This window comes from Geodermatophilus sp. SYSU D00525 (assembly GCF_054050475.1).
Genome location: NZ_JBJGZK010000001.1, coordinates 286,594 through 399,083 on the forward strand (window position 1 = coordinate 286,594; position 112,490 = coordinate 399,083).

General features: G+C 77.1%; 114 protein-coding genes and 1 riboswitch (2 of these 115 only partly in view). Of the genes, 55 read left to right on the forward strand and 59 right to left on the reverse strand.

Annotation, left to right across the window (positions count from 1 at the left end):
* Both ACI796_RS01330 and ACI796_RS01335 read right to left on the reverse strand, forming a co-directional pair.
* Window positions 1-72: the start of an alpha/beta fold hydrolase gene (locus ACI796_RS01330; RefSeq protein ID WP_456939451.1), read on the reverse strand. It extends 840 nt beyond the left edge of the window; only the first 72 of its 912 coding nucleotides appear in the window; its start codon is at window positions 70-72; the stop codon falls past the left edge of the window.
* Window positions 73-101: 29 nt separating this feature from the next.
* Complete coding sequence (locus tag ACI796_RS01335) at window positions 102-662, reverse strand: TIGR03086 family metal-binding protein (RefSeq protein ID WP_456939452.1); 561 nt, start codon at window positions 660-662, stop codon at window positions 102-104.
* Between the two features lie 37 nt (window positions 663-699).
* On the opposite strand from ACI796_RS01335, the gene ACI796_RS01340 reads away from it, so the two are divergent.
* Window positions 700-1,539: a helix-turn-helix domain-containing protein gene (locus ACI796_RS01340; protein ID WP_456939453.1), complete on the forward strand. Its 840-nt coding sequence runs from the start codon at window positions 700-702 to the stop codon at window positions 1,537-1,539.
* A 41-nt stretch (window positions 1,540-1,580) separates the two neighbouring features.
* Here the strand turns inward: ACI796_RS01340 and ACI796_RS01345 are convergent, their stop codons facing one another.
* Entirely contained in the window at window positions 1,581-1,994 is a 414-nt protein-coding gene (locus tag ACI796_RS01345; protein WP_456939454.1) for a PPOX class F420-dependent oxidoreductase, read from the reverse strand.
* A 109-nt stretch (window positions 1,995-2,103) separates the two neighbouring features.
* Here ACI796_RS01345 and ACI796_RS01350 point away from each other — a divergent pair, with 109 nt between their 5' ends.
* Both ACI796_RS01350 and ACI796_RS01355 read left to right on the forward strand, forming a co-directional pair.
* Entirely contained in the window at window positions 2,104-2,271 is a 168-nt protein-coding gene (locus ACI796_RS01350; RefSeq protein WP_456939455.1) for a hypothetical protein, read from the forward strand.
* 110 nt (window positions 2,272-2,381) lie between these two features.
* Window positions 2,382-2,909, forward strand: coding sequence for an endonuclease V (locus tag ACI796_RS01355; protein WP_456939456.1), 528 nt, complete (start codon window positions 2,382-2,384; stop codon window positions 2,907-2,909).
* Here the strand turns inward: ACI796_RS01355 and ACI796_RS01360 are convergent.
* From ACI796_RS01360 to ACI796_RS01370, 3 genes are all read right to left on the reverse strand, one after another.
* Complete coding sequence (locus tag ACI796_RS01360; protein ID WP_456939457.1) at window positions 2,887-3,759, reverse strand: NAD(P)-dependent oxidoreductase; 873 nt, start codon at window positions 3,757-3,759, stop codon at window positions 2,887-2,889. The two genes, ACI796_RS01355 and ACI796_RS01360, sit on opposite strands and share 23 nt — an antisense overlap.
* A 31-nt stretch (window positions 3,760-3,790) precedes the next feature.
* Window positions 3,791-5,341 carry an MFS transporter gene (locus ACI796_RS01365; RefSeq protein ID WP_456939458.1) on the reverse strand — a complete coding sequence of 517 codons (1,551 nt, stop codon included), beginning with the start codon at window positions 5,339-5,341 and terminating at the stop codon, window positions 3,791-3,793.
* Between the two features lie 115 nt (window positions 5,342-5,456).
* Window positions 5,457-5,864, reverse strand: coding sequence for a RidA family protein (locus tag ACI796_RS01370; protein WP_456939459.1), 408 nt, complete (start codon window positions 5,862-5,864; stop codon window positions 5,457-5,459).
* A gap of 59 nt (window positions 5,865-5,923) precedes the next feature.
* Here ACI796_RS01370 and ACI796_RS01375 point away from each other — a divergent pair, with 59 nt between their 5' ends.
* From ACI796_RS01375 to ACI796_RS01385, 3 genes are read left to right on the forward strand one after another with little or no spacing between them, the layout of a single operon-like run.
* A complete protein-coding gene (locus tag ACI796_RS01375) occupies window positions 5,924-6,535 on the forward strand; it encodes a TetR/AcrR family transcriptional regulator (RefSeq protein ID WP_456939460.1) in 612 nt (203 codons plus the stop codon).
* Between the two features lie 54 nt (window positions 6,536-6,589).
* Window positions 6,590-7,513, forward strand: coding sequence for a helix-turn-helix domain-containing protein (locus ACI796_RS01380; protein WP_456939461.1), 924 nt, complete (start codon window positions 6,590-6,592; stop codon window positions 7,511-7,513).
* Window positions 7,510-8,061 carry a dihydrofolate reductase family protein gene (locus ACI796_RS01385; RefSeq protein WP_456939462.1) on the forward strand — a complete coding sequence of 184 codons (552 nt, stop codon included), beginning with the start codon at window positions 7,510-7,512 and terminating at the stop codon, window positions 8,059-8,061. The genes ACI796_RS01380 and ACI796_RS01385 overlap by 4 nt, the downstream gene beginning before the upstream one ends.
* Here ACI796_RS01385 and ACI796_RS01390 read toward each other — a convergent pair.
* The 5 genes from ACI796_RS01390 to ACI796_RS01410 form a co-directional block, all read right to left on the reverse strand.
* Window positions 8,034-8,381, reverse strand: a complete 348-nt coding sequence (locus ACI796_RS01390) for a hypothetical protein (protein WP_456939463.1) — start codon at window positions 8,379-8,381, stop codon at window positions 8,034-8,036. The genes ACI796_RS01385 and ACI796_RS01390 overlap by 28 nt on opposite strands.
* 79 nt (window positions 8,382-8,460) lie before the next feature.
* Entirely contained in the window at window positions 8,461-9,060 is a 600-nt protein-coding gene (locus ACI796_RS01395; RefSeq protein WP_456939464.1) for a YceI family protein, read from the reverse strand.
* A gap of 91 nt (window positions 9,061-9,151) precedes the next feature.
* Window positions 9,152-9,961, reverse strand: coding sequence for an acyl-CoA thioesterase (locus ACI796_RS01400; RefSeq protein ID WP_456939465.1), 810 nt, complete (start codon window positions 9,959-9,961; stop codon window positions 9,152-9,154).
* Window positions 9,962-10,027: 66 nt separating this feature from the next.
* Complete coding sequence (locus ACI796_RS01405) at window positions 10,028-11,170, reverse strand: thiolase family protein (RefSeq protein WP_456939466.1); 1,143 nt, start codon at window positions 11,168-11,170, stop codon at window positions 10,028-10,030.
* 36 nt (window positions 11,171-11,206) lie between these two features.
* Window positions 11,207-12,565 carry an MFS transporter gene (locus ACI796_RS01410; protein WP_456939467.1) on the reverse strand — a complete coding sequence of 453 codons (1,359 nt, stop codon included), beginning with the start codon at window positions 12,563-12,565 and terminating at the stop codon, window positions 11,207-11,209.
* A 125-nt stretch (window positions 12,566-12,690) separates the two neighbouring features.
* Here ACI796_RS01410 and ACI796_RS01415 point away from each other — a divergent pair, with 125 nt between their 5' ends.
* The gene (locus ACI796_RS01415; protein ID WP_456939468.1) at window positions 12,691-14,280 is read left to right on the forward strand and encodes an LCP family protein; all 1,590 of its coding nucleotides are present in this window, start codon (window positions 12,691-12,693) and stop codon (window positions 14,278-14,280) included.
* Between the two features lie 153 nt (window positions 14,281-14,433).
* Window positions 14,434-15,534: a LacI family DNA-binding transcriptional regulator gene (locus tag ACI796_RS01420; RefSeq protein WP_456939469.1), complete on the forward strand. Its 1,101-nt coding sequence runs from the start codon at window positions 14,434-14,436 to the stop codon at window positions 15,532-15,534.
* Here the strand turns inward: ACI796_RS01420 and ACI796_RS01425 are convergent.
* The 4 genes from ACI796_RS01425 to ACI796_RS01440 all read right to left on the reverse strand — a co-directional run bounded on the left by ACI796_RS01425 (window position 15,531) and on the right by ACI796_RS01440 (window position 18,705).
* Window positions 15,531-16,295, reverse strand: a complete 765-nt coding sequence (locus ACI796_RS01425; RefSeq protein WP_456939470.1) for a crotonase/enoyl-CoA hydratase family protein — start codon at window positions 16,293-16,295, stop codon at window positions 15,531-15,533. The two genes, ACI796_RS01420 and ACI796_RS01425, sit on opposite strands and share 4 nt — an antisense overlap.
* A 43-nt stretch (window positions 16,296-16,338) precedes the next feature.
* Window positions 16,339-17,451: a CaiB/BaiF CoA transferase family protein gene (locus ACI796_RS01430; protein ID WP_456939471.1), complete on the reverse strand. Its 1,113-nt coding sequence runs from the start codon at window positions 17,449-17,451 to the stop codon at window positions 16,339-16,341.
* A complete protein-coding gene (locus tag ACI796_RS01435) occupies window positions 17,448-18,095 on the reverse strand; it encodes a dienelactone hydrolase family protein (protein ID WP_456939472.1) in 648 nt (215 codons plus the stop codon). Before ACI796_RS01435 ends, ACI796_RS01430 begins: the two co-directional genes overlap by 4 nt.
* 109 nt (window positions 18,096-18,204) lie before the next feature.
* Window positions 18,205-18,705 (reverse strand): winged helix-turn-helix transcriptional regulator, encoded by a 501-nt coding sequence (locus ACI796_RS01440; RefSeq protein WP_456939473.1) that lies wholly within the window; start codon window positions 18,703-18,705, stop codon window positions 18,205-18,207.
* Between the two features lie 193 nt (window positions 18,706-18,898).
* Here ACI796_RS01440 and ACI796_RS01445 point away from each other — a divergent pair, with 193 nt between their 5' ends.
* Window positions 18,899-19,042 carry a hypothetical protein gene (locus ACI796_RS01445; protein WP_456939474.1) on the forward strand — a complete coding sequence of 48 codons (144 nt, stop codon included), beginning with the start codon at window positions 18,899-18,901 and terminating at the stop codon, window positions 19,040-19,042.
* A 169-nt stretch (window positions 19,043-19,211) separates the two neighbouring features.
* On the forward strand, window positions 19,212-20,453 hold the full coding sequence (gene mftD / locus ACI796_RS01450; protein ID WP_456939475.1) for a pre-mycofactocin synthase MftD: 1,242 nt from the start codon (window positions 19,212-19,214) through the stop codon (window positions 20,451-20,453).
* A 46-nt stretch (window positions 20,454-20,499) separates the two neighbouring features.
* Here mftD and ACI796_RS01455 read toward each other — a convergent pair whose 3' ends face one another.
* Window positions 20,500-21,201: a hemerythrin domain-containing protein gene (locus tag ACI796_RS01455; protein ID WP_456939476.1), complete on the reverse strand. Its 702-nt coding sequence runs from the start codon at window positions 21,199-21,201 to the stop codon at window positions 20,500-20,502.
* A 163-nt stretch (window positions 21,202-21,364) separates the two neighbouring features.
* On the opposite strand from ACI796_RS01455, the gene ACI796_RS01460 reads away from it, so the two are divergent.
* Window positions 21,365-24,721 carry a BTAD domain-containing putative transcriptional regulator gene (locus ACI796_RS01460; RefSeq protein WP_456939477.1) on the forward strand — a complete coding sequence of 1,119 codons (3,357 nt, stop codon included), beginning with the start codon at window positions 21,365-21,367 and terminating at the stop codon, window positions 24,719-24,721.
* Here ACI796_RS01460 and ACI796_RS01465 read toward each other — a convergent pair.
* On the reverse strand, window positions 24,718-25,416 hold the full coding sequence (locus ACI796_RS01465; RefSeq protein WP_456939478.1) for a hemerythrin domain-containing protein: 699 nt from the start codon (window positions 25,414-25,416) through the stop codon (window positions 24,718-24,720). The two genes, ACI796_RS01460 and ACI796_RS01465, sit on opposite strands and share 4 nt — an antisense overlap.
* Before the next feature lie 121 nt (window positions 25,417-25,537).
* Here ACI796_RS01465 and ACI796_RS01470 point away from each other — a divergent pair, with 121 nt between their 5' ends.
* Together ACI796_RS01470 and ACI796_RS01475 are read left to right on the forward strand one after the other, a co-directional pair.
* Window positions 25,538-26,530 carry an LLM class flavin-dependent oxidoreductase gene (locus ACI796_RS01470; protein ID WP_456939479.1) on the forward strand — a complete coding sequence of 331 codons (993 nt, stop codon included), beginning with the start codon at window positions 25,538-25,540 and terminating at the stop codon, window positions 26,528-26,530.
* A gap of 91 nt (window positions 26,531-26,621) precedes the next feature.
* Window positions 26,622-28,274 (forward strand): Na+/H+ antiporter, encoded by a 1,653-nt coding sequence (locus ACI796_RS01475; RefSeq protein ID WP_456939480.1) that lies wholly within the window; start codon window positions 26,622-26,624, stop codon window positions 28,272-28,274.
* Here ACI796_RS01475 and ACI796_RS01480 read toward each other — a convergent pair.
* The 3 genes from ACI796_RS01480 to ACI796_RS01490 form a co-directional block, all read right to left on the reverse strand.
* Window positions 28,271-28,792, reverse strand: a complete 522-nt coding sequence (locus ACI796_RS01480; RefSeq protein WP_456939481.1) for a pyridoxamine 5'-phosphate oxidase family protein — start codon at window positions 28,790-28,792, stop codon at window positions 28,271-28,273. The two genes, ACI796_RS01475 and ACI796_RS01480, sit on opposite strands and share 4 nt — an antisense overlap.
* A 49-nt stretch (window positions 28,793-28,841) precedes the next feature.
* Window positions 28,842-29,414 (reverse strand): class I SAM-dependent methyltransferase, encoded by a 573-nt coding sequence (locus tag ACI796_RS01485; protein ID WP_456939482.1) that lies wholly within the window; start codon window positions 29,412-29,414, stop codon window positions 28,842-28,844.
* A gap of 74 nt (window positions 29,415-29,488) precedes the next feature.
* Window positions 29,489-30,325, reverse strand: coding sequence for an alpha/beta hydrolase (locus tag ACI796_RS01490; RefSeq protein ID WP_456939483.1), 837 nt, complete (start codon window positions 30,323-30,325; stop codon window positions 29,489-29,491).
* Window positions 30,326-30,420: 95 nt separating this feature from the next.
* Here ACI796_RS01490 and ACI796_RS01495 point away from each other — a divergent pair, with 95 nt between their 5' ends.
* Together ACI796_RS01495 and ACI796_RS01500 are read left to right on the forward strand one after the other, a co-directional pair.
* Window positions 30,421-31,413 carry an alpha/beta hydrolase gene (locus ACI796_RS01495; RefSeq protein WP_456939484.1) on the forward strand — a complete coding sequence of 331 codons (993 nt, stop codon included), beginning with the start codon at window positions 30,421-30,423 and terminating at the stop codon, window positions 31,411-31,413.
* Window positions 31,410-32,732, forward strand: a complete 1,323-nt coding sequence (locus tag ACI796_RS01500) for a carboxylesterase family protein (protein ID WP_456939485.1) — start codon at window positions 31,410-31,412, stop codon at window positions 32,730-32,732. Before ACI796_RS01495 ends, ACI796_RS01500 begins: the two co-directional genes overlap by 4 nt.
* 4 nt (window positions 32,733-32,736) lie before the next feature.
* Here ACI796_RS01500 and ACI796_RS01505 read toward each other — a convergent pair whose 3' ends face one another.
* Together ACI796_RS01505 and ACI796_RS01510 are read right to left on the reverse strand one after the other, a co-directional pair.
* On the reverse strand, window positions 32,737-33,261 hold the full coding sequence (locus tag ACI796_RS01505) for an N-acetyltransferase family protein (RefSeq protein WP_456939486.1): 525 nt from the start codon (window positions 33,259-33,261) through the stop codon (window positions 32,737-32,739).
* Window positions 33,262-33,287: 26 nt separating this feature from the next.
* Complete coding sequence (locus ACI796_RS01510) at window positions 33,288-34,931, reverse strand: diguanylate cyclase (protein ID WP_456939487.1); 1,644 nt, start codon at window positions 34,929-34,931, stop codon at window positions 33,288-33,290.
* A 184-nt stretch (window positions 34,932-35,115) separates the two neighbouring features.
* Between ACI796_RS01510 and ACI796_RS01515 the strand changes: the two genes are divergently transcribed.
* The 4 genes from ACI796_RS01515 to ACI796_RS01530 all read left to right on the forward strand — a co-directional run bounded on the left by ACI796_RS01515 (window position 35,116) and on the right by ACI796_RS01530 (window position 37,867).
* Entirely contained in the window at window positions 35,116-35,754 is a 639-nt protein-coding gene (locus ACI796_RS01515) for an ANTAR domain-containing protein (protein ID WP_456939488.1), read from the forward strand.
* Entirely contained in the window at window positions 35,751-36,530 is a 780-nt protein-coding gene (locus ACI796_RS01520; RefSeq protein WP_456939489.1) for an MEDS domain-containing protein, read from the forward strand. The genes ACI796_RS01515 and ACI796_RS01520 overlap by 4 nt, the downstream gene beginning before the upstream one ends.
* Before the next feature lie 62 nt (window positions 36,531-36,592).
* Entirely contained in the window at window positions 36,593-37,450 is an 858-nt protein-coding gene (locus tag ACI796_RS01525) for a hypothetical protein (RefSeq protein WP_456939490.1), read from the forward strand.
* Between the two features lie 66 nt (window positions 37,451-37,516).
* On the forward strand, window positions 37,517-37,867 hold the full coding sequence (locus ACI796_RS01530; protein ID WP_456939491.1) for a hypothetical protein: 351 nt from the start codon (window positions 37,517-37,519) through the stop codon (window positions 37,865-37,867).
* Between the two features lie 19 nt (window positions 37,868-37,886).
* Here the strand turns inward: ACI796_RS01530 and ACI796_RS01535 are convergent, their stop codons facing one another.
* The 6 genes from ACI796_RS01535 to ACI796_RS01560 form a co-directional block, all read right to left on the reverse strand.
* Window positions 37,887-38,468 (reverse strand): hypothetical protein, encoded by a 582-nt coding sequence (locus tag ACI796_RS01535; protein WP_456939492.1) that lies wholly within the window; start codon window positions 38,466-38,468, stop codon window positions 37,887-37,889.
* Between the two features lie 103 nt (window positions 38,469-38,571).
* Window positions 38,572-39,993 carry an NADP-dependent succinic semialdehyde dehydrogenase gene (locus ACI796_RS01540; protein WP_456939493.1) on the reverse strand — a complete coding sequence of 474 codons (1,422 nt, stop codon included), beginning with the start codon at window positions 39,991-39,993 and terminating at the stop codon, window positions 38,572-38,574.
* Between the two features lie 79 nt (window positions 39,994-40,072).
* Window positions 40,073-41,467, reverse strand: a complete 1,395-nt coding sequence (gene chrA, locus ACI796_RS01545; RefSeq protein ID WP_456939494.1) for a chromate efflux transporter — start codon at window positions 41,465-41,467, stop codon at window positions 40,073-40,075.
* Between the two features lie 16 nt (window positions 41,468-41,483).
* Window positions 41,484-41,915 (reverse strand): chromate resistance protein ChrB domain-containing protein, encoded by a 432-nt coding sequence (locus ACI796_RS01550; protein WP_456939495.1) that lies wholly within the window; start codon window positions 41,913-41,915, stop codon window positions 41,484-41,486.
* Window positions 41,912-42,409 (reverse strand): Chromate resistance protein ChrB, encoded by a 498-nt coding sequence (locus tag ACI796_RS01555; RefSeq protein ID WP_456939496.1) that lies wholly within the window; start codon window positions 42,407-42,409, stop codon window positions 41,912-41,914. Before ACI796_RS01555 ends, ACI796_RS01550 begins: the two co-directional genes overlap by 4 nt.
* A gap of 39 nt (window positions 42,410-42,448) precedes the next feature.
* A complete protein-coding gene (locus tag ACI796_RS01560; RefSeq protein WP_456939497.1) occupies window positions 42,449-43,258 on the reverse strand; it encodes a DUF222 domain-containing protein in 810 nt (269 codons plus the stop codon).
* A gap of 140 nt (window positions 43,259-43,398) precedes the next feature.
* Between ACI796_RS01560 and ACI796_RS01565 the strand changes: the two genes are divergently transcribed.
* Window positions 43,399-43,968: a dihydrofolate reductase family protein gene (locus tag ACI796_RS01565; RefSeq protein WP_456939498.1), complete on the forward strand. Its 570-nt coding sequence runs from the start codon at window positions 43,399-43,401 to the stop codon at window positions 43,966-43,968.
* Window position 43,969: 1 nt separating this feature from the next.
* On the opposite strand, the gene ACI796_RS01570 is transcribed toward ACI796_RS01565, so the two are convergent.
* Window positions 43,970-44,938: a sulfotransferase family protein gene (locus tag ACI796_RS01570; protein ID WP_456939499.1), complete on the reverse strand. Its 969-nt coding sequence runs from the start codon at window positions 44,936-44,938 to the stop codon at window positions 43,970-43,972.
* 77 nt (window positions 44,939-45,015) lie between these two features.
* Here ACI796_RS01570 and ACI796_RS01575 point away from each other — a divergent pair, with 77 nt between their 5' ends.
* The 4 genes from ACI796_RS01575 (at window position 45,016) to ACI796_RS01590 (ending at window position 47,114) form a co-directional block, all read left to right on the forward strand.
* Complete coding sequence (locus ACI796_RS01575; RefSeq protein ID WP_456939500.1) at window positions 45,016-45,927, forward strand: hypothetical protein; 912 nt, start codon at window positions 45,016-45,018, stop codon at window positions 45,925-45,927.
* A 78-nt stretch (window positions 45,928-46,005) separates the two neighbouring features.
* On the forward strand, window positions 46,006-46,095 hold the full coding sequence (locus ACI796_RS01580; protein ID WP_456939501.1) for a putative leader peptide: 90 nt from the start codon (window positions 46,006-46,008) through the stop codon (window positions 46,093-46,095).
* Between the two features lie 66 nt (window positions 46,096-46,161).
* A complete protein-coding gene (locus ACI796_RS01585; RefSeq protein WP_456939502.1) occupies window positions 46,162-46,707 on the forward strand; it encodes a cysteine dioxygenase in 546 nt (181 codons plus the stop codon).
* Window positions 46,704-47,114 carry a rhodanese-like domain-containing protein gene (locus tag ACI796_RS01590; RefSeq protein ID WP_456939503.1) on the forward strand — a complete coding sequence of 137 codons (411 nt, stop codon included), beginning with the start codon at window positions 46,704-46,706 and terminating at the stop codon, window positions 47,112-47,114. Before ACI796_RS01585 ends, ACI796_RS01590 begins: the two co-directional genes overlap by 4 nt.
* Before the next feature lie 58 nt (window positions 47,115-47,172).
* On the opposite strand, the gene ACI796_RS01595 is transcribed toward ACI796_RS01590, so the two are convergent.
* Window positions 47,173-48,399: a glycosyltransferase gene (locus ACI796_RS01595; protein ID WP_456939504.1), complete on the reverse strand. Its 1,227-nt coding sequence runs from the start codon at window positions 48,397-48,399 to the stop codon at window positions 47,173-47,175.
* A complete protein-coding gene (locus ACI796_RS01600) occupies window positions 48,396-49,454 on the reverse strand; it encodes a glycosyltransferase family 9 protein (protein ID WP_456939505.1) in 1,059 nt (352 codons plus the stop codon). The genes ACI796_RS01595 and ACI796_RS01600 overlap by 4 nt, the downstream gene beginning before the upstream one ends.
* Window positions 49,455-49,558: 104 nt before the next feature.
* Between ACI796_RS01600 and ACI796_RS01605 the strand changes: the two genes are divergently transcribed.
* From ACI796_RS01605 to ACI796_RS01615, 3 genes are all read left to right on the forward strand, one after another.
* Window positions 49,559-50,812, forward strand: coding sequence for a glycosyltransferase (locus ACI796_RS01605; RefSeq protein ID WP_456939506.1), 1,254 nt, complete (start codon window positions 49,559-49,561; stop codon window positions 50,810-50,812).
* Window positions 50,809-52,596, forward strand: a complete 1,788-nt coding sequence (locus ACI796_RS01610; RefSeq protein ID WP_456939507.1) for a glycosyltransferase family 2 protein — start codon at window positions 50,809-50,811, stop codon at window positions 52,594-52,596. Before ACI796_RS01605 ends, ACI796_RS01610 begins: the two co-directional genes overlap by 4 nt.
* Before the next feature lie 64 nt (window positions 52,597-52,660).
* Window positions 52,661-53,533 (forward strand): hypothetical protein, encoded by an 873-nt coding sequence (locus ACI796_RS01615; RefSeq protein ID WP_456939508.1) that lies wholly within the window; start codon window positions 52,661-52,663, stop codon window positions 53,531-53,533.
* On the opposite strand, the gene ACI796_RS01620 is transcribed toward ACI796_RS01615, so the two are convergent.
* Window positions 53,530-53,910: a hypothetical protein gene (locus tag ACI796_RS01620; protein ID WP_456939509.1), complete on the reverse strand. Its 381-nt coding sequence runs from the start codon at window positions 53,908-53,910 to the stop codon at window positions 53,530-53,532. The two genes, ACI796_RS01615 and ACI796_RS01620, sit on opposite strands and share 4 nt — an antisense overlap.
* Before the next feature lie 519 nt (window positions 53,911-54,429).
* Between ACI796_RS01620 and ACI796_RS01625 the strand changes: the two genes are divergently transcribed.
* The 8 genes from ACI796_RS01625 to ACI796_RS01660 all read left to right on the forward strand — a co-directional run bounded on the left by ACI796_RS01625 (window position 54,430) and on the right by ACI796_RS01660 (window position 62,251).
* Window positions 54,430-55,596, forward strand: a complete 1,167-nt coding sequence (locus ACI796_RS01625) for a potassium channel family protein (protein ID WP_456939510.1) — start codon at window positions 54,430-54,432, stop codon at window positions 55,594-55,596.
* A 57-nt stretch (window positions 55,597-55,653) separates the two neighbouring features.
* Window positions 55,654-56,691: a bacteriorhodopsin gene (locus ACI796_RS01630; protein ID WP_456939511.1), complete on the forward strand. Its 1,038-nt coding sequence runs from the start codon at window positions 55,654-55,656 to the stop codon at window positions 56,689-56,691.
* 2 nt (window positions 56,692-56,693) lie between these two features.
* A complete protein-coding gene (locus ACI796_RS01635) occupies window positions 56,694-57,686 on the forward strand; it encodes a Brp/Blh family beta-carotene 15,15'-dioxygenase (RefSeq protein WP_456939512.1) in 993 nt (330 codons plus the stop codon).
* A complete protein-coding gene (locus tag ACI796_RS01640) occupies window positions 57,683-58,090 on the forward strand; it encodes a four-helix bundle copper-binding protein (RefSeq protein ID WP_456939513.1) in 408 nt (135 codons plus the stop codon). Before ACI796_RS01635 ends, ACI796_RS01640 begins: the two co-directional genes overlap by 4 nt.
* A gap of 32 nt (window positions 58,091-58,122) precedes the next feature.
* Window positions 58,123-58,974 carry a pyridoxal kinase PdxY gene (pdxY, locus tag ACI796_RS01645; protein ID WP_456939514.1) on the forward strand — a complete coding sequence of 284 codons (852 nt, stop codon included), beginning with the start codon at window positions 58,123-58,125 and terminating at the stop codon, window positions 58,972-58,974.
* 59 nt (window positions 58,975-59,033) lie between these two features.
* The gene (locus ACI796_RS01650; protein ID WP_456939515.1) at window positions 59,034-60,518 is read left to right on the forward strand and encodes an amino acid permease; all 1,485 of its coding nucleotides are present in this window, start codon (window positions 59,034-59,036) and stop codon (window positions 60,516-60,518) included.
* A gap of 63 nt (window positions 60,519-60,581) precedes the next feature.
* Window positions 60,582-60,962 carry a hypothetical protein gene (locus tag ACI796_RS01655; RefSeq protein ID WP_456939516.1) on the forward strand — a complete coding sequence of 127 codons (381 nt, stop codon included), beginning with the start codon at window positions 60,582-60,584 and terminating at the stop codon, window positions 60,960-60,962.
* Entirely contained in the window at window positions 60,959-62,251 is a 1,293-nt protein-coding gene (locus ACI796_RS01660) for an ANTAR domain-containing protein (protein ID WP_456939517.1), read from the forward strand. The genes ACI796_RS01655 and ACI796_RS01660 overlap by 4 nt, the downstream gene beginning before the upstream one ends.
* A 30-nt stretch (window positions 62,252-62,281) precedes the next feature.
* Here the strand turns inward: ACI796_RS01660 and ACI796_RS01665 are convergent, their stop codons facing one another.
* Both ACI796_RS01665 and ACI796_RS01670 read right to left on the reverse strand, forming a co-directional pair.
* Complete coding sequence (locus ACI796_RS01665) at window positions 62,282-64,351, reverse strand: CheR family methyltransferase (protein ID WP_456939518.1); 2,070 nt, start codon at window positions 64,349-64,351, stop codon at window positions 62,282-62,284.
* A 3-nt stretch (window positions 64,352-64,354) separates the two neighbouring features.
* On the reverse strand, window positions 64,355-65,410 hold the full coding sequence (locus tag ACI796_RS01670) for a chemotaxis protein CheB (protein ID WP_456939519.1): 1,056 nt from the start codon (window positions 65,408-65,410) through the stop codon (window positions 64,355-64,357).
* Between the two features lie 131 nt (window positions 65,411-65,541).
* Here ACI796_RS01670 and ACI796_RS01675 point away from each other — a divergent pair, with 131 nt between their 5' ends.
* From ACI796_RS01675 to ACI796_RS01685, 3 genes are read left to right on the forward strand one after another with little or no spacing between them, the layout of a single operon-like run.
* Window positions 65,542-66,291: a LamB/YcsF family protein gene (locus ACI796_RS01675; protein ID WP_456939520.1), complete on the forward strand. Its 750-nt coding sequence runs from the start codon at window positions 65,542-65,544 to the stop codon at window positions 66,289-66,291.
* Window positions 66,291-66,902, forward strand: coding sequence for a 5-oxoprolinase subunit B family protein (locus ACI796_RS01680; protein WP_456939521.1), 612 nt, complete (start codon window positions 66,291-66,293; stop codon window positions 66,900-66,902). Before ACI796_RS01675 ends, ACI796_RS01680 begins: the two co-directional genes overlap by 1 nt.
* The gene (locus ACI796_RS01685) at window positions 66,896-67,729 is read left to right on the forward strand and encodes a 5-oxoprolinase subunit C family protein (RefSeq protein WP_456939522.1); all 834 of its coding nucleotides are present in this window, start codon (window positions 66,896-66,898) and stop codon (window positions 67,727-67,729) included. The genes ACI796_RS01680 and ACI796_RS01685 overlap by 7 nt, the downstream gene beginning before the upstream one ends.
* Here ACI796_RS01685 and ACI796_RS01690 read toward each other — a convergent pair.
* Window positions 67,726-68,592, reverse strand: a complete 867-nt coding sequence (locus ACI796_RS01690) for an intradiol ring-cleavage dioxygenase (RefSeq protein WP_456939523.1) — start codon at window positions 68,590-68,592, stop codon at window positions 67,726-67,728. The genes ACI796_RS01685 and ACI796_RS01690 overlap by 4 nt on opposite strands.
* Window positions 68,593-68,647: 55 nt before the next feature.
* Window positions 68,648-70,108 (reverse strand): benzaldehyde dehydrogenase, encoded by a 1,461-nt coding sequence (locus ACI796_RS01695; RefSeq protein ID WP_456939524.1) that lies wholly within the window; start codon window positions 70,106-70,108, stop codon window positions 68,648-68,650.
* Window positions 70,109-70,276: 168 nt separating this feature from the next.
* Here ACI796_RS01695 and ACI796_RS01700 point away from each other — a divergent pair, with 168 nt between their 5' ends.
* Window positions 70,277-71,443 carry a DUF222 domain-containing protein gene (locus tag ACI796_RS01700; RefSeq protein WP_456939525.1) on the forward strand — a complete coding sequence of 389 codons (1,167 nt, stop codon included), beginning with the start codon at window positions 70,277-70,279 and terminating at the stop codon, window positions 71,441-71,443.
* 37 nt (window positions 71,444-71,480) lie between these two features.
* On the opposite strand, the gene ACI796_RS01705 is transcribed toward ACI796_RS01700, so the two are convergent.
* Window positions 71,481-71,855 carry a VOC family protein gene (locus ACI796_RS01705; protein ID WP_456939526.1) on the reverse strand — a complete coding sequence of 125 codons (375 nt, stop codon included), beginning with the start codon at window positions 71,853-71,855 and terminating at the stop codon, window positions 71,481-71,483.
* Window positions 71,856-72,021: 166 nt separating this feature from the next.
* Between ACI796_RS01705 and ACI796_RS01710 the strand changes: the two genes are divergently transcribed.
* On the forward strand, window positions 72,022-72,228 hold the full coding sequence (locus ACI796_RS01710; protein ID WP_456939527.1) for a hypothetical protein: 207 nt from the start codon (window positions 72,022-72,024) through the stop codon (window positions 72,226-72,228).
* A gap of 6 nt (window positions 72,229-72,234) precedes the next feature.
* On the opposite strand, the gene pcaC is transcribed toward ACI796_RS01710, so the two are convergent.
* From pcaC to ACI796_RS01740, 6 genes are all read right to left on the reverse strand, one after another.
* Window positions 72,235-72,645, reverse strand: coding sequence for a 4-carboxymuconolactone decarboxylase (pcaC, locus tag ACI796_RS01715; protein WP_456939528.1), 411 nt, complete (start codon window positions 72,643-72,645; stop codon window positions 72,235-72,237).
* Window positions 72,642-73,421 carry a 3-oxoadipate enol-lactonase gene (gene pcaD, locus ACI796_RS01720; protein ID WP_456939529.1) on the reverse strand — a complete coding sequence of 260 codons (780 nt, stop codon included), beginning with the start codon at window positions 73,419-73,421 and terminating at the stop codon, window positions 72,642-72,644. Before pcaD ends, pcaC begins: the two co-directional genes overlap by 4 nt.
* The gene (gene pcaB, locus ACI796_RS01725; protein WP_456939530.1) at window positions 73,418-74,746 is read right to left on the reverse strand and encodes a 3-carboxy-cis,cis-muconate cycloisomerase; all 1,329 of its coding nucleotides are present in this window, start codon (window positions 74,744-74,746) and stop codon (window positions 73,418-73,420) included. Before pcaB ends, pcaD begins: the two co-directional genes overlap by 4 nt.
* Before the next feature lie 52 nt (window positions 74,747-74,798).
* On the reverse strand, window positions 74,799-75,464 hold the full coding sequence (gene pcaG, locus ACI796_RS01730; RefSeq protein ID WP_456939531.1) for a protocatechuate 3,4-dioxygenase subunit alpha: 666 nt from the start codon (window positions 75,462-75,464) through the stop codon (window positions 74,799-74,801).
* A complete protein-coding gene (pcaH, locus tag ACI796_RS01735; RefSeq protein WP_456939532.1) occupies window positions 75,461-76,207 on the reverse strand; it encodes a protocatechuate 3,4-dioxygenase subunit beta in 747 nt (248 codons plus the stop codon). The genes pcaG and pcaH overlap by 4 nt, the downstream gene beginning before the upstream one ends.
* A gap of 72 nt (window positions 76,208-76,279) precedes the next feature.
* Complete coding sequence (locus tag ACI796_RS01740) at window positions 76,280-77,971, reverse strand: FAD-dependent oxidoreductase (protein ID WP_456939533.1); 1,692 nt, start codon at window positions 77,969-77,971, stop codon at window positions 76,280-76,282.
* Window positions 77,972-78,165: 194 nt separating this feature from the next.
* Between ACI796_RS01740 and ACI796_RS01745 the strand changes: the two genes are divergently transcribed.
* Entirely contained in the window at window positions 78,166-80,748 is a 2,583-nt protein-coding gene (locus ACI796_RS01745) for an ATP-binding protein (protein WP_456939534.1), read from the forward strand.
* A 17-nt stretch (window positions 80,749-80,765) separates the two neighbouring features.
* Here ACI796_RS01745 and ACI796_RS01750 read toward each other — a convergent pair whose 3' ends face one another.
* Window positions 80,766-81,608 (reverse strand): acetoacetate decarboxylase family protein, encoded by an 843-nt coding sequence (locus tag ACI796_RS01750; RefSeq protein WP_456939535.1) that lies wholly within the window; start codon window positions 81,606-81,608, stop codon window positions 80,766-80,768.
* Between the two features lie 113 nt (window positions 81,609-81,721).
* Between ACI796_RS01750 and ACI796_RS01755 the strand changes: the two genes are divergently transcribed.
* Window positions 81,722-82,462 carry an IclR family transcriptional regulator gene (locus ACI796_RS01755; protein ID WP_456939536.1) on the forward strand — a complete coding sequence of 247 codons (741 nt, stop codon included), beginning with the start codon at window positions 81,722-81,724 and terminating at the stop codon, window positions 82,460-82,462.
* Between the two features lie 67 nt (window positions 82,463-82,529).
* A complete protein-coding gene (locus ACI796_RS01760) occupies window positions 82,530-83,696 on the forward strand; it encodes a 4-hydroxybenzoate 3-monooxygenase (protein ID WP_456939537.1) in 1,167 nt (388 codons plus the stop codon).
* Here ACI796_RS01760 and ACI796_RS01765 read toward each other — a convergent pair.
* Genes ACI796_RS01765 through ACI796_RS01780 form a run of 4 tightly spaced genes read right to left on the reverse strand, consistent with a single transcriptional unit; the run spans window position 83,693 to window position 87,457 of the window.
* Window positions 83,693-84,568, reverse strand: a complete 876-nt coding sequence (locus tag ACI796_RS01765; protein ID WP_456939538.1) for a hypothetical protein — start codon at window positions 84,566-84,568, stop codon at window positions 83,693-83,695. The two genes, ACI796_RS01760 and ACI796_RS01765, sit on opposite strands and share 4 nt — an antisense overlap.
* A gap of 9 nt (window positions 84,569-84,577) precedes the next feature.
* The gene (locus ACI796_RS01770; protein ID WP_456939539.1) at window positions 84,578-86,059 is read right to left on the reverse strand and encodes a mannitol dehydrogenase family protein; all 1,482 of its coding nucleotides are present in this window, start codon (window positions 86,057-86,059) and stop codon (window positions 84,578-84,580) included.
* Between the two features lie 34 nt (window positions 86,060-86,093).
* Window positions 86,094-87,038: a ribonuclease Z gene (locus tag ACI796_RS01775; protein WP_456939581.1), complete on the reverse strand. Its 945-nt coding sequence runs from the start codon at window positions 87,036-87,038 to the stop codon at window positions 86,094-86,096.
* A 47-nt stretch (window positions 87,039-87,085) separates the two neighbouring features.
* On the reverse strand, window positions 87,086-87,457 hold the full coding sequence (locus ACI796_RS01780) for a TFIIB-type zinc ribbon-containing protein (protein WP_456939540.1): 372 nt from the start codon (window positions 87,455-87,457) through the stop codon (window positions 87,086-87,088).
* A gap of 63 nt (window positions 87,458-87,520) precedes the next feature.
* On the opposite strand from ACI796_RS01780, the gene ACI796_RS01785 reads away from it, so the two are divergent.
* On the forward strand, window positions 87,521-88,591 hold the full coding sequence (locus tag ACI796_RS01785; protein ID WP_456939541.1) for a DUF3616 domain-containing protein: 1,071 nt from the start codon (window positions 87,521-87,523) through the stop codon (window positions 88,589-88,591).
* A gap of 4 nt (window positions 88,592-88,595) precedes the next feature.
* Here ACI796_RS01785 and ACI796_RS01790 read toward each other — a convergent pair whose 3' ends face one another.
* A complete protein-coding gene (locus ACI796_RS01790; RefSeq protein ID WP_456939542.1) occupies window positions 88,596-89,768 on the reverse strand; it encodes an MFS transporter in 1,173 nt (390 codons plus the stop codon).
* A gap of 137 nt (window positions 89,769-89,905) precedes the next feature.
* Here ACI796_RS01790 and ACI796_RS01795 point away from each other — a divergent pair, with 137 nt between their 5' ends.
* The 4 genes from ACI796_RS01795 (at window position 89,906) to ACI796_RS01810 (ending at window position 95,512) form a co-directional block, all read left to right on the forward strand.
* The gene (locus ACI796_RS01795) at window positions 89,906-91,564 is read left to right on the forward strand and encodes a carboxylesterase/lipase family protein (protein ID WP_456939543.1); all 1,659 of its coding nucleotides are present in this window, start codon (window positions 89,906-89,908) and stop codon (window positions 91,562-91,564) included.
* Window positions 91,565-91,770: 206 nt separating this feature from the next.
* The gene (locus tag ACI796_RS01800) at window positions 91,771-92,946 is read left to right on the forward strand and encodes an acyl-CoA dehydrogenase family protein (protein ID WP_456939544.1); all 1,176 of its coding nucleotides are present in this window, start codon (window positions 91,771-91,773) and stop codon (window positions 92,944-92,946) included.
* Between the two features lie 7 nt (window positions 92,947-92,953).
* Window positions 92,954-94,105 (forward strand): acyl-CoA dehydrogenase family protein, encoded by a 1,152-nt coding sequence (locus ACI796_RS01805; RefSeq protein WP_456939545.1) that lies wholly within the window; start codon window positions 92,954-92,956, stop codon window positions 94,103-94,105.
* A gap of 150 nt (window positions 94,106-94,255) precedes the next feature.
* Window positions 94,256-95,512: a serine hydrolase domain-containing protein gene (locus ACI796_RS01810; RefSeq protein WP_456939546.1), complete on the forward strand. Its 1,257-nt coding sequence runs from the start codon at window positions 94,256-94,258 to the stop codon at window positions 95,510-95,512.
* Here ACI796_RS01810 and ACI796_RS01815 read toward each other — a convergent pair.
* Complete coding sequence (locus ACI796_RS01815) at window positions 95,509-96,330, reverse strand: HDOD domain-containing protein (protein WP_456939547.1); 822 nt, start codon at window positions 96,328-96,330, stop codon at window positions 95,509-95,511. The two genes, ACI796_RS01810 and ACI796_RS01815, sit on opposite strands and share 4 nt — an antisense overlap.
* A complete protein-coding gene (locus tag ACI796_RS01820; RefSeq protein WP_456939548.1) occupies window positions 96,327-98,390 on the reverse strand; it encodes a putative bifunctional diguanylate cyclase/phosphodiesterase in 2,064 nt (687 codons plus the stop codon). Before ACI796_RS01820 ends, ACI796_RS01815 begins: the two co-directional genes overlap by 4 nt.
* 289 nt (window positions 98,391-98,679) lie before the next feature.
* On the opposite strand from ACI796_RS01820, the gene ACI796_RS01825 reads away from it, so the two are divergent.
* The 4 genes from ACI796_RS01825 to ACI796_RS01840 are packed head-to-tail and all read left to right on the forward strand — an operon-like array spanning window position 98,680 to window position 102,531.
* Window positions 98,680-100,224: a Re/Si-specific NAD(P)(+) transhydrogenase subunit alpha gene (locus ACI796_RS01825; protein ID WP_456939549.1), complete on the forward strand. Its 1,545-nt coding sequence runs from the start codon at window positions 98,680-98,682 to the stop codon at window positions 100,222-100,224.
* A 5-nt stretch (window positions 100,225-100,229) separates the two neighbouring features.
* Window positions 100,230-101,639 carry a Re/Si-specific NAD(P)(+) transhydrogenase subunit beta gene (gene pntB / locus ACI796_RS01830; RefSeq protein WP_456939550.1) on the forward strand — a complete coding sequence of 470 codons (1,410 nt, stop codon included), beginning with the start codon at window positions 100,230-100,232 and terminating at the stop codon, window positions 101,637-101,639.
* Window positions 101,636-102,034 (forward strand): hypothetical protein, encoded by a 399-nt coding sequence (locus ACI796_RS01835; RefSeq protein ID WP_456939551.1) that lies wholly within the window; start codon window positions 101,636-101,638, stop codon window positions 102,032-102,034. Before pntB ends, ACI796_RS01835 begins: the two co-directional genes overlap by 4 nt.
* 38 nt (window positions 102,035-102,072) lie before the next feature.
* A complete protein-coding gene (locus ACI796_RS01840) occupies window positions 102,073-102,531 on the forward strand; it encodes a hypothetical protein (RefSeq protein WP_456939552.1) in 459 nt (152 codons plus the stop codon).
* Here the strand turns inward: ACI796_RS01840 and ACI796_RS01845 are convergent.
* On the reverse strand, window positions 102,452-103,348 hold the full coding sequence (locus ACI796_RS01845; RefSeq protein WP_456939553.1) for a pentapeptide repeat-containing protein: 897 nt from the start codon (window positions 103,346-103,348) through the stop codon (window positions 102,452-102,454). The genes ACI796_RS01840 and ACI796_RS01845 overlap by 80 nt on opposite strands.
* A gap of 160 nt (window positions 103,349-103,508) precedes the next feature.
* On the opposite strand from ACI796_RS01845, the gene ACI796_RS01850 reads away from it, so the two are divergent.
* Window positions 103,509-103,901 (forward strand): VOC family protein, encoded by a 393-nt coding sequence (locus ACI796_RS01850; protein ID WP_456939554.1) that lies wholly within the window; start codon window positions 103,509-103,511, stop codon window positions 103,899-103,901.
* Window positions 103,902-103,943: 42 nt separating this feature from the next.
* Here ACI796_RS01850 and argG read toward each other — a convergent pair whose 3' ends face one another.
* The gene (gene argG / locus ACI796_RS01855; RefSeq protein WP_456939555.1) at window positions 103,944-105,392 is read right to left on the reverse strand and encodes an argininosuccinate synthase; all 1,449 of its coding nucleotides are present in this window, start codon (window positions 105,390-105,392) and stop codon (window positions 103,944-103,946) included.
* An 81-nt stretch (window positions 105,393-105,473) separates the two neighbouring features.
* Here argG and ACI796_RS01860 point away from each other — a divergent pair, with 81 nt between their 5' ends.
* On the forward strand, window positions 105,474-106,745 hold the full coding sequence (locus tag ACI796_RS01860; protein WP_456939556.1) for a M18 family aminopeptidase: 1,272 nt from the start codon (window positions 105,474-105,476) through the stop codon (window positions 106,743-106,745).
* Here ACI796_RS01860 and ACI796_RS01865 read toward each other — a convergent pair.
* The 6 genes from ACI796_RS01865 to ACI796_RS01890 all read right to left on the reverse strand — a co-directional run bounded on the left by ACI796_RS01865 (window position 106,733) and on the right by ACI796_RS01890 (window position 111,915).
* A complete protein-coding gene (locus tag ACI796_RS01865) occupies window positions 106,733-107,161 on the reverse strand; it encodes a hypothetical protein (protein ID WP_456939557.1) in 429 nt (142 codons plus the stop codon). The two genes, ACI796_RS01860 and ACI796_RS01865, sit on opposite strands and share 13 nt — an antisense overlap.
* 65 nt (window positions 107,162-107,226) lie before the next feature.
* A complete protein-coding gene (locus tag ACI796_RS01870; RefSeq protein ID WP_456939558.1) occupies window positions 107,227-107,955 on the reverse strand; it encodes a DUF72 domain-containing protein in 729 nt (242 codons plus the stop codon).
* A gap of 16 nt (window positions 107,956-107,971) precedes the next feature.
* Entirely contained in the window at window positions 107,972-108,811 is an 840-nt protein-coding gene (locus tag ACI796_RS01875; RefSeq protein WP_456939559.1) for an SDR family NAD(P)-dependent oxidoreductase, read from the reverse strand.
* A gap of 23 nt (window positions 108,812-108,834) precedes the next feature.
* On the reverse strand, window positions 108,835-109,494 hold the full coding sequence (locus ACI796_RS01880) for a class I SAM-dependent methyltransferase (protein ID WP_456939560.1): 660 nt from the start codon (window positions 109,492-109,494) through the stop codon (window positions 108,835-108,837).
* A gap of 7 nt (window positions 109,495-109,501) precedes the next feature.
* Complete coding sequence (locus ACI796_RS01885) at window positions 109,502-110,461, reverse strand: aggregation-promoting factor C-terminal-like domain-containing protein (RefSeq protein WP_456939561.1); 960 nt, start codon at window positions 110,459-110,461, stop codon at window positions 109,502-109,504.
* Window positions 110,462-110,703: 242 nt separating this feature from the next.
* A riboswitch (cyclic di-AMP (ydaO/yuaA leader) is annotated at window positions 110,704-110,864 on the reverse strand.
* A 151-nt stretch (window positions 110,865-111,015) separates the two neighbouring features.
* Window positions 111,016-111,915 carry a DivIVA domain-containing protein gene (locus ACI796_RS01890; protein WP_456939562.1) on the reverse strand — a complete coding sequence of 300 codons (900 nt, stop codon included), beginning with the start codon at window positions 111,913-111,915 and terminating at the stop codon, window positions 111,016-111,018.
* 269 nt (window positions 111,916-112,184) lie between these two features.
* Here ACI796_RS01890 and ACI796_RS01895 point away from each other — a divergent pair, with 269 nt between their 5' ends.
* On the forward strand, window positions 112,185-112,490 hold the beginning of the coding sequence (locus ACI796_RS01895) for an LLM class flavin-dependent oxidoreductase (RefSeq protein WP_456939563.1). Its footprint extends 852 nt past the window's final position; the window shows 306 of its 1,158 coding nt (coding positions 1-306); the start codon lies at window positions 112,185-112,187; the stop codon falls past the right edge of the window.

Consider the following 112,490-nt stretch of genomic DNA (forward strand, 5'->3'; position numbering starts at 1 on the left):
GGTGCGGCCGTCGCGCAGCTGCAGCCGGCCCTCGCGGGGCCCGTCGGCGAGGTGGGTGCTCCCGGGGTGCATGCCCGGGGGCTACCCGGCGGGCGGGCGGGTCAGGCGCGGCGGCCGAGCAGCGCCAGGACCCGCGCCGGCCGGTCGGCGCCCTCCGGTGCGTCCACCCGCCGGCAGATGCCGTCCGTGTAGAGGGCGTCGCCCCAGCTCCGGGCGCCGGACTCGATGCGGTCGAGCTCGGCAGCCGTCAGCGTCGCGTCCTGGCCGGTGGCGCGGGCGAGGTCCCAGCGGTGCACGACCATGTCCCACACGTAGAACTGCGCCAGGGTCTCGCCCACCGTCGTGGGGCCGGAGAAGCCGTCGTACCCGGCGTCGGCCACGGCCGGGTCGGCGACGGCGGCGAGCACCCGGGCGGCGTGCCCGCGCAGGGCCGCGGCGGGGTCGGTGGCGACGTCGGGCGCGGGGCCGAGGTCGATGCCCCGGCCGGTGAGGAACTCGCGCTGGGTGTCCACGAGGTGGGTCACCAGGTCGCGGGCGGTCCAGTCCTCGCACGGCGTGGCGGCGTCCCACCCGGCGGCGGGCACGGCGTCGGCGACGGCGAGCAGCGGCTCCAGGACGGCGGCGTAGTCGGCGGCGATCGGCGTGGTGGTCGTCGTGTCCATGGCCCGAGCCTGGCCGCGTGCGGCAGCCTGCGTCTTGATGGAACCCGACAGCGCCGCCGTCCACCGCCGCGACACCATCGAGCGGGCGCACCTGCGCGACCCGCGCGACGCCTCGCACGTCATGTACCGGCACGAGGCCACCGGCCCGCTCGCGGCGCTGGTGCAGCGGTTCTGGATCCCGGTCTGGTCGGTGCCGCCCGGGGACGAGGCGGTGCAGCGGGTGCTGCAGTACCCGGTCTGCCTGGTCGTCGTCGCGCCGGACTACGCCCGCTTCTACGGCGTCGTGTCGGGGCTGTCGACGACGACGCTCACCGGCGACGGCTGGGCGGTCGGCGTCATGCTCACCCCCGCCGCCGGTGCGCTGGTGGCCGGCGGGCCGGTGGCGGCGTACACCGACCGGCACGTCGACGTCGGCGAGGTGCTCGGCGCCGACGGCGCCCGGCTGGCCGCGCGGGTGCGCGCGGCGATGGCCGCCGACCCGCACTCCCCCGCGGCGCACGCGGAGGCGAGGGCCGCCTACGACGACGCGCTGCACCGGTTCCTGCCGGTCGACGAGGAGGGCGCGCTGGTCGACCGGCTGGTGGCGCTGGTCGAGTCGCGGCCGGACCTCACCCGGGTCGACCAGCTGTGTGCCGAGACGGGGCTGTCCGAGCGGGCGCTGCAGCGGCTGGTGTCCCGCCGGCTGGGCCTGACGCCCAAGTGGCTGGTGCAGCGGCGGCGGCTGCAGGAGGCCGCCGGCCGGCTGCGCGACCGGACGGCGACGCTGGCCGGGGTGGCGGCCGACCTGGGCTACGCCGACCAGCCGCACCTGACCCGCGACTTCGCCCGGGTCACCGGGATGACACCGGGCGAGTTCGCCGCGCGGTACGCGCAGTAGGGGCAGAGTGCGCTACGCGCAGTAGGGGCAGAGCACGGGGGCTATCCCGTCGTCGTCTGCCGCTCCGGCTCGATCCAGACGATGACCCGCTCGGTCCTGATGTTCTCCGGCGGGTAGGGCCGGCCGTCGTACTTCTGCGACAGCTCGTCGATCTGCGCCCGCGCCTCGGGGCCGGTGGTCGTGTCGGTCACCCGGCCGCGCACCTCGGCGTAGCGGTAGGGGTCGGACTCGTCCCGGATGGCCAGGGTCACCCGGGCGTCGCGCCGGAGGTTCTCGAACTTGCGCCGCCCGGTCTCGGTGTTGACGAACAGCCGCTCCCCGTCGGTGCCGACCCAGATGTACTGCGTCTGGATGCGCCCGCTGGGCAGCAGCGTGCTGATCGCCGCGTAGTTGGGGCCCTCCGCGAGCTCGCGGGTGACCGGGTGGAGCGCGGGGCCGTCCTGGGTGTCTGCCACCGTGGGTGACTACCCCGACCCGTTCCGGCGCACGCCGTCCGTGTTGCGGGCCCCGACCCGGCAGCCCACCGTGGGGCGACCGCCGTCCCCTCCCCGTCCTGGAGCTGCCATGGCCTCCCTGTCGAGGGACCCGGGCGCCGCCCCGGCCGACGGCGACCGCCCGCCCCCTCGACAGCGGCGTGACCGCACGCTGCCCGACGACGCCACCGGCGCCGGCCCCCGCCACCGGGACGCCGAAGCCGGGCTGCGCCGGCTGACCGAGAGCTCGAAGCGGTAGCCGCGGCGGGCTGGCCGGCCGACGCCGCGGCGCTGGCCGCCGAGCAGGACCGGCTCGCCGCGCTGCGCCCGCCGCCGTGGTCCCCACCTGCCGGGGCGCTCGCCGGTGCGGTGGCCGCGGTCGAGGACGGGGAGGACCTGGTCGCGTCCGCGGTGCTGGGCGACGCGGCCGCCGTCGTCCGGGGACCGGCGACGGGCCCGTACACGCCGGCGCTGCTCGCGCTGCGGGAGGGGCCGCTGCTGGCCGCCGCGGTGGCCGCGCTGCCCCGCCGGCCCGACGTCCTGCTGGTCGCCGCGGCCGGGCGGGACCACCCGCGGCGGGCCGGGCTGGCGCTGCACCTGGGCGCCGTGCTGGACCTGCCGAGCGTCGGCGTCACCGCCCGGCCGCTGGCCGCCCTCGGCGACCCGCCCGGGCCGGCGCGCGGGGACTCCGCTCCCCTGCTGCTCGACGGCGAGGAGGTGGCGCGGGCGGTGCGCGTGGTACCCGGCGTGCGCCCGGTGGTGGCCTCCGCCGGCTGGCGCACCGGCCCGGCGACCGCGGCCGCCGTCGTCCTGGCGACGACGGCCGGGGTCCGCACGCCGGAGCCGCTGCGCGCGGCCCGCCGGGTGGCCCGGCTCAGCCGCGGTCGGCCGGGGTGAGGCCCTCGACCACCGCGGCCATGTCCACCGCGCCCGGGTCGTCGAGCCGGCCGGCGGCGGCCTCCATCGTCTCGAGCACCGCGGCGGTGAGCCGGTCGGGAACCCCGCCGGCCTGTAGCGCCGCGCGGATGAGCCGGGCGTCCTTGGCCGCGCCGGTGAGGCCGAAGCTCGGCGGGTAGTCGCCGGCCAGCATCAGCCGGCCCTTGAGGTGGGCGTAGGCGGAGTCGACCGGCCCGCCCTCGATCGCGTCGAGGAAGCGCTGCGGGTCCTGGCCGAGGGCGCGGGCCAGCGCGATCGCCTGCGCGGTGCCGGCGGTGAGCATGAACAGCCACGAGTTGCAGGCGAGCTTGAGCCGGCTGCCGGCGCCGGCCTCGCCGAGCCACAGGGTCTTCGAGCCGAGCGCGCCGAACACCGGCGCCAGCCGCTCGCGCGCCTCCTCCGGGCCGCTGGCCAGCAGGGTCAGCGCGCCCTTCGCGGCCGGTTCCCTGGTGCCGAGGACCGGGCAGTCGACGAGCACGAGGCCCAGCTCGCGCGCCGCCTCGACGGTGCGGTCGGCGCCCTCGACGCCGACCGTCGAGCACTGCAGCCACGTCGTCCCGGCGGCGGGCGCGGCCTGCCGGACGACGTCGAGCACCGCGTCGGCGTCGAGCAGCATCGTGAGGACGACGTCGGCGCCGTCGACGGCCTCGGCCGACGAGCCGAACGCCTCCGCGCCGGTGCCGGTGAGCGCCTCGGCCTTGGCGGGGTCCCGGTTCCACGTCCGCACGGGCAGCCCGGCCCGCCGCAGCGAGGTGACCATCCCCGCGCCCATCGTCCCGGTGCCCAGCACCGCCACCGTCGGTCCGGCCACGCCGTCCTCCTCCGTCGTCGTCCCGGGGTCCTCAGCCGTGCGAGGCGTGGCCGTGGCTGTGCACGCCGTCGGGACCGTGCCGCTCGTCGGGCGCCGGGCCGCCGTCGTCCGCGGCCTGCTCCACCCCGTCGTCGTGGCCGCGGTTGCGCCGGAGGTCGACCACGCCGAGGACCAGGGCGGCAGCGGCGCCGAGCACGGACACGGCCAACCCGGCCGCGGCCGCCGTCGGGTAGTCGCCGGACGCCGACAGCACGAGGTAGAAGAGCCCGGGCAGCGCCGCGGTGCCGACGGCCGCGCCGAAGCGCTGCGCCGTCTGCAGGCCCCCGCCGGCCGACCCGGCCATGGACACCGGCACGTCGCGCAGGGTCATCGTGATGTTGGGCGAGATGACGAACCCGCCCCCGATGCCGCCGACCAGCAGCGCCGGCGCGACCGCCCACCCGGCCGCCGACGGCGGGACCAGCAGCAGGACGACCGCCGCCGCCGCGAGGCCGAGGATGACGCCCGAGAGGCCGAACACCGTCAGCCTCCGGCCGTGCCGCTCCACCAGCCGCCCGGCCACGACCGCCGCCGACGCCGACCCGAGGGCGAACGGCGTCACCGCCAGCCCCGACTGCAGCGGCGTGTAGTCCAGCCCGGTCTGGAAGAACAGGGCGAACACCAGCCAGATGCCGCTGAACCCGACGAAGTAGACGGTGCCCAGCGCCGCGCCGATGCCGTAGCCGCGGGTCTGCGTGACCAGCCGCGGGTCGAACACCGGCTGCCCGGCGCGGGCCACCACCCGCCGCTCCCACGCGACGAACACCGCGAGCAGCGCCGCCCCGACGAGGAACAGCCACCACAGCTGCGCCAGCCCGCCGGACTCCGCCTGCACCAGCGGGAACAGCACGGCCAGCGCCCCGGCGCCGAGCAGCAACACCCCGACGACGTCGATCCGCCCGCGGCCGCCGCTGCCGCCGCGGGGCAGCAGCCGCAGGGCGAGCGCGAACGCGACGACGCCGATCGGCACGTTGACGTAGAACAGCCACCGCCAGCCGCCGGGTCCGTCGGCCAGACCGAGGATGGCGCCGCCGACCACCGGGCCGACGGCGGTCGAGATCCCGACCGTGGCGCCGAACAGGCCGAACGCCCGCCCGCGCTCGGCGCCGCGGAACAGCTGCTGGATGAGCGCGGAGTTCTGCGGCGCCAGGCACCCGGCCGCCAGCCCCTGCACCAGCCGGGCGGCGACCAGCCAGCCCACCGACGGCGCCGCCCCGGCCGCGGCGCTGGAGAGCACGAACCCGGCCAGCCCGAGCAGGAACAGCCGCCGGCGGCCGAACGCGTCGCCCAGCCGGCCGGCGGGGACCAGCATCAGCCCGAAGGTCAGCGCGTAGCCGGACACCACCCACTGCACGGTCGCGGGCGTCGCCCCGAGGTCGGACTGCAGCGAGGGCAGCGCGACGGACACGATGCTGACGTCGAGCAGGCTCATGAAGCCGACGACGAGGGTCACCGACAGCGCGGTCCACCGCTTCGGGTCCGGCCGGTACCCCTCCTCGGTGGCGGCCTGCGACGGGGCGTCGGTGGATGCGCGTGGCGGCACGGGGAGGCCTCTTCCGGTGGTGCAGCGGGGGGCGCGACCGCCGTCCGGCACGGCCGTGCCGTGCTGCCCTACCCGGTCGTGCCCCACCGACACCCGCGCGTGCCGGTGGTCGAGGTCAGTCGAGGACGGCGGTGGCGTCCACCTCGATCAGCAGGTCGGGCTCGGCGAGCGCCGCCACGGGCAGCAGGGTGACCGGCCGGGTCAGGTCGCGGCCGAGCCGGGCCGACGCCCGCGCCACACCCTCGCCGAGCGCGGGCAGCGCCTCCGGCGACCAGCCGACGACGTACAGGACGAGCTTGGCGACGTCGTCGAACGTGCCGCCGGCGGCCTCCAGCGCGGTGGCCACGTTGAGGAACGCCTGCTCGGTCTGCGCGGCGAGGTCGCCGGGGCCGACGGGCTCGCCCGCGGCGGTGCGGGCGACCTGGCCGGCCAGGTACACGGTGCGGCGGCCGGTGGCGACGGCCACCTGGCGGTAGACGCCGGGGACGGGCAGGCCGGGCGGGTCGATCAGCTGGACGGTCACGGCTCCTCCTCGGGGGTGGTGGGAGCCAGAACATAGCGGCGCTATGCGACAGTTCCGGGATGCCGAGGAGCCCCGACCCCGCCGTCCGCCGGCTGCTGGTCGAGCGGGCGGCGCGGATGCTCGCCGGCCGCGAGCCGGTCACGCTGCGCGCGCTGGTCGAGGGCACCGGCGCCTCGACGATGGCCGTGTACACGCACTTCGGCGGCATGCCGGGGCTGTGGAGCGCGGTCCGTCAGGAGGGCTTCACCCGGCTCGCGGCCCGGCTGGACGCCGTCGCCCGCACCGCCGACCCGGTGCACGACCTGGCCGCGCTCGGCGTCGCCTACACGCGCAACGCCCTGGACGCCCCGGAGCTGTACCGGGCGATGTTCGACGCCCGCGCCGACCTGGCCGACGCCGGAGCCGCCGACGCGACGTTCCGGCGGCTGGTGGACGCCGCCGCCCGCGCCCGCGACGAGGGCCGGCTGGCCGCGGGCACCGACCCGCGCGCCCTGGCGACGCGGTACTGGGCGGCCGGGCACGGCCTCGTGTCGCTGGTGGTGCAGGGCGTGCTGCCCGCCGGGGTCCTCGTGCCGCAGGCCGTCGAGACCGCCGTCGCCCTGCTCACCGCCGCCGGCGACGACCCCGCCCGCTGCCGGGCGTCGGTGGAGCGCGCCTGGTCGGCCGGCTGACACAGCGCAAGAACGGTCGGGCCACGCGGCCGCCCGGGTCGCCAGACTCGACGCGTGACACCGCCCGGCCGCGACCGCCTCCGCGAACTGCTCGACGCCGTCCTCGACGAGGACAACCGCACGCTCTCGGACATGGCCGGCGACGCCTACGCCTCGCCGTTCCACTTCAGCCGGCAGGTGTCCGGCGGCGCCGGGGAGTCACCGGTCGCGCTGCGCCGCCGGGTGGTGCTCGAGCGCGCGGCCTGGCAGCTGCGCCAGGGCGCGAGCGTCACCGACGCCGCGTTCGCCGCGGGCTACGAGTCGGTCGAGGGCTTCAGCCGGGCGTTCGCGCGGGCCTACGGCCGCAGCCCCGGCTCGGCCGACCCGGGCAGCGCCGCGAGGGACGGGCACTGGCTGCCGGCACCCAACGGCATCCACTTCCACCCGCCGGCGTCGCTGTGGGTGGCCGACGAGCCCGCGCGCCGCGGCGGCGACGAGGTGACCGCGCTGCTGGTGCACCACGGTGTCGAGGACACCCGCGGCCTGCTCGAGCTGGCCAAGGGCCTGCCCGAGGAGGAGTACCGCCGGGTGCGGGCGCCGGGCCTGACGGTCCTCGCCTGGGACGGCGCCGAGGAGACGCTCGCCGCCGTCCTCGACACCCTCGTCTGGTCGCTGGAGGTGTGGGTCGCCTCCATCGAGGGCGGGGAGCACCCCGCCCGCGGCGCCGACGACCCGGCCGCGCTGATCGACCGGCACGACGTCGTCGCGCCGCGCTGGCTGGCCGCCGTCCGCGAGATCGCCCGCCGCGGCGCCTGGGGCGACCGGCTGGTCGACGCGCTGTGCGAGCCGCCGGAGAGCTTCGTCCTCGGCAGCGTCGTCGCGCACGTCCTCACCTTCTCCGCGCACCGCCGGCTGCTCGCCCGGCACTGGCTGCGCGACGCCGGCGTAGCGGTCGACGCCGGCGACCCGATCGAGTGGCTCTCCCGGAGGGACCGATGACCCGCACCGTCTACTACACCGCCACGACCCTCGACGGCTTCATCGCCGGCCCCGGCCACTCCCTGGACTGGCTGCTCACGCGGGAGGCCGACCACGAGGGCGCGATGGGCTACAAGGCGTTCGAGAAGACCGTCGGCTCGCTGGTCATGGGCGCCTCGACGTACGAGTGGGTGCGCGAGCACGGCGGCCCGGACGCCTGGACCTACGACCAGCCCGCCTGGGTGCTCACCCACCGGCAGCTGACGCCGTACGAGGGAGCGGACATCCGCTTCACCAGCGCGGACACCCCCGAGGAGCTGCGCGCGCTGCACGGCGAGATGGTCGCGGCCGCCGGGGACCTCGACGTGTGGGTGGTCGGCGGCGGGCCGGTGGCCGCGCAGTTCGCCGGGGCGGGGCTGCTGGACGAGCTCGTCGTCTCGATCGCGCCGGTCACCCTGGGCGCCGGGATGCCGCTGCTGCCGGCGCACGTCGAGCTGGTCACCCGGGAGGTCGCGCAGAACGGCGAGTTCGCCGTCGTGCGCTACGACGTCGTCCGCCCCGGCTCCTGACCCGGTCGAGGTGTCGACACATCGACGAGGCGACGTCGCGACAGCTCGACGAGGCGAGGTCGCGACCTGCCGACTCCTCGACCCGTCGACCGGCCGGCTCGGTCTCGCTCGACGCGGTGTCGGCAGTGGATGACGCCGGGCGCGGCCACCACGCGGAGCGGGGTGATCCGCACCGCCGGGCCGGGACGGGCGAACAGCGGCAGCCCGTCGCCGGCGACCACCGGCACGACGTGCAGCTGCACCTCGTCGACCAGCACCTCGTCGACCAGGCCCGCGGCGAGGCACTGCCGGGCGACGTCGGCCCCGCCGGGGCCGCTCACCAGCCGTCGACGGGGACCGCCACGTCCGGCAGCACGCGCGCCGGGGAGGGAGGACCGGGCCGCGTGCCGGACCGGGCGGTCAGGCGGCGCGGATCACCGAGACGTCGAACTCGACCTGGATGCGGTCGCTGACCAGCCACCCGCCCGTCTCCAGGGCCGTGTTCCAGGTCAGGCCCCACTCGCTGCGCTTGATCGCCAGCGCGCCCTCGAAGCCGACCCGGGTGTTGCCGAACGGGTCCTTCGCCGAGCCGGTCATCGTGAACTCCACGGTCACCGGCCGGGTGACGTCGCGGATGGTGAGGTCGCCGGTCACCTCGAAGGTGTCGTCGTCGACCTGCTCGACGTCGGTGGAGGTGAACACCATCTCCGGGAACCGCTCGACGTCGAGGAAGTCCGGCGAGCGCAGGTGCGCGTCCCGGTCGGCCTGGCCGGTGTCGATGCTCGCGGTCCTGATCCGGATCGACACGCTGCTCGCACCCGGCTTCTGCACGTCGAGGTGCGCCTCGCCGGCGAACTCGGTGAACGAGCCGCGGACGGTCGTCACCATCGCGTGCCGCGCCCGGATGCCGATCCGGGTGTGCGCCACGTCGATGGTGTAGTCGCCCGTGACGTCGGCCAGCGCAGCCGTCGCCGCGTCGAAGTCGGTGGGGTCGCTCTCTGCTGCCCGGTGCTTCGCCACGTGTCCGTCCTTCCCCCTCGCTGACACACCATCCTCACCGATCCCGCCGACGGTGCCACCGCCGGGCCCCGGGACCGGGCCGCGGACGGCCTCAGCGGCCCGGGCGGAACGGGTTGCGGCCCGGCCGGAACAACGTCTCCTGGGTCAGGCTCGCGGCCAGGACGCCGTCGCGGGTGGTCACCGACCCGGTGTACCACCCGCGCCCGCCGGACACCGTGTGCGGCACCAGGTCCACGAGCACCCAGTCGTCCAGCCGGGCCGTCCGGTGGAACCACACCGCGTGGTCCAGCGTCGGGCCGGGCGCCGCCTCGTCCTCGGGCAGCGCCGACAGCCCGGTGCCGATGTCGGACAGGTAGGTGAGCGCGCAGGCGTGCACCAGCGGGTCGTCGGGCAGCGCGACGGTGGACCGCGACCAGAACCGGGTCGGCCAGGAGGCGGCCGGGTGGGGCTGGGAGGGGCGGCGGCCGTCCATCGTGAACAGCCGGGGCAGCGCGAACGGCTCGCACTCCGCGGGGTCCTCGGCCCCCGGCGCCGCGGCCACCTGGACGTCGGGCCCGGCGGTGGGTGCCTGGAACGACGCCGACATCGACAGCACCACCTCCCCGCCCTGCACCGCGACCACCCGGCGCGCGGAGAACGACCCGCCGTCCCGGTCGCGGTCGACGCGGAAGACGGTCGGGCGGGCGGCGTCGCCGCTGCGGAGGAAGTAGCCGTGCAGCGAGTGCGGCAGCCGGTCGGGCGCCACCGTGCGGCCGGCGGCGAGCAGCGCCTGCGCCGCGACCTGCCCGCCGTAGAGGGGGAACGGGTCGGTGAACACCAGCGTGCTGCGGTAGAGGTCCCGGTCGATCTCCTCGAGCGTCAGGACGTCGAGCAGGCTGGGCTCTCCCGCGGTCGGACTCACGGCCGCCGAACGTAACCGGGCCCGGGACCGCCTGGTGAGGCGGCCCCGGGCCCGGGAGCGGAGGGGTCAGAGCAGCTCGAGGATGGTCGCGTTGGCCTGGCCGCCGCCCTCGCACATCGTCTGCAGGCCGTAGCGGATGCCGTTGTCCCGCATGTGGTGCACCAGCGTCGTCATGATCCGCGCACCGGAGCCGCCGAGCGGGTGCCCCAGCGCGATGGCGCCGCCGTTGGGGTTGAGCGACTTCTCGTCGGCGCCGAGGTCGGCCAGCCAGGCCAGCGGCACCGGCGCGAACGCCTCGTTGACCTCGAAGACGCCGATCTGGTCGATCGACAGCCCCGACCTCGCCAGCGCCTTCTGCGTGGCCGGGATCGGCGCGGTGAGCATGACCACCGGGTCGGCGCCGGCGAGCACGGCGGTGTGCACCCGGGCGATCGGGCGCAGGCCCAGCTCGGCGGCCTTCTCGCTCGTGGTCATGAGCAGCGCGGCCGAGCCGTCGGAGATCTGCGAGGAGTTGCCGGCGGTGATGACGCCGTCCTCCGTGAAGGCGGTCTTGAGCGTGCCCAGCTTCTCCACCGACGACTCGCGGATGCCCTCGTCCTGGCTGACGACGGTGCCGTCGGGCGTGGTCACCGGGGCGATCTGGGCGTCGAAGCGGCCCTCCGCGCGGGCGGCGGCGGCCTTCTCGTGCGAGGCCACGGAGAACTCGTCGCAGCGCTGCCGCGACAGGCCCCACCGCTCGGCGATCGTCTCCGCGCCCAGGCCCTGGTTGATCTTCGCGCCGCCGTAGCGCTCGAAGAACCGGGTGCCGAACGGGTTGGCGTCCTGCCGGGCGCTGCCCATCGGCACCCGCGACATCGACTCGACGCCGCCGGCCACGACGACGTCGTACTGCCCGGACACCAGGCCCGCGGCGGCGAAGTGCACCGACTGCTGCGAGGAACCACACTGCCGGTCGACGGTCACGCCGGTGACCGTCTCCGGCCAGCCCGCGGCCAGCGCCGCCGTCCGGGCGATGTCGAAGGTCTGCTCGCCGACCTGGGACACGCAGCCCCAGATGACGTCCTCGATCTCGGCCGGGTCGATGCCGGCCCGCTCGGCCAGCGACGTGAGGACGTGCGCGGACAGGTCGACCGGGTGCACCCCGGACAGCCCGCCGTTGCGCTTGCCCACGGGCGTGCGCACCGCCTCGACGATCACCGCGTCACGCATGTCTGCTCCCTCCGACCGGGTGTGGTGCCCGGCACACTAACCCGCGCTCCCGGCGGGCTCCGACGCCCGGGCGGGGCGCCGCGCCAGGACTCCCGCCGCGACGGCCGCGAGCAGTGCCGCGGTGACCCAGCCGAGCCCGCTGCCGGCCAGCGGCAGCCCCGTCCCGCCGGAGGCCCGGACGACGAGCAGGACGGCGGCCACGCCGAGGGCGGTGCCGAGCTGCGCGGCGGTGTTGACCGCGCCGGCCGCCGTCCCCTGCAGCTCCGGGCCGACGTCGGTGCCCAGCGAGGTCGCGGCCACCGACGACAGCCCGATGCCCAGCCCCGCGACGGCGACCGCGGCCGACACCACCCACGTGCCCACGTCCGCGCCGAGCAGCGCCAGGTCACCGGCGGCGATGACGGCCAGCCCCGCCGCGGCGGCGACCCGCGCCGGCGACCGCCGCAGCACCCGCGTGGCCAGGCCCGCCCCGGCGACGACGCACAGGCTGAACGGCACCAGCGCCAGCCCCGCGGCGGTCGCGCCGAGGCCGCCGGCGTCCTGCAGGTGCAGCGTCGCGACGGTGACCGCCGAGCTGGTGGTCGCGGTGTTCGCCGCCGAGGCGAGCACGCCGCGGCGCAGGCGGGGGTGCGCGACGGCGGCCCGGGGCAGCAGCGGGTCGGGCGAGCGCCGCTCGACGGCGGGCAGGCCCGCGGCGGCGGCGAGCCCGGCGAGCAGGAGCGCGACGCCGGCGGTCCGGGAGGCACCGTCCTCGAGCAGCGACGCGCCGGCCACGACCGCCGCCACCGCGGCCGTGAGCACCCCGGCGCCGGCCAGGTCGAGCGCTCCGCCGGTGCGGCGCGGGGTCGGCGGCGCCGTGCGGCGCACCGCGGCCAGGAGCAGCGCGGCCAGCGGCACCTGCACCCAGAACAGCACCCGCCAGCCGGCCAGGTCCGTGAGCACGCCGCCGAGCACCAGCCCGCTCGCGCCGGCGGCCGCGCCGGTCGCGCTCCAGGCGGCCAGCGCCCGCCGCCGCGCGCTCCCCTCCTCCGTCGCGGCGGTCAGCAGGCGCAGCGCGGTCGGCACCGACAGCGCGGCCGCGGCCCCCAGGGCGCCGCGCGCCACCACCAGCACGCCGGCCGACGGCGCGACCGCGGCCAGCAGCGACGCCGCGCCGAAGCCGGCCAGCCCGGTCCCCAGGACCCGCGCGTGGCCGTACCGGTCGCCCAGGCGTGCGGCCGGCATGAGCAGTGCCCCGAACAGGACCGCGTAGACGGTCACCACCGGCGCGGCCGCCGAGGGCGGCGCCCCGAGGTCGGCCAGCACCGTGGGCAGGGCGGCGACGACCAGCGTGGTGCCGAGGACGTCGACGAACTGCACCGCGCACAGGGTCGGGACCGCTGCGGGACCTGCCATGCCGGGGCGGGTACCCGCTTCTTCATCGATGAAGCCCTCGGCGACGCCGATCCGTCCCGGAGAAGGCACGGCCGCCCCGTGTCCTGGGCCCCACAGGAGCGCCGCGCGCCCCTAACCTCCGCCGCGTGAGCCGAGACCGCCCCGAGCACGGCAGCCCCGAGGGCCGGCCGATCCCCCCGCGGCTCGACCCGCGCGCCGGTCGCCCGGCCCGCGACCGCACCGCCGGTGCCGCCCGGACTCCCGGCGCCCGCGGGAACCCGGCGCCTTGCCGCCGCTCCTCCCGGGGCGCCGTCGTGGCCCGCGTCGTCGCCGCCGTCGTGTCGGTGGTCGTGCTGGCCGGGAGCGGGTGGGGCTGGTACCTGGGCCGGCTCGCCGACGCGGCGGTCGACCGCACCGACGCGATCCCGGCCGACGGCAACGCCGAGTCCGGCGGCATGCCCGAGGCGATGAACCTGCTGCTGGTCGGCAACGACAGCCGGGCCGACCTCACGCCCGAGCAGCTCGCCGAGCTCAACGCCGGCGTCGACTCCGGCACGAACACCGACACGATGATCCTGGTGCACGTCCCGGCCGACGGGTCGGGCGCCTCCTTCGTCTCGTTCCCCCGCGACGCCTGGGTGGAGATCCCAGGCCACGGGACGGACAAGCTCAACGCCGCCTACGCCTACGGCGCCGCCGAGGTCGACGACGACGCGCCGGAGTCCGAGAAGCAGGCCGCCGGCGCGCAGCTGCTGATCCAGACGATCAACGGGCTGAGCGGGCTGCAGATCGACCACTACGCCGAGGTGGACCTGCTCGGCTTCTTCGAGCTCACCAGCGTCGTCGGCGGCGTGGAGGTCAACCTCTGCCACGCGGTCGACGACTCGCAGTACTCCGGCGCGGTGTTCCCCGCCGGGGAGCAGACGATCTCCGGCGCCGACGCGCTGAAGTTCGTCCGCCAGCGGCACGGCGTCCGGCCGGACGGCACCGCCGCCCTCCCCCGCGGCGACCTCGACCGGATCGTCCGCCAGCAGGTCTTCATCGGCGGCGTGCTCCGCAAGATCCTCTCCCAGGACGTGCTGCTCGACCTCGGCAAGCAGCGGGAGCTCGTCCGGGCGGTGTCGGAGTCGCTGACCGTCGACGAGGACCTCGACCTGCTCGACCTCGCGCAGCAGATGCAGTCGGTGACGGCCGGGGACATCCAGTTCCAGACCGTCCCCATCGCCGATCCGAACGCGGAGAACGGGGACGGCGCCTCGATCGTGGAGCTGGCCGACGAGGACACGCTGCGCGCGTTCTTCGCGGGTCTGTCCGCCGAGCCCGAGGCGCCGGCCCCGGAGGCCCCGGCGCCGCCGGCGACGGTCGACCCGTCGGAGGTCTCGGTCGAGGTCTACAACGGCTCCGGGATCTCCGGGATCGCCGCGGAGGCCACGGCCGACCTGGAGGCCGCGGGCTTTCCCGTGACGAGCACCGGCAACGCCGACAGCAGCGACCACGGGACGACGACGATCCGGCACGCCCCCGGCGACGAGGCGCTCGCCGCCACGCTCGCCGTGCAGGTCCCGGGCGCCGTCACCGAGGTCACCGACGACGCCACCTCCGGGACCGTCCAGCTGATCCTGGGTTCGGACTTCACCGGCATCGGCCAGGCCACCGCCCCGCCGGCGGGCACCGGCGACACGGCCGCGCCCGCCGAGGAGCCCCGGACGGCGGCCGACACCGGCTGCATCAACTAGGGCCCGCGGCCCGTGCGGGCCACCGCCTCGGGGACCACCACACGCCGGTGGCCCTCTCGACGCCGCCTCGAGAGGGCGGGGGAGGCGTGTCCACCGCGGAGCACCCGTCCTGCAGCGGCCTGCGCGGGAGGCAGGCGGCCGCAGAATGGCCGCGTGCCCGCCGACCACACGCGCCCGGTGACGCTGCGGGACGTGGCCGCCGAGGTCGGCGTCTCGGCGAAGACGGTGTCCAACGCCTTCTCCCGGCCCGACCAGCTCTCCGCCGCGCTGCGCGAGCGGGTCCTGGCCGCCGCGCGCCGGCTCGGCTACCCCGGCCCCAATCCCCTGGCCGCGGGCCTGCGCCGCGGCCGGGTGGGCGCGATCGGCGTCGCCTACGACAACGGGCTGTCCTACGCCTTCGACGACCCGGTGGCGGTCGCGCTGCTGGCCGGGGTCACCGAGGTCGCCGAGCCCGCCGGGTCGGGGCTGCTGCTGGTCCCCGGCTCGACCGACCCCGCCCGGCGCCTGACCGCGGTGACCGACGCCGTCGTGGACGGGCTGGTCGTCTCCTCGGTCGGCGACGAGGACCCGCTGCTCGCGGCGGCCATCGCCCGCGGGCTCCCGCTGGCCGTCGTCGACCAGCCCCGCCCGGACCGGCTGGCCGCGCTCGGGGCGCCGGCGGCGCCGTGGGTGGGCGTCGACGACCGCGCCGCCGCGGCCGCCGTCGCTGCGCACCTGCTCGAGATGGGGCACCGGCGGCTCGCCGTCGTGTCCTTCGGCATGCACGGCGACCCGATCCGGCCCGGGCTCGCCGACCTCGCCACCCAGGAGGCGGCCACCTACGCCGTCACCCGCGACCGGCTGGCCGGCCACCGCGACGCCGCGGAGCGGGCCGGGCTCGACTGGGCCGCCGTCCCGGTGTTCCACGGCGGGGACAGCACACCCGACGTCGGGGAGGCCGGCGCCGACGCCGTCCTCGCCACCGACCCCCGGCCGACCGCGCTGCTGTGCCTGAGCGACCGGCTGGCCGAGGGCGCCCTGCGCGCGGCGGCCCGGCGCGGGCTGCGCGTGCCCCAGGACCTGTCCGTGACCGGTTTCGACGACGCGACGACGGCGGCCGGCCTCGGCCTGACCACCGTGCGCCAGCCGACCCGGGAGAAGGGGCGGGCGGCCGGGCAGGCCCTGCTGGACCTGCTCGCCGGCCGGCCCGCCCCGCCGCCGCGCACCCTGCCCGCCGAGCTGGTGGTGCGGACCTCGACCGGCCCGGTCGGCTAGCGGCCGCGCCAGACGGGCGCGCGGCGCTCGGCGAAGGCGGTCGCGCCCTCGCGGGCGTCCTCGGAGGAGAACACCGGCTCGACCAGCGCCTGCTGCCTGGCCCAGCCCTCCTCGGCGGTCCAGTCCGCGGTGCCGCGGGCGATCTCCTTGGTGGCGGCGACCGCCAGCGGGCCGTTGGCGGCGATGACGCCGGCCAGCTCGACGGCGGCCTCCAGCGCCCCGCCCTCGGCGACCACGCGGTTGACCAGCCCGACCGCCGCCGCCCGCTCGGCGTCGATCGGCTGGCCGGTCAGCAGCATCTCCATCGCCACCGCCTGCGGGACGCGCCGCGGCAGGAACAGCGCGGCGCCGGCGGCGGCCACCAGCGAGCGGGTCACCTCGGGCACGCCGAAGCGCGCCGAGGCCCCGGCGACGACGAGGTCGCAGGCCAGCACCAGCTCGAACCCGCCAGCCAGCGCCCAGCCCTCGACGGCGGCGACCAGCGGCTTGCGCGGCGGCGTCTGGGTGATCCCGCACAGCCCGCGCCCCTCGATCGCCGGCCGCTCGCCGCGCAGGAACGCCTTGAGGTCCATGCCGGCGGAGAACGTCCCGCCGGCGCCGGTCAGCACACCGGCGCGCAGGTCGCCGTCGGCGTCCAGCTCGTCCACGGCCGCGGCGACGCCGCGGGCCACCGCGCCGTCGAGGGCGTTCTTCGCCTCCGGCCGGTTGATCGTGATGACCTGGACGGCGCCGCGGCGCTCGACCAGCACGGGCTCGGTCACGGTCCCTCCTCCTCCGCGGCGCACCGCGGCTCGTGCGCTCCCGTCATCGGGGGCGCGACCACTCCTCCAGGACGGCGGCGGCGTCGGCCGGGCCGGTGGTCACCGGCGCGGCGGGGGCGGCCGGGGTGCGCGAGAAGCGCGGCGCGGGAGCGGCCTGCTGCACGCCGTCGACCTCGACGAGCGTGCCGCGGGCGGCCAGGTGCGGGTGCGCGGCCGCCTCCTCCGTCGTGAGCACCGGGGTGACGCAGGCGTCGGTGCCGTCGAAGACGAGCTCCCAGTGCTCCCGCGGGTGGGCGGCGAACGCGGCGGTGAACAGCTCCCGCAGCCGCGGCCAGCCGCGCGGGTCGGTCTGCGCGGGCAGGTCGTCCCCGGCCAGCCCGAGCCCCTCCAGCAGCGCCGCGTAGAACTGCGGCTCCAGCGCGCCGACGGCGACGAACCGGCCGTCGGCGCAGGCGTAGACGTCGTAGTAGGGCGCGCCGCCGTCCAGGACGTTGGTGCCCGGCCGGTCGGACCACAGCCCCATGCCGCGCATCGACCACAGCACCTGGGAGATGAGCGCGACGCCGTCGACCATGGCGGCGTCGACCACCTGGCCGCGGCCCGAGCGGGACCGCTCGTGCAGCGCGGCGAGGATGCCGACCAGCACCAGCATGGAGCCGCCGCCGTAGTCGGCGACCAGGTTCATCGGCGGCCGCGGCACCTGCCCGGGCCGGCCGAGCGCGGCGAGCGTGCCGGTCAGCCCGAGGTAGTTGACGTCGTGGCCGACCCGGTCGGCCCACGGCCCGTCCTGGCCCCAGCCGGTCATCCGCGCGTAGACCAGCCCGGGGTTGCGCTCGAGGCACGCGTCGGGGCCGAGCCCCAGCCGCTCGGCGACGCCGGGGCGGAAGACGTCGAGGAACACGTCGGCGTGCCCGGCCAGGCCGAGCACCAGGTCGCGGCCCTCGGGCGCCTTGACGTCGACGCCGAGCGAGCGCCGGCCGCGCATGACGACGTCGCGGGCGGCGCCGCCGAGCGACAGGCCACCGGAGGGCCGCTCCACCCGGACGACGTCGGCGCCGAGGTCGGCCAGCACCATCGCGGCGTGCGGGCCGGGCCCGATGCCGCCGAGCTCGACGACCCGCAGGCCGGCCAGCGGGCCGCTCGCGCCCCCGCTCACGCCGCGGCCCGCAGGTGCCGGTCCAGGAAGCGCAGGATGCGCGCCCAGGCGTCCTCGGCCGAGGGGCCGTGGTAGCCGACGCCGAGCACCTTCTCCAGCGCCGTGAACGGCCCCGCGTTGTGCCGGTTGAGGAACGAGTGCCCGGCGTCCGGGTACTCCTTCACGTCGTGCTCGACGCCGAGGTCGGTGAGCACCCGGCCCAGCCGGCCCGCCGCGCCGCGCAGCGCCCGGTCGCGGCCGCCGAAGCCGGCCACCACCGGGCAGGCGCCCTTGAGCACGCTCTCGGCGTCCTTCGGCAGGGGGCCGTAGTTGGGCGCGGCGACGTCGAAACCGCGGGTGGCGCCGAGCAGCGCGAACTGCCCGCCCATGCAGAAGCCGAGGACGCCGATCCGGCCGGTGCAGTCGTCGCGGCCGGCGAGGAACCGGCGGGCCGCCTCGAGGTCGCCGAAGGCCGGGCCCTCGCCGCGGCTCAGCGACCGGAACGTCGAGCGCAGGCAGCGCACCGCGCCGCCGGCGGTGAACAGGTCGGGCGCGACGGCGAGGTAGCCGGCGGCGGCCAGCCGGTCGGCGTGCTGGCGGACGTCGTCGGTGAGCCCGAAGACCTCGTGCACGACCACGACGCCGGGCCAGGGCCCCTCCCCCACCGGCGGCACGGCGAGGTGGGCGGACAGCTCCGGGGCGCTCGCGGCACCGGGGATGACGGTGGTGGGCAGAGGGGCCTCCGGGGTCGCAGCAGCACGGGCGCCGCCGACGCTAGCCCGCGGGTGTGGCGGCCGTCTCACCGGGCCGATCACGGCCCGTCGGCGTCGCGGTGACCTCGCGCGGCCCGCCGACCTCGTGTCCCGCGGCGCAGCGCAGCCCGAGCGCCACCGGCGCGCCGCAGTCCCGGTGGGTGAGCGCCAGCGGCGGGACGCCGTCCCCGGCCAGCCACCGGTCCCCCCACTGCATCAGCGCGACGAGCGCCGGGTAGAGGTCGCGGCCGCGCTCGGTGAGCCGGTACTCATGCCGCTGCCGCGCGCCCTCCTCCTGGTACGGGACGCGGGCGAGCAGGTCCTGGGCGACCAGGGAGTTGAGCCGGTCGGTGAGCACCGCCTTCGGCGCCCCGAGCGCGCGCTGCAGGTCGGCGAACCGGCGCACGCCGAGGAACGCCTCGCGCAGCACCAGCAGGCTCCACTTCTCCCCCACCACGGCGAGGGTGCCGGCGACCGAGCAGCGCGTCCGGTCGTACCCGTCGGGAGGTGTGTCGGCCGTCACGGGTGCAGCGTAGGTCACGCTGGGTTCGCTTGACGAACCGTGCATCGGCGAGGATGGTTGGAGATGCAGACCCAGCAGGTCGAGACGGCGATCACAGTGACCGACGCCCCACCCGCCCGGGCCCGCCGGTGACGACCGGAAGTGGCCGCCGCCGTGGATCGATCGGCGGCACCCCGCCCGAGGAGGAACCGAGATGACCCGCCTGCGCACCGCCCTGGCCTCCGCTCGCAGCACCCGCGCCCGCCGTCGCGACGAGCGCGAGCTGCAGCGCGCCCTCGCCGCCGCCCCGACCCTCGAGTCGGCGCACGAGATCGCCGCCGTGGCCGCCCGCTTCTGACCGCGGCACCCGCGCCGCCCGCCGGCGCACCCCCGACGACAGCCCCGTGGCCCTCCCGGCCGCGGGGCTGCTCCGTTCCCCGGGTGTGGCCTGCGCTACACCGGCGACGTTAGGGTGGCACTGAGTGCCACCGGGGGTCGGTCCCGGGGACCGACCGGACGGAGACGACATGGCCAACCCCTGGTTCGAGACGGTGGCCGAGGCGCAGCGGCGGGCGGAGCGGCGGCTGCCGAAGGGCGTGTACGGGGCGCTGGTGGCCGGCTCGGAGAAGGGCCTGACCGTCGACGACAACCTGCGCGCCTTCGACGAGCTGGGCTTCGCCCCGCACACCGCCGGCCTGTCCAACGAGCGCGACCTGGCCACCACGGTCATGGGCCAGGACGTCTCGATGCCGGTGCTGATCAGCCCCACCGGCGTGCAGGCGGTACACCCCGCCGGCGAGGTCGCCGTCGCCCGCGCCGCCGCCGCCCGGAACGTGGCGATGGGCCTGTCCTCGATGGCCAGCAAGCCGATGGAGGAGGTCGTCGCCGCCAACCCCAAGACCTTCTTCCAGCTCTACTGGGTCGGCGACCGCGACACCATGGCCGCCAAGGTCGAGCGCGCGAAGCGGGCCGGCGTGGCCGGGCTGATCGCCACCCTGGACTGGTCGTTCTCCTACGGCCGCGACTGGGGCTCCCCGTTCATCCCCGAGAAGATCGACCTCGAGGCCGTCCGCCGCTACGCGCCCCAGGTCGCGCTCAGGCCCCGCTGGCTGTGGCAGTTCGCCAGGACCCGCAGGCTGCCCGACCTCACCGTGCCGAACATGGTCGGCGACCCGGCCGAGACCCCGCCCACGTTCTTCGGCGCCTACGGCGCCTGGATGCAGTCCCCCATGCCGACCTGGGAGGACGTCGCCTGGCTGCGCGAGCTGTGGGGCGACGACCGGCCGTTCATGCTCAAGGGCGTCATGCGCGTCGACGACGCCAAGCGCGCCGTCGACGCCGGCGTCACCGCGATCTCCGTGTCCAACCACGGCGGCAACAACCTCGACGGCACCCCCGCCTCCATCCGCGCGCTGCCCGCGATCGCCGAGGCGGTCGGTGACCAGGTGGAGGTGCTCCTCGACGGCGGCATCCGCCGCGGCTCCGACGTCGCCAAGTCCCTGGCCCTGGGCGCCAAGGCCGTGATGATCGGCCGCGCCTACCTGTGGGGCCTGGCCGCCAACGGGCAGGCCGGGGTGGAGAACGTGCTGGACCTGCTGCGCGACGGCCTGGGCTGCGCGCTGACCGGCCTGGCGCGGGAGTCCGCCGCCGACCTGTCCCGCGACGACCTCGTCGTCCCGCCCGGCTTCGAGCGGCGCCTCGGCGTCGAGGGCGCCGACGCCCCGGTCGAGGCCGTGCCCACCCGCCCCCGCCGCGCCCGCAGCGCCTGACCGCCGGCGGCCGGGGTCCCGCGGAGGGACCCCGGCCGGGGCCGGGTCAGGCGCCGGCGGCGAGGTCGCGGCGGCGGGTCCAGCGGCGCTGCACCGCCCGCAGCAGCAGCCGCAGCGGCGCGGGCGCGCCGGCGAACAGCCGCGCCCGCTCCTCCGGCGTCCGGCAGGCGTCGACGACCCACGGCAACACGAAGGCCATGCGCCGCGGGCCGGTGCCCTGGCGGAAGCGGGTCTCCACCCGCGCGAAGTCCCCCGCCGAGACGAACCGGCGCAGGACCGGGAAGACCTCCCGCTCCTCCTCCTCGATGTGCTCGTCGAGCTCGTCGGCGAGCTCGGTGAGCACGGCGGCCAGCGGCCCGGCCTGCGCGGGACCGTCCTCGGCGAACCGGGCGAGCGCGGCCTGCGCGCGGTCGAGCACGCCCTGCAGCGCGGTGTGGTCGTCGGACAGCGGGCCCAGGTCGACGGAGTCCCCTGCCGAGGCGACGATGACCGGCCACAGGACGTCGTCCTCCCGGGAGTGGTGCACGTGCACCTCGGGCAGCACCGCCCCGGCGTGGTGGACGAGTGCGCGCCGCCGCCCGGGCGGGCACGGCTCGCCGGCGGCGATCCGGGTGGCCGCGTCGGCCACGAGCCGGCAGCCCGACCGCAGCGCGCGGTGCACGAGGGTGAAGCCGAACAGGTCGGGCTCGGGGTCGCCGGGACGGCGCGGGGTGACGGGGAAGGGCAGGGCAGGGGCGGTCGAGGTCATGCCGGGACGGTGACGGCACGCGGTTGGCACCGGCTTGCGGGCCACTGGTCGGGCGCCTCCCGGGGCAGGACGACGCGCGGCGTGACCTGGCCGTGACCGCTTCCGGTGGAACTCCTCACGACCGCTCCGCGATCCGGCGGAACGCGCTTATGCTCGCGCCGCTATGGGGAGCGGGGGTGCCGGAACGGTCGGGTTCCGGGTGCTGGGCGACGTGGGCGCCGTCCGCGACGGCGAGCCCCTCGACCTGGGCGGCCGCCGCCAGCGCTCGGTGGTCGCCCGCCTGCTGGTCGCCGGCGGGCACGTGGTCCCCGCCGAGGTGCTGGTCGCCGACCTGTGGCGCGGCGCCTCCCCCGCCGACGCGCTGGGGACGCTGCAGGCGCACGTCAGCCACCTGCGGCGGGTGCTGGAGCCCGGCCGCGCCCCGCGCACGCCCGCGCGGCTGCTGGTCACCGTGCCGCCGGGCTACGCGCTGCGCCCGGCCGAGGACGCCGTGGACGTGCTCGAGGCGGTGCGGCTGCTCGACGAGGGCGACCGGCTGGCCGCGACCGACCCCGCCGGGGCTCGCAACCGGTACAGCGCCGCGATCGACCTGTGGCGCGGCCCCGCCTACGCCGAGTACCGCGACGAGCCCTGGGCCGGCCCCGAGGCCGCCCGCCTGGACGAGCTGCGGCTGACCGCCGTCGAGCGGCGCGCCGCCGTCGCGCTGGACGCCCCCGGCGGGCGGGACCCGCTCCCGCAGCTGCGCGCGCACGTCGCCGAGCACCCGCTGCGCGAGGAGGGCTGGCGGCTGCTCGCGCTCGGCCTCTACCGGGCCGGGCGGCAGGGCGAGGCGCTCGCCGCCCTGCGCGAGGTGCGGGCCCGGCTGGCCGACGAGCTCGGCGTCGACCCCGGCCCGGAGCTGCGGGCGCTGGAGGAGGCCGTCCTCGCCCAGTCCCCCTCGCTGCTGCCGGCGCGCCGGCCGGCGCCGCCGGTCGGCCGCCCGGCGCCCGCGCCCGCGCCCGTCCCGGCTCCGGCCGCCCCCGCGCCGGACGTGCCCCGGCCGGTCGGCCGCGACGCCGAGCTGGCCGCGCTGGCAGCCGCGGCCGGGCGGGCGGCCGGCGGGCAGGTCGAGGTCGCGCTGCTGGCGGGCGAGGCGGGCGGCGGCAAGACCACGGTGCTCGACCACCTGCGGGCCGAGCACGCGGCCCGCGGCTGGACGACGGTCGCCGTCTGCTGCCCGGAGACCGACGGCGCCCCGCCCGGCTGGCCGTGGGCCGCGGCGCTGCGCGCCCTCGCCGCCGAGGTCCCGCCGGCCGACCCCGCTCCCCTGGCGATGCTGCTCACCGACGACGCGCCGGCCGTGACCGGCGGTGACCCGACCGGCAACCGGTTCCGGCTGCACCAGGCGGTGGCCGGCTGGCTGGCCGCCGTCGCCGCGCGGACGCCGCTGCTGGTGACCGTCGACGACCTGCACCGCGCCGACCGGGAGACGACGGCGCTGCTCCTGGACCTGCTGCCGGCGCTGGCCGGGTCGCCGGTGCTGGTGGTCGCCGCGCACCGCCCCGAGGAGAGCGCCGGCCTGGCCGAGGTCCTCGCCGCGCTGGCCCGCCGCTCCCCCGTGGGCCTCGCGCTGCGCGGCCTCGACGCCGCCGCGGTGGAGGAGCTGGTCGAGGACTGGGCGCTCACCCCGGTCGACGGGCGCACGCGCGCCGCGATCGCCGCCCGCGCCGACGGCAACCCCTTCCACGTCCGCGAGCTGGTCCGGCTGGTGGACACCGGCGAGGACGTCGACGCGGTCCCGGGCACGGTGCGCGACGTCGTCCGGCACCGGCTGGCCGGCCTGCCCGCGCGCACCGGCACGCTGCTGCGCCTGGCCGCCGTCATCGGCCGCGACGTCGACGCCGAGGTGCTGCTCGCCGCGGCGGCCCCGGCCGGCGGCGGCACCGACGAGGACGACGAGTCGCTGGTCGAGGCGCTGGAGACGGCGCTGGTCAGCGGCCTCCTGGTGGAGCCCGGCCCGGGCCGGCTGCGGTTCGTGCACGCGCTGGTCCGGGACACGCTGTACGAGGACCTGTCCTCGCTGCGCCGGACCCGGCTGCACGGCCGGGTGGCCGCGGTCCTGGAGCGGCTGCGGCCCGACGACGTCACCGCCCTGGCGCACCACGCCGCCGCGGCGGGTCCCGGCTCCGCCGCCTCGGCCGCCCGCTGGGCCCGGTCGGCCGCGGAGCTGGCCGAGCGGCACTTCGCGTACGCCGACGCCGCGGTCATGTGGGGGCGGGCGGCCGAGGCGACCGGGAGGACCCGCCCGGACGACGCGGCCGGCCTCGCGCGGCTGCTCGCCGCGCAGGCGCACGCCACCGCGCTGGCCGGGGCCATCGGCGAGGCCCGCGCCCTGCGCACCCGCGCGCTGGCCGTGCTGCCGGAGGACGCCCCGGCGGAGCTGACCGCGGCGGTCCTGCTGTCCTCGGACGTGCCGACCCTCTGGAACGCCTGGGTGGACCCGGTCGACGACCGGTTCGTCGCGCGCACCGAGCGCGTGACCACCGCCCTGCGGCCCGGCGACCCGCAGCGCACCCGGCTGCTGGCGATGCTGGCCACCGAGCTCGAGGAGCGGCACGACGATCGGGCCGCCGAGGCCTCCGACCGGGCGCTGGCCGAGGCCCGGCTCGGCGGGGACCCGCTCGCCCTCGCCCACGCCCTGACCGTCCGGCAGTTCCACGCCGTGCGGGGACGCGACCGCAGCGAGGCCACGGAGCTGGGCACCGAACTGCTCGACCTCGCCCGGCGCGAGGGGTTCGGCGTCTTCGAGGCGGTGGCGCGGCTGGTGCTCCTGCAGGACACCTGCGCCGTGCTCGACCTCGAGGCCGCCGACCGGCACGCCGCGGAGGCCGAGCGCCTGTCCACCGCCTACGGCCTGCCGCTGCTGCGCGGCATCGCCCGCTGCTACGCCGGCCTGCGCGCCGCCGTCGCCGGGCGGGTGGGCGAGGCCCAGGCGGCGTACGACGTGGCCGAGCAGGCCCTGCTCGACGCCGGCTACTACCCCGCGGTGGCCCGGGCGCTGCGGCTGACCACCCAGCTCTCCCTGCGGCTCGCCGACCCCGGCGCCCGGCCGGTCGCCCCCGAGGAGATGGCCGCGCTGGCGCCCATCTCGCCCGAGCTGGCGGTCGAGGCGCAGGCCCTGGCCCTGGTGCTGGCCGGGCGGACGGAGGAGGCGCGGGCGCTGGTCCCGCCGCCCTCCCGGGCGGTGCGGGACCTGTTCGCGCCGTTCGTCCAGTACTGCCGCGGCCTCGTCGGGCTGGCCCTCGGGGACGCGGAGCGGATGGCCGAGGCCGAGGCCGGGCTGCTCCCCTACCGGGACACCGTGTGCGGGACGCACACCGCCCAGATGGCGTTCGGCCCGACGGCGACGGTGCTGGCCCGGCTCGCCGCCGCCCGCGGGGACCGGGCCGCGGCCGAGGCGCACCGGGCGGTCGCCGTCGCCGTCGCCGAGCGCACCGGCAACGCGGCCTGGACCGCGCAGGCCCGCGCGGCGCTGGACTAGCGGCCGGCGACGAGGTCGCGCCGGCGCCGCCAGCCCGGCTCGGCCGCGCGCAGCAGCACCCGCAGCGGGAGCGGCGTCGCGCCGAGCAGCCCGGCGCGCTCGCCCGGGGTGCGGCAGGCGTCGGCGACCCACGGCAGCGCGAACGCCGCGGACCGGGGCCCGGAGCCGCGGGCGCAGACGCCCTCGTAGCGGGCCAGGTCGCGCGCCGACACACACCGGCGGATCACGGGGAACACCTCGCGCTCCTCCTCCTCGACGTGCTCGTCCAGCGCGTCGGCCAGCTCGGCGAGGACGGCGGCCAGGGGGGCCGCGGCGTCCGGGCCGGCGGCGAACGCGGTCAGCGCCGCGTCGGCGCGGTCCAGCACGGACCGGAGCACGGCGTGGTCCTCGGTGAGCGGCTCGAGGTCGGCGGCGTGCGTCCCGGCGGAGGCGGCGACCACCGGCCACAGGACGGCGTCCTCCCGCCCGGTGTGCGCGCACACCTCCCGCAGCACGCACCGGCCGAAGGCGACGACCGCCCGCCGCCGCTCCGCCGGCCAGACCGCGCCGCCGGCGGCCTCCGCGGCGACGCCGGCCAGCAGCCGGCAGCCGCCGCGCAGCGCGCGGTGCGCCAGCGCCAGGCGGGTCACGTCGGCCTCGGGGTCGCCGGGCCGGCGGGGCGTGACGGGGAACGGCAGCGGTGCGGTCGCGGTCACGGCGCCACCGTCCCCCGGCCCGGTTGCCGGTGACTTGCGTCCGACTACCGCCGCGGCGGAAGCGCCCGGGACCGCCGGGTGTTGCACCGGGCAACGACGACCCGTCCCCAGGAGGACCCCCGTGCGCATCCCGCTGTCCGTGCTCGACCTCGCTCCCGTCGCCCCCGGGGAGACCCACGGCAGCAGCATCGCCGCGAGTGTCGCGCTGGCGCAGCGGGCGGAGGAGGCCGGCTACCGCCGGGTCTGGTACGCCGAGCACCACAACATGCCGGCGATCGCGTCGTCGGCCACCAGCGTGCTGATCGCGCACATCGGCGCGCACACCTCCACCATCCGGCTCGGCGCCGGCGGCGTCATGCTGCCCAACCACTCGCCGCTCACGATCGCCGAGCAGTTCGGCACGCTCGAGGCGATGTACCCCGGGCGCATCGACCTGGGCCTGGGCCGCGCGCCCGGCTCGGACCAGAACACCACGTACGCCCTGCGCCGCGACGCCGCCTCCGCCGAGCGCTTCCCCCAGGACGTGCTCGAGCTGCAGGGCTACCTGACCGGCGAGTCCCGGGTGCCCGGCGTGCGGGCCGTCCCCGGCCACGGGTCGGAGGTGCCGCTGTACGTCCTCGGCTCGTCGATGTTCGGCGCCGGCCTGGCCGCCGCGCTCGGCCTGCCCTACGCCTTCGCCTCGCACTTCGCCCCCCAGCTGCTCGAGCCCGCGGTGGCCGCCTACCGGCGCGACTTCCGCTCGTCCGCGCAGCTCGACGCCCCGTACGTCATCGCCGGGGTGAACGCCATCGCCGCCGACACCGCCGAGGCGGCGCGGGAGATGCTGCAGGCCACCCGCCGCCGGCTCGCCGTCGGGCTGTTCGGCCAGGGCCGCGACCTCGACGACGACGCCGCCGAGCTTCTGCTGTCCTCGGGCGCGGGCCGGCACGTGGACTCGATGCTCACCCACACCGCCGCCGGCACCCCGGCCGAGGTCCGCGAGCGGCTCACCGAGTTCGCCCGGCTCGCCGACGCCGACGAGCTGATCGTCGCCCACCAGGCGCCCGGCACCGAGGCCCGGCTGCGCTCGGTGACGCTGACCGCCGAGGCGATGGAGTCCGTCGCCGCCGCCTGAGCCGGTCGGGTGGCGGCGACGGCCATCTCCGCCACCCCGGCCACCGGGGCGTCGGGATGAGCGGGGATCGGCGCTCGGGGAGGATGACTCGGTGCACGCCGAGACCGTCATCCTGCTCGTCCTGGCCGCGGTCGCGGTGATCGTGGCGGCCCGCTGGCTGGCCGGCCGCACCGGCATCCCGGCGGCCGCGCTGCTCACCGTGGCCGGGCTGGTGTACGCGCTGCTGCCCGGCCCGAACCTGGGCCTGGACCCGGAGATCGTCCTCAGCGTCCTCATCCCGCCACTGCTCTACAGCGCGGCGCTCGACTCCTCCCTCATCGCCATCCGGGCCAACCTGCGCACCGTCGTCGGGCTGTCGGTGCTGCTCGTGGTGGTCACGGCGCTGGTCATCGGCGTCGGGTTCGCGCTGTGGGTGCCCGGCGCGACGCTCGCCGCCGGGATCGCCCTCGGCGCCGCCGTGGCCCCGCCCGACCCGGTGGCCGCGCTCGCCGTCGGCCGCCGGGTCGGGCTGCCGCCGCGGCTGGTCACCCTCATCCAGGGCGAGGGGCTGCTCAACGACGCGACCGCGCTGACCCTGCTCAGCGTCGCCATCGCGGCCGCGGTGGGCGACGGCTTCTCCACCTGGTCGGCGCTGGGCCAGTTCGCGCTCGCCGCCGCCGGCGGTGTCGCCGCCGGGCTGGCCGTCGCCTACGGCGTCCGGCCGCTGCGCCGGCTCCGCCGGGACCCGCTGTCGTCGAACGCCGTGTCCCTCGCGACGCCGTTCGTCGCCTACCTGCTGGCCGAGTCGGTGCACGTGTCCGGCGTGCTGGCCGTCGTCGTCGCCGGGCTGGTCATCGCGCACAACGCCCCGTACTGGCAGTCGGGCGCCACCCGGCTGCAGACCGACGCGGTGTGGAAGCTGGTCGACTTCCTGCTCGAGGGCGTCGTCTTCCTGCTCATCGGCCAGCAGCTGCCCGCGGTCATCAGCGGCCTCGGCCAGTACGCGCCCTCGACCGTCGTGACCGCCGCCGTGATCACCGTGGGGGCGGTGCTGCTGGTCCGGCCGCTGTGGCTGTGGCTGACCGAGCACGCGCCCCGGGCACTGCACATGCGGCTCAGCGGTGCTCCCGCCGCCGACGAGGACGGCGACCCGGCGACCCCGCCGCGCCAGCTGTCCGGCCGGGAGATCGCCGTGCTGAGCTGGGCCGGCACCCGCGGCGTCATCAGCCTGGCCGCCGTCTTCACCATCCCGCTGGTCACCGACACGGGCGACCCCTTCCCGGACCGCGACCTGCTGCTGTTCTGCGCCTTCCTCGTCGTGCTGGTCACCCTGGTCGGGCAGGGCACCACGTTCGCCCCGCTGGTGCGCCGGCTGCGCCTGCGCGCCGACGCCGCCGACGCCGCCCGGCTGCGCAACCAGGCGCGGACGGCCGCCGTCGAGGCGGGGCTGAACCGGCTCGACGAGCTGCAGGCCGAGCAGCACGACCACGTCGACGACGCCGCCATCGAGTCGATCCGCGCCGCGCTGCGCACCCGGCTGGACCGCTACCGGCACCGGCTGCAGGTGCTCGAGGACGCCGAGGGCGAGGTGCCGATGTCGCCGCAGTACGAGGCGGCGCTGCGGGTGCGCCGGGCGGTGATCGACGCCGAGCGCGAGGAGCTGCTGCGCTGGCGCGACCTCGGCCGGCTGCCCGACGAGGGGCTGCGCACGCTCGAGCGGGAGCTGGACCACCAGGAGCACCTGCTCCCCGCGCGCCCGGCCTAGGGGCGGTACCGCGTCTGGCCGTGCGGCCCGCCGAACAGCAGCACCTTGTCCGGGGGCACCCGGTAGACCCGCGCGCCGCCCCCGGTGGCCCCGCCGGAGGAGCTCAGCTCGACGAACTCGTCCCCGCGCACCGCGAAGTGCCAGTCCTCGCCGTACTTCGCGAACCAGGCGTCGGCCAGCACCTGCAGCTCCCCGGGGTCGGTGACCCGCGCCGCGACCCCCTCGACGACGACGTCGCGCCCGCTGTCCCAGCCGTGCGCGCCGGTGCTGCCGGTGGTCACGGCCACGTGCGGGTTGCCGTCGAGGTTGCGCGCCTTCTGCTCGTCCGCGCCGGTGCAGAAGGCGAACGCGCCGTCGTGCCAGACGCCCACGAGCGGGACGGCGTGCGGCCGGCCGTCCGCGCGGACGGTGGTGATCCAGTACAGCTGGGCGTCGGTGAGCAGCCGCTCGACGTCGGCCCACGGGGGTGCGGTCGCCGTGGCGTCGCCGTACCGGGGGTCGATCTGTCCGGTGGTCATGCCCGTGTAGACCGTCGTGGGGACGGCGGCTCATCGCGGCGCCGCCGCGTCAGCCCCCGGCGCCGTCGGTGCACGCGAAGAGGAAGGCGGGCGGCACGTTCCACGGCGTCACGCGCGTCCGGACGTCGGGGAAGCGGCGGCGCAGCTCGCCGAGCACCAGCGGCGAGTACTGGATCACCACCGCGGTGCCGCGGGGGCGCAGCGCACGGGGCAGCTGGTCGAGCAGCCGGCGGCGCAGGCCCACCTCGAGCGAGGTGAACGGCAGCATCGAGACGACGACGTCGGCTCGCTCGCCGTCGAGGAGGCCGGTGAGGTCCTCCGCGGAGCCGCACACCACCCGCAGCCGGGGGTCGTCGTGGCGCTCGGTGAGCCGGCGGGCCAGCTCCGGGTCGATCTCCAGCGCGAGGAGCCGGGCGTCCGGGCCGAGGCGGGCGAGGATCTCCCGGGTGGCCACCCCGGTCCCGGCACCGAGCTCGACGACCAGGCCGGCGCCCGGGACGTCGGCGAGGTCGAGCAGGGCGCGCACCGCCGTCCGGGACGTCGGCAGCACCGCCCCCACCTGGCGCGGGTTGGTGACGAAGGCGCGCAGCAGCCGCACGCCGTCCGTGAGGGCCTGGGGCACGGGCCTCCCCTCCGCCGCACCCGTGCGGCGCGGCCGCCCCGACCCTGCCACGGATCGCGGCGCCCGACGACCGATCAGGCCGGCCGGTGGGCGTCGAGCCAGGCGACGACGTCGTCGAGGACCTGCTCCTTCTCCGGCTCGTTGTGCGGCTCGTGGAACAGCCCGTCGTAGACCCGGTGCGTGAGGTCGGGCGAGCCCGCGTGCTCGCGGACCACCACGCTGGCCGCCGGCGCCACCAGCCGGTCGGCGCTGCCGTGGACGACTAGCAGCGGGAGCCGGAGCCCGGGCAGCCGGCCGGGCATCGCCGCGGCGGTCTGCATGAGCGCCGCGCCGGTGCGGGCGACCATCTTCCCGTTGTGGTTGAGCGGATCGGCCCGGTAGGCGGCCACCACCTCGGGGTCGCGGCTGACCGTCTCGACGTCGAGGGCGAGCACGCCGAGGCCCGGAGCCAGCCGGGCCAGCACCGGCGCCACCGCCCGCTGCACCGGGGTGGCGGCACTGGTGTCGAGCGCGGGGGCCGAGAGGACCGCACCGACGACCCGCGCGTCCGGCTCGCCGGTCAGGTACTGCAGCGCGATGAGCCCGCCGAGGCTGTGTCCGTAGACGAACACCGGGACGCCGGGGTGCCGGTCGGCGGCGGCGCGGACGGTCTGCGCCACGCCCTCGACGGTCCCCGCCATGCTCCCGATGTCACCCCGCCGGCCGGGCGACCGGCCGTGGCCGGGGTGGTCGGGCGCGTAGGAGGCGTAGCCGCCGCGGCCGAGCCGATCGGCCACGTGCGCGTAGCGGCCGCCGTGCTCGTGCACGCCGTGCACGAGGACGACGACGCCGGCCGGGCCGGGGACGCTCCAGCCCTGCCAGTACTGCCCCGAGGGCAGCGTGCCCTCCCCGTGCCGCACCGCTGTGGTCACGCGTCCTCCCGATCCGTCGCCCGCGCCCGTCCCGGGCGCCGTCGCGCACCGTAGCCCCCGCGGCCGCGCGGGGGCCGACCGCTAGCGTCCGCCCGGTGACCGCCCGCTCCCGCCGCCTGACGCGCCTCGCCGCGCTCGGCCTCGCCGTCGCGCTCGCCCGCCGCGCCCGCACCGTCGCTGCCGTGCCGCCCGAGCTGCGCCGTCCGGACCTGTGGCTGCCGCTGTCGATCGGCTCGCGGGCCGAGCTGCGGATCGGACGCCGGCTGTTCGGGTCCCGGGTCACCGAGCCGGTGGCCGGGGTGACCGTGACGCGGCACGACGTCCCCGGCGGGCAGGACGTGTTCGTGTACGAGCCGGTGCGGCGCACCGGCGGCGCGCTGCTGTGGGTCCACGGCGGTGGCACGGTGATCGGGCAGCCCGAGGGCGACCACGACCTGTGCAGCCGGATGGCCCGCGACCTCGGCGTCGTCGTGGTCAGCGCCCGCTACCGGCTGGCGCCCGAGCACCCGTTCCCCGCGGCGCTCGACGACCTCCTGGCCGCGCTGTGCGAGCTGCACCGGCGGGCCGCGGATCTCGGCGTGGACCCGGCCCGCGTCGCCGTCGGCGGGGCCAGCGCGGGCGGCGGGCTGGCCGCGGCGCTGGCGCAGCGGGCGCACGACGAGGGCGTGCCGGTCGCCTTCCAGCTGCTGGTCTACCCGATGCTCGACGACCGCACGGTGCTGCGCCGGAGCACCGCCGGCCGCGGGAAGCTGGTCTGGACGCCGCGGTCCAACCGCTGGGCGTGGACCGCCTACCTGGGGCACCGGCCGCGGGCCGACGAGCCCCGTCCCCACGCGGCGCCGGCCCGCCGGCTGGACCTCTCCGGCCTGCCGCCGGCGTGGATCGGTGTCGGCGGCCTGGACCTGTTCCACGACGAGGACGTCGCCTACGCCCGGCGCCTGCAGGCGGCCGGCGTGCCGGTGCGGCTGCACGTCGAGCCGGGGATGTACCACGCGGCCGAGCTGGAGCTGCAGACGACGGTCGCGACCATGCGGGCCTTCCAGCAGGCCGCCTTCGACGCCCTCGGCGCCGCGGTCGGCACCGCGTGACGCAGCAGGCCACCACGCCGCACTTCGCGGCGCCCGCGGGGACGTTCACGGCAAGGCGGTCCGACGGCGTCGTGCGGGCCACCGGCATCCGGTACGCCCGGGCGGAGCGGTTCCGCCCGCCAGTGCCCGAGCCGCCCGCGACCGGCGTCGTCGACGCGACGTCGTGGTCGCCCGCGTGCCCGCAGCCGCCGGCGCCGGAGCTCGAGCTGATGGTCACCGACCCGATGGGCGAGCTCGTCGCCGACGAGGACTGCCTGCGGCTGTCGGTCACCGTCCCGGAGGACGTCTCCCCGGCCGACCGGCTGCCGGTGATGGTGTGGGTGCACGGCGGCTCCTACGTCAGCGGCGCCGGCGACGCCCCCGCCTACGACCCGGCCGCGCTCGTGCGCGAGCAGCGGGTGGTCGTCGTCAGCGTCACCTACCGGCTCGGGCTGCTCGGCTTCCTCGGCGACGGGGACGGGCGGCCGGCGAACCTCGGCCTGCTCGACCTCGTCGAGGCGCTGCGCTGGGTGCGGGCCAATGTCGCGGCCTTCGGCGGCGACCCGGACGCGGTGACGCTGTTCGGCGAGTCCGCCGGCGGCGACGCGATCGCCCACCTCGTGACGGCCGACGGCGCCCGCGGCCTGTTCCGCCGCGCGGTCGTGTCCAGCGCCCCGCTGGGGCTGTCCCGCGGCCGGGCGCGGATGAGCGCCGCGATGGCCGCCGAGGCCCGGTCTCTGGATCCCGCCGCGCCCGTCGAGGAGGTCGTCGACGCGCAGGCGCGGGTGGCCGCGCGCGCCCGGCGGTACGGGCTGGTCGCCGCGATGCCGTTCGGCACCCAGTACGGCCTCCCGCCGCTGCCGGCCGAGGAGGCGCTCGAGGACGCCTGGGCGCAGGCGGCGCCGGAGGTGGACCTGCTGGTCGGCACGAACAGCCGCGAGGTGGCGCTGTTCGCGGCGCTGCTGCCGCCCGCCGCGCGGCTGGCCCGTGTCCCCGTCGTCGGCCGGCCGCTGGTGGAGGCGGTCGTGCGGGTGCTCACCCGCCGCATCTACGCCCGCGACGCCGCCCGGGCCGCCCGCCGGCACCGCGCGGCCGGCGGCCGGGCGGTGCACTACACGCTCGCGTACGGCACCGGCGCGCTGACCGGGGCGCACGCGATCGACCTCCCGCTGCTGTTCCCGCACCGGCACACCTGGGAGGCCTCACCGCTGCTGGCCGGCATCCCGTGGGTCGAGGTCGTCGCGGCCGGCCGGGAGCTCCGCCGGGTGTGGGCGCACTTCGCCCGCACCGGGGACGTGCCCGCCGACCTCCCGTCCTTCCTGTCCGTGGACCGGGGCTGAGCGCTCAGCGCGGCTCGGCGGGGCTGCCCGACGGGCCGGGACCGAGGTCGCGCTGCAGCCAGGTGACGTCGTGCCAGGCGCCGTCCTTCCAGCCGACCCGCCGGTAGGTGCCGACGGGCTCGAAGCCCAGCGCCCGGTGCAGGCCGAGGCTCGCCTCGTTGGGCAGCGCGATCCCGGCCAGCGCGACCCGGTACCCGCGTGCGGCGAGCCGGTCGAGCAGCGCCGTGTACAGCAGCCGGCCCCCGCCGGTGCGCCGCCGGCCGGGCTCGAGGTAGACGCTCACCGTGCACGACCAGCGGTAGGCCTCGCGGGCCATGAAGGGCCCGCCGTACGCATAGCCGCGCACCGCGCCGTCCGCCTCGAGCACCAGCCACGCGTGCCGCTCCTGGGCGTCGGCGATGCGGCGGGCCATCTCCATCGCCGTCGGCGGCTCGGTCTCGAACGACACCGCGGTGCCGGTGACGTAGGGGGCGTAGACGTCCCGGCAGGCGGCGGCGTCGTCCGGGCCGGCGTCGCGGACGGAGGTCACGCCCCCGACGCTACGGCCGCCGGCCCTCAGGCCGGGGCGAGGACCGGCTCCTCGCGCCACAGCACCGGCTCGCCGCGGCGGTCCTGCTTGGAGACGTACATCGCCTGGTCGGCGCGCTTGGTCAGCGCCGCGGCGCCGAGCCCGGGCTCCCCGCAGGCCACGCCCAGGCTGGCCCGCAGCGGCACGGTGCCCGCGGTGATCTCGGCCGGCTCCGACAGCGCCGCCCGGATCCGCGCGCCGAGCGAGGCGGCCGCGACCGGGCCGTCGACCCCGCGGCTGACGACGAGGAACTCGTCCCCGCCGATGCGCCCGACGATGTCGTCCCGGCGCAGCACGCCGGCCAGCCGCGCGGCGGTGGTCACCAGCAGCTCGTCGCCGGCGTCGTGGCCCAGGGTGTCGTTGACCGGCTTGAAGTCGTCGAGGTCGACGAAGACCACCGCCGTCGTCCCGGCGTCCGGCCCGGCCAGCGCGGCCTCCAGGACGGCGATGGTGGAGGCGCGGTTGTGGCAGCCGGTGAGGGCGTCGAAGGTCGCCTTGGCGGTGAGCTCCTCGCGCATGCGGGCGCTGTCGGTGACGTCGGAGACGCACACCAGCGCGCCGGGGGCGCCCTCGCGGTCGCTGAGCGCCACCAGGCTCACCGCGCACACCCGGGCCTCGCCGGCCGGGGTGCGGATGCCGACCTCCACCGCCGCGTCCACGCCGTCGCCGAGCACCTGCGCGAGCGCGGTCTCCAGCGCCGCCCGCCCGGCCTCGTCCGCCCGGGCCGCGACGTCGTCCCAGCCGGTCACCGCGGGCACGCCCAGCAGCACCGGCAGGCGGGAGTTGGTGTGCACGACCTCCCGGTCGGAGGTCAGCTGCAGGATGCCCTGCGGCAGCGCCTCGGTCAGCCGCCGCAGCAGCCGCTCCTGCTGCTGCAGGGCCTCGTGCGCGGCCATCTCGTCGGAGACGTCGCTCATCTGCGTCACGACGACGGCGTCGGCGGGGTCGTCGGCCGGCACGTACTGGTTCTCCAGCTCCAGCCACGCCCACGTGCCGTCGGCGCGCCGGTGCCGCAGCCGCACCCGCTGGGCCTCCTGGCGGGAGAGCAGCTCCAGCCAGTTGGCGATCGCCCGCTCCTGGTCGTCGGGGTGGACGAACTCCGAGGAGCGCTGGCCGACCATCTGCGCCGGCGTCCAGCCGAGCATCCGGGTGGTGCGCTCGTCGATCTCGGTGATCACCGCCAGCGACGTCTTGCGGACCGACGCCGTGCGCGGCCGCCGCGACACCTCGAGCCCCGCCAGCGGCGCGGGGCCGCGGTCGCCGGCGGCCGCGTCGAGCACGTCGAGGGCGCCGAGCAGGACGCCGTGCTGCTCGCGGAGGTCGACGAAGGTGAGCGCCAGCGCCACCGCGGGCTCGCGCCGGCCGTGGACGGTGGCCAGGCCGACCCCGTTGGTGCGCGCCCGCTCGAAGGCGGTGACGACGAGCATCGCGTCGGCGGGGACGACGGCGTCGAGGAACGTGGCGCGGTCGGCCGGCGGGGTCATCACCCGCTCCGGCGGGACGCCGAGCGAGGCCGGCATCGGGACGAGTACGCCGTCGGAGGCGATCGCGGCCAGCACGGCGTCGGGCAGCCGGAGCAGGGAGGACAGGACGTCCGCGCGCTCGGCCGGCGTTCTCGGGGTGGCGGTCACGTCCTCCCATCGGCGCGGCCGGGCCGGTCCTTGAGCGGCCGGTGTGGTCAAACTCACCCTCCGGGGTCGGCCCTCGGCGTGTCACCGCACCGGGTGGCAGCATGGTCATCCACGGGGCCCGCCGGTCGAGATGCCGGACGGCGGTGCACGCCGACTCCGGGCTCGCCCGGCTGGAGGTGTCGCGGTGCAGTCTGCGGCCAGTTCCACGACCACGACGAGGACCACGACGACGACTTCCCTGCACGCCCGTCTCGACCTCGCGGGCTGGCTGCTCGGCGCCGTCCGCGGCTGGCACGCCCGCGACGACGCCGGCCCGGCCGCCGGGCTCGACGCCGCCCAGCTCCGCCTGTCCGAGGGCCCGCTGTGCGCCGCGCTCGCCGGGACGCCGGCGGGCAGCGCCGACCTCGGCCGGGACCTGCGCTGGCCCGCGCTCGCCGAGCGGGCCGCCGCCGCCGGCGTGCAGCGCGCCACCTGCCTGCCGCTGGACACCGGCAGCGAGGTCGTCGGGGCGCTCTCGGTGTACGTGGCCGGCCCCGGGCCGGGGCCCGACCGCGCGACGCTCACCCCGGTGGCCGGGCACGCCGCGCTGGCGCTGCGCACCGTGCGGCGGACCGCGCACCTGACCGTCGCGCTGGACAGCCGGGACGTCATCGGCCAGGCCAAGGGCGTGCTCATGGAGCGTTACCGGATCACCGTCGACGCCGCCTTCGGCATCCTCGTCCGCACCTCGCGGGACACCGGCCGCACGGTGCGCGACGTCGCCGTGCTGGTCACCGAGACCGGGGAGGCCCCGGCCGTCGTGTCCGCGGACGGCCTGCGGTGACCGGCGGCGCGCACGACTTCGTCGTCCTCGACAGCGAGGAGGCGCACGCGCAGGTCGTCGGCGACTTCGTCGCGGACGGGGTGCGCCGTGGCGAGTGCGTCCTGGTCACCGCCCTCGGCGGCCGCGAGGAGCGGCTGTGGGCCCGGCTGCGCCGCGCGGGCGTCGTCGGCGAGAGCTGGGAGCCGACCGCCACGACGGCGGTCCGGCTGGTGCCGCCGGACCCGGCCGAGCTGCCCGCGGCGGTCACCGGGGCGCTGTCCGAGGGGTGGCTCGCCGTCCGGTTCACCGGCGCGATCACCACCCCCGGCGTCAACGCGTTCGAGGCCGTCGTCGGCGAGCTGACCGCCCGGCACCCGCTCACCGTGCTGTGCCCCTACTTCCGCGACCTGCTCGAGCCCGGCCAGCACGCCGACCTCACCGCGCTGCACCGCGCACAGGTCGACGCCACCGCGGAGTACGACGACGGCGTCTTCCGGCTGACCCGGCGCGGCGACCGGCTGCACCTCGCGGGCGAGCTGGACTCGGCCAACGCCGACGCGCTGCGCGCGGTGCTGCAGGCGACGCTGGCCGGGGGCGGCGCGTGGGACCTCAGCGACCTGCGCTTCCTCGACGTGGGCGCGGCCGACTCCCTCGTCGCGGCGGCCGCCGGCCCGCCCGGGCTGACCGTCGTCGGCGCCTCGCGGCTGACCGCCCGGCTGGTCCGCCTGCTGGCCGACCGCTACCCCGATCGCGCGGTGGAGCTGGTGGACGCGACCTCCGAGGGCGCCGGCCGGTGACGGGACCGGACGCCGCACCGGTGCACCGGTGCGCGTTCCACGCGGGACGGGCGGAGGCCGGCGTGATCGCCGCGGACCTGTGCCGCCGCGCGCTGGCGGCCGGGCGGCCCGTGGTCGCCCACGTCGACGACGAGCTCCGGCGGGAGGTGGTGGCGCGGCTGCCCGCCGCCGGAGTCGCGTTCGCGTCGCACCGCGGCCTGGCCGAGCGGTCGCTGGGGTCGCTGCTCGACGACTGGGCCGCGCGGCGGCCGCCCGGCGGGGACGGCCCGGTGTCCGTGCTGTGCCAGGAGGCGTTCCCCCTCCTGCCCGACGCCGGGCTGTGGCGGCGCGCCGAGCACGCCACGACCGCGGCGGTCGCCGCACACGGGCTCGCGGTCACCTGCCTGGTCGACACCGCCGGGGGGCCGGCCGAGCGGCTCGCGGTCGCCCGCGCCACGCACCCGGTGCTGTGGTGGGACGGCGCCGACGTCCCCAACCCGGACCTGCGGCCGCCGGCCGGCCCGCCGCCGGGCGACGGCGTCCTCCTCGCCGACCGCCTGGTCGACCCGTCCGCGGGCACGGCCAACCGCCGCTGGTGGGACGCGTGCCTGGCCGCCGCCGGTCTGGCGCGCACGCGCCGCGAGGAGCTCGTGCTCGCGCTGCACGAGGCGGTCGGCACCGCGGCCGTCCTCGACGGCGTCCGGGGTGGCGGGCGGGGCGGTGTCCGGGTCCGCATCACCCGGCACGGCGGCACGCTGACCGCGGAGGTGGGCGTCCGCTCCGGCTGCCCGCCGCTGGAGGCGCACGCGGTGCCCCCGGACCACCGGCTGCTCATGCTGTGGCTGGCGGGGAAGGTCTCCCCCGCGGTGTCGCTGGGTGTGCGGCCGGACGGGACCGGCAGCCGCATCGTGGTGTGCGCGCTCGACCCCGACACCGCCTGACCGCTCGTCGGCGTGTCGCGCACCCCGCCGCGGCGGGTCTCGTTGGTCACCGGGGGTGGTGGACCGATGACCGACAGCGGGGTGTACGAGGGGGCGGTGGACCCGCGCCGGCCCGAGCAGGCGCGGGCGTGGGTGCGCGCGGCCGCCGCGGCGCGCGGGTGGCCGCCGGACGTCGTCGACGAGGTGCTGCTGCTCCTGTCGGAGGTGCTGGTCGCCGACGCGGCGGCCCCCGGTCCGCGGCCGGTGCGGCTGCTCGAGGGCGGGCCCGGCCTGGAGGTGCGGCCGGCCGGTCGGCTGCCCGGGGACGCCGCCCGGCTCGCCCTCGCCGCCTCGGTGGCGACCGCCGTGCGGGTCGAGGCCGGCGACGGGGGCTGGGTGCGCCTGACGGCGGTCCCCGCCGGCCCGGCCCCGGCCTGAGCCGGGGCCGGGCGCGGCCTCAGGACGGGAGCAGCCGCCCCAGGACGCCCCGGACCGTGGAGCCCACCCGGTAGGACTGCACCAGCCAGGCGTTGCAGGTGATCACCGCGCCCGCCAGGGCCGGGACGGCGGCCTGGGTGAACCGCTGCCGGGCCTGCCACTTCCGGATCTCGGGCGGGGTCCCGGCCGAGGGCAGCGTCGCGTCCTTCACCTCGAGCCCGCCCTCGGAGGCGGCCTGCTCGGCCAGTTGCCCGATCCTCCGGCCGGTGTAGGCGGCGTACGCGGTGGCGCCGGCGCCCGCGACGGTGAGCGCGGCCTTGAGCGCACCCACCGTCCCGTAGCCCTGCTGGAGCGCCAGCCGCTGGGTGTTCGACCGGGTCAGCTGCAACCCCGTCACGAGGGTGGCCGCGATCCCGCCCCACTGCGCGGGCGCGAACCGGCCCCAGGCGGAACTCGCCACCCGGACCTTGTCGATGCCGGCGGTCAGGTCGCTGCCGGACTTGTTCACGCCGGCGATGCCCATCACCGAGCCGCCGAACCACAGGGCGGTGCCGAGGTCGTGCACCGCCTGGGTGAGGTACCGGTTGTCCGTCGTCGTCACGGGTGCTCCCGTCCGGGTGCCGCGCACCCTCTGGACGTCCGCCGGGGTCCCCGCTGCTGAGGTGAGGCGGACGTCCGGGTCGGCTACCCGCGCCACGCCGGGGTCACTCCGACGCGCTGGCCGTGTCCCCCTGCGCCTGCTCGCTGCTGGGGGGCCCGATCCACACCGTCTTGGCGTTGGTGAACTCGTACATGCCGAGCTCGGTGAGCTCGCGGCCGTAGCCGCTCTGCTTGACCCCGCCGAAGGGCAGCTCGGGGTAGCTGGTGACCATCCCGTTGACGAACGCCATCCCGCTCTCGACGTCGCGGATGAAGGTGGCCCGCTCCTGCTCGTCCTCGCTCCACAGGTTGGCGCCGAGGCCGTAGGGGTGGCTGTTGGCGATCTCGATGGCCTCCTCGAGGCCGTCGACGGTCCACAGCGCGGCCACCGGGCCGAAGACCTCCTCGGCGTAGAGGTCCATCTCCGGCGTGATGCCGGTGAGCAGCGTCGGCTCGTAGAACCAGCCGGGGCGGTCGGGGCGCTTGCCGCCGACGACGACGGTCGCGCCCTTGTCGACGGCGTCCTGCACGTACCGCTCGACGTCCTCGCGGCCGGACTCGGTGGCCAGCGGGCCGACCTGGGTGCCGTCCTCCATCGGGTCGCCGACGACGAGCGCGCCCATCTTCTCGCCGAACAGCCGGGTGAACTCCTCGGCGACGTCGGCGTGCACGAAGAACCGCTTGGCCGCGATGCAGCTCTGCCCGTTGTTCTGGCAGCGGGCGGTGACCGCGACCTCGGCGGCGCGGTCGAGGTCGGCCGAGGGCATGACGATGAACGGGTCGCTGCCGCCGAGCTCGAGCACCGTCTTCTTGAGCACGTCCCCGGCGATCGCGGCCACCGACTGCCCGGCGGGGGCGCTGCCGGTGAGGGTGGCGGCGGCGACGCGGTCGTCGCGCAGGACCTGCTCGATGGACGAGGAGCCGATCAGCAGGGTCTGGAAGACGTCGGCGGGGAAGCCGGCCTTGCGGAACAGCTCCTCCATGTACAGCGCGGTCTGCGGCACGTTGCTGGCGTGCTTGAGCAGCCCGACGTTGCCGGCCATGAGCGCCGGGGCGGCGAAGCGCATCGCCTGCCAGAGCGGGAAGTTCCACGGCATGATCGCCAGCACGACGCCGATCGGCTGGTGCACCAGGTACGCCTGCTCCGCCCCGACGGCGCCGGCGTCGGCGGGCTCCGGCTCGAGCATCGCCGGGCCGTGCTCGGCGTAGTACCGCAGCGCCTTGGCGCACTTGGCGACCTCCGCCTTCGCCGCGGCCAGCGTCTTGCCCATCTCGGTGACCATGAGCTCGGCGACCTGGTCGGCGTCGCCGTCGAGGACGTCGGCGGCCGCGCGCAGCCAGCCCGCCCGCTCCTCGGGGGCGGTCAGCCGGTAGCTGCGGAAGGCGGCCGCGGCGCGGCCGATCTTCTCGTCGAGGGCCTCGTCCGACAGCGGCTCGTAGGTCTTGAGCGTCTCGCCGGTGGCCGGGTTGGTGGTGGCGATGGCCATGTCGGTCCCTCCCTCGTCGGCGCGCGGGGCTGCACGCCGTCCCGGGCAGAGCCCCTACCCGTCCCCGCCCCGCTCACGCTCACCCGACCGGGAGCCCGGCCAGCCCGGCGACCAGGCCCAGCACCGCGCAGACCCCGAGGGTGCGCAGCACCGACCACCGGACGCGGAAGAGCAGCACCGCCGCCACCGCGGCGATCGCCAGCGGGACCCACCGCAGCGTGCCCGGGTCCGGCACTTCGAGCGCCAGCGGCCCGGCGTCGACCTCGTGGGTGCCGGAGAACAGCGTGTGGACGGCGAAGTAGACGCCCAGGTTCGCGATGACCCCGACGACGGCGGCGGTGATGCCGGTGAGCGCGGCCGACAGCGACCGGTTGCCGCGCAGCCGCTCCATGTAGGGGGCGCCGAGCAGCACGAACAGGAAGCTGGGGACGAAGGTCACCCAGGTGACCAGCAGCGAGGCGACGACGGCCGCCACCCACGGGTCCAGGTCCCCGGACGCCCGGTACGCGCCGAGGAACGCGACGAACTGGACCACCATGATCAGCGGCCCGGGTGTGGTCTCGGCCAGCGCCAGCCCGCGCACCATCTCGCGCGGGGTCAGCCAGCCGTAGACCTCGACCGCCTGCTGGGCGACGTAGGCCAGCACCGCGTAGGCGCCGCCGAAGGTGACCACCGCGGCGCCGGAGAAGAACAGGCCCTGCTGGGTGAGGACGCTGCCCCCGCCGGTCAGCACGGCGACCGCCGCGACGGGCAGCCCCCAGACGAGCAGCCCGGTGACGAGCACCCGCACGGTGCGCCGCGCGCTGGGGGCCTCGTGGTGCAGGACGTCGTCCGAGACGACCGGCGGCGGTCCGGCGTCGGGCCCCTCGGCCGCCTTCTCCTGCGGCAGCGCCGACGGCCGCCACCGGCCCAGGGCCCAGCCGGCGACCCCGGCGAGCGCGACCACCGCGGGGAACGGCACGCCGAACAGGGCGAGCGCGAGGAACGCCGCGACCGCCAGGACGACCAGGGCGCGGCTGTCGAGCGCCTTCTTCCCCACGCGGACGACGGCCTGGACGACGATCGCCAGCACCGCCGCCGCCAGGCCGGTGAACAGGGCGGTGATCGCGGTGGTGTCGCCGAAGGCGACGTAGACCGCCGACAGCGCCAGCAGCGCGAGCACGCCGGGCAGCACGAACAGGCCGCCCGCGACCAGGCCGCCGCGGGTGCCGTGCAGCAGCCACCCGACGTAGGTGGCCAGCTGCTGGGCCTCGGGGCCGGGCAGCAGGGTGCAGTAGTTGAGGGCGTGCAGGAACCGGCGCTGGCCGATCCAGCGGCGCTCGTCGACCAGTTCCCGCTGCATGACCGCGATCTGGCCGGCCGGACCGCCGAAGGTCTGCAGCGACACGAGGAACCAGGCGCGCACCGCCTCGCGGAAGGACGGGTACGCCGTGGCGGGGGCCGCCGTCGGCCCGGCGGGGGTCGGCTCGGTCATCGCGGGCTCCGTCGGGTCAGGCCGGTTCACGGCCGAGCAGCAGGCGGCGTCGGGTGTACTCGTAGAGGCCGTCGAACAGCGGGCCGGAGACGGCGAGGGTCCGCTCGTCGTCGCCGGTCATCGACAGCCCGCGCAGCAGGACGTCGAGACCCGGTGCCTCGGGGGCGTCGAAGCGGCCGTCGTCCAGGTCGGCCTCGTGCACGATCTCGCCGATCCGCTCGAGCACGGGGTCGTCGAGGCCGTGGACCCGCAGGATCGTCTCGAACGAGCAGTCGCCGCCGACGTGGCCCAGCGCGACGCCGCGCATGTCGAACGGCGTGGCGTCGGCCGGGACGTCGGCGGGGTCGGCGACGAAGACGAACTCGGCGCCCGGGTCGACGAACCGGCGGATCAGCCAGGCGCAGGCGGCGCGGTCGACGTGGATCCCGGCGCGGGTCGCCCACCTCACGACCGGATCCCCCGCCCGGCCGCCACCGGCTCGCCGGCCGCGGTCGCCAGGGTCCGCAGCGCGGCGCCGGCGGCGTCCCGCTCGGGCGGGGGGAAGAAGTCCCGCCGCCCGACGGCCCGCCACTCCCCCCGCAGCCGCCGCAGCGCCCGGGTGCGCTCGGCCGGCGGTTCCGCGAGCGCCGCGGTGCACTGGGCGGCCAGCTGGCGGTACTCCTCCGCCCGGGCCGCCGCCATGCCGGCCGCGAGCTCACGCTCCTGTGCGGCGGTCGCCGGGTGGGCGGTCCAGATGCCGCCGCTGCCGCCGGCGGCCAGGACGTCGTCGGCGAGCCACTCGAGCGCCTCCCGGGTGCGGGCGTCGGCCGGCAGGGCCACCACCCCGTCGGCCAGCTGCGCGACACCGAGCCGGCGCAGCCGCCGCCACAGCGTCGTCCGCGGACCCGAGGGCTCTCGCGGGAGGCGGTAGGACAGCAGCACCCACTCGCCGGTCCCCGTCACAGCACTGATGCAACCACGGTTGCACTCCTGCGTCCAGCATCAGGCCGCAGGGGCGAGCAGGGGCCAGCGGATGGTGATCTCGGTGCCGTCCGGACGGCAGGTGCGCCATCGGCCGTCCGGTTGTCGATCCGCGCCACCACGTGCGGCTCGTGCCCGCGCAGCAGCGGCAGGCTCCCGGCCGCCAGCACGTTGTCGCACAGTTGCACCAGCGCGTCCCCCCAGCCGCTGCGCGCGGGTGCGCTCGTCGCCGGCGAGGCGGTCGGCCTGCACGTGCGCCTCGAGGGCGGTCTGCAGCCTCTCCCCACCCACGGCGTCCAGGTGGCCGCGGATGGTCAGCGAGCCGTCGGCGTGCCTGGCCAGGGTCAACGAGCGCCCCTCGGTGGGGTCCGGCTCGGGACCGTCGGGGTCGAGGTCGTCGCAGTAGTGCTGCACCACCTGGACCAGGTCAGCGTACTCGCGCTCGACCGCCACGCCGGTGAGGACCGCGTCGATCACCGCCAGGTCCACGCCCTGCTCGAGAGCCGAGGCCAGCCGCTCGGGGGTCACGGCACGGGCGGCCACGGCGACCTGCTCGGCCGACACCAGCCCCGCCTCGTGGGCCTCCGCCAGCGCGGGCAGGTGCTCCAGGGCGCGGCCGTTGCGCACCAGCCGCGACGCCTCTGCCGGCGACAGCCGGCAGTGCCCGCGCAGCCAGGAGGCCATCGACTCCTGCCCGTCGCGCTCGGGCGCCTGCTGGTTCTCCGCGGACCGCACCGCGCGGGCCAGCCGGGCGTCGACCCGGTTGCGCTCGGCGACCAGCGCGGCGACGTCGTCGAGGACGTCACCGCTGCCCAGCTCCTCCGAACACATGATCGAAGCCTGGCCGATGGACCCCCCGGCGCGAGCCGACTCCAGCTCAGACGCCTGTCCACAGTCCTCGCCGACCCCTTGCGCGGCGGTCGCCGGGCACCTCCGCGATGACTCCCGCGGGGCACACCGGTCACCCCTGCATGACCCTCGTCATCGGCGACATCACCGTCTCCCTCGACGGCTTCGTCAGCGGCTCCGGCGACGGCGTCGAGGCCCTCCACGCCTGGGCGCTGAGCAGCGACCACCCCGTCGACCGCGGCGTCCTGGAGCTGCACGCGGCCGCGAGCGGCGCCGTCGTCATGGGCCGGCGCACCTTCGACGAGGTCGACCGGGGGTGGACCGACGGGATGGGCTACGGCGCCGCCGTCGACGCCCGGCCGCCGTTCTTCGTCGTCACCGGCACCCCGCCCCGGGAGTACCGGCTCGCGGCCACCCACGACTTCACCTTCGTGACCGCGGGCCCGCAGGCGGCCGTGGAGCAGGCGAGGGAGGCCGCCGGCGACCGCGACGTCTTCGTCATGGGCGGCGGCGCGCTGGTCGGCTCCTGCCTCCGCGACGGGCTGCTCGACGAGCTCCGCCTGCACGTGGCGCCCGAGGTGCTCGGCGCGGGCACCCCGCTGTTCGCCGGCGCCGGCCGGCACCGGCTGGAGCAGGCCGCCGTGGAGGTCTCGCCGGTGTGCACGCACGTGACCTACCGCGTGCTCGGCTGACTCAGGGACGGCGGGAGCGGAAGTCGCCGCGGCCGGTGTCGCGGCGCCAGTCGTCGAAGGACTCGCCGGTGAGCTCCTCGAGCAGCGCGACGTCGGGCAGCAGCGGCGCCAGGACCTCGCGCCGCACCTCCACCGGCATCGGCGGCCGCGGTGCCCTCTGCGCGTGCAGCGCGGCGAGCAGCGGCCGGGACACCAGCCGCCACACCTGCGGCGGGGCGTACGCCCCGAGCGCCGCACCGGCCCGCGCGACCCGCGACAGCGCCCGGTAGCGGGCGGTGTCGGCGACGAACGGCTTCACGTTCTCCGGGGCCACCGTGTGCGCCACACCCGGCTCGACGCCGAGGAAGGCGCTGACCCGGTCCAGCATCTCGCGCGGGGAGTCGACCAGCTGCCGGTACCGCAGCAGGAGCACCTGCTCGCGCGGCAGGACGGAGTACAGGTCGCGCAGCTGCTCGCCGTAGCGGCCGAGCCGGCGGTAGTGCCAGAACGGCGCCCAGCCGGCGGCGACGCGGGACTCCTCGCGCTCGACGGCGGTGGCGAAGTCGGCCTCGGGCTCCAGCCCGTCGGCGCGCAGGTGCACCCAGTTCGACCAGGCGCGGTCCACCGGGTCCCGCACGATCGCGACGACGCGGATCCCCGGGACGTCGGCGGCCAGCCGGCGGTGCGCGGCCCGGTCGTACAGGTAGAACGGCGTGCTCTCCCCGCGCACCGTGCCGGGCGGGGCGCCGTCGAACAGCCGCAGGTAGTCCCCCCGGCGCCAGACCCACTCGCGGGCGCTGTGCGCGTCGCCCGGGCCGCGCTGGCCGCTGCGCGCGGGCGGGCCGCCGTCGGTCAGGTAGTACTTCGGCTCCTTGACCGGCGACAGGTAGAGCCCCGGGTGGGTGGCCAGCGCGGCGTGCAGCGCCGTCGTCCCCGCCTTCGGCGCCCCGGCCAGCACGAACTGGGGCAGCCGGTCGGCGTCGGTGCTCATCGGTCCCCTCCCTGCCCCGGGCGTCCCGCGGTGTACACACGGAGAGGCCCGCCCCCTCCTCCGAACGGAGCCGCCGCGTGACCGCGTCCGCGCCCCGCCCTCCGGCGCCCGACCGCTTCTGGTCCGACGCCCAGGTCGTCGTCGAGCCCGAGGACCCGCGCCCGGGCTCGTGGGCCGGTGCCCCGTCGGCCCAGCTCGTCGACGGCACGTGGTGGCTGGCGTACCGGCTGCGCCGCCCGGTCGGCGAGGGCCGCGGCTTCGGCAACGTGGTGGCCCGCTCCGACGACGGCGTGCGCTTCGAGCCGGTCGTCGCGATCGGCAAGGACCGCTTCGGCGCCGAGTCGCTGGAGCGCCCGGCGCTGGTACACACCCCTGAGGGCCGCTGGCGGCTCTACGTCAGCTGCGCGACGCCGGGCAGCAAGCACTGGCGGGTCGACCTGCTGGAGGCGGACACCGTGGAGGGTCTGGCCACCGCCGAGCCGCGCACGGTGCTGCCCGGCGACGCCACCACGGCACCCAAGGACCCGGTGGTCCGCCGGGACGGCGACCGGTGGCACCTGTGGGCGTCGGTGCACCCGCTCGACGACCCCGGCGCCACCGACCGCATGACCACCGAGCACGCCACCAGCCCCGACGGCGTGACCTGGACCTGGCGCGGCACCGCCCTCGCCGGGACCGCGGGCAGCTGGGACGCCCGCGGCGTGCGGTTCACCGCGGTGGTGCTCGACGGCCCGCGCACCTGGGCGCTCTACGACGGCCGGGCCACCGCCGAGGAGAACTGGGAGGAGCGCACGGGTCTGGCCGAGCACGACGGCGAGCTCGGCTTCCGCGCCGCCGCGGGCGGGCCCCACCTGCAGAGCCCGCACGCGCCGCACGGGCTGCGCTACGCCGACGTCGTCGCGCTGCCGGGCGGCGGGGCGCGCTGGTTCTACGAGGCCACCCGCGCCGACGGCGCGCACGAGCTGCGCACCGTCGTCCTCCCCGCCTGACCGGTCCGTCCGCGACCTCGACACGCGGTAATCCCTACCAGACCGATGGACTTGACAGGCTTTGGCGGGCGGGGTCGGATGGTCGGCGTGGCACCCGCCCTGACGCTCACCCGCCGGTCCGCCGTGGACCTGGTGCGGGTGGCCAGCGCGCTGTGTCCGGCCGCCTGAGCGCCGACACCCACCTCCCTCCGCGCCGCCCCGACGGGACCGGCGCGCCCTGCTCAGGAGCCCCGCATGACCTCGCTGCTGTCCCCTGCCGCCCAGTCCGCCCGCACTGCCGCCCGCACGACCTCCGCGGCCGCCCTGGCCGCGGCGCTGCTCGCCGTCGCCGACGAGTGGCTGCCCCGCGTCGAGTACCGCGAGGGCAGCCGCTGGACCGGCCTGCTCCCTCCCGGCGACGCCGCCGACCTGGTCGACCCCGCGCTGCACGCCGACCTCACCGACGCCCAGGTGTGGCTGCTGACCTGGTTGCCCGGCCAGGGCACCCCGCTGCACGACCACGGGGGCTCGGCCGGCGCGTTCGCCGTCGTCGGCGGCGTGCTCACCGAGGACGTCGTCGGCGGGCGCCCCGGCGCAGTGCGCGAGGCGCCCACCGAGCTGTGGGCCGGCCGGGTGCGGCCGTTCGGGCCCCACCACGTGCACCGGGTGACCAACCGCGGGACAGTGCCCGCCGTGAGCGTGCACGCGTACACCCCGCGCCTGTCCCTGATGACCAGCTACCGCCTGGAGGCCGGCACCCTGCTGCGCACCGGCACCGAGAAGGCGGGCGTCGACTGGTGACCGGCCGTCCGCCCGGCGCCAGGAGCGTCGACCAGCTGCTGGAGGAGGCGCGCTCGCGGATCACGCGGGTGACGCCGGAGGAGGCCGTGCGGCGGGTCGCCGACGGCGCGGTGCTCGTCGACATCCGCCCGCAGTCGCAGCGCGAGGCCGACGGCGAGGTGCCCGGCGCGCTCGTCGTCGAGCGCAACCACCTGGAGTGGCGGTTCGACCCGGAGAGCGACGCCCGGCTGCCGCAGGCCACCGGGTACGACGTCGACGTCGTCGTGCTGTGCCAGGAGGGCTACACCTCCAGCCTGGCCGCCGACGCGCTGCGCTCGCTCGGCCTGGCGCGGGCGAGCGACGTCGTCGGCGGGCACCGCGCGTGGGTGGCCGCCGGGCTGCCGACCACCGGCGGGACGGCCGCGTAGACCGGTCCGGGGACGGCGGCGCGCGACGGAGGCCACCGCCGTCCCCGGACCACCGGGGTCAGGTCTTGCTCTTCCCCTGGGCGCTGGAGTGCTCGTGCCGGTCGTCGCCCTTCCGGACGTGACTCGTCTGCTTGGAGGCGCCGGTGGTCGCGCCCGCCTCGCTGGGTGAGAGCCCCTCCTTCTTCGCCTCGCGGGCGGCGGCGCGCTGGGCGTCGGGATCGGTCTTCTTGCTCATGGGGGCGGCGGTACCCGGCTCCCCGTCCGCCACGCCGGACAGCACCCGGAAGGTCCGCTCCGCCATGAGGTCGGCACCGAGGTCCCGCTCCGCCCGCGCCCTGGCCCGTGCGCCGAGGTCGGCCCGCAGCGCCGGGTCGGTGAGCAGGCCGCGCAGCGCCGCGGCCAGCGCGCCGGCGTCCCCGACCGGCACGACGGCGACGTCGTCCCGCAGCGCGCGCCGCACCCGGCCGACGTCGGTGCTCACGCACGGCAGCCCCTCGGCCATCGCCTCCAGCAGCACCAGCGGTCCCGCCTCCACCCGGGAGGACACGACGAACAGGTCCAGGCCGGCGAGGAAGGCGCGGTGGTCGTCCACCCAGCCCGGGAACGTGACCGGCAGGCCCTCGGCCGCGGCGCGCAGGGCCTCGCCGTCGCGGCCGGCGCCGCCGACCACCGCCTCGAACGGCACGTCGAGCCGGCGCAGCGCGGCGAGCAGGACGTCGAAGCCCTTCTGCGCGGTCAGCCGGCCGAACGCGCCGATCCGCGGCACCGCGTTGCCGGCCGGGCCGGCGGGGTCCGGCGGGACGTCGACGCCGTTGGGCACGACGTGCGCCCGCGCCGGGTCGACGCCGAGCTCGGCCACCACCTGCAGGCGGCCCTCCTCCGAGGGGCTGACCACCGCGCCCATCCGCCGGTAGAGGGCGGACAGCACGGCGCGCTCCTCCCCGCCGCGGGTGTCGCCGACCAGGTGCAGCACCCCGGCGGTGGGCGCCACCCGCTGCGCGGCGGCCACCGCGGCGGCGTTGGAGGCGGGGTCGACGAGGTTGACCACCACGACGTCGGGGCGCTGGGCGGCCAGCGCCGCCCGGGTGCGCGGCGCCGCGGCGGTGTGCCGGGTCAGCGGGACGACGGCGCGCTCGACGTCGAGGTGCGCGAAGCCGGCCGCTACCGGCTCGGCGCACACCAGCGACGCCGTCCAGCCGTTGTCGGCCGCGCGGCGCAGGTGGTGGGACAGCCACACCTCCGCCCCGCCCCACCCGCTGGAGTCGGCGACGAAGGAGACCCTCACGAGGCGGCCAGCTCGAGCGCGGCACCGGCCACCGCGGACGGCGAGACGGTGGACGCGCAGCGGAACTCGATGGGGCAGGCCAGGTGCGGGCACGGCGCGCACGCCACCGCCGGGGTCAGCGCGCGGTGCCGGGGACCGGGGTGCGCCCACCGGACCGGGTCGCCGGGCAGGAACACGGTGACGCTGCGGGCGCCGACCGCCGCGGCCAGGTGCGCGGAGCCGGTGTCGTTGCCGACCAGCACCGCGCTGTCGCGCAGCAGCGCGGCCAGCCCGCCGAGGCTGGTGGCGCCGGTGAGGTCGACCGCGGGGGCGCGCATCGCCGCGGCCACCCGGGCCGAGATCTCCCGCTCGCCGGCCACCCCGGTGACGACGACGTCGAGCCCCTCGGCGGCCAGCGCGTCCCCGACCGCGGCGTAGCGCTCGACCGGCCAGCGGCGGGTGGGCGCCGACGCCCCCGGGTGCAGGACGGCGTAGCGCCCGGGCTCCAGCCCCGCGGCGGCGAGGGTGGCGGCGTGCTCGGCCTCGTCGTCGGCGGTGACCGGGAAGCCCATGCGGGCGTCCCCGCCGGCCGGCAGCCCGAGGTGCTCGAGCAGCGCGACGTGCCGCGCGGCCTCGTGCAGGTGCAGCGGGTAGCGCAGGTGCAGCGCCTCCGTCCCCGGCGGCGGGTCCCAGCCCGTGGGCGCGAACCCGCCGGTCAGCCGGGCGCCGAGGGCGGCGGTCACCCGGTTGGCCGCCGGCCGGTCGCCGTAGGCCTGCAGCGCGAGGTCGAACCGGTGCTCCCGCGCCGCGGCGGTGAACGCCGCCCACCCCGCGCGGTCGACCGGGCCGTCGGGGACGCCGGGAACGCCGGGGAACGGCAGCAGCGCGACCGGGACGCCGAGGCGCTCGACCACCGGCGCCATGCGGCCGAAGGTCACCAGCGTGACCTCGACGTCGGGCCGGGCGGCGCGCAACCGGCGGAGCGCGGGGACGGTGCACAGCAGGTCGCCCAGGCCCACCCGCAGCCGGACCAGGGCCAGGCGTCGGACGGCGGGGTCGGCGAGGGGCGGGGTCACCAGCGCCCACTGCCCCGGCGACGCAACTCCATAACGCCCAACCGACGGGTGCCGCCGCTTCGTGGTGCACTACGAGTCCTGCCCCCGACGCCGGAGGTCCCTGCGTGTCCCGTCCCGCTGCCGACCTGCACGTGCTGCGCCTGTGCAGCGTGTTCGAACCGCCGGCGGCCCGGCCGGCCACGGCGCCGGGGGCGCTGCCCGGGGAGCTGGACGCCCGCACGGCGCGGTTCGACCCGATCGGCGGGATGCAGAACCACACGGCCACGCTCACCCGCTGCCTCGACGCCGCCGGCGTCGCGCAGACGGTGGTGACCGCGCGGCTGGCCGGCCCGCGCGGGACGACGTCGCTGGGGCGCGGCGCCCGGGTGTCCCGCACCGGGCTGCGGGTGCCGCGGCTGCGGCAGCTGTGGGCGCTGTGCGGGCTGTCGGCGGTGCTGCGCGCCGGCCGCCGGGCGCCGGTCGACGTGGTGCACGCCCACCAGGGCGAGGACCTCGCCACGCTCCCGCTGGCCCGGCTGGCCGCGCGGGTGCACCGGGTCCCGCTGGTGGTCACCGTGCACTGCAGCGTCGGGCACACGCTCACCGGTCGCGGGCCGCGGGTGCGGCTGCTGCGGGCGCTGGGCGGCTGGATCGAGCGCAGCACGTTCCGCCGCGCCGACGCCGTCGTCGTCCTCACCGGGCGGACCGCGGCGGCCCTGCGCGCGGACGGCGTGCCGGCCGACCGGCTGTCCACCATCCCCTCCGGCTTCGACCCGGCGCTGTTCCGCGGCGGCACCCCCGACGTCTTCCCCGGCGTGGCGCGGCCGCGGATCGGCTACGTCGGCCGGCTGGCGCCGCAGAAGGACCCCGCCACGCTGGTGCGCGCGTTCGGCCGGATGCGGGAGCAGGCGTCGCTGGTCGTCGTCGGCGACGGGCCGGACCGGGCGCTGGTGCACCGGCTGGCCGCCGAGAGCCCGGCCGCCGACCGGATCACGCTGGCCGGGTTCGTCGAGCACGCCCGGGTGCCCGGGGTGCTGGCCTCCCTCGACGCGCTGGTGCTGCCCTCGGCCTACGAGGAGATGGGCTCGGTGCTCACCGAGGCGATGGCCGCGGGCCTGCCGGTGGTCGCCAGCGACGTCGGCGGGATCCCCGAGGTGGTCCAGGACGGGCGGACCGGGCTGCTCGTGCCGCCCGGCGACGTCGGCGCGCTGGCCGCCGCGCTGGACCGGGTGGCCGGCGACGAGGTGCTGCGCGCGCGGCTGGCCGCCGGCGCCCGGGCCCGCTCGGCCGGGTACGGGTGGCCGGCGCTGTCGGCGAGGGTGGCCGCGGTCTACGGCCGGGTGCTCGGCGTCGACGCCGACCTCGAGCCTGCCGCGTGACCCCGCGGGTCGCCGTCCTGGTCCCGGTGTACGACCAGGCGGCGTTCCTGCCCCGGGCGCTGGAGTCGCTGCTCGCCCAGGAGGAGACGGCGTGGGAGGCGGTGGTCGTCGACGACGGGTCCCGCGAGCCGGTCGCCGTCCCCGCCGACCCCCGGCTGCGGCTGGTGCGCACCGAGGACAACCGTGGTCTGGGCGCGGCGCTCAACCGGGCGCTGGACGAGACCACCGCACCCGTCGTCGCCTACCTGCCGGCCGACGACGTCTGGTCCCCCGCGCACGCCGCCACCCTGCTCGACGCCCTGGCCGACGACGGCGTGGTGCTGGCCCGCGCCGACCTCGACGAGCCGGCCGACACCCCCTACGCGCAGCTGGTGCAGGTCGCCCACCGGCGCACCGGCGACCGCTGGACCGAGCGCGCCGAGCTGGAGAGTGACGACCTCGACCGGCTGATGTGGTCGCGGGTGGCCGCCCGCGGGACGACGACCGGCACCGGCCGGGTCACCTGCGCGTGGACGCGGCACCCCGGGCAGCGGTCGCGGGCGATCCGCGAGTCCTCCGACGGCGGCCTCAACGTGTTCCGCAGCCGCTACCGGGTGGCCGGGCCGCTGCGGTTCGCCTCCACCGACGGCGGGGAGACCGACGAGGTCGCCCGGTACGCGCGGTTCCGGGAGCGCGCGTACCCGCCGTCGCCGGACGGGCTGCGGGTACTCGTGGTGGGCGAGCTGGCGTTCAACCCCGAGCGGGTGCTGGCGCTGGCCGAGCGCGGCCACTCCCTCACCGGCCTGTGGACCGCCGATGGCCTCGGCGACTCCACCGTCGGGCCGCTGCCGTTCGGGCACGTGCCCGACCTCGACCGCGACCGCTGGCGGGACGGGGTGCGCGCGCTCGCCCCCGACGTCGTGTGGGCGCAGCTGAACTGGCGGGCGGTGCCGTTCGCGCACGCGGTGCGGCAGGCGTTCCCGCACCTGCCGTTCGTGTGGCACTTCAAGGAGGCGCCGCAGCGCAGCGTCGTGCGCGGGGAGTGGCCGCTGCTGGCCGACCTGGTCTGCGGCGCCGACGCCTGCCTGTTCGCCACCGAGGAGGAGCGCGGCTGGTTCGCCCTCGCGCTCTCCGGCCGGGTCGACCCCGCACGGCTCGGCGTCCTCGACGGCGACCTGCCCAAGCGCGACTGGCTCGACGCCCCGTTCTCGCCCCGGCTCTCCGACGCCGACGGGCAGCCGCACGCGGTCCTCGCCGGCCGGCCCTCGGGGCTGGACCTGGACTGGGTGCTGGCGCTGGCCGACCGCGGCGTGCACACCCACCTGTACGGGCAGGTCCGGGCGCCGGGGGCGAAGGGGTCGTGGACCGGCTGGCTGGACGAGGCGCTGGCCCGCGCGCCGGGGTTCGTGCACGTGCACCCCGCCGTCGGGCCGGAGGACTGGGTGCGGGAGCTGTCCCGGTACGACGCCGGCTGGCTGCACCGCTTCGACTCGGCCAACGGCGGCGACCTGCGGCGGGCCGGCTGGGACGACCTCAACTCCCCCGCCCGGCTGCCGGTGCTGCTGACCGCGGGGCTGCCGCTGCTGCAGCAGGCCAACCCCGGCTCCCTGGTCGCGGTGGAGCGGGTGCTGCGCGCCGACGGGACGGGGCTCTTGTACCGCTGCGCCGACGACGTCGCCGCGGCCCTGCACGCCGAGCTCGGGACGCGGGCGGGACACGCCGCCGCCGTGGCCGCGCGGGAGCGGCACGTCTTCGACGCGCACGCCGACCGCCTCGTGGACCTCTTCCGCTCGATCGCCCGCTGACCGAGGGCCGTCGTAGCGCTGCCGGCCCCCGGAACCGTCGGACCCCGCTCCTACCGTCGGCGCCGTGACGGGCGAGCTGCGCTGGGCGGTCACCGACGGGCCGGACGGCACCGCGGCCGTCGAGCTGCCCCGCGACGACGACGACGCGTGGCGCCTCGAGCAGCAGGCCCGCGGCGGCTTCTGGTGCGCGCGCGAGGCCGGCGGCTGCGGCGGCCGGCTGGAGGTCGAACGCGGGCCGCGGCCCGCCTTCCGGCACGTGGGGTCCGCGGCGTGCGGGTTCGCCCGGCGCGGCGCCGCGGCCGGCCCCGCCTACGACGCGCTGCGCTACCGCCGCCCCCTGGTCGCGTGGCTCACCGGCCAGGGGCACGAGGCCCGGGTGGTGCGGGCGCCCGACCCCGGCGGCCACCCCGGCCTGCACGTCGTCGTCCCCGGTGCGGGCGTCCTCGAGGTCCAGCTCGCCCCGCTGGCCGACGACGCCTGGCGGGAGCGGGACGACCTCCTGCGGCGCGCGGACGGGCGGGTCACCTGGCTGCACGGCCCGGACGCCGAGGTGGCCGCGGCCGCCGAGGCGCGGGTGCGCGGCGCCGCGCTCGTGGTACGCCGGCACGACCGCAGCCTGATGGTCGGCGTCCGGGACGCCGACGCGGCGGTCCGCTGGGTGCGGCTGGCCGCCTGCCGGCTGACCGCCGACGGGCTGGACGTGCCCGGCCTCGCGGACGCCCGCGCCCGGCACGCGCGGCGCACCGCCGAGCGGGAGGCGGCCGCCCGGCGGGCCGGCCGGGCCGCGCGCCGCGCGCAGCCGCACGGCGCGGCGCCGTGGCTGCCCGGGTTCGAGCAGCTGCCCCTCCCCGCCGCGGGCCGGGAGACGGCGGGCCGAGACGCGCCGGGCCGGGAGACGGCGGGCCGGGACGCGCCGGCCCGGGAGGCCGCCGTCTAGGACGTCTCGGCCCGGGGCGGCTCCTCCGGCTCCCGGTCGGCGCGGTCGCGGCCCGGGAGGCGCAGCACGGGCAGGTGCAGGTGCGGCAGGTGCCGCGGCAGCGGGACGTGCGCGTGCGGCAGCCGGGCCACCAGGGCCGCCGGCAGCCGCACGTGCGGCAGGTGCAGGACGCCGCGGCGCGGCTCCTCGGGCGGCTGCGGCCGCGACCGGCCGAGGGCCGCCCTCCAGGCGCTGCGCGCCGCCGCCGCACGCGCCCGCGCGGCGGCCTGGGCCGCGCGGTGGTCCCGCTCCCAGCGGGCGGTGTTGCTCCGGGCCATCGCGGTGACCAGCGCGGTCAGCACGACGAACCCGACGACGCTGGCGACAGCCCAGCCCATGGCGGCCCTCCTCTGGACCGCGCCGCACAGCCCGGGAGCCCGGCGTCCGCGGCGGGTGACCGCAGGATCCCGCCGCTCCCGTTCCGCGACAAGTCGGTCCGCGCGACCCGCCGCGCGACGCGCCGACGACGAGCGCGCACGCCCCGCCGACGCGGGGCCTCCCGGCCCGCCCCCGAGACCCCTGGAGGAACACCGTGAAGGCAGTCGTGTGGCACGGCGTCGGCGACATCCGCCTCGACGAGGTGCCCGACCCGACCGTCCAGGACCCGACCGACGCGATCGTGGAGATCACCGCCAGCTCCCCAACGGCCCGTCAGCGAGCACCTGCTTCTCCGGCGGGCCGCAGACCACCGGTCCCGTCGACGGCCTGCGGGCACAGTACGCCCGGATCCCGTACGCCGACGTCGGGCCGGTCTCGCTGCCCGAGGAGGTCGGCGACGGCGACACCGTGCTGGTGCTCGGCGCCGACCCGGTCGGGCAGTTCGCCGTCACCAGCGCCTTCAGCAGGGCGCGGGGCGGGTGCTGCCGGTCGACGGGGTGGCGAGCCGGCTGGAGCAGGCCCGCGGTCGCGGCGCCGGGGCGATCGACCCCACGACCGTGCTCACCCAGGCCGGGGACATGCCCTCGGTGCTCGGCGCGTACGAGACCTTCGACCGGCGCGAGAGCGGCTGGACCGAGGTCGCGCTGGACCCGAGCACCTGGGTCCGGGTGGGTCGTGCTCTGCCCCGCGGGACGGGGCAGAGCACGAGTCCGCGCGGGACCACCTGCTGGCACCCTCGCCGCGTGGCCTCCGCGGCGGGATGGGCAGTGACGACGGCCGGCGCCTTGCTCGTCCTGCTCGTGCTGCGGGACATCGTGCACACGCTGTGGCACCCCAGCGGCCGCCGCGGGCTGAGCCGGCGGCTCATGCAGGCGGTCTGGCAGGCCGGCCGCGGAGCGCGGCACCGGTCCGCGGCCGGATTCCTCGGCGGGCCGATGGCGATGGTCGTCGTCGTCCTGGTCTGGATCGCGCTGCTGGTGACCGGCTGGACCCTCGTCTACTGGCCGCACCTGCCGCACGGCTTCGTCTACGGCAGCGGGCTGGAGTCCGGCCGCAGCGGCGTGCTCGACGCCGTCTACCTGTCCCTGGTCACCCTGGCGACGCTCGGCTTCGGCGACATCGTCCCCGAGAGCCCGTGGCTGCGGATCGCCGTCCCGGTGCAGGCCCTCGTCGGCTTCGTCCTGCTGACCGCGGCGGTGACCTGGGTGCTCCAGGTGTACCCGGCGCTGAGCCGGCGGCGGGCGCTGGCGCTGCGGCTGTCCCTGCTCGGGCGGGCGGCGCTGCCCGCGGCGGACGTCGACGCAGGCCTGGTGCGGGAGGTCGCCGTCGACCTGGCGCAGGTGCGGGTCGACGTCACCCAGCACGCCGAGACGCACTACTTCCGCGACGTCGACCCCGAGACGGCGCTGCCGCTGCAACTGCCGGTCGCGCTGGCGCTGGCGGAGGCGGCCGGCCGCTCGGCCGACCCGCAGGTCCGCGCGGCCGCCGCGCTGCTGGACCTCGCGCTCGAGGACCTCACCGGCGTGCTCGACCGGCAGTTCCTCCACCGCGGCGGGGACGTGCGGGCCCGGGTCGCCGCCTACGCCGACGACCACGGCCACCCGCCCGACGGGGCAGGCCCGGTTCGGCCGGGTGACGGGGGGTAACCCCGCCGCGGGTCGAGCCGCGGCCCCGCTGCCCCGGCTCCCGGAGGTCCCGCAGACGTGTCCGACACGCCCACCCCCGAGCTGCAGACCATGCCGCTCGGCCTGTACGACCTGGTCACCTACGCGATCGCCGGCGCGGGCCTGGCCCTGGTCGCCTACTTCCTCTACTCGTGGACCAGCCGCGGCGAGGTGGGCACCCGCTACCGCCCCGCCGTCCTCGCCGGCCTGTGCATCGCGGGCGTCGCGGCGCTGTCGTACCTGGTGCTGTTCCTCAAGTGGGACACCGGCTTCGACCTGCAGGACGGCGTCTACGTCCCGAACGCCGAGGCCCGGGCGACCCTGTACCCGCGCTACGTCGACTGGACGGTGACCGTCCCGCTGCTGACCGCGGAGCTGCTGGCCGTCTGCTCGCTCACCGGCTCCCGGGCGCGCACCCTGCGGTTCACCACGATGGGTGCGGCCTCCCTGATGATCCTCACCGGCTTCCTGGGCAGCCAGGTCCTGGCCCAGGGCCGCGACGTCGGCACCCTGGTGCTGTGGGGCTGCGTCAGCACCGTCTTCTACGCCTACCTGTACGTCGCGCTGGCCGGTGCCGTCCGCTCCTCGACGGGGTTGATGAGCGTCGAGGCGGCGACCAGCCTGCGCAACGCGGCGGTCCTGCTGCTGGCCACCTTCGGCGTCTACCCGCTGGTCTACGCGGTCCCGGTGTTCGTCGACGTCACGCCGGCCTGGTTCGCCGGCATGCAGGTGGCCTACTCGGCCGCCGACGTGCTGGCCAAGGTGGGCTTCGGCGTGCTGGTCCACAAGGTGGCCAAGCTGCGCACCGCCGAGGACGTCGCCGCCGGCGTCGACACCCACCCCGAGTCGGTGTGGGTGAGCAGCGTGCACCAGAGCGAGGCCGTGCTGCCGAGCACGCAGGCCGAGCACCGCACCGCCCGGTTCGAGGACAACACCGTCGACGACGCCCCGGCGTTCGCCACGCACCCGCAGTACCCGCACGAGCACCACGAGGTCGAGCACCTGCCCGAGCGGGACCCCGGCAGCCGGCTCCCCGCCGGCCGGTACGCGGCCACCTGGGCGGACGACCGGACCTGACCGTGCCGTCCCCCGCCGGTCCGCTCGCGGTCCCCGCACGCGCCGCCACCGTCGTCTCCCTGGCGGCGGTCGCGGCGGTGGTGGCCGTGGAGGTCGCTGTGGGCTGGGGGGACCTGGCCTGGCTGCCGCTGGTGGCCGGCCTGCTGCTGGGCCTCCCGCACGGGGCGGTCGACCACCTGGCGCCCGGCTCCCCGGGCCGGCCGCTGCGCCCGGCGCTGCTCGCCCTCGGCTACGCCGCCGTCGCCGTCGCCGGGTGGCTGCTGTTCCGGGCGGCACCGGGCCCGGCGCTGCTGGTCTTCGTGCTGGTGTCGACCTGGCACTTCGGCACCGGGGAGACCGCCTTCGCCGACCAGCGCGCGGGCCGCCCGGTGCAGCGGCAGGCGACGGCGTCGGCGGTACTGGGCGCGCTGGTCCTGCTCGTCCCTCTGGTGCGCGGTGCGCCCGAGGCCGCGCCGGTCGTGGCCGCGGTCGTGCCCGGGAGCAGCGGTGTCCTGCCGGCCGCCATCGGGACGACGGTGCTGGTCACGGTGCTCCCGGCGGCCGCCGCGCTGGCCGCCGAGCGGCTGCTCTCCGGCCGGTGGCTGGAGGCCGCCGAAGTCGCGGTCCTGCTGGTGCTCGTCCTCACCGTCCCGCCGTTGGCCGCGTTCGGCGTGTGGTTCGGCTGCTGGCACGCCGTCCGCCACGTCGCCCGCCTCGTCGCCGCGGACCCGGCCAACGCCGGCGACCTGGCCCGCGGGCGGCTCGGCGCGCCGCTGCGCCGGTTCGCCGTCGCGGGGGCGCTGCCCACCCTCGCGGTGCTCGCCGCCCTAGCGCTGCTGTGGCCGGCCGCGGGAGGCTGGCGCGGGTCCCTGGCCACCGCCCTGCCGGTCCTCGCGGCGCTCACGCTCCCGCACGCGCTCGCCGTCGCCCGGCTCGACCGCGCGGCACGCGGGGACCTCCCGCCCGGGACGGTGCCCGCCGCCCCGGCCCGACGGAGGGAACGGAGACCGACGTGACCGTCGCCGCCCAGATGCTCGACACCTACCCGGCCGACCTCGGCGGCATCGACCGCGAGCGGCTGGCCGCCTGCCTCGAGGCGTGCGTCGAGTGCGCGCAGGCGTGCACCGCGTGCGCCGACGCCTGCCTGTCCGAGGAGATGGTCGCCGAGCTGCGGAAGTGCATCCGCACGAACCTGGACTGCGCCGACGTCTGCGAGGCGACCGGGCGGGTGCTGTCCCGGCACACCGGTTACGACGCGAACCTCACCCGCACCGTCCTCGAGGCGTGCGCCGCGGCCTGCCGCGCCTGCGGCGACGAGTGCGCCTCGCACGCGGAGATGCACGAGCACTGCCGGGTCTGCGCGGAGTCCTGCCGGCGGTGCGAGCAGGCCTGCCGCGACCTGGTGGCCACCCTCGGCTGACCGGACCGGGGCGCATGGCAGCGTGTGCGCCCGTGGTGAACGTCCTCTCGATCCAGTCGCACGTCGCCTACGGGCACGTCGGCAACTCCTCCGCCGTCTTCCCGCTGCAGCGCCTCGGCGTCGAGGTGTGGCCGGTGCACACCGTCCAGTTCTCCAACCACACCGGCTACGGCGCGTGGACCGGGCGGGTGTTCGACGGCCAGGCGATCGAGGAGGTCGTCGACGGCATCGCCGACCGCGGCGTGCTCGGCACCGCCGACGCCGTCCTGTCGGGCTACCTCGGCTCGGCCGACATCGGCCACGCCGTGGTCGGCACGGTCGGGCGGGTGCGCGCGGCCAACCCCGATGCCGTGTACGCCTGCGACCCGGTCATCGGCGACGTCGGCCGCGGCGTGTTCGTGCGGCCGGGCATCGAGGAGTTCATGCGCGAGGTCGCCGTCCCCGCGGCCGACGTCGTCACCCCCAACCACTACGAGCTCGACCTGCTCGCGCGGACGACGACCCGCACCCTCGCCGAGGTGCAGGACGCCGTCGCGGCGGTGCAGGCGCTGGGCCCGCGGGTGGTCCTGACGACGTCGCTGGTCGCCGACGACACCCCGGACGACGCCGTCGACCTGCTCGCCTCCGAGGGCGGCCGGCACTTCCGCGTGCGCACGCCGCGGCTGTCGGTGGCGGTCAACGGCGCCGGCGACGCGATCGCGGCGCTGTTCCTCGCGCACTGGCTGGACACCCGCTCGGCCGGCGAGGCGCTCGGCCGGGCCGCGGCCAGCGTCTGGGGCCTGCTGCGGCGCACCGAGGAGGCCGGCTCGCGGGAGATCCTGCTGGTCGCCGCCCAGGACGAGTTCGTCTCCCCGTCGCGCACGTTCCCCGTCGACGAGGTCTGAGGGCGGCCGTTCCCCCGCCTCACCCAGCGGGCGGGCCCGTACCGACCCAGCATGGTCGGGTGGACCTGTTCCGGACGAAGTCGGTGGAGGCCGTCCGCGCGGACGCCGGGGACGACGAGGGGGCGCCCAGCCGCAGCGGGCACCTGCGCCGGCGGTTGTCCGCCCGGCACCTGGTCGGCTTCGGCATCGGCATCGTGATCGGCACCGGGATCTTCACGCTCACCGGCGTGACGGCGAAGAACAGCGCCGGCCCGGCGGTGGTGGTCTCGTTCGCCGTCGCCGGCGTGGTCGCCCTGCTGGCGGCGGTCTGCTACGCCGAGCTCGCCTCGGCCGTGCCGACGGCGGGCAGCGCGTACACGTACACCTACGCCACGGTCGGCGAGGTCGTCGCCTGGATCATCGGCTGGGACCTGTTCCTCGAGTTCGCCCTCGGCGCGGCCGTGGTCGCCCGCGGCTGGTCGGGCTACGTCGGCAACCTGCTGGACCTGCCGCCGTCGATGTTCGGCGAGACCGCCACGGTGAACGTGGGCGCCGCGTTCATCGTCGTCGTCCTGACGCTCGTGGCGGTGCTGGGCATCCGCGAGTCGGCGCGGATCACCGGCGTGCTCGTCGTCGTCAAGGTCGCCGTCTGCCTGTTCGTGATCCTGGCCGGCGTCTGGTTCGTGCGGGGCGCCAACCTCACCCCGTTCGTGCCGCCGTCGCAGCCGGCCGAGGGCGGCAGCGGGCTGGCGCGGCCGCTCATCGAGGTGCTCGCCGGCCTGGAGCCGGTCGCGTTCGGCGTCGGCGGGGTGCTCACCGCGGCGGCCGTCGTCTTCTTCGCCTACACCGGCTTCGAGGCGGTGGCCAACCTGTCGGAGGAGACCCGGCGCCCGGCGCGGGACGTGCCGCTCGGCCTGCTCGGCACCCTGGGGCTGGCCACGGCGCTCTACGTCGGCGTCGCGTTCGTCGTCGTCGGGATGGTCGAGTACACCGACATCGACGAGGGCGCGCCGATCGCCGACGCGTTCGACCAGGTGGGGCTGGGCTGGGCGTCGTCGCTGGTGTCGATCGCCGCGGTGGCCGGGCTGACCTCGGTGATCCTCGTCGACCTGATCACCATCGGCCGCATCGGGTTCGCCATGGGCCGCGACGGGCTGCTGCCGCCGTCGGTGGCCCGGGTCAGCCCGCGCACCGGCGTCCCGGCGCGGGTCACGCTGCTGTTCGCCGTCCTGGTGCTGGTGCTGGCGACGTTCGTGCCGCTCGGGACGCTGGCCGACCTGGTGAGCATCGGGACGCTGTTCGCCTTCCTGCTGGTGGCGGTCGCGGTGCCGGTGCTGCGCCGCACCCGCCCGCGGCTCGAGCGGCCCTTCCGGGTGCCGTTCTCCCCCGTGCTGCCGGTCCTCGCCGCGCTGGCCTGCCTCTACCTGATGCTCAACCTGAGCATCGAGACGTGGCTGCGGTTCCTGGCCTGGCTCGCGCTCGGGCTGCTGGTGTACGCCGCCTACGGCTACCGGCACTCCCGGGTGCGCGCGGCGGCCCGCGAGCGCGCCGCGGAGCGGGCGTGAGAGGCGGACGGCGCCGTGCCGGACACCGGTGCAGGGTGCCTCGCGGACGAGGACGATGGGCCCATGAGCGCTGAGGACCCCGGGCGCCAGGCGGCGGCGCGCGCGGAGACCGCCGCCCGGCGCACCCGCGAGCTGGCCGAGCGGCTGGTCCGCCTGACCTCGGGCCAGCTGCCGTCCGAGGACGACGTCCGGGCGGCGCAGGAGGCGGCCGAGGACTCCGTCGAGCACGCGGAGGCGGCCCACCGCCGCGCCGCCGCGCGGCACGAGCACACGGCCCGGGTGCACGAGCGCGCGGCCCGGGTGCACGAGACCGCCGCCGAGCAGGGGGTCGGCGACCCCGAGGAGCACCGGCGCCAGGCGGCCCGGCACCGCGACGAGGCGGCGGAGGACCGGCGGCTGGCGGCCGAGGACACGGCCGAGGCGCACGAGGAGGCGACCCCGTGAACGAGACCGGGCGGGCGTCCCCCGTGGGTGCGCGGCACGTCGTGGACGACCTCGCCGACCTCGACGTGGTCCACGAGGAGCTCCGGGTCGCCGAGGAGGAGCTGCGGGCCCAGCAGGAGGAGATCACCCGGCTCGTGCAGCGCTACGAGGGCGAGCGCCGGTGGCACGAGCACGTCGCGGCGGTCCTGCCCGTCGGCCTGTTCGTCACCGACGGCACGGGCAAGCTCGTCGAGGTCAACCCGGCGCTCGCGGCGGTTCTCGGCGTCTCGCTGCCCCGGCTGGCCGGCAAGCCCCTGACCGTGTACCTCGACCCGCACGACGTCTCGGCCTTCCGCACCGCGCTGCGGGCGCTCGGCAGGGGCGGGACGACCGAGTACCGCGGTCCGGTCACCGTCCGGGGGCGGGACGGCGCGACGACCGCGGGACAGCTGTTCGGGGCGACGGAGGTGATCGACCCGGACGCGCTGCGGGCGCGGATCCGCTGGGTGCTGGTCACCGAGAGCAGCGGCATCCCGCTCGACGGCCCGGAGGCCCCCGGCGGGGAGCCGTCCGCCGGTCACGGGACCGGCGACGGCGCGCCGGTCACCGTGGCCGAGGCGCTCACCCAGCTGACCCGGCTGACCGGCGCCTCCGTGGACCGCCAGCACCTGCTCGGCCGGATGGCCGCGCTCACCGCCAGCGCCGTCCCCGCGGCGAGCTGGGTGAGCGTCACGATCGGCTCCCCCACGTCCCCGCGGGCGGTCGGCAGCGACTCCGTGGCCGCCCAGGACGCCGACGGGCGGCAGATGCGCGCGGAGGAGGGGCCGTGCTGGGACGCCGCCGCGCGGGGCGAGGTCGTCGTCGCGGGCGACCTGCGCACCGACCAGCGCTGGCCGGCACTGGCCCGGCTGGCCGCGGCCGGACCGGTCCGCAGCGTCCTCGCGGTACCGCTGGCGCTGTCGGGCGAGCCGGCCGGCGTGCTCAACGTGTACTCCCCGGACGCCGACGCGTTCGGCGTCGCCGACCGGCGCATCGCCGAACTGGTTGCCGTCGCCGTGGCCGCCGTCCTGCAGGAGGTCGGCGAGCGGGAGGCGCTGCGCCGGCTCACGTCCAACCTGGAGCAGGCGCTCTCCTCGCGGGCGGTCATCGACCAGGCCAAGGGCGTGCTCATGGGGCGGCTGGGCGTCGACGCCGACGACGCCTTCGCCCGCCTGGTCACCCTGAGCAACCGGCTCAACGTCAAGGTCCGCGACCTCGCCCAGCTGGTCGTGCAGGGCCACGTCGACGAGGTCATCGCCGCCACCCACTGACCGGGTGACGAGCCGGGACGAGGTCCTCCGCTACTCCGCCGGGTCCATGAGCACGACGGCGCCGCCGCGCTGGCCCGGGGAGGGCGCGAAGGCGCTGACGGTCACCCGGACCCGCACCGGCCGGCCGCGGCGGTTGACCGCCCGCAGCTCGACGGTCTCGTGCGCCGGGCCGTCCCCGGCCACCTGGCGGCGCAGCAGCGGGTGCAGCTCGGAGACCGGCAGGCCGATGTCCAGGTTGAGCAGGTACTGCCCGGCCACCTCGTCCTGCCGCATGCCCCACAGGTCCTCGGCCGCGGCGTTCCAGGCCAGCACCCGCAGGTCCTGGTCGACGACGACGACCCCGGCGCGGAAGCTCGAGAGCACCCCCGTCATGAACTGGTTGAGCGTGGCTACCTCGTCGGTGCTGGCGCGCAGCTCCTCGTTGGTCGTGTGGAGCTCGTCGTTCATCGACTGGAGCTCCTCGTTCATCGTCTCCAGTTCCTCGTTGGTCGACTGGAGCTCCTCGTTGGTGGTCTCCAGCTCCTCGACCGTGGACTGCAGCTCCTCGTTGGTGGTCTCCAGCTCCTCGTTGGTCGACTGCAGCTCCTCGTAGGCGGTCTCCAGCTGCCGGTTGGCGAACTCCAGCTCCCGCTGCAGCCGCCGGTAGCGGGTGACGTCCTCGAAGACGACCGTGCTGCCGAGCGGGCTGCCGTCCTCGCGGGACAGTGGCACCACCTGGACGTCGAAGACCAGCGCCTCGGCCCGGGGCTGGTGGCGCTCGACGCCGCGCAGCCACACCGTCCGGCGGCTGCTGACCGCCTCGGCGATCGCGCTGCGCAGCTCGACCGGCCGGTAGGAGACCTCCAGGTCCTGGAACGGCCGGCCGACGTCGCGCTCGTCGACCCGGAACAGCCGCTCGGCCTGCTGGTTCACCATCACCAGCCGCCCGTCGGCGTCGAGGACGAGCTGGGCGTCGGGCGAGGCGAGCATCGCCTGGCGGCGCAGCCGGGAGAGGTCGCCGAGGCCGCCGTCGAGGTCGCCACGCGGCAGGGCCGGGACCACGCGGCGCTCGGGCGCCGCCGCGCCGTCCCGCTTGCGGAAGAAGCGGCGGGTGAGGTCGACCGGCACGAACAGCTGGGTGTGCGAGAGCAGCATCTCGGCCTTGCCGAGGAACAGCAGCCCGTGCGGGGCGAGCGCGAAGTGCAGCCGGCCGAGGATGCGGTTCTGCGTCTCCGCGTTGAAGTACATGAGGGTGTTGCGGCACAGCAGCAGGTCGACGTGCGAGATGGGCGCGTCCTGCACCAGGTCGTTGCGGCCGAAGATGACCGAACGCCGCAGGTCCTTGCGGAAGGCGAAGCGGGTGCCCTCCTGGGTGAAGTACCGCTCCACCTGCTCGGGGCCCAGGCCGGTCATCTCGCGCTCGGTGAACAGCGCCTGGCGGCCCTGGGCCAGCGCCTCCTCGTCGACGTCGGTGGCGTAGATCTTCACCCGCTCGCGGAACTCGTCCACGCCGAGCGCCTCGGCCAGCAGGATCGCCAGGCTGTAGGCCTCCTGGCCCGACGCCGAGCCGGCGCTCCACACCCGGATGACCGGCCCGGCCGCGGCCAGCAGGTCCGGGAGCAGCCGGTCGCGCAGGTGTTCCCACGCGGGGCGGTCGCGGAAGAAGCTCGTGACGTTGATGAGGATCGTGTTGAACAGCGGCGCGAACTCGTCGGGGTGGACCTCGAGGAAGTCCTGGTACTCGGTGACCGAGGCGATGCCGACCTCCGCCATGCGCCGGCGCACGCGGCGGACCAGGCTCGGCCGCTTGTAGCCGGTGAAGTCGAAGCCGCGCCGCTCGCGCAGGTAGACCAGCAGCGACTCGAAGTCGGGGTCCAGGCCCGCGGCGGCGTCGCTGAAGACGTCGGCCTCGGCGTCGTCGGCGTCCTCCAGCACGGCGCCGTCGGTGTCCGGGTCGCCCAGGGCGGGGTCGTCCAGTGCCGGGTCGTCCAGGGCCGGGTCGTCCAGTGCCGGGTCGTCCAGGGCGGGGTCGTCCGTGGCCGGATCGTCCATGGCCGGCCGCCGGCCGGTCCCCTCGCCGGGCGCCCGGCCGTCGGCGGTGCGCCGCTGCTCCTCGGCCACGGGTCAGGCCCCCGTCACGCTGTCGGTCGGGTCGCCGAGGACGTCGTCGGTGGGGTCCGGGACGCCCTCACCGTTGAGCGCCCCCTGCTCGAGCAGCCGCCGCAGCAGGCCGGCGGCGCGCAGCGCCTCGTCGTGCCGGCGGCGGAAGGCCAGCGCGCTGTGCCGGTGGCCGCCCGCCTCCGCGCGCAGGCCCATCCGCAGGCTGAGCGAGGCCCGCTCCTCCAGGCCACGCAGCGCCATCCACAGCGCGCCCTCCAGCGCCTGCGCCTGCTCGGCGGCCAGCGCCTCGGGCGACCAGGCGTGCCCGACCCGGCAGCGGAAGCGCTCCATGCCGCCCTCGGTGATCGAGAACAGGGAGCCGTGGCAGGTCGGGCAGCCGAAACCGGCCGGCGTCCCGGGGCGGTCGTCCTGGTCCATCGCGTCGCCGTCGAGCTGGGCCATCTCCGTCTCCGTGGTCATCAGGTCCGTCGGGGGTGGCGCGGCGGCGTCGTCGACCTCCTCGCGCAGCAGCCGCTCGAGCAGCGCGGGCATGCCGGAGACGGGCACGACGCAGTCCGCGCCGCCGACCTGCAGAGCGTGCAGCGGCATGCTCGCGTAGAGGGCGTCCTCGGGGTCCTGCGCGACGACGACGCCGCCCCGCGCCCGGATCGCGATCGTCCCGGCGGTGCCGTCGTCGAGCGCGCCGGACAGGACCACGCCCACCACCCCCGGCCCGTGCACGCGCGCGGCCGAGCGGAACAGCACGTCGATCGCGGGACGGTGGCCGTTCTCCCGCGGCCCCCGGGACAGCAGGAGGTGGCCGTCCACGACCATCAGGTGCCGGTCGGGCACGGCGACGGTGACGGTCCCCGGCCGCAGCGCCATCCCGTCGATGGCCGCGTGCACGGGCAGCGCCGACACGCGGGCGAGGACGGCGGGCAGGGCGCTGCGGCCGCTGGAGGGCATGTGCAGCACCACCAGCACCGGGGCGGGCAGGTGCCGCGGGAGGCCGGCGAGCAGCTCGCGCAACGCCTCGACGCCCCCGGCCGAGGCGCCGACGACCACCAGGTCGCGGTGCATCCTGACCGCCTCCTCCCGAGCTCCGTGCGCCGCCCGGTGCGGGCCGGTACGGAACGGCGTCAGGGAGACCGTAGTTGCCTCCCGGCCGGCTGACCGCACGGCGTGCGCGGGTCGCCCGCGAGGATGTGGCCGTGGACCTCAACGCGGACCTCGGGGAGTCCTTCGGTGCGTGGACCCTCGGCGACGACGCCGCGATGCTGCGGGTTGTGACCAGCGCGAACGTCGCCTGCGGCTTCCACGCCGGGGACCCGCTGACGCTGCGGCGGGTGTGCGCGCAGGCCGCGGACGCCGGCGTCGCGATCGGGGCGCAGGTGTCCTACCGGGACCTCGCCGGCTTCGGCCGCCGGTTCCTCGACGCCGCGGCCGACGAGCTGGCCGCCGACGTGCTCTACCAGCTCGGCGCGCTCGACGGCCTGGCGCGGGCGGCGGGCACGCGGGTGCGGTACGTCAAGCCGCACGGGGCGCTCTACAACGCGATCGTCACCCACCAGGAGCAGGCCGCGGCCGTGGTCTCCGCCGTCGCGGCCTACGACCGGTCGCTGCCCGTGCTCGGGCTGCCGGGCTCGGCGTTCCTGCGGCTGGCGGGCGAGGCGGGGCTGCCCACGGTGGCCGAGGCGTTCGCCGACCGCGCCTACACCCCGGACGGCACGCTGGTCCCCCGCCGGCAGCCGGGTGCGGTGCTCACCGACGCCGGCGAGATCGCCCGGCGGTGCGTCGCGATGGCCGCCGGGGAGCCGGTGACCGACGTCGGCGGCGGCCCGCTGGTGCTGACGCCGGACTCGATCTGCGTGCACGGCGACACCCCCGGCGCGGTGGCGATCGCCCGGGCGGTGCGGTCGGCGCTCACCGGCGCCGGCGTCGCGCTGGCGCCGTTCACCTGATGCGCGTCCTGCCGAGCGGGTCGGCCGCGCTGCTGGTCGAGCTCGACGACCTCGACGCCGTCCTCGGCTTCTCCGCCGCGCTGCGCGACCGGGCGCTGCCGGGCGTCGTCGACGTCGTCCCGGCCGCGCGGACGGTGCTGGTGGTGGCCGACGGGGACCTCGCGGACGTGCGGGCCGCCCTGGAGCGGCTGCCGTGGCGGCCCGGCCGGGCGGGCACCGGCGAGCGGGTCGAGCTGCCGGTGCACTACGACGGCGCCGACCTCGCCGACGTCGCGGAGCTGCTCGGCACCGACCCCGACGGCGTCGTCGCGGCGCACAGCGGGCGGGAGTGGACGGTGGCCTTCTGCGGGTTCTCCCCCGGCTTCGGCTACTGCGTCCCGTCCCTGGAGGCCGGAGCCGACCCGTGGGACGTGCCGCGGCTGGCCACCCCGCGGACGCGGGTGCCGGCCGGGTCGGTGGGCCTGGCCGGCGGGTTCACCGGGGTCTACCCGAGCGCGTCGCCGGGCGGGTGGCGGCTGGTCGGGCGCACCGACGTCGCGGTGTTCGACCTGTCCCGCGACCCGGCCGCGCTGCTGCGCCCGGGCGTGCGGGTGCGGTTCGTGCCGTGCTGACCGTCCTGTCCCCCGGCCCGCTGACCACGGTGCAGGACCTCGGCCGGCCGGGGCTCGGCGGGATCGGCGTGGGCCGGTCGGGGGCGGCCGACCGCGCCGCGGCCGCGCTGGCCGGCCGCCTGGTGGGCAACGACCCCGCGGCCGCGGTGCTGGAGATGACCCTCGGCGGGCTGGCGGTGCGCGCCGGGGCCGACCTGCTCGTCGTCACCACGGGCGCGCGGTGCCCGGGGTCCCCGGTGCACGCGGCGCCGGGCCTGCTGCGCGCCGGGGCGACGCTGGCACTCGGGACGCCGGCCGCGGGGCTGCGCACCTACCTCGCCGTCCGCGGCGGGATCGCCGTGCCGCCGGTGCTGGGCTCTCGGTCCACCGACGTGCTCTCCGGCCTCGGGCCGGCGCCGCTGCGCGCCGGGGACGTCCTGCCGGTCGGGGACACCGCCGGCCCGGTGCCCGGCGTCGACGTCGCGCCGGTCGCCGACCCGCCCGCCGGGGAGGTGACGGTGCGGCTGCTGCCCGGCCCGCGCGCCGACTGGCTGACGGGTGCGGCGCTGGACGCGCTCGGGTCGGCCGCGTGGACGGTCAGCGCGGAGAGCAACCGGGTGGGGCTGCGGCTGGCCGGCCCGCGGCTGGACCGCGCGGTCGGGGGTGAGCTGGCCAGCGAGGGGCTGGTCCGCGGCGCGGTGCAGGTGCCACCGTCGGGCCGGCCGGTGCTGTTCCTCGCGGACGCGCCGGTGACCGGCGGCTACCCGGTGGCCGGCTACGTCGCCGACGACGACGTCGACCGCTGCGCGCAGCTGCGCCCCGGGCAGGTGCTGCGGTTCCGGCGCTAGGCGCGGAGGAGGGTGAGGTCGAAGGTGAGCGTGCGGAAGGGGTTGGCCAGCCCGACCTCCGCCGCGCGCTCCGGGTCGTCGACCTCGGGCACCTCCCGGACCAGGCTCTCCTTGACCCCGAAGACGGCGTCGGAGTCCAGGTAGGGCGAATCGGCGACGAACACGTGCGTGGTCACCGGCCGGTAGCCCTCCGCGGCGACGATGACGTGCAGGTGCGCCGGGCGGTTGGGGTGCCGGCCCGTCGCGGCCAGCAGCTGCCCGACCGGGCCGTCGTCGGGGATCGGGTAGTAGCGCGGCACCACCGAGCGGAACCAGAAGCAGCCGTCGTCGTCGGCGGTGAACAGGCCACGCAGGTTGCCCGGCGGCTGCACGTCCGGCTGCTGGACGTCGTAGAAGCCGTCCGCGTTGGCCTGCCAGACGTCGACGGCGGCGCCGGCCAGCGGCTCGCCGTCCGGGCCGGTGACCCGACCCGACACCAGGCACGGGGTGCCCTTGCCGTCGAGGGCGATGTCGTCGCCGAGCTGCCGGGGCGGGGACTCCACCACGTGGAAGGGCCCGAGCACGGTCGACTCGGTCGACGTGCCGCCCGAGCGGTGGTTGATCGTCTCCACCAGCATCGAGACCCCGAGGACGTCGGAGAGCAGGACGAACTCCTGCCGGACGTCGTCGCTCGTGTGCCCGGTGCGGGTGAGGAAGTCGATCGCGAACGCCCACTCCTCCTCGGTGAGCTCGACGTCCTTGACGAAGGCGTGCAGGTGGCGGACCAGGGAGGTCAGCACCTGCCGCAGCCGCGGGTCGGGCGTGCCGGCGAAGCTCGCCGCGACGACGTCGGCCGAGCGCTCCTCGCTGAACAGCTCGTGCATGCCGGCCACTCTCCCGGGGCCGTGCACCTCCGCGGAAGTGCACGACCCCGGGTGCTCAGAACGGGTAGGCGGGCAGGTCGCCGCGCACGGTCACCCACTGGGTCTCGGTGAACGCCTCGATGTTGGCCTGCGGGCCGCCGTGCCGGGAGCCGGTGCCCGAGGCGCCGACGCCACCGAACGGGGCGACCGCCTCGTCGTTGACCGTCTGGTCGTTGATGTGGACCAGGCCGGACGGGATGCGCTCGGCGAGCTCGAGGCCGGCATAGACGTCGCGGGTGAGGATGCCCAGGCTCAGGCCGTACTCGGTGCCGGCGGCGAGCCCGGCGACCTCGTCGAGGCCGGAGAACGGCGTCACCGGGGCGACCGGGCCGAAGATCTCCTCCTGGTAGGCCGGGTGGTCGATCGCGACGCCGCCGAGGACGGTCGGCCGGTAGAACAGCCCCTCGTAGGTGCCGCCGGTGCGCACGGTGGCGCCCTTGTCGACGCTGGCGGTGACCAGCCCGTGGACACGGTCGCGCTGGCCGGCGTCGATGAGCGGGCCGAGCGCGACCTGCTCGCGGAACGGGTCCCCGACCGGCAGCTTCTCGACCTTCTCGGTGAGGACGGCGGTGTACTCCTCGGCGATCGACTCGTGCACCAGGTGGCGGCTGGTGGCCATGCAGATCTGGCCCTGGTGGCTGAACGTGCCCCAGGCGCCGACGCTCGCGGCCGCGGTCACGTCGACGTCGGGCAGCACGACCAGCGCGGAGTTGCCGCCGAGCTCGAGGTGCGCCCGCTTGAGGTGCTGGCCGGCGAGCGCGCCCACGATCCGGCCGGCCTTCGTCGAGCCGGTGAAGGCGATGACCCGCACCTGCGGGGCGGTCACCAGCGCCTCGCCGACGTCGGCCCCGCCGGGCAGGACCTGGAAGACGCCGGCCGGCAGCCCGGCCTCCTCGAAGACGCGGGCGAAGACGGCGCCGCCGGAGATCGCGGTGCGCGGGTCGGGCTTGAGGACGACGGCGTTGCCGAGCGCGAGCGCCGGGGCGATCGCGCGGATCGCGAGGATGGTCGGCACGTTGAACGGCGCGATGACGCCGACGACGCCGGCCGGGACGCGGCGGGCGAAGCTCAGCCGCGGGGCGCCGGTGCGCAGCAGCTCCCCGTAGGGGTGGCTGGGGAGCGCGGACGCCTCGTAGCACTCCTGGGCGCTGGTGTGGACCTGGAAGTCGCCGAACGGCTGGATGGCGCCGGACTCGCGGGCCAGCCAGCCCTTGATCTCGTCGGCGTTGTCCTCCAGCACCTGGCCGGCCCGGCGCAGCACCCGCGCGCGCTCCTCGAACGGTGCGGCGGCCCACGCGCGCTGAGCCTCTGCTGCCCGCTCGGCTGCCGCGTGGACGTCCTCGGGAGTCGCCCTCCCGACCGGCGCGATGACGTCGCCGGTGGCCGGCTCCACCGCGTCGTACGTGCCGCCGGACCCGTCGGTCCAGTCTCCGGTCCACACCTTGCCCTGCCACGCGCCGTCGTCCAGGAGTGCCACGTCGTCCCTCTCGTCGTCCCGCTGCTGGTCCCGCTGTTCCCCGTGCGCCTGCGATCCTCGCGGAGGTGTCTGCTGACCGCCGCGCAAGGGGTCGGCAAGGTCTGCGCACAGGCTCCTGACCTGGGGATCCGCATCGCTGGAGGGCGTCGGGTCGGCTGGACTTCGATCATGCGTTCGGGTGGGCTGGGCGGCGGTGACGTCCTCGACGACGTCGCCGCGCTGGTCGCCGAGCGCAACCGGATCGACGCCCGCCTGGCCCGGGCGGTGCGGGCCGCGGAGCTGTCCCAGGCACCGGAGCGCGACGGGCTGAGGTCGATGACCTCGTGGCTGCGCGGGCACTGCCGGCTCTCGGCCGCCGAGGCGTCGCGGCTGGTGCGCAACGGCCGGGCGCTGGAGCACCTGCCGGCGCTGGCCGAGGCGCACGCCGCCGGTCTCGTGTCCGCCGAGCAGGTCGCCGTGGCCGCTCGCGCGGTGACCCCCGAGCGCCTGGTGGCCGCCGCGGACGCCGGAGTGGACCTGGCCGTGATCGACGCCGTGTTGACCCGGGTGGCGGTGGAGCAGGACCACGCCGCGCTGGTACAGGTGGTGCAGCACTACTGCACCGACCTCGACCCCGACGGTCCCGAGCCGGACCCCACCGAGGGCCGGTCGCTGACCTTGTCCCGGCACGCCGACGGCAGCCTGTCCCTCCGCGGGCACCTCGATGCGGTGGGCGGGGAGCGGCTGCAGACCGCCCTCGAGGCGCACGTGCAGGCCGACCGGCCCGCCGGCGACGAGCGCACCCGCGCCCAGCGCCTCGGCGACGCCCTGGTGCAGTTGTGCGACAACACCCTCGCCGCGGGCGCGGCGCCGGTGCTGCGCGGCACCCGGCCCCAGGTGGTCGCCACGATCGCGCTGGAGGCCCTGGCCACCGGCCACGGCAGCGGGCAGCTCGGATCCGGGGCGGTGATCTCCGCGGCGAAGGCCCGCTGGCTGGCGTGTGACGGCAGCATCGCCCGGGTGGTGTTCGGCCCCGACGGCACCCCGCTCGACCTCGGCCGCGACAAGCGGCTGGCCGACCGCCACCTGCGCCGGGCCGTCGAGCTGCGCGACGGCGGGTGCGTGTTCACCGGCTGCGACGTCCCGACCTGGTGGGCCGACGTCCACCACCTCATCCACTGGATCGACGGCGGCGAGACCTCACTCGAGAACTCGGCTCTCCTCTGCGAGCGCCACCACAAGAAGGTCCACCACGGCTTCCGCGTCGAACGACGACCCAGCGGAAGCTGGCGCACCTACCGACCGGACGGCACCGAGATCACCACCCCGGCGCCGCTGCTCGCCCCCGCGGCCTGACCGCGCCCCGGGGGAGCCCCGGCGCGCCCTCCCGCCGTCAGGTCTCGGACCAGACGCCGAGCTGGTTCCCGCTCGGGTCGGTGAAGTGGAACCGGCGCCCGCCGGGGAACGCGTACGGGCCGTCGACGACGCGGCCGCCGGCACTCGTCACGGCGTCCACGGAGGCGTCCAGGTCGGCGGAGTAGAGCAGCACGAGCGGGCCGCCGGGACGGACCTCGTCGTCCAGGCGCAGGCCGCCCACCTCGGCCGTCGGGTCGCCCGCGTCCTGGATGCCGGCGTAGCCGGGGCCGTAGTCGGTGAACCCCCAGCCGAAGGCGTCGGCGTAGAACCGCCGGGCCCGGTCGAGGTCGGTCACGGCGAGCTCGACGTAGTCGATGGCGTGGTGCCGGTGCTGGAACGAGGAGTCGGCCATGCGCGGCAGACTGCACCCGGGCAGTGACGGGACCGGGCGCCCACCGGGAGGCGGGCGGCGACCGGGGCGCTCCTCCCCGTGACGACTCACCGGCCCCGTCGAACGCGTGCGCGGCACGTCCCCGAACGGCCCGGGACCGCCCCGATCCCTACCTACCGTTCTGCTCGTGAGGGCCGTAGGAGTGCAGGCGGGAGGGGCGTACCTGGACGGGATCCGGAGCCGGCTGCTGCTCGCGGTCCTCGTCGGCCTGGGTGCCGCGCTGTTCCACTACTGGCTGGACGACGAGGTGACCGCGACGGTCCTCGTCGGGCTCGTCACCGTCGCGGCGATCGCCCTGACGCCCAGCCCCGCGGAGGCCGCCGGACGGGACTGAGCCGGGTCAGCCGGCGCGCATCTCCTGGAGGATCGGGCCGGCGACCTTGAAGGCGTGGTTGGCGGCCGGGACGCCGGCGTAGACGGCGGCGTGCTGGATGACCTCGGCGATCTGGTCCTCGGTCAGGCCGTTGTGCACCGCGGCGCGCACGTGCAGCGCGAACTCGTCCCAGTGCCGCAGCGCGATGCAGATCGACAGCGTGGCGATGCTGCGCTCGCGCCGCTCGAGGCCCGGCCGCTGCCAGACGTCCCCCCACGCCACCCGGGTGATGAAGTCCTGGAACCCGGCGGTGAACGGCGTCGTGTTCGCCACCGCCCGGTCCACCCACGCGTCGCCGAGCACCTCGCGCCGGGTGCGCATCCCGGCCTCGCGGCGGGCCTCGTCGGTGGAGAGGCCGTCCGGGTCGGGTCCGGTCACAGGTGCCCCCCGGCGGCGTCGAGGTGACCGAGCAGCGCGCCGGTGACCTCCAGCGGCTGCTCCAGGTTGGGCAGGTGCGCGCCCGGGCTCACCGACAGCAGCGTGGCGCCGGCGATCCCGTCGGCGATCGCCTGCTGGTGCGGCGGCGGCAGCGCCGGGTCCTCCGCGCCGGACACCACCAGCGTCGGCGCGGTGATCCGGGCGAGGTCCTCGCGGGCGTCGAAGTGCCCGACCGCCTCGCAGCAGTTGGCGTACCCCTCGTCGTCGGCGCCGGCGATCATCGCCTCCAGCCGTGCCACCAGGTCCGGGTGCTGCGCGGCGTAGGCCGGGGTCAGCCAGCGGCCCACGATCGCCGGCGCCAGCGGCGCGGTCCCGCCGGAGCGGGCCTGCACCGCCCGGTCGAGGAAGCCCTGCGGCTCCGGCTTCGCCGAGGTGCACAGCAGCGCCAGCCGGCCCACCCGCGAGGGCTCGCGCGCGGCCAGCCGCATCGCCGTCATCCCGCCCAGCGACAGCCCGGCCACGTGCGCCCGGCGCACTCCCAGCCGGTCCAGCAGCGCGACGACGTCGTCGACCAGGTCGTCGACCGTGTACGGCCCGGCCGGCGCGGGTGACTCCCCGTGCCCGCGGGTGTCGTAGGTGACGACGCGGTAGCGCTCGGCCAGCGCCGGCACCTGCGGGTCCCACATCCCCCGGGTGGCGCCCAGCGAGTTGGACAGGACGACGACCGGCGCGTCGGCCGGCCCGTCCTCGGTGTAGCTGACCTCGACCGCGCTCACGGTGCCCCTTCCACCAGCTGCTCGTGCTCGGCCAGCGCGGCGTCCACCTGCGCGACCGCCTCCCCCAGGTCCGGCACGGCCGCGGCGAGGACCGCGTCGGTGTCGACGTCGTGCCGGATGGCCACCAGCTCGGCCAGCGTCCGGCCGGTCTCCCGCGCGTGCCGCACCGCCTCCGCGGCCGCGTCGTGCGCCGCGGCCCGGCCCAGTGACGGCGTCAGCGCCTCCGCCAGCGCGCCGGCCAGCGCCCCCTCGTCGGCCGCCGACACCGTCGCCGCCATCCGGTCGACGTCGGGCCGCAGCCCGCGCAGGCTCTCCGCCAGCCACGCCGCGGCCGACCCCACGGTGACCAGCAGGTCGGTCAGCGTCGGCCACTCGCTGTGCCACGCGCCGGCGGCCCGCTCGTGCTCCTGCTCCATCGCCGCCAGCAGCGTCGCCACCAGCCCCGGCGCGCGCCGCGCGCAGGCCCGCGCCGAGATCGCCGCCACCGGGTTCCGCTTGTGCGGCATCGCCGACGACCCGCCCCGGCCCTCGCCGCCCTCCGCGACCTCGGCCACCTCCGACTGAGCCAGCAGCACCACGTCGACGGCGACCGTCGCCACCACACCCGCGGTCGCGCCCAGCGCGCCGGCCAGGTCGGCCACCGGCAGCCGCGTGGTGAACCAGGGGACGGCGGGCGCGACCAGCCCCAGCTCCTCCGCCAGCGCCGCCCGCACCGCGACCCCGGCGCCCCGCGACGCCGCCAGCGTCCCGACCGCGCCGCCGTACTGCACCGGCAGCGAGGCGACCACCTCGGCCAGCCGCAGCCGCGCGCCGTCGAGGCCGGCGAGCCATCCGGCGGCCTTGAGCCCGAACGTCGTCGGCAGCGCCTGCTGCATCAGCGTGCGGCCGACGACCACGTCGTCGCGGTGCTCCCGCGCCAGCGCCGCGCACCGGTCGGCCGCCGCCGCGAGGTCGGCGTCCAGCGCCGCCACCGCCCGCCGGGCCAGCAGCAGCAGCGCGGTGTCCAGGACGTCCTGGCTGGTGGCGCCCACGTGCACGGCGACGGCGTCGCGCTCCCCCACCGCGGCCTGCAGCGCCCGCACCAGCGGCGGCACCGGGTTGCCGGCGTCCGCGGCGTGCGCGACGACGGTCGCGAGGTCCAGTCGCGAGGGGTCGGCGCAGGCGGCGGTCACCGCGTCGGCCGCCGTCGCCGGCACCAGGCCCGCCGAGGCGGCGGCGCGGGCGAGGGCGGCCTCGACCTCCAGCAGCGCGCGGAACCAGGCGTCGTCGGACACGGCCGCCGCCGCACCGCCGCGGGCGAAGGTGCCGGCGAACAGACCTGTCACGACTGCCTCTCCTACCGGTGGGCGGCGAGCCGCGCTCAGACGGCGGCGCACCTCAGACTGCGAAGAAGACCGTCTCGCGGTCCCCCTGCAGGTGCACGTCGAAGCGGTAGCCGTCCCCGCTCGGCTCGGCGAGCAGCGTGGCCCGGCGGTCCTCCGGCAGCGCGGCCAGCACCGGGTCCGCCGCGTTGGCCTCGGCCTCGTCGGCGAAGTAGATCCGGGTGACGACGCGGTCGAGCAGGCCGCGGGCGAACACCGAGACGTCGACGTGCGGCGCCTGCAGCCCGCCCTCGCCGTCGGGCACCCGGCCGGGCTTGAGGGTGAACACCGCGAACTCGCCGGTGATCGTGGAGGCGCGCGCGTAGCCGCGGAAGCCGGGGTGGACCGAGGCGCCGCGCGGGTCCTCCGGCGAGGGGAAGCGGCCCTCCGGGTCGGCCTGCCAGGTCTCGACCATCGCGTCGGGGACGACGTCGCCCGCGCCGTCGACCACCCGGCCGCGGATCCAGAAGCCGCCGGGCGTGCCCTCGGCCGCGGCCCACTCGCCGTCCGGCCAGGTCAGGCCGATCGCGAGGTAGGGCCCCACCGTGGCGCTGGGAGTGGTGCCCAGCCGGAACGGCTCGGTGAGGAAGCCGGTGCCGCGCTGCCCGGAGCGGGGCTGGAAGGGGACGGCCGGGTCCGGCGGGACGTCGAGGGGGTCCGGGTGCCCGGGGTGTGCGGTCACGCCACGTCTCCGTCGTCGTCGGTCTCGAACGGGGTCTGCTCGGTGCCGCGCAGCACGATGTCCCACTCGAAGGCCAGCGCCCAGTTGTCCTGGGTGCGCTCCAGCGAGTACCGGCTGACCGCCCGGTGCCGGGCCGCCGGGGGGATCGAGTTGAAGATCGGGTCCTGGCCGAACAGCGGGTCGTCCGGGAAGTACATCTGGGTGACCAGGCGCTGGGTGAACGCCCGGCCGAACAGGCTGAAGTGGATGTGGGCCGGCCGCCAGGCGTTGTGGTGGTTGCCCCACGGGTAGGCGCCGGGCTTGACCGTCATGAACTCGTACCGGCCCAGGCTGTCGGTGACCACCCGGCCCAGCCCGTCGAAGTGCGGGTCCAGCGGCGCGGGCCAGTTGTCGACGACGTGCCGGTAGCGGCCGGCCGCGTTGGCCTGCCACACCTCGACCAGGGCGTCGGGCACCGGGCGGCCGTCGCTGTCCAGGACCCGCCCGTACACGAGGATCCGCTGGCCGATCGCCTCGCCGCCGTGGCGCAGCGTCAGGTCCGCGTCGGTGGGGAGCACCCGGTCCTCGCCGAGCACCGGGCCGGTGACCTCGGTCAGCCGGTGCGGCAGGTCCACGGGCGTGCGCAGCGGCGCGCGCAGCGCGGTGCTCCGGTAGTCCGGGAAGCCGACGGGCGTCCGGGTCCCGTCGGGTTCGCGCAGGTACCGCGGCAGGACGAGCCTGCCCTCCGACGTGGTCCCGGTCATACCGGCAACGTACGTCCGGCCGGCGACGCCGGGCGAGCGCCGGGTCCCGCCCAGCGGAAGGCGGCCGGTCCGTCAGCGGGCCGCCGACGACGCCGCGAGCGAGGCCAGGTGGGCGTGCACCAGCGTCACCGCGAGCGCGCCCTCACCGACCGCCGAGGCCACCCGCTTGACCGAGCCCTGGCGCACGTCGCCAGCGGCGAAGACGCCCGGCGTGCTGGTCTCCAGCAGCGCGGGCGGCCGGTCCAGCGGCCAGGCCGGCGTGACGTCGTCGCCGGTCAGCAGCGCCGCGCCGGTGAGCAGGAAGCCCCAGCGGTCGCGGGCCAGCGTCCCGGCCAGCCAGTCGGTGCGCGGCTCGCTGCCGATCATCACGAACAGCATCCCCGGCTCCTCGGTCTCCGCCCCGGTGTCCAGGTCGCGCAGGACGACGGTCTCCAGGACGTCGCTGCCGCGGCCGCCGGCCACCTGCACGCGGTACCGGACCTCGACCCGGGGCAGCGCCTCGAGCTCGCGGATGAGGTAGTCCGACATCGTCTCGGCGAGCGAGGACCGGCGGACCAGCACGGTGACGCGCTCGGCGTAGCGCGAGAGGTACACCGCCGCCTGCCCGGCCGAGTTGCCGCCGCCGACGACGAACACGTGCCGGCCGGCCATCGCCGGCGCCTCGCTGACCGCCGCCCCGTAGAAGACGCCCCGGCCGGTGAAGGCCTCGAGCTCCGGCACGCCGACCCGCCGCCAGGCCGCGCCGGTGGCGATCACCACCGCCCGCGCCCGCACCGCCGTCCCGTCGTGGAGCGTGATCCGGTGCAGCCCGTCCTCGGTGCGCAGCGACGCGGCGGTGCGCATGAAGGAGAACGTCGTGCCGAAAGCCCAGGCCTGCAGGTAGGCGGAGAACGCCAGCCGGCTGCCGCTCACGCCGGTGGGGAACCCGAGGTAGTTGCGGATCAGCGAGCTCGTGCCCGCCTGCCCGCCGACCGCCTCGCACTCCAGGTGCAGCGTGTCCAGGCCCTCGGAGGCGGCGTACACGCTCGCGCCCAGGCCGGCGGGGCCGGCCCCGACGATCGCGACGTCGTGGACGGCGTCGGGGTCCAGCGGGTCGAACAGGCCGAACGCCTCGGCCACGTCGAGGTCGGTGGGCGCCTCCAGCACGGTCTGCTCGGGCCGGAACCGGACGACGACCACCGGCAGCCGCGGCCGCTCCAGCTCCAGGTCGGCGAGCATCGCGCGGCCCTCGGGCGAGCCGGCCTCGTAGACGCCCAGCGGGATGCGGTTGCGAGTCATCTGGTCGCGCAGGTGCTGGGCGTGCGGGTCCCACCGGTCCCCGATGATCCGCACCGCCTCGAAGCCGCCGCCCCGCCGCGAGGACCACTCCTCGAGGATCTCGGTCACCGAGCGGTGGAACTCCTCGTCGGGGCGGCCCTGCGGGGCGTACACCCAGCGGTCGAGCTGGCCGACGGTGATCGCCTCGAAGATCGGCCGGGCGGTCTCGAAGGCGCCCCACCGGACCAGCGCCACCGCGATCGCACCGGGGTGCCGCGCGTGGCAGGTGCGCAGCACCTCCAGCCCGTCGGGGTCGTCCTCCCCGAGGCCGCCGAGGAGCACGGCCACCGCCGGGTCCCCCGCGGCGGACAGCGCGGCGTCCAGCTCGCCGGGGCCGGTGCCGGCGACGACGCGGTAGTCGCTGCCGTAGCGGCGCTCGAGCTCCCGGGTGGTGGCGGTCCGCAGACCGGGGTCCCGGGCGACGACGACCAGCGCGGTGGCGGTCACGACGCCGCTCCGGACGGGCGGGCGGGGACCGGGTTCAGGGCACCGTGCACGGGGCTCTCCGGGTGCGCGCATCCCCCGTGCGGACCGTGGGCGCGGCCATGCAACCACTCCCCCGGGCCCGCTGTCACCGGGTTCCGGGGCGCCTCGGCCGTCCCTAGACTCCGCGGCGACGGGAACCTCGGCGGGAGGTGCACGTGGCCGCTCCGGCGGGGACGCCCGGGATGCCGCGGACCATCGCGACGCCCGACCAGCGGCTGCGCGTCTTCGTCTCCTCCACGCTCGAGGAGCTGGCGGCCGAGCGGCGCGCGGTCCGCGACGCCGTGGCCCGGCTGCGGCTGACCCCGGTGATGTTCGAGCTGGGCGCGCGCCCGCACCCGCCGCGCGACCTCTACCGCGCCTACCTCGCGCAGAGCGACGTCTTCGTCGGCGTCTACGGCGACCGCTACGGCTGGGTGGGCCCGGACATGGCGGTGTCCGGCCTGGAGGACGAGCTCGTCCTCTCCGAGGGCATGCCGCGGCTGCTCTACGTCCGGACGCCGGCGCCCGGCCGCGACCCCCGGCTGGCCCGGCTGCTGGAGCGGGTGCAGGCCGAGGGCGGCGTGTCGACCACGCCCTACCGCGACCCGGCCGAGCTCGCCGAGCTGGTCGCCGACGACCTCGCCGTGCTGCTCAGCGAGCGCTTCACCCGGCCGGTCCCGGCGCCCCCCGGGCTGGCCGCCGGGTGGCTGCCGACGCCGCCCACGCCGATGGTCGACCGCACCGCCGAGCTGGCCGGCGTCACCGGGCTGCTGGGCGACCCCGCGGTGCGGCTGGTGGTGCTCACCGGGCCCGGCGGCATCGGCAAGACGCGGCTGGCGCTGGCCGCGGCCGCGGCGGTGGAGCCCGACCGGGACGGCGTGTGGTTCGTCGACCTCTCCGGCGTCCGCGACCCCGCCGACGTGCCCACGGCCGTGGCCGCGGCGGTCGGGGTGTCCGCCGAGGGCAGCCGCCCCCTCCTCGACCAGGTGGCCGACCGGCTGGCCGGCCGCCGGGCGCTGCTGGTCGTCGACAACCTCGAGCAGGTCACCTCCGCCGCCCCGGACCTCGCGACGCTGCTGGCCCGCTGCCCGCTCACCCAGCTGCTGGTCACCAGCCGCACCGTGCTGCGGCTGCGCGGCGAGCACGACGTCCCGATCGAGCCGCTGGGGACGCCGGCCGCCGGCGACGACGACGGCACGGCTCCCGCGGTGCAGCTGTTCGTGGCCCGCGCCCGCCAGGCCGACCCCTCCTTCGCGCTCACCGGCGCCACCGCGGGCCCGGTCGCCGAGCTGGTGCGCCGGCTCGACGGGCTGCCGCTGGCGGTCGAGCTGGCCGCGGCCCGGGTGCGCACGCTGCCCCCGCGGCTGCTGCTGGCCCGCCTGGACCGGGCGCTCGACCTCGGCGACCCCGACGTCGACGCCCCCGACCGCCAGCGCACCCTGCGGTCCACCATCGCCTGGAGCCACGACCTGCTCGACGAGCGCGGCCGGGCGCTGCTGGCGCGGCTGTCGGTGTGCGCCGACGGCTGCACCCTCGACACCGCCGAGGTGGTGGGCGCCGGCCGGGACGAGGACGGAGCCGGCGACCTCGACGTCCTGGAGACGCTGTCGGACCTGGTCGGGCACAGCCTGGTCACCCCCACCGACACCGGCGACGGCGAGCCGCGGTTCCGCATGCTCGAGCTCGTCCGCGCCTACGCCGCGGAGCGGCTGCGCGAGCGGGGCGAGGAGGAGGCGACCCGGCTCCGCTGGGCGCAGCACCTGGCCCGGATGGGCGCCGAGGCCGGCGCCGGGCTGGCCGGCCCGGCCGCGCGGCTGTGGCGGGACCGGCTGGACGCCGAGACCGCCGACCTGCGCGCCGCGCTGCGCTGGGCGGTGGCCACCGACCGCGCGGACCTGGCCGTGCGGCTGACCGCGCCGCTGGTCCGCTGGTGGTGGGCGCGCGGCCTGCTGCCGGCCATGGCCGAGCTGGCCGAGCAGACGGCGGCGCTGCCGTCGGCGGCCGCGCTGCCGCCGGACCTGGCCGGCCGGCTGACCTGGGCCCGCGCGTCGCTGCGGATCGCTCTCGGCGAGCGGACCGGTGCGGCCGGCCTGCTCGAGGGCGTGGTCGACGACGCCCGCCGCCGCGACGACGCGTGGCTGCTGGGCCACTCCCTCGGCGCGCGGGCGATGACGCTGTCCCCCGCCGACCCCCGCGTCGTCCCGCTGCTCGACGAGGCGCTCGCCCAGCTGCGCCGCAGCGGGGACGGATGGTCGGTCGCGTTCAGCGGGATGCTCCGCGTGGCCGTCGCGCTCGCCGGCGGGGACGCCGCCGGCGCCGAGCGGGTCGCGGGCGAGGCGCGGGACCTCGCCGCCGCGGCCGCCGACGACCAGCTCGCCGCGCTGCTCGGTGACGCCCTGGCCCTGGCCGCGCTGCTGGCCGGCGACCTGCCCCGCGCGCGGGCGCGGCTGGACGAGGCGGTGGCCCTGCACCGGCGGACCCGTGACCTGGAGGGCGCCGCGACCTGCCTGGAGGTGCTCGCCGCGCTCGCCCTCGCCGAGGGCCGGCACGCGGCGGCGGCCCGGCTCGTGGGCGCGGCCGACACCGCCCGCGCCGGACTCGGGGTGGCCCGCTGGTCCCCGCACCAGGCGCTGGCCGACCGGCTGCGGGAGGCGCTGCGCGCCGCGCTCGGGGACGACGAGGAGGCGCGCGGGCGGGCCGCCGGCGCGGCGCTGGGCCCCTGGGCCGCGCTGGACGAGGAGCTCGCCCGGCCCGGCTGACGGCCGGCCGACCCCGGTCAGCCGACCGGTACCGGCGGGTACTGCAGCAGCGGCGCGGTCCCCGGGTGGGCCACGGTGAACCGGCCGAACTCGTCGTCCCGGCCGGGGTGCACCGGCGCGGGGGCGGCGTCCGCGGTCCCGAGCGGCCGGCCCGCCGGCAGCGTGCTGCGGTACTCGACGGCGTGGAAGGCGGCCAGCGGCGCGAGGACCAGGCCGAGGGCGCGCAGCGCGTCGGCGACCGGGTGCTCCCCCAGCACGAGGTCGGCGCCGCCGGGCCCGGGCCGGGCCTGCCACCGGGCGAGCACCGGGATCCGGGTCTCCAGCAGCCGCCCGCCGCGCACCGACCACAGCGTCCGCGCCCGGCTGCCGCGCAGCGCCGGACCGCGGGCGCGCACGGTGTGCACCAGCACGCCGGCGCCGGCCTCGGACAGCCGGACCCGCTGCCGCCCGGGCTCGTCGAGGAAGTCCATGTCGCCGAGCCACTTCGGCAGCCCCCACTCGGCGCGGCCGAGGTCCCGGGCCTCGCGGGAGGTCACCGGCAGCTGCAGCACGAAGCCGCCGACCGCCGGGCGCCCTCCGCGCACCGCCCGGCCCGCGACGACCGCGGCGGTCACGCCCACCTCGCCGTAGGGCGCCAGCGCGTGCGTGCCGCCGTCGGGGTCGGTCCAGGTGACGGTGCGGTAGCGGAAGGCGTGCACCGCGACCGGCGTGCGGCCGCCGGGCAGGGCGAGTGGCCGGAGCAGCGGCCGGCCGCCGTCGCGGGGCAGCAGCGCGGCGACCGCGGCGGCCGAGGCCAGGTGGTAGGTGCTGGCCACCGCCGCGTCGTAGTAGGCCAGCGGCAGCCGCACGGGACCGGTCACGGCGCCCAGCACACCGGGGCGCGGCCCGGACCGGCAGGGCCGGAGGTCCCGCGGCTTCCGCTGGGTGGGAGACTGGCGCGGTGGCGGGCGGCGCGGGAGAGCGGGGACGGTCGGTGACCTCGCGCGCACTGGCCGTCCTCGACGCCTTCGACGCGAGCACCCCCCGGCTGACCCTCACCGAGATCGCCGAGCGGTCGGGCACGCCGCTGACCACCGCCCACCGGCTGCTCGCCGAGCTCACCGGCTGGGGCGCGCTGTCCCGCCGCGCCGACGGCCGCTACGAGATCGGCCGCAAGCTCTGGGACCTCGGCCTGCTCGCCCCCGTCTCCCTCGAGTTGCGGCAGGTGGCGGCGCCCTACCTGCTCGACGTGCACACGGCCACGCGGGACACCGTCCACCTCGCCGTCCGCGACGGGCTCTCGGCGCTCTACGTCGAGCGCATCTCCGGCCGCGAGTCGGTGCCGGTGGTCAGCCAGGTGGGCAGCCGGCTGCCGCTGCACGCCACCGGCGTGGGCAAGGTGCTGCTGGCCGCCGCCCCCGACGACGTCGTCGCCGAGGCCCTGGCCGCGCCGGCCCGCGCCACCCGGCACACCGTCGTCGAGCCGGCCCGGCTGCGCCGGGAGCTCGCCGAGGTGCGCCGCCGCGGCTGGGCGCGCACCGCCGAGGAGATGTCGCTGGGCACGCTGTCGGTGGCCGTGCCGGTGCGGGTGGAGCGCGGCAGCACCGCCGTGGCCGCGGCGCTGGGCATCGTCGTCCCCAGCCACCGGCGCGACCTCCCCCGGCTGGTGCCGGTGCTCGAGGTGGCCGCCCGGGGCATCGGCCGGGCGCTGGCCCGGGCGGCGCACCTGGGGTGATCGGCACTTCCGCTGAGCGGCAGGCCGAGGTGTCCACCCGCGGGTAGCCCGGGTCACACTCGCCGGCATGCGCACCCAGGTGGGGATCATCGGCGCCGGCCCGGCCGGCCTGCTGCTGTCGCGGCTGCTCGCGCTGCAGGGCATCGACTCGGTGGTGCTGGAGAACCGCTCGCGGGACTACGTCGAGGCCCGCATCCGCGCCGGCATCCTCGAGCAGAACACCGTCGACGTCCTCACCGAGGCCGGCATGGGCGACCGGCTGCACCGCGAGGGGCTCGAGCACCGCGGCATCCACCTGCAGCACCCGGGCACGCGGCACACGCTGGACTTCCCCGAGCTGTGCGGCCGGCGGGTGTGGGTCTACGGGCAGACCGAGGTGGTCAAGGACCTCGTCGCCGCCCAGCTCGCCGGCGGCCCGCCGCTGCACTTCGAGGTCTCCGACGTCGCGATCGAGGACGTCGACACCGACGCCCCGCGCATCCGGTTCACCGACGCCGACGGGGTCGCGCAGGTGCTCGAGTGCGACGTCGTCGCCGGCACCGACGGCTTCCACGGCCCGTCGCGCGCCGTCGTCGCCGAGGGCACGCAGCAGCGGCTGTGGGAGCGCACCTACCCCTACGCGTGGCTGGGCATCCTGGCCGACGCCGCCCCGGCCACCGACGAGCTGATCTACGCCTGGCACCCCGACGGGTTCGCGCTGTACTCCATGCGCTCGCCGAAGGTGTCGCGGCTGTACCTGCAGGTCGACCCGTCGGAGGAGATCGAGGACTGGTCCGACGACCGGATCTGGGAGGGGCTGGCCACCCGGTTCGCGCTCGAGGGCTGGGAGATCAACACCGGCCCGGTGCTGGAGAAGTCGATCCTGCCGATGCGCAGCTTCGTCAGCGCGCCGATGCGCCGCGGCCGGCTGTTCCTCGCCGGCGACGCCGCGCACATCGTGCCGCCCACCGGCGCCAAGGGCCTCAACCTCGCCGTCGCCGACGTCGTCCTGCTCTCCCGCGCGCTGGTGCGGCTGCTGCAGGAGAAGGAGACCGACCTCGCCGACGCCTACTCCGACACCGCGCTGCGGCGGGTCTGGCGGGCCACCCACTTCTCCTGGTGGATGACCTCGATGCTGCACACCACCGGCGACCCCTTCGACGCCGAGCTGCAGCTGTCGCAGCTGCGCCGGGTGTGCACGTCGGAGGCCGCCGCCCGCGAGCTCGCCGAGAACTACACCGGCCTGCCGCTCTAGCCGAGCAGCTGCCGCACCCGCCCGGCGGTGCCGTCCGCCAGCGGCAGGTGCGGCAGCACGCCGGTCACCTCGCCGGGCTCCAGCCCCTGCTCGGCCAGGACGGCCACCAGCCGGGCGGCGGCGTCCGGAGGAACCGGGGAGGGCAGGCCGGCCTCCCGGACGGCGGCCAGCGCGAGGAACAGCGCACCCGACAGGCCCTCGTCCGGCTCGGGCTCTCGACCGCCGCCCGCCCCGCCCGGCGCGGCCGCGGCGCGGGTGGCGGCCTCGGCGGCGCGGACCAGCGACAGCGGCAGCCCCTCCGACTCCACCTCCAGCAGCGGCGTGCGGCCCAGCGCGGCGAGCACGAGGTGCTCGGCCTCGGTGCGCAGCGGCTCCTCCCACTCCATCGCGTGCACGACCTCGCCCAGGTCGGCGCCGTCCTCGCCGAGCTCGTCGAGCAGCTCGGCCCACTGCGCCGGCCGGGTGCGGCGGGCGCGGTCGGCGGCGAGCACGCAGGTCTCGCGCACGAACGGCTCGAGCACCTCGCGGTCGAACCGGTCGGCGAACACGGTGCCGTCGGCGTCGACGGCGTTGAGCGCGTCCTGGAAGCTGCCCGGGCGGGCGTCGCCCAGCTCGAGCCGGCCGTCCTCCTCGCCCGACAGCGGCTGCCCGGTCGCGGCCCGGTCGCCGATCGTCGAGCCGGTGGCCACCAGCCGGCCGCGCAGCCGCAGGTGGTGCGGCCGGTCGGACAGCCCCACCGCCCAGGCGCACGCCTCGGCGATCAGCACCGCGCGGCGCTCCCGGAGCACCTCGCGGCCGAGCAGGCCGAACCAGTCGACGTCGAAGGTGGAGCCGTCGAAGGAGGCGATGCTGTCGAAGGAGCTGTCGAACACCCCTCCTTGCTACCCCTCTCCCAGCGGTCCGCGGAGGAGTTCCGCCACGGTGGCCGCCGCCCCGCGGGTGCGCAGCGAGTCCAGCGCCGCCGCGTAGGCGGCCGTGAAGCGGGGCCGGTCGCCGAGGTCACCGAACAGCTCGCGGTCGGTCAGCGGGGCGAGCGGGTCCTCCCGGGACCGGCGCGCCGCGGCGACCAGGCGGTCGCGGCGGGCGTCGACCAGCCCGGCCGCGTCCCCGCGCCGCTCGAGCGCGTGCACCCACGCCGCGACCACCGCCGCCGAGCGCCGCACCTCGCCGCCCCGGTCGAGGTTCGCGCGCAGCACCGGGAACAGGAACTGCGGCAGCCGGTCGGAGGCGTGCTCGACGAGCCGGGCGAGGGTGTCGCGCACGTGCGGGTTGCCGAAGCGGGTGACCAGCTCGGCGCGGTAGCGGCGCAGGTCGGTGCCCGGGACCGGCGGCAGCGTCGGCGTCCCTTCCTCCTCCAGGTAGCCGACCAGCAGCTCGCGCAGCAGCGGGTCGCGGATCGCCTCGTGCACGTGCTCGTGGCCGAGCAGCGGGCCGAGGTGGCCGAGCACCTGGTGACCGGCGTTGAGCAGCCGCAGTTTCATCAGCTCGTACGGCGCGACGTCGCCGACCACCTGCACGCCGACGTCCTCCAGCGGCGGCCGCCCGGCCGGGAACGCGTCCTCCAGCACCCACTGCGTCCACGGCTCGCACACCACCGGCCAGAGGTCCTCGACGCCGAAGGTCGCGGCGAGCCGGGCGCGGTCGTCGTCGGTGGTGAGCGGGGTGATCCGGTCGACCATCGACGACGGGAACGGCACCTCCCGGGCCACCCACTCGCCGAGGGCGTCGTCGCGCAGCCCGGCGAAGGCGGCGAAGCTGCGCCGGGCCAGGTCGCCGTTGCCGGGGACGTTGTCGCAGGAGGCGACGGCGAACGGCGGGAGCCCGCGGGCGCGGCGGCGCACCAGCGCCTCGGTGACCAGGCCGAACACCGTCGCCGGCGCGGCGTCCGGCCGCAGGTCGGCGAGCACGGCGGGCGCCGTCGCGTCGAACTCGCCGGTGGCCGCGGACGCGTTGTAGCCGCCCTCGGTCACGGTCAGCGTGACGATCCGGGTGCCCGGCGCCGCCATCGCCTCGACCACCGCCCCGGGGTCGTCCGGCGCGAGCCGGTAGCCCACCAGCGAGCCGACCACCCGGGCGGTGAGGTGACCGTCGGGGTGCTTCTCGACCAGCGTGTACAGGCGGTCCTGCGCGGCCATGACCTCGGCCATCCGGCGGTCCGCGGGCAGCACGCCGACCCCGCAGACCCCCCAGTCCTGCGCCGCGCCGGCCTCGAGCAGCCGGTCCAGGTACAGCGCCTGGTGCGCCCGGTGGAAGCCGCCGACGCCGAGGTGGACCACCCCCGCCCGCACCGCGGCGCGGTCGTAGCGCGGCGTCCACACCGACGCGGGCAGCTCGCCCAGCGTCGCGGCGCTCAGCCGGGTCATCGGCGCTCCTCGGGCTCCGGGTCGGGACCTGCCCCTACCCCGCCCGGGCGGGCACCGGCACCCGCTGCAGGTCGGCGGCCACGACGAGGTCGCCGTCGAACTCCTCCCGCGCCTCGTCCGCGAAGGCGCGCGGGTCGGCGTAGCGCTGGGAGAAGTGGGTGAGCACCAGCGTGCGCACCCCTGCCTGCGCGGCGACCCGGGCGGCCTCGCGGGCGGTGAGGTGCCCGTACCGCTGGGCCAGCGCCGCGTCGGCGGCGAGGAACGTCGCCTCGACCAGCAGCAGGTCCGCGCGGTCGGCGAGGGCGGGGACGGCGTCGCACATGCGGGTGTCCATGACGAAGGCGAACCGCTGCCCGGGCCGGGGCGCGCTGACCTCGGCCAGCCGCACCGTCCGCTCCCCCACCCGCAGCACCCCCTCGCGCTGCAGCCGGCCGACGTCGGGACCGGCGACGCCCGCCCCGGCCAGCCGGTCCGGGAGCATCCGGACGCCGTCGGGCTCGGTCAGCCGGTAGCCGAAGGACTCGACCGGGTGGCTGAGCCGGCACGCCTCGAGGACGCCGGCGGGGTCGTCGGCCAGCCGGCCGTCCCCGGACACCGGCTCCTCGCGGATCTCGGCGAGGTCGGCGAACGGGGTGGCGTGCCGCAGCCGGTCGAAGAAGGCCTGCCCCGACGCCGGGTAGTGCGCGACCACCGGGTGCGCGACGCCGTCCAGCGACATCCGCTGCACGACGCCGGGCAGGCCCAGGCAGTGGTCGCCGTGGAAGTGGCTGAGCAGGATCCGGTGGACGGCGCTGCTGGGCACCCCGGCCAGCAGCATCTGCCGCTGGGTGCCCTCGCCGGGGTCGAACAGGAAGCCGCGGCCGTCCCAGCGCAGCAGGTACCCGTTGTGGTTGCGGGTGCGGGTGGGCGCCTGGCTCGCGGTGCCGAGCACGACCAGCTCCCGCGCCGCAGGTGAGGTGCTGGAACGGCCTCCCTCCAGGGTCCCGCGCCGAGCCTGCGAGGCGTGGGGGGAAGGGAGGTCCTCCATCAGCCGAACAGGTCGGACAGGAAGGACTCCTTGCGCTTCTTGCCGTGCGAGCCGTAGGAGCCGTGCGACGACGAGTGCGAGGACCCGCGCACCGCGCCGAGCACCTCGTTCACCACGGCACCGAGCCCCGCGCCACCGGCGGCCGGGTACTGGCCGCCGTGCTGCTGCGGTGCGCCGTGCTGCTGGGGCGGCTGCTGGGCACCGTGGCCGCCGGACGGTGCGGCGTGCCAGGAGTTCTCGGCGTCGATGAGCCGCTCGAGCTCCCCGCGGTCGAGGAAGATGCCCCGGCACTCGGTGCACTGGTCGACGTGGACGCCGTTGCGCTCGTAGGTGCGCATCGTGCCGTGGCACTTGGGACAGACGAGTTCCATGCCGCACGGTACGACGCACGCGGGACCCCCGGAGACCGGGACCGCGTGCCAGGGTGCGCGCCCGTGAGCACAGAGCGCACGGTGACCCTCCGCTTCGGCACGGCCTCCCGGCGGAGCACCACCCACACCAACCTCTCCGCCGTCCGCAGCGACGGGCCGGTCCTGTGGGTGGCCGGCGACGAGACCGCCACGATCGAGCGGCTGGTGGCCGACGACCCCGCCTCCCCCACCCGCTACGACGGGCAGACCACCTTCTCCCTCGCCGACCTGGTGCCGCTGCCCGGCGGCACCGGCCCCGGGGTCGAGGAGGAGGCCGACATCGAGGGCCTGGCCCGCACCGGCGACGCGCTGTGGGCGGTCGGCTCGCACAGCCTGCGCCGCCGCCGCATCCGCGACGAGCACGACGGCGAGCAGGCGCTGCGCCGCCTGGCGCGGGTCACCGGCCAGCCGCGCCGGCAGGTGCTGGTGCGCATCCCCGTGGTCGACGTCGACGGGCTGCCCACCCTGGTCAAGGACGACGGCACCCACGGCGCCGCCGTCTTCGGCACCCGGGGCAGGGACCTGCGCGACCTGCTCGCCGACGACGAGCACCTCGCCCCGTTCCTCCCCATCCCGGGCAAGGACAACGGCCTCGACGTGGAGGGCATCGCGGTCTCCGGCGAGCGGGTCTTCCTCGGCCTGCGCGGCCCGGTGCTGCGCGGCTGGGCGGTGGTGCTCGAGCTGCGGCCGGAGGTCGACGAGCGCGACCCCACCCGGCTGCGGCTGCGGCGGTTCCCCGGCGGCCGCCGCTACCGCAAGCACGTGCTGCGGCTGGCGGGCCTGGGGGTGCGCGACCTGTGCCCGCAGGGCGAGGACCTGCTGGTGCTCGCCGGCCCGACCATGGACCTCGACGGGCCGGTGTACGTCTACCGCTGGCACGGCGCCCTCACGGCTGAGGAGCCGACCGTCGTCCGCGGCGACCTGCTCACCCGCGAACTGGCGCTGCCCTTCGGGGACGGCGACGACCACGCCGAGGGCATCGGCCTGCTCGGCGACCCCGCCGACGGCCGACTGCTGGTCGTCCACGACAGCCCGGCGCCGGCGCGGCTCACCGACGACGGCGGCGTGCTCGCCGACGTCGTCCGGCTGCCCTGAGCCGCTACCCCACCCGCACCGGCCTGGCGGCGACCACCCCGGCCGCCGCCAGGCCGAGGCCGACGGCGAGCAGGAGCAGCAGCGGCGCGGTCCACCCGCCGGTGGCCTCCGACAGCGCGCCGACGACGACCGGGCCGAGTGCGCCGAGGCCGTAACCGACCAGCTGGCTCATGCCCGACAGCCGGGCCGCGGCGTCGGCGTCGGCGGCGCGCAGCACCACGAGGGTGACCGCCAGCGCGATGCCCGCGCCCTGCGCCAGCCCGCCGACGACCGCCCACGCGGGCCACGCCCCCGGCGCCACGAGCAGCCCGGCGACGGGCACCACCCACAGCGCGGCGACCCCGAGCGCGAGCCCGGCCTGCCCGGACGTGCGGGCGAGGACGGCCGGCACCAGCAGGCTGCCCGCGATGCCGAGCGCCTGGTAGACCGAGGCGGCCACCGAGCCGGTGGCGGCGTCGGTGCCGGCGCGGTCGGCCAGCAGCGTCGGCAGCCACGCGGTGAGCGAGAAGTACAGCGTGGAGTGCAGCGCCTGCACCGCGGTCACCGCCCACGCGGTCGGCGACCGCCACAGCGGCCGCGCGCCGCCGGACCGTACGGACGGGGCGGGGCCGGCGGCGTCGGCGTCGCGCGCGGCCGCCGCCCAGACGACCGCCGCGGCGACGGCGAGCACCCCCTCCGCGGCGAGCGCGCCCCGCCAGCCGAGCACCGCCGCCAGCGGTGCGGTGAACGCCGCGCCCGCGGCGGCGCCGGCTACCAGGGCCGCGGTGTACAGGCCGGTCACCGTGCCCGCGCGCCGGCCGAACCCGGCCTTGACCACGGCGGGGAGCAGCACGTTGCCCACCGTCATGGCCGCGCCGGCGAGGAAGGTGCCGGCCAGCAGCACCGGGGCGCCGTCGAGGACCCGCAGCCCCTGCGCGACCGCGAGCAGCACCAGCGAGCCGAGGACGGCCGCGCCCGCGCCGGCCCGGCGCCCGACGGCGGCCGCGGCCGGCGCCAGCAGCGCGAAGCACAGCACCGGCAGCGTGGTCAGCAGGCCGGCGGCGGCCGCGGACAGGCCGAGGTCGCCGCGGACGTCGTCGAGGACGGGGCCGACGGCGGCGATCGCGCCCCGCAGGTTGAGCGCCGTCAGCAGGACGGCGGCCAGCAGCAGCCGGCCGCCGGGGGACGCGGCCGGCACGGCCCCATCCTGCGCCGCCGCCCGCGGACCCGCCGGTTCCGGACCCGGTGCGGATCGTGAAACACGAGCCGCTAGTGTCCCAGCCGTCGGTGGCCCGGGTCACACCGTCGTACCGGGCCGGAACGCTGGAGGTCTCCTTGCCCCTCTCCGTCCCCCGGCGGCTGCGCAGGTCGCTGCTCGCCCTCCTCGCCGGCACCGCGCTCACCGCGGGCGCCGTCGCCGCCGCCGCTCCGGCCGGCGCCGCCCCTGGCGGCCCGCGTGACCGCGCGCCGCTGGTCGTCCAGACCGACGGCGGCGCCGTCCAGGGCAGCCGGCCCGGCGACCACCGCCTCTTCGAGGGCATCCCCTACGCCGCCCCGCCGGTCGGCGAGCTGCGCTTCCGCCCGCCACAGCCGGCCGCCGGCTGGTCCGGCACCCTCGACGCGACCGAGCCGGGCAGCCCCTGCCCGCAGGTGTCGAGCCTGACCAACCCGACCTCCTCGACGGACGAGGACTGCCTGTACCTCAACGTCACGACCCCGTCGGGGCTGGCCACCGACCGGCGCGACCTGCCGGTGATGGTGTGGATCCACGGCGGCTCCTGGCGCACCGGCAGCGGCGACCGCTACGACGCCGGTGCGCTGGCGCTCGAGGGCGACGTCGTCGTCGTGACGGTCAACTACCGGCTCGGCCCGTTCGGCTTCCTGGCCCAGGACGACCTGTCCGCGGCCATCGGCGGCGCGGGCTCCGGCAGCGCCGGGCTGCTCGACCAGCAGGCCGCCCTGCGGTGGGTGCAGCGCAACGTCGCGGCCTTCGGCGGCGACCCGGACAACGTGACGATCTTCGGCGAGTCGGCCGGCGCGTCCTCGGTGTGCGCGCAGCTGGCCTCCCCCACGGCCGCCGGCCTGTTCGACAAGGCCATCGCGCAGAGCTACAGCTGCGCGACCCGGTACGCGACGCTCGACGAGGCCGAGACCGTCGGCGCGGGCGTGGCGGCCGCCGTCGGGTGCACGGGCAGCGGGCCGGCCGTCGTCGCCTGCCTCCAGGCCGCTCCCGTGTCCACGCTGCTGTCCCGGTGGCCGGCGAGCGGCGGTTCGTTCGTCGTCGGCGGGTCGTCGCTGCCGGTCCAGCCGGCCGACGCCATCGCCTCGGGGAACTGGAACCGGGTGCCGGTCGTCCACGGCAACCTGCAGGACGAGAACACGCTGTTCACCCCGCTGGGCATCCCGACGGCGCAGCTGCCGCGGTACCTGGACCCGGCGGCGCACGACGCGATCCTGGCCGAGCGGTTCGGTCCCCGGGCCGGCGAGGTGGCGGCGCGGTACCCGCTGGCGGAGTACGGCTCGCCGCTGCGGGTGCTCGCCGCGGTCGCGAGCGACACCGGCAGCGCGCTGTCGACCTGCCAGCACGTCGACGCCTACGAGGCACTCGACCAGCGGCCGCGCAACGACCGGGTGTACGCCTACCAGTTCCGCGACCAGGGCGCCGACCCGCTGCTGGACTTCTCGCGGGCGCCGTTCTCCTTCCCCGCGGGGCTGTACGACGAGGGCGCGCAGCACGCCGGCGAGCTGCCCTACCTCTTCCCCGGCCTGTTCGGGGACGGGCTGACCGCCGAGCAGCAGCAGCTGGCGACGACGATGGTGCGCTACTGGACCAACTTCGCCGCCACCGGCAACCCCAACGGCAGCGGCGTGCCGGCCTGGCACCGGTACTCCGGCCCGTCCGACGTCCAGGGCCTGGACGTCGCCTCGCAGGGCGGCGTCGGCCCGGTCGACGTCGCCGCGGACGCGGACTGCGCGTTCTGGGCGGGCCGCTGAGCACCTGAGTACCTGAACAGCACGCGCCCGAACACCACCCCGGGCCCCGGGAGCGGCACGTCCGGTGACCGCCACCCGGGGCCCGGGGCTCGTCCCGCCCCGCCCGCCCCACGCCCCGAGAGCCGGATCTACTGATCGGTAACAGATGTGGGATCGTCGGGGAACACGTCGAGACGGCGTCACACCGCCGTCAGGAGAGAGGTCCCATGCGGTTGCAGCTTTCCCCGGAGATGGAGGCCTTCCGGGATGAGATGCGCACCTTCTTCACCACCCAGGTGCCGCAGGAGATCCGCGACACCGTCGCGGCCCACCGCCACCTGACCCGCGACCAGTACGTCGAGGCCCAGCGCGTCCTCAACGCCGCCGGCCTGGCGGTGCCGCACTGGCCGGTCGAGCATGGCGGCCGGGACTGGACGCCGCTGCAGCGCCACATCTGGCGCGAGGAGATGCAGCTGGCCAACGTCCCCGAGCCGCTCGCGTTCAACGCCAGCATGATCGGCCCGGTCATCGCGAGCTTCGGCAACCAGGAGCAGAAGGAGCGCTTCCTGGCCAAGACCGCGAACCTCGACATCTGGTGGTGCCAGGGCTTCTCGGAGCCCGACGCCGGCTCCGACCTCGCCTCGCTGCGCACCACCGCCGTCCGCGACGGCGACGACTGGGTGGTCAACGGCCAGAAGACCTGGACCACCCTCGGCCAGTACGCCGACTGGATCTTCTGCCTGGTCCGCACCGACCCGTCCGCCGAGAAGAAGCAGCGCGGCATCTCGATGCTGGTCTTCCCGATGGACACCCCCGGCGTGACCCTGCGGCCGATCCAGCTGATCGACGGCGGCCACGAGGTCAACGAGGTCTTCTTCGAGGACGTCCGCGTGCCCGCCGAGAACCTGATCGGCGAGGAGAACCGCGGCTGGGACTACGCCAAGTTCCTGCTCGGCAACGAGCGCGTGGGCATCGCCCGCGTCGGCGCCACCAAGAAGCTGATCGCCCAGGCCAAGCAGCACGCCCGCGAGGTCGTCGTCGGCGGCCGGCCGCTGTCGCAGGACCCGCGCCTGACCGCGCGCATCGCCGAGCTGGAGAACGAGCTGCTGGCCCTGGAGCTGACCGCCCTGCGCGTGGTCGCCAACTCCGCCGACGGCAAGCCGCACCCGGCGTCCTCGGTGCTCAAGCTGCGCGGCTCGGAGCTGCAGCAGGCCGCCACCGAGCTGCTCGTCGACATCGCCGGCCCGCTGTCGGTCGCGTCCTTCGCCGACGGCGGCTCGCAGGTGCCCCAGTGGGCCCGGGTGGCCACGCCGGAGTACCTGAACTACCGCAAGGTCTCCATCTACGGGGGCTCCAACGAGGTCCAGCGGACCATCATCGCCGGCACGATCCTGGGGCTGTGAGCTAGCAGTGGACTTCCAGTACGACAGCGAGCAGAACGACCTCCGCGAGGCCGTCGCGGGCCTGCTGGGCCGCGCCTACGGCGACAGCGAGCGGCGCCGCCAGGTGGTCGCCACCGACCCCGGCTTCGACGAGAAGACCTGGGCGCAGCTGGCCGAGATGGGCGTGCTCGGGCTGCCCTTCGCCGAGGAGGACGGCGGCATGGGCGCCGGCCCGATCGAGGTGGCCCTGGTCGCCGAGGAGATCGGCCGCGTGCTCGCGCCCGAGCCGTTCGTCGAGGCCGTGGTCCTGGCCGGCGGCCTCGTCGCCGCCGTGGGCACCGCCGAGCAGCGGGCGGCGGTCCTCGGGCCGCTGTCCGAGGGCGCCAGCGTGCTCGCCGCGGCACTCGCCGAGCCCGGCACCCGGTGGAGCCCCGCGGCGTCGGCCGTGACCGCCACGCAGGACGGCGGCACCTGGCGGCTGACCGGCGTCAAGGAGCCGGTGCCGAACGGCGCCCGCGCCGACGTCCTCGTCGTCAGCGCGGTGACCGGGGGCGGCACCGCCCTGTTCCTCGTCCGGGGCGACGCCGAGGGCCTGACCCGCACCGGCTACCGCACCCACGACGGCACCCGCGCGGCCAACGTCACCCTCGACGGCACCCCCGCCGAGCTGCTCGGCGAGGGCAGCGCGGACCGCACCGCCGACGTCGAGCGGGCGCAGGCCCTGGCCCGGATCGCCTACAGCGCCGAGGCCGTCGGGGCGATGGACACCGCGCTGAAGACCACCGCGGAGTACCTGAAGACCCGCAAGCAGTTCGGCGTCACGCTCAACCGGTTCCAGGCGCTGACCTTCCGCGCGGCGGACATGTACGTGTCCCTGGAGCTGGCCCGCAGCACCGCGCTGTGGGCGAGCATGGTGGCCGACACCGGCGGGGACGTCGTCACCGCCGCCGACCGCGCCCGGCTGCAGACCAGCCGCGCCGGCCGGCACGTCGGCAAGGAGGCCATCCAGCTGCACGGTGGCATCGGCGTCACCGCGGAGTACTCGGTCGGCCACTACACCAGCCGCCTGACCGCGATCGACCACCTGCTCGGCGACGGTGACTGGGCCGCCGACCGGCTGGCGTCGACCGTGGACTCCTACCCGACGGTCGACCCGCTGGGCGCGCCCTACACCGGCTGACGAAGGACCCCGTCCTCCCCACCCTCCGCACGCTCGGGGCGGGACCCGGGACGGGGCCGTTCCCGCACCTCACCGGCAGCGGCCGGCGTCCCCTCCCCCGGGGCGCCGGCCGTCGCCGTTCTTGGCCGCCGAGCACCTAGGGTCCGGCGGGTGCTCACCTGGCTCCTGCTCCCCGCCGTGCTCGCGACCGTCCTCGCCTGGGTCGCGGCGCGGCTGGTCCGGCGGCGCGCCCGGGGCCGCCGCGCCGGCCGGGTCGCCGCCGTCCTGGTCGCCGTCCTCGCCTGGGTCGCCGTCGCCGCGGGCGGGCTGCAGGTCTGGGCGCGGGCGTCGCTGGACTCCTCCGGCATCGCCCGCGCGATCGTGTGGATGGACGCCGACGTCGACGACCGGCTCCGGTTCCCCGAGCTGCCGGTCCCGGCCGGCGACACCCCGCTGGCGCTGACCGCCGGCTCGCTGCCCGGCGGCGTCCTCGACGAGGTGACCGTCCCCGGCGGCGGCACCGAGGACCTCGCGACGCTGCTCGACCGCACGCAGACGACGGCCTTCGTCGTGCTGCGCGGCGACGAGGTGCTGCTCGAGCGCTACGGCGCCGGCGGCTCCCGCGAGACGCCGATGACGTCGTTCTCGGTGGCCAAGTCGGTGCTGTCCACGCTGGTCGGCCTGGCGATCGACCGCGGCGCGATCGGCGGCCTGGACGACCCGGTCACCGAGTACGTGCCCGAGCTGCTCGACCGCGACTCGCGCTTCGGCGAGATCACGCTGCGGCACCTGGTGACCATGTCGTCGGGCCTGTCCTACGAGGAGGAGGGCCTGCCCTGGAGCGACGACGCGCTCACCTACTACGACGTCGACCTGCGGCGGCTGGCCCTGTCGGCCGAGGTCGCGCGGGAGCCGGGGCGGGAGTGGCTGTACTGCAACTACAACCCGCTGCTGATGGGCCTGGTGCTGGAGCGCGCCGTCGGCGAGCCGGTCGAGGACTTCGCCGCCGAGGCGCTGTGGGGCCCGATGGGCGCCGAGGCGGACGCGAGCTGGAGCGCCGACAGCGCGGCCAGCGGGTTCCCCAAGATGGAGAGCGGGTTCAACGCCCGGGCGCGCGACTACGCCCGATTCGGGCTGCTGTTCGCCCGGGAGGGCCGCGCCGGCGACCGGCAGGTCGTGCCCGCCGGCTGGGTCGCCGAGGCCACCGCGCGGGACACCTCCGGCGACCCGGCCGAGCACTACCAGTACTGGTGGTGGGTCGACACCGAGCGTGAGGGGCGCTCCTACGCCCGCGGCAACAAGGGCCAGTACGTCTACGTCGACCCGGCGACCGACGTCGTCGTGGTCCGGCTCGGCCGCGAGGAGGGCGTCGACGACTGGCCGGCCGTGCTCCGCGACGTGGCCGACCGGGTGGGCGCGGCGGGTTAGTCGCCCACCACCGCGCGGCGCAGGTCGTCGGCGTCGGCGCGGACCTGGTCGAGCACGGCCGCGACGCCGTCCTCGCGCAGCAGCCCGCCGGTGAGCCGCTCGACCGGCACCGGCACGTGCGCCGGATCGGCGTACCGGGCGCCGAGCTCGAACGCGACCCGCAGCAGGGCGCCCTCGGCGGAGGTGGGGTCGTCGACGGCGGCCAGCGGGGCGACCATCGCCGGCGGGAAGCCCCACTGCTCCAGTGCCACCGCGGACAGCCGCAGCGCGGAGATGCCGTACCGGCACACCTCCGCGGTCCGCCGGGCGGCGAACGGGCGCTGCGCGGCGGCCAGCTCGCGGTAGCCCTCGGGGTCGTCGGCGTGCAGCAGCGCCACGCCGACCTGGGCGAGCAGCCCGAGGCACAGCGCGTCCTGCGGCCGGCTCCCGAACCGCGGGGCCAGCGCGGAGGCGGCCAGCGCGATGCCGGTGCTGGTCTCCCAGAACCCGTCGGGCAACTGCGACTCGTCGTCCAGGCAGGTCAGCGCCACCGTCGCCATCGTCCGCACCGCGGTGAAGCCGACGACGGTGACGGCGAACTGCAGCGTCGTCGCCCGGCCGCTCATGCCGAAGTACGCCGAGTTGGCCAGCTTCATCACCCGGCCGGCCAGGGCGACGTCGCCGGCGAGCACCTCGGCGAGCGTGCGAGCGCTGGCGTCCTCGGTGCTGGCGACCGCCACCACCTGCGCGGCGACGGTGTGCTGCGCGGCCATGGTGTCGATGCCGGCGAGCAGCCGGTCCAGGTCGACCGCCGGGCGGGTCAGGGGCACCGCGGTCACCGGGCACCCACCCAGGCGGCGGTGGCGGCGCCGTCCATCGGCTCGGCCAGCGAGAAGCCCTGCAGGTAGGTGGCCCCGAGCGCGGTCAGCGCGGCCGCCTGGGCCGGCGTGGCCACGCCCTCCGCGACGGTGGACAGGCCCAGGCTGCGCGCCAGCGCGATGACGGCGGTGGCGATCTCGGCGTGCCCGTCGGCGAGCTCGGCCACGAAGGACCGGTCCACCTTGAGGCAGTCGACCGGCAGGTGGCGCAGGTAGGCCAGCGACGAGTAACCGGTGCCGAAGTCGTCGATCGCCAGCGCCACCCCGAGGTCGCGCAGCTGCTGCAGCAACGCCCGCGCGGCGACCGGGTCGGTCATGAGCGCGGACTCGGTGATCTCGATCGACAGGCGGGCCGGGGCGACGCCGTGCCGGTCCAGGGCGGCGACCACCTCGCCCGGCAGGGCGGCGTCCAGCTGCAGCGCCGAGACGTTGACGTTCACCCGTGGTGGGGCGGCGGCGCCGAGCTCGCGGTCCCACGCGGCGACCTGCCGGCACGCCTCGTCCAGGACCAGCAGGCCCAGCGCGCCGACGAGGCCGCTCTCCTCGGCCAGCGGCACGAACGTCGCCGGGCTGATCGGCCCCCGCGCGAGGTGCACCCAGCGCGCCAGCGCCTCCACCGCCTCCAGCGAGCCGTCGGCGGCGGAGACGATGGGCTGGTAGTGCAGGCCGATCTGCCGCCGCTCGATCGCGTCCCGCAGGTCGGCGACCATGCGCAGCTTGTCGCGGGCCTCGGCGCGGCCGGCCCGGTCCAGCACCCGCACCCGGCCCTTGCCGCCGGCCTTGGCCTGGTACATGGCGATGTCGCAGTCGCGGACCAGGTCCGCGGCGTCGGCGTGCTCGGGGGCCTGCACGGTGACGCCCACGCTGCAGTGCGGCCGGAACCGCACCCCGGCCAGGTGCACCGGCACCGCGAGCGCGGCGACGATGCGCTCGGCCAGCGCGGCGGCGTCGGCCTCGTCGACGTCCTCGCAGACGACGACGAACTCGTCCCCGCCGAAGCGGGCGACCAGGTCGCCGGGGCGGACCGTGGCGCGCAGCCGCCCGGCCACCTCCACCAGCAGCTCGTCGCCGGCCTCGTGGCCGAGCGAGTCGTTGACCACCTTGAAGTCGTCGAGGTCCAGGAACAGGCAGGCGAGCCCGCGGCCCCCGGCGGCGAACCGGGCGGCGAGGTGCTGGTCGAGCAGCGTGCGGTTGGGCAGGCCGGTCAGCGGGTCGTGCTGGGCCTGGTGGGCCAGCCGCGCCTCGAACACCATCCGGTCGGTGACGTCCTCGACGGTGCCGAGGAAGCCCGCACCGGCGCCCGGGGTGAAGACGTGGCCGAAGCGCAGCACGGTGGCCCGCTCGGTGCCGTCGGGGCGCACCAGGCGCGCCCGCACCTCGCCGTCCCCGCCCTCGAGGACGGCGGCCACGACCTCGACGACGGCGCCGAGGTCGTCCTCGTGCACGCAGCCGGTCCACCCGGTGCCCAGCAGGACCTCGGCGGGCCGCCCGGCCAGCCGGCAGAACGCGTCGTTGACGTGCGCCAGCCGCATGCCCTGCTCGGACAGCAGCGTCGGGACCGGTGAGCGCTCGCTGAGGGTGGCGAAGCGGCGCTCGGCGGCGTCGGCGGTGGCGCGCGACACCCGGTCGGCCTCCGCGGCCCCGGGCGTGACCACCAGCGTCCACGCGTCCCCGGCCGGCGCGGGGGTCGCCCGCACGACGGCGTCGGTCAGGCCGCCGCCCGCGGTGCGGACCGGCAGGGCCAGCCGGGAGGTGTGCTCGCGGCGCAGCAGCAGCGGGAGCTCGCCGGCGGCGAGCGTGGGGAGCAGGTGGGCGACCGGCAGCCCGGCCAGGCCCGCGGGTCCGGGGCCGAGCAGCCGGACGGCGCCCTCGTTCGCCCAGGTGACCCGGGGGGCGCCCCCGACGGTCTCGGCCACGAGCAGGGCGGTGCCCTCGCCCGCCGCCGCCGCGGAGAAGACCGCGGCCACCACCTCCGGGGTCGCGGCACCGGCCGGACCCGTCACGGGCGGGCTGGTGGGCACGGGCGTCCTCCTGGGCCGGGGCGGCCTGCACGGCCGGTGTCCCCGCACGGGGACACCCCCGCTGCGTCGGCACCCGCGGGGCCGGGCTCCAGCCGGGGACGCCGCCCCCTCACCCCGAGGGGTGGGTCCGCGCCGCCTGCGATCCGCGTCACGATCGTGTGCCGGGGGGCGAGGGATGCCGGGTGCGCCTGTCACCATGCAGCCCCGGGGTGGCAGAGCCCGCCGCCCCCGCAGCACCACCCAGGCCCCGCCGGCAACGACGCCGGCCCGAGCTGTCGTTGGAGTGCGCGTGCTCATCGGTGTCCCCGCAGAGACCCGGCGGAACGAGACGCGGGTCGCGGCGACCCCCGCGAGCGTCGGCCGGCTGTGCGCCCTCGGCCACGAGGTCCTCGTCCAGGCCGGCGCCGGGGAGGCGGCCAGCTGCCCCGACGAGGCCTACGTCGCCGCCGGCGCCCGGATCGGCCCGGCGGCCGAGGCGTGGGGCGCCGACGTCGTCCTGCACGTCAACGCCCCCACCCTCGACGAGGTCGCCCTGCTGCGCCCGGACGCGGTGCTGGTCAGCCTGCTCGCCCCGGCCCTGGCGCCCGAGCTGCTCGACGCGCTGACCGCCCGCGGCGTCACCGCCCTGGCGATGGACGCCGTCCCCCGCATCTCCCGCGCCCAGTCACTGGACGTGCTGTCCTCGATGGCCAACATCGCCGGCTACCGGGCCGTCGTCGAGGCCGCGCACGCCTTCGGCCGGTTCTTCACCGGCCAGGTCACCGCGGCGGGCAAGGTGCCGCCGGCCAAGGTGTTCGTCGCCGGCGCCGGCGTCGCGGGACTGGCCGCCATCGGCGCGGCGAGCAGCCTCGGCGCGATCGTGCGCGCGACCGACGTCCGGCCCGAGGTCGCCGAGCAGGTGCGCTCCCTGGGCGGCGAGTACGTCGGCGTCCCGGCCGACGAGGGCGAGACCCAGGCCAGCGGCACCGGCTACGCGTCGGTGACCAGCGAGGACTTCGACGCGCGTGCGGCGGTCATGTACGCCGAGCAGGCCCGCGACGTCGACGTCGTCATCACCACCGCGCTCATCCCCGGCCGACCGGCGCCCCGGCTGCTCACCGAGGACATGGTGGCGAGCATGAAGCCGGGCTCGGTGGTCGTGGACATGGCCGCCGCCCAGGGCGGCAACGTGGCGGGCTCGGTGCCCGACGAGGTGGTCGTGACCCCGAACGGCGTCACGATCATCGGCTACACCGACCTGCCGGCCCGGCTGCCGGCGCAGTCCTCGCAGCTGTTCGCCACCAACCTGGTCAACCTGCTCACGCTGCTCACCCCCGGCAAGGACGGGCGGTTGGTCCTCGACCTCGACGACGTCGTCCAGCGGGCGATGACCGTGACCCGCGACGGCGAGCTGCTGTGGCCCCCGCCGCCGGTGCAGGTCTCGGCCGCCCCCGTCGCCGCCGCGGCACCGCCACCGGCGCCGCTGCCGCCTCCCGAGAGGAGGGCGGCGACGCCTCAGCGGCGGGCCGCGCTCGTCGGCCTGGCCGGCGCGCTGCTGTTCCTGCTGGCCGCCTTCTCCCCCGACCAGCTCATCGGCAACCTGACGGTGTTCGCCCTCGCCGTCGTCGTCGGCTTCTACGTCATCGGTCACGTGCACCACGCGCTGCACACCCCGCTGATGAGCGTCACCAACGCGATCTCCGGGATCATCGTGGTCGGCGCCCTGCTGCAACTGGGGCACGTCAGCACCGTGGTCACCGTGCTCGCGTTCCTCGCCGTCCTGCTGGCCAGCATCAACGTGTTCGGCGGCTTCGCGGTGACCCGCCGCATGCTCGGCATGTTCCGGAGGGCCTGACCGCCATGACCGCCACCAGCGCCGCGTCCGCGGCCTACATCGTCGCCGGCCTGCTGTTCGTCCTGAGCCTGGCCGGCCTGTCGAAGCACGAGACCGCCAAGGCCGGCAACGCCTACGGCATCGCCGGCATGGCCATCGCCCTGGTCGCCACCGTCGGGCTGGCCTGGCACGACGGCGACGCGCTCGCCGTCGGGCTGATCGCCGTCGCCATGGCCCTCGGCGCGGCCATCGGCCTGTGGCGGGCGCGCATCGTCGAGATGACCGGCATGCCCGAGCTCATCGCGCTGCTGCACAGCTTCGTCGGCCTGGCCGCGGTGCTGGTCGGCTGGAACGGCTACCTGTCGGTCGAGGGCGCCCCCGCCGGCGAGGCCGAGGAGCTGGGCCTACCGGTCGGCATCCACTCCGCCGAGGTCGCGATCGGCGTCTTCATCGGCGCGGTCACCTTCACCGGCTCGATCGTCGCGTTCCTCAAGCTGTCGGCCCGGATCAAGAGCAACCCGCTGGTGCTGCCGGGCAAGAACGCGCTCAACCTCGGCGCGCTCGCGGCGTTCGCCGTCCTCACCGTCGTCTTCGTCGTCTCGCCGGACCTGGGCGTGCTGGCCGGGCTGACCGTGCTGGCGCTGGCGCTCGGCTGGCACCTGGTCGCCTCGATCGGCGGCGGCGACATGCCGGTCGTCGTCTCGATGCTCAACAGCTACTCCGGCTGGGCGGCCGCGGCGTCGGGCTTCCTGCTCGACAACGACCTGCTGATCATCACCGGCGCGCTGGTCGGCTCCTCGGGTGCCTACCTCTCCTACATCATGTGCCAGGCGATGAACCGCTCGTTCATCTCCGTCATCGCCGGCGGCTTCGGCAACGAGGGCAGCACCACCGGGTCCGGCACGGTCGAGGGCGAGCACACCGAGATCACCGCCGAGGACGTCGCGCAGCTGCTGCGCGACGCCGACAGCGTCGTCATCACCCCCGGCTACGGCATGGCGGTCGCCCACGCGCAGAACGCCGTCGCCGACCTCACCCGGACCCTGTCGGACAAGGGCGTGCCGGTCCGTTTCGGCATCCACCCGGTCGCCGGGCGGCTGCCCGGGCACATGAACGTGCTGCTCGCCGAGGCGAAGGTGCCCTACGACGTCGTCCTGGAGATGGACGAGATCAACGACGACTTCCCGAAGACGTCGGTCGTGCTGGTCATCGGCGCCAACGACACGGTCAACCCGGCCGCGGCCGAGGACCCCGGCAGCCCGATCGCCGGCATGCCGGTCCTGCACGTGTGGGAGGCCGAGCACGTCGTCGTGTTCAAGCGGTCGATGAGCACCGGCTACGCCGGCGTCCAGAACCCGCTGTTCTTCCGCGAGAACACCCGGATGCTGTTCGGCGACGCGCGCGAGCGCGTCGAGGACATCCTGCGGGCGCTGTGAGCGTGCTCGTCAGCCCCGCCTGGCTGATCGGCGGGCTGCGCAACGTGCCGGGCTTCCTGGCCACCGACGGGCGGGGGCTGGCGTTCGTCAGCGACACCCCGGTGTTCGACGTGCCGCTGGGCGCGGTCACCGACGTCTCGTGGCCGTGGTGGTGGTTCGGGGGCGGGCTCGAGCTCTCCGCGGCCGGGCAGCGGTGGAAGGTCACCTTCGTCCGGCCCAACGGGATGCCGCCGCCGCAGCCGTCGATGCTGGCGTCGTCGGTGGGGACCGTCGGGGTGCTCACCGGGACGCTGCCGCCGCACGTGCTCGCCGACCTCGACGCGCTGCGCGGGCTGGCCGACGTCCGCGACGGCCGCGCGGCCGGGAGGCGGTGGCGCGAGGTGCTGCCGGGCTGAGTTGCGTGTCCGGCCACGGGGGGACGACGGTTGCCGGTGTGGACCCCTTCCGTCTCGGCATGCCGAAGATCCCCGGCCTCACGGAGCTGCTCACGCTCCTGCAGACGCAGACCGAGGCGCTGGCCCAGCTGCCGCGCACGCTGACCGACCTCAACGCCGCCGTCCGCGAGCTGATCGCCGCGACCTCGACGGCGACGTCGGCCATCTCGTCGGCGCAGCGCACCGCCGAGCGGCTGGAGACCCTGGTCGGCGAGCTGGAGGAGCCGGTGCGGGCGCTCAAGCCGGGGCTGGAGCGGGTCGGGCGGGTGCTCGACGACCCCGCGGTGGAGGCGGTGCCGGACATCATCCGCACCATCGACGAGGACCTGATGCCGATGATCGCGACGCTGCGTCAGGCCCAGTCGCGGGTCGCCGGCGTCACCGGCCTGCTGCGCCGCCGCGGCCGCCCCGACGACCGCCCTGACGACCGCCCTGACGACGCGGACGCGGCCGGCTGACGCCCGCTCCCCAGTGCGCCGGCCGCCCGAGGACGGCGGGCAGCCGGGTGCCGCCGTCGCCGCGGGCGGCGGCCACCTGCGGGTGGGTGAGGAACAGCGCGCCGGTGAGGTCGGCGCCGCGGAGGTCGGCCGCGCGCAGGTCCGCGCCGAGGAGGTCGGTGGCGGTGAGGTCGGCGCCGCGCAGGTCCGCGCCGATCAGATAGGCGCCGCGCAGGCTCACCCCGCGGAGGTCGGTCCTCCGGAGGTCGGCGCCGACCAGGTCGGCGCCGCGCCGGTCCCGCCCGCCGGCGCGGACGGCGGCGCTGACCCGGCCCAGCAGCTCCCCCGCCGCCGCACGGACCGCTCCGGCGTCGACCGCTCCCAGCTCCCCGGGCGTCCCGGCGGCCAGCCGCTCGGTGCGCCCGAGCGCCGCGGTGACCTCGTCGTGCAGGCCGGCCGGCAGCGGGAGCGCGGCGGCCTCGGTGAGGTACCAGAGCAGCTCGTGCAACTGCCGCAGCACGGGGAACGCCGCCGCTACGCCGGGGTCGGCGGCCGGCTGCTCGACGGCGGCCACCTGCACCAGCCGCTGGCCGGCGCCGAAGCAGTCGAAGACCGTGCAGCCGGGGAAGCCGCGCTGCCGCAGGTCGGCGTGGATGCCGCAGCGGGCGTCCGCGGTGAGATGGACGCAGGCGCGGCCGGCCGGCTTGTCGACCGCGAAGTCCGCGGACGCGGCGAACGCCGGGAGCACGCAGCACAGGCCGGCGCACGAGGAGCAGTCGGCGGCCAGGTCCCGCCGCCGGTCGGCGGGGGCCACCGCCGACGGGGCGGGAGGGGTCACCGGTCCAGGGTAGGTGCGGGCCCCTCGGGGTCGAGATCGCGCGATCTCGCGCAGCCGGCGGGCCCTGGGGGTCGAGATCGCGCGATCTCGCACGTCCGGCGAGCCGGGAGCGGGCGAGATCGCGCGATCTCGGCGGCAGGGAGCCAGCAGGATGACGGGCGTGGACGTGCTGAGCAGCCGCGTGCTCCTGCGACCCACCGACGCCGAGCGCTCGCAGGCCTTCTACCGCGACGTGCTCGGGCTGGCCGTGTACCGCGAGTTCGGCCCGCCCGGGCACCGCGGGGTCGTCTTCTTCCTCGGCAACGGCCTGCTCGAGGTGTCCGGCCGGGCCGACGGGCGCCCGCGCGGGCTGGCGCTGTGGGTGCAGGTGCGCGACCTGGCCGCCGAGGTGGCGCGGCTGGCCGCGGTCGGCGTCCCCGTCGTCGCGGCGCCCGAGCGCAAGCCGTGGGGCCTGCTCGAGGCGACGGTCGAGGACCCCGACGGCGTGGCGATCGTGCTCGTCGAGGTCCCCGCCGACCACCCGCTCCGGGCCGACGTCCGCCCGACGGGTTGAGTCGCCGAGCGGGCGAGCGGCGTGGGAGGACGGGGTCCTCTCCTAGTCGGTGCCGGACTCCATCGCGGCGCGGTCGAGCAGCTCGTCGTCGGCCGGGGTGGTCCGGCCGGCGATCGCCCGTGCGCCGCCCTCGGTCATCCGGTCGATCAGGCCGGTGGCGGCCGCCTGCGCGGCGCCGATGACGGCCGGCTCGGCTCCGCCGCCGACCATGCCGAGCCGCGCGTACTGCTCGAGCTTGGCGCGGGAGTCGGCGATGTCGAGGTTGCGCATGGTCAGCTGGCCGATCCGGTCCGTCGGCCCGAACGCGGGGTCCTCGGTGCGCTCCATCGACAGCTTGTCCGGGTGGTAGCTGAACGCCGGGCCGGTGGTGTCGACGACCGACCAGTCCTCCCCGCGCCGCAGCCGCAGCGTGACCTCGCCGGTGACGGCCATGCCGACCCACCGCTGCAGCGACTCCCGCAGCATGAGCGCCTGGGGGTCCAGCCACCGGCCCTCGTACATGAGCCGGCCCAGCCGCCGGCCCTCGGTGTGGTAGGTGGCGAGGGTGTCCTCGTTGTGGATGGCGTTGACCAGCCGCTCGTAGGCGGCGTGCAGCAGCGCCATGCCCGGCGCCTCGTAGATGCCGCGGCTCTTGGCCTCGATGACCCGGTTCTCGATCTGGTCGGACATGCCCAGCCCGTGCCGGCCGCCGATCGCGTTGACCTCGAGCACCAGGTCGACGGCGGAGGCGTACTCCTTGCCGTTGACCGAGACCGGCCGCCCGTTGGCGAAGCCGATGGTCACGTCCTCGGGCTCGATCTCGACGGCGGGGTCCCAGAACCGGACGCCCATGATCGGCTCGACGATCTCGATGCTCGTGTCGAGGTGCTCGAGCCGCTTGGCCTCGTGGGTGGCGCCCCAGATGTTGGCGTCGGTCGAGTAGGCCTTCTCCGCGCTGTCCCGGTAGGGCAGGCCGTGCGCGGTCAGCCACTCCGACATCTCCTTGCGGCCGCCGAGCTCCTCGACGAACCGCGCGTCCAGCCACGGCTTGTAGATCCGCAGCGACGGGTTGGCCAGCAGGCCGTACCGGTAGAACCGCTCGATGTCGTTGCCCTTGAACGTCGAGCCGTCGCCCCAGATCTGGACGTCGTCCTCGAGCATGGCGCGCACCAGCAGCGTGCCGGTGACCGCGCGGCCCAGCGGGGTGGTGTTGAAGTAGCTGCGCCCGCCGGAGCGGATGTGGAACGCGCCGCAGGTCAGGGCCGCCAGGCCCTCCTCGACCAGCGCCTCCCGGCAGTCGACCAGCCGGGCGACCTCCGCGCCGTAGGCGGTGGCGCGGCCGGGCACCGACGCGATGTCCGGCTCGTCGTACTGCCCGATGTTCGCCGTGTAGGTGCAGGGGACGGCGCCGCGGTCGCGCATCCAGGCGACCGCCACGGAGGTGTCGAGACCACCGGAGAAGGCGATCCCGACGCGTTCGCCGACGGGCAGGGACGTGAGCACCTTGGACACGAGGAAGATTATGCACGACCACGCATGACCATTCACGGGTGGGGGTCGGGCCACCGGACCCCGTGGGGCAGGATCGCAGGAGTGCCGGACCTCTCCGCGGGCGACGATCTGCGCGCCCTCGTCGATGCCTCCCCCTCCCCGTTCCACGCCGTCGCCGAGCTCGCCCGCCGGCTGACCGCCGCCGGGTTCACCGAGCTGGCCGAGGCCGACGCGTGGGAGCTCGCCCCCGGCGGGGCGCACTACGTCGTGCGGCAGGGCAGCCTCGTCGCGTTCCGGCTGGGCAGCGCCCCGCTCCCCGAGGCCGGGATGCGGCTGGTCGGCGCGCACACCGACTCCCCCACGTTCAAGGTCCGCCCCCGGTCCGACGTCCGGCAGGCCGGCTACCGGCTGGTCGGCGTCGAGCCGTACGGCGGCGGGCTCTGGCACACCTGGCTGGACCGGGAGCTGACCGTCGCCGGGCGGGTGGCGCTGCGCGGCGGCCGCACCGCCCTGGTCCGGCTCGACGGCGCCCCGCTGCGGCTGCCGTCGCTGGCCATCCACCTCGACCGGAGCGTGCGCGAGGGGCTGACGCTGGACCCGCAGCGGCACCTGGTCCCGGTGTGGTCGCGGGACCTGGACACCGAGCCGGGGCTGACCGAGGCGCTCGCCGCGGCCGCCGGGGTCGCACCGGGGGACGTCGTCGGGCACGACCTGGTGCTGGCCGACACCCAGCCCGCGGCTCCCGCCGGCCCCGACGGCACCTGGATCGCGGCGCCGCGGCTGGACAACCTGGCCAGCTGCCACGCCGGCGTGACGGCGCTGGTCGGCGCCGCGCCCGGGGAGCGCACGCAGGTGCTGGTCGCCAACGACCACGAGGAGGTGGGCAGCGGCTCGATGTCCGGGGCGCGCGGCAGCTTCCTCGAGGACGTCGTCCGGCGGCTGGTCGGCGTCACCGCGCCCGGGGACCCGCAGGCGCTGCCCCGGACCCTCGCCCGGTCCCGGCTGGTCTCGGCGGACACGGCGCACGCCCTCCACCCGACCCGCTACGACCGGCACGAGCCCGCCCACGCCCCGCAGCTCGGCGGCGGCCCGGTGCTGAAGGTCAACGCCAACCAGGCCTACGCCACCGATGCGGCCGGCGGCGGCTGGTTCGCCGAGCGGTGCGCCGAGGCCGGGGTGCCGCTGCAGCACTTCGTCTCCCGCGCCGACCTGCCCTGCGGCTCGACGATCGGCCCGCTGACCGCCACCCGGCTGGGCGTGGCGACCGTCGACGTCGGCGCGCCGGTGCTGGCCATGCACTCCTGCCGGGAGCTGGCCTCGGCGCTCGACGTCCCGCTGGTGGTCGCCGCGCTCACCGCCTGCTACACCGGCTGAGCGGGCGGCTCCCGGTCGGCCGGGCGGTCGGCCGGGCGGTCGGGCCGGTCCGGCGGGGAGCGGCGGAGGACGTCGGCGAAGGACTCCTCCAGCCGCGCCCAGGTGCCGCTCCACTCGACGAGCGGCTCGAGGATCCGCTCGAAGACCGCCAGCTGCTCGTCGAAGGCCTGCAGCTGGCCCATCAGCCCCTCGATCAGCTGCCGCTGCGCCCGCACCGACGACGCGATCGACCGCACCTGCGCCGCCGACATCGCGCCGGGCGGGGAGGGCAGCCGCGGCAGCGCCAGCCCCGACGGCACGGCGCCGGCGGCCAGCCGGGTGGCCCGGTCGGTGAAGCCGCGCAGCTGCGCCACGAACTCCTCGACCGACCGCGCGACCAGCCCGCCGTCGCGGGGCCTGTCCTCGGACTCGCTCACGCGCACCTCCCCCGGCCCGCCCGCCCGGTCGGCGGGAACCGGCCCCAGTCTCGCGGGTGCGGACCTCAGCCGCCGGTCAGCGCGCGCAGCGTCTCCGCGTTCCGGACGGCGTGGCCGTACCCGTCGTTGTTGAAGTACGCGTACACCTCACGCCCCTGCCCGGCCCACTCGCCGATCCGGTCGGCCCACCAGCGCAGGTCGGCGTCGGGGTAGGAGCCGGCGTAGAGGTGGTGGGGGTCGGGGCCGTGCAGCCGGACGTAGACGAACGGCGCCGTCGCCCGCAGCACGCACGGCAGGCCGGCGCCGCTCATCACGCAGTACGCGGCACCGTGCCGCTCGAGCAGGGCGAACACGCCGTCGTCGTGCCAGCTGGGGTGCCGGAACTCCACGGCCACCCGCATCCAGTCCGGCAGCAGGCCGAGGAAGTGGTCGAGCCGGGCGTCGTCGCGGGCGGCGGCCGGGTGCAGCTGGACGAGCAGCACCGCCCGCCGGGGGCCGAGCTCGTGCCAGGCCGCGGTCATCCGCTCGACCCAGGCCTCAGGGGCGTACAGCCGCTTGGCGTGGGTCAGCCCGCGCGGGGCCTTGACCGACAGCCGGAAACCCTCGGGCAGCCGCTGCCGCCACGAGGCGAAGGTCGCGGTGCGCGGCCAGCGGTAGAAGCTCGCGTTGAGCTCCACGGTGCCGAACCGGTGGACGTAGTGGGCCAGCCGCTCCCGGGGGGGCGTCCCCGGTGGGTACAGGACGCCCTCCCAGTGGTCGTAGCTCCAGCCCGACGTGCCGACGTGGACGGCCACCGGCGCTCCCGCCCGGTCAGGCCCGGCGCAGGCCGGCCAGCCGGGTCGCGGCGGCGAGCACCCTCCCGTACGAGCCCGGCGCCAGGCGCACCAGGACGTCGGGGACGACGGCGCTGGCGCCGATGAGCAGCCGCGGCCGGCGCCGCTCCACCGCCTCGACGATCCGCTGCGCGGCGCGGTCGGCCGGATAGCGCAGCAGCTTCGCGAACTCCCGCTTGCCCCGCTCGGCCTCCGCGGGGTCCGCCCCGCTGGCCACGCGGGCGGACTCGGCGATGCGGGTGGCGATGCCGCCGGGGTGCACGCTGGTCACGCCGACGCCGTCCTCGGCCAGCTCGTGCCGCAACGCCTCGGTGAACCCGCGGACGGCGAACTTGCTCGACGCGTACGCCGCCTGCCCGGCCGGCGCCATGAGCCCGAACAGGCTGGAGACGTTGACCAGGTGCGACCCGGGGTGCGCCTTCAGGGTGGGCAGCAGCGCGTGGGTGAGCCGGACGGCGGCGCGGAAGTTGACGTCCATCACCCACTCGAACTCCTCGAGGGTCACCTGGTCGAACCGCCCGCCCAGCGCGACGCCGGCGTTGTTGACCAGCAGCGTCGTCCCCGGGTGCCCGGTGACGACCCGGCCGGCGGCCTCGCGCAGCTGCCCGGCGTCGGCGAGGTCGGCGACGACGGTGTCCACCGACCGGCCCGGGGAGGCCGCGCGCACCGACGCCGCGACGCCCTCGAGCCGCCCGGCGTCGCGGTCGACCAGCACGAGGTCGCTGCCGCGGGCGGCCAGCCGCGGGGCGAGCGCGGCGCCGATCCCGCTGGCCGCCCCGGTGACGACGGCGGTACCGGTGAAGGCGTAGGGGTGCACCCGGCGACCGTATCCGGCGGCGCTCAGGGCAGCCGCCACACCGTCGTCCGGCGCAGCCCGGGCCCCTCCGTCTCGGGGACCTGGTACACCGCGGCGGCCTCCAGCCGCTCGTGCGGGAGGTACGGGCGGCCGGGGTCGCCGACGAGCACCTGGCAGCCGCGGGCCCGCGCCCGGTCGAGGAAGGGCAGCACCCGCCCGGTCATCTCCCGGTCGTAGCAGACGTCACCTGCGACGACGACGTCGACGGCGGGCGGCTCGCGGTCCAGGACGTCGCCGGTGACGCTGATGCCCGCGACGCCGTTGAGGCCGGCGTTGACGCCGACCGCGGTCCGGGAGAACGGGTCGACGTCGCTGGCCAGCACCCACCGGGCACCGGCGAGGACGGCGGCGACGGCCACCAGGCCGCTGCCGGACCCGAGGTCGAGCACCGTGCGGCCGGCGACGGTGGCGGGCTCGTCGAGCAGGTGGCGGGCCAGTGCCTGCCCGCCGGGCCAGGCGGCCGCCCAGAACGGCGGCTCGTCCCCCGCCCCGCCGGCCGCGGTCTCCATCGCCTCCCAGAGGGCGACGACGTCGTCGGCGACGTGCAGCCGCACCTCGGGGACGAGCGAGGGCCGGCGCACCTGGGTGTGCGCGCGGACGAAGCCCGCGGGCACCACCCGGGTGGCCGGCCCTCGATGGATCACCTTCGGATCAGTACCAGCCGGTGGCCTGCGAGTGCGCCCAGGCGTCGCACGCGCTGCCGTAGCGCTGCTCGATGTAGATCAGGCCGGCGTCGATCTGGCGGTAGCCGTCGGAGGTCTTGGCGATCCCGGTGCTGGCCCAGGTGGAGTTCAGGAACTGCGGGATGCCGTAGGCGGTGCTGGTGGGGTTCTGGGCGTTGGGGTTCCAGCCGCTCTCCTTGCCCCACAGCTTCTCCAGGCAGGAGAACTGCTCGGAGCTGCCGACCTTGCTCAGCGCGTAGTCCTTGAAGGAGCCGGACGGCGCGGCGGGCGCGGCCTCCTGCGCGGCGGCCTCCTCCGCGGCCTGCTCCTCGGCGGCCTGCTGCGCGGCGGCGGCCTCGGCGGCGGCCTGCGCCTCGGCGGCCTGGCGGGCGGCCTCCTGCTCGGCGGCGACGCGGGCGGCCTCCTGCTCGGCGGCGACGCGGGCGGCCTCGGCCTCGGCGGCCTGGCGGTCGCGCTCGGCCTGCTCGGCGGCGAGCTGCGCGTGGGCGGCACCGGCCTCCTGCGCGCTGCGCTCGGCGCGCGAGGCGGCGACGTCGGCCAGCGACGTCAGGTCGGTGGCGTCCGGGGTCTGCCCGGCGGCCGGCTGCTGGGGGACGCCCAGCTCCTCGGCGACGCTGACCGCGGTGCCGGCGTTGTCGGTGCCGGCGGAGGCGGCGGGGCCGCTGGTGGAGACGACGCCGACGATCAGCGCGCCGGCGGCGGCGGCGCCGAGCAGCAGGGCCGGGCGGCGCGGGCCCAGCGGGGGGCTGCCGCGGCGGAAGAGGCGCCGGCGCGCGGGGGCCTCGGCGGCCTCGGCACCGCCCCCGGCGGCGGGCAGCTCGGGGGTGGCGGTGTGGGCGTCGGTGTCGGGGGTGGTGGGGGTGTCAGCGGTGGCGAGCTCGACGGTCGCGGGGGCGTCGGCAGGCGTGTTCGGGACGTGGCGGGACATGAGGGGGTGTGGGCTCCGAGGGAGAGTGGCGCGCGGCAGCGGGCCCGGAGGCGGACCTCGGGCATGCGGGTACGGCGCGGGTCTGTGGGTGTCGCGGACTACGGGGTCCCCGGCGACGTCGTCGCTGGGAGCGGCAGGACAGGAGCAGCCGGCGTCAGGCGGACGCGGGGGCGCGGTGTGCGCGCGGACGGCTGCACCTGCGGGCCGCTTCGGCCCGGAGGCGGGGCATGCGGAGACTCTCCGTTTCTTCCGTGAGCCGCCTACCGAGTTAGCTGACGGGTTCGGGCGGGAAGGAGCCCTACGCGCGCCGGGCCGGAGCTCGGCGGGCGCGATTCACCCCAGTACTGCGGTGGGTCCCCGGCTCGCGCCCGCAGGTGCGGACACGACTCGGCGGCGTCCGGCCGGGCTCCCCGGAAGGGGGACCTGACGACCAGCCGGACGCCAGCCACCGTACGGTCGTTACCGGTTCGTGACAACCGACGGGGCCGGAGTGACGGCCGTGACGGGTGGTGCGGACTCCCTCGGTCCGGAACCGGCCCCCGCGTCGCCGCTGGTCAGGAGGCCGCCGCGACCTCGGGCCGGCCGGGTCCGAGCAGCGGTGTCACGTCGGACACGTCCGTCCCCGGGGGCGCCGGACGCGCCCCCGCGCGCGGCTCGGCAGCCGGGTCCTCCCCGAGCCGGGGCAGCCCGCGCTTGTCGCCGAGGGCGGGGACGTCGTCGGGCACCACGCCGGTGACGACGGCGAGCGCCTCGTCGAGCTGACCGGTCAGCAGGCGCAGCCACTCCCGCGCCCGGTCGCGCTCGTCGCGCAGGGGTGCGAGCTCGGCCTCGACGGCGCGCCGGCGCTCGAGGGCCTCGGCGTCGGCCCGGGCCCGCGCCTCGGCGGCCTCGCGGTCCCGGCGCTCGCGCTCGGCGGCGGCGGCCCGCTCCAGCCGGGCCGCCTCGCGGCGCGCGGCCTCGAGGACCGCCGCGGCCTCGCTGCGGGTCTGCTCGCGGGCGGCGAGCACCGCCTCGCGCATCTCGGCCACCCCGGACAGCCGGGCCTGCGCCTCGGTGAGCGCCTCGGCCCGGATACGCCCGGCCTCCTCCTCGGCGGCGGCGGTCAGCGCGGCGGCCTCCTCCCGGGCGCGGCGCATCATCTCCGCCGCGTCCTCGGGGCCGGGCAGGCTCTGCCGCTCCCGGACCAGCTGGGCCAGCCGGCGGCGGGCGTTCTGCAGCTCGGCCGACGCGGCGGCGTAGCGGCTGAGCAGGTGCTCGTTCTCCCGGCGCAGGACCAGGAGCTCGGTCTCGGCCCAGGCGACGTAGTCGTCGACCTGCACGCGGTCGTAGCCGCGCACCGCCCCGGTGAACACCGGACCGGTGCCCAGCAGGCCGTCGAGCCCGCGCCCCGGAGGCGGCTCCGGAACGCCGTTCCCGGCCCCGTCCGGAGCAGCTCCCTGTCCCCGCAGCGACATCCCGGTTCCCCCTCGGTGCGCCGTCCGATCCGGTCCCCCACCGGCCCGCCGGCGGGGTGATCACAGAGTCGCACCCGCCGGGTGCCGCCGACCGGGCCGACACGGACACGCGCCCCGCCCGCGGAGTGGGCACGCCCGGACGTGCCGGGCCGCTCACCGTGCGCGGTCGAGAGGTCTCAGTACGGTCACGGACCCGTCGGGAATGCCCGGCGGGGGTCGGTCGTTGGGGCGGGTACAGTAGTTGCACTCTCAACCACTTGGAGCACGAGATGCAGTTCGGGGTCTTCACGGTCAGCGACGTCACGACCGACCCGACGACGGGGCGGACGCCGAGCGAGGCGGAGCGGATCAAGGCCGTCGTCACCATCGCGAAGAAGGCCGAGGAGGTGGGCCTCGACGTCTTCGCCCTCGGCGAGCACCACAACCCGCCGTTCTTCTCGTCCTCCCCCACCACCACGCTGGCCTACGTCGCGGCGCAGACCTCCCGGCTGCAGCTGTCGACGTCGACCACGCTGATCACCACCAACGACCCGGTGAAGATCGCCGAGGACTACGCGATGCTGCAGCACCTCGCC

What these genes read in the sequence shown, in the direction of transcription:
- ACI796_RS01480 (WP_456939481.1), bottom strand. Translation starts at nt 28,792, where the DNA reads ATGACCACCGGACAGATCGACCCCCGGTACGGCGACGCCACGGCGACC.
- ACI796_RS01580 (WP_456939501.1), top strand. Translation starts at nt 46,006, where the DNA reads ATGGTCGGCGTGGCACCCGCCCTGACGCTCACCCGCCGGTCCGCCGTG.
- ACI796_RS01455 (WP_456939476.1), bottom strand. Translation starts at nt 21,201, where the DNA reads ATGACCTCGACCGCCCCTGCCCTGCCCTTCCCCGTCACCCCGCGCCGT.
- ACI796_RS01690 (WP_456939523.1), bottom strand. Translation starts at nt 68,592, where the DNA reads ATGCACGAGCTGTTCAGCGAGGAGCGCTCGGCCGACGTCGTCGCGGCG.
- ACI796_RS01385 (WP_456939462.1), top strand. Translation starts at nt 7,510, where the DNA reads ATGACCCGCACCGTCTACTACACCGCCACGACCCTCGACGGCTTCATC.
- ACI796_RS01770 (WP_456939539.1), bottom strand. Translation starts at nt 86,059, where the DNA reads ATGACCCGGCTGAGCGCCGCGACGCTGGGCGAGCTGCCCGCGTCGGTG.
- ACI796_RS01760 (WP_456939537.1), top strand. Translation starts at nt 82,530, where the DNA reads ATGCGCACCCAGGTGGGGATCATCGGCGCCGGCCCGGCCGGCCTGCTG.
- ACI796_RS01570 (WP_456939499.1), bottom strand. Translation starts at nt 44,938, where the DNA reads ATGAGCACCGACGCCGACCGGCTGCCCCAGTTCGTGCTGGCCGGGGCG.
- ACI796_RS01410 (WP_456939467.1), bottom strand. Translation starts at nt 12,565, where the DNA reads ATGGCAGGTCCCGCAGCGGTCCCGACCCTGTGCGCGGTGCAGTTCGTC.
- ACI796_RS01375 (WP_456939460.1), top strand. Translation starts at nt 5,924, where the DNA reads ATGCCGAGGAGCCCCGACCCCGCCGTCCGCCGGCTGCTGGTCGAGCGG.
- ACI796_RS01350 (WP_456939455.1), top strand. Translation starts at nt 2,104, where the DNA reads ATGGCCTCCCTGTCGAGGGACCCGGGCGCCGCCCCGGCCGACGGCGAC.
- ACI796_RS01700 (WP_456939525.1), top strand. Translation starts at nt 70,277, where the DNA reads ATGCGTTCGGGTGGGCTGGGCGGCGGTGACGTCCTCGACGACGTCGCC.
- ACI796_RS01585 (WP_456939502.1), top strand. Translation starts at nt 46,162, where the DNA reads ATGACCTCGCTGCTGTCCCCTGCCGCCCAGTCCGCCCGCACTGCCGCC.
- ACI796_RS01620 (WP_456939509.1), bottom strand. Translation starts at nt 53,910, where the DNA reads ATGGGCTGGGCTGTCGCCAGCGTCGTCGGGTTCGTCGTGCTGACCGCG.
- mftD (WP_456939475.1), top strand. Translation starts at nt 19,212, where the DNA reads ATGGCCAACCCCTGGTTCGAGACGGTGGCCGAGGCGCAGCGGCGGGCG.
- ACI796_RS01670 (WP_456939519.1), bottom strand. Translation starts at nt 65,410, where the DNA reads ATGCACCGCGACCTGGTGGTCGTCGGCGCCTCGGCCGGGGGCGTCGAG.
- ACI796_RS01565 (WP_456939498.1), top strand. Translation starts at nt 43,399, where the DNA reads ATGACCCTCGTCATCGGCGACATCACCGTCTCCCTCGACGGCTTCGTC.
- ACI796_RS01800 (WP_456939544.1), top strand. Translation starts at nt 91,771, where the DNA reads ATGCGGTTGCAGCTTTCCCCGGAGATGGAGGCCTTCCGGGATGAGATG.
- ACI796_RS01655 (WP_456939516.1), top strand. Translation starts at nt 60,582, where the DNA reads ATGAGCGCTGAGGACCCCGGGCGCCAGGCGGCGGCGCGCGCGGAGACC.
- ACI796_RS01405 (WP_456939466.1), bottom strand. Translation starts at nt 11,170, where the DNA reads ATGCGTGACGCGGTGATCGTCGAGGCGGTGCGCACGCCCGTGGGCAAG.
- ACI796_RS01680 (WP_456939521.1), top strand. Translation starts at nt 66,291, where the DNA reads ATGCGCGTCCTGCCGAGCGGGTCGGCCGCGCTGCTGGTCGAGCTCGAC.
- ACI796_RS01540 (WP_456939493.1), bottom strand. Translation starts at nt 39,993, where the DNA reads ATGGCCATCGCCACCACCAACCCGGCCACCGGCGAGACGCTCAAGACC.
- ACI796_RS01705 (WP_456939526.1), bottom strand. Translation starts at nt 71,855, where the DNA reads ATGGCCGACTCCTCGTTCCAGCACCGGCACCACGCCATCGACTACGTC.
- chrA (WP_456939494.1), bottom strand. Translation starts at nt 41,467, where the DNA reads ATGACCGAGCCGACCCCCGCCGGGCCGACGGCGGCCCCCGCCACGGCG.
- ACI796_RS01445 (WP_456939474.1), top strand. Translation starts at nt 18,899, where the DNA reads ATGACCCGCCTGCGCACCGCCCTGGCCTCCGCTCGCAGCACCCGCGCC.
- ACI796_RS01340 (WP_456939453.1), top strand. Translation starts at nt 700, where the DNA reads ATGGAACCCGACAGCGCCGCCGTCCACCGCCGCGACACCATCGAGCGG.
- ACI796_RS01780 (WP_456939540.1), bottom strand. Translation starts at nt 87,457, where the DNA reads ATGGAACTCGTCTGTCCCAAGTGCCACGGCACGATGCGCACCTACGAG.
- pcaH (WP_456939532.1), bottom strand. Translation starts at nt 76,207, where the DNA reads ATGACCGGGACCACGTCGGAGGGCAGGCTCGTCCTGCCGCGGTACCTG.
- ACI796_RS01560 (WP_456939497.1), bottom strand. Translation starts at nt 43,258, where the DNA reads ATGTGTTCGGAGGAGCTGGGCAGCGGTGACGTCCTCGACGACGTCGCC.
- ACI796_RS01460 (WP_456939477.1), top strand. Translation starts at nt 21,365, where the DNA reads ATGGGGAGCGGGGGTGCCGGAACGGTCGGGTTCCGGGTGCTGGGCGAC.
- pntB (WP_456939550.1), top strand. Translation starts at nt 100,230, where the DNA reads ATGACCGCCACCAGCGCCGCGTCCGCGGCCTACATCGTCGCCGGCCTG.
- ACI796_RS01530 (WP_456939491.1), top strand. Translation starts at nt 37,517, where the DNA reads ATGACCGACAGCGGGGTGTACGAGGGGGCGGTGGACCCGCGCCGGCCC.
- ACI796_RS01885 (WP_456939561.1), bottom strand. Translation starts at nt 110,461, where the DNA reads ATGTCCCGCCACGTCCCGAACACGCCTGCCGACGCCCCCGCGACCGTC.
- ACI796_RS01890 (WP_456939562.1), bottom strand. Translation starts at nt 111,915, where the DNA reads ATGTCGCTGCGGGGACAGGGAGCTGCTCCGGACGGGGCCGGGAACGGC.
- ACI796_RS01335 (WP_456939452.1), bottom strand. Translation starts at nt 662, where the DNA reads ATGGACACGACGACCACCACGCCGATCGCCGCCGACTACGCCGCCGTC.